109 protein-coding genes (1 of these 109 only partly in view) are annotated in these 112,565 nt (G+C 61.2%); 63 read left to right on the top strand and 46 right to left on the bottom strand.

The window, feature by feature from the left end; all coding sequences use genetic code 11:
• Both amn and L6D82_RS09495 read left to right on the top strand, forming a co-directional pair.
• Nucleotides 1-716, top strand: partial view of an AMP nucleosidase gene (amn, locus tag L6D82_RS09500; RefSeq protein ID WP_162130486.1) — the 3' end only. Its footprint begins 784 nt before the window's first position; only the last 716 of its 1,500 coding nucleotides appear in the window; its start codon lies off the left edge, out of view; it ends in the stop codon at nt 714-716.
• Between the two features lie 72 nt (nt 717-788).
• Nucleotides 789-1,424: a pseudouridine synthase gene (locus tag L6D82_RS09495; protein WP_236188852.1), complete on the top strand. Its 636-nt coding sequence runs from the start codon at nt 789-791 to the stop codon at nt 1,422-1,424.
• Here L6D82_RS09495 and L6D82_RS09490 read toward each other — a convergent pair.
• Both L6D82_RS09490 and L6D82_RS09485 read right to left on the bottom strand, forming a co-directional pair.
• Nucleotides 1,419-1,628: a DUF2788 domain-containing protein gene (locus L6D82_RS09490; protein ID WP_003228500.1), complete on the bottom strand. Its 210-nt coding sequence runs from the start codon at nt 1,626-1,628 to the stop codon at nt 1,419-1,421. The two genes, L6D82_RS09495 and L6D82_RS09490, sit on opposite strands and share 6 nt — an antisense overlap.
• Nucleotides 1,629-1,922: 294 nt before the next feature.
• Nucleotides 1,923-2,402 (bottom strand): Lrp/AsnC family transcriptional regulator, encoded by a 480-nt coding sequence (locus L6D82_RS09485; protein WP_007909658.1) that lies wholly within the window; start codon nt 2,400-2,402, stop codon nt 1,923-1,925.
• Nucleotides 2,403-2,856: 454 nt separating this feature from the next.
• On the opposite strand from L6D82_RS09485, the gene L6D82_RS09480 reads away from it, so the two are divergent.
• On the top strand, nt 2,857-3,906 hold the full coding sequence (locus tag L6D82_RS09480) for a DUF6515 family protein (protein WP_236188850.1): 1,050 nt from the start codon (nt 2,857-2,859) through the stop codon (nt 3,904-3,906).
• On the opposite strand, the gene L6D82_RS09475 is transcribed toward L6D82_RS09480, so the two are convergent.
• Nucleotides 3,900-4,796 (bottom strand): cation diffusion facilitator family transporter, encoded by an 897-nt coding sequence (locus L6D82_RS09475; RefSeq protein WP_102686358.1) that lies wholly within the window; start codon nt 4,794-4,796, stop codon nt 3,900-3,902. The genes L6D82_RS09480 and L6D82_RS09475 overlap by 7 nt on opposite strands.
• A gap of 15 nt (nt 4,797-4,811) precedes the next feature.
• Nucleotides 4,812-5,231 (bottom strand): hypothetical protein, encoded by a 420-nt coding sequence (locus tag L6D82_RS09470; protein WP_039771823.1) that lies wholly within the window; start codon nt 5,229-5,231, stop codon nt 4,812-4,814.
• Nucleotides 5,232-5,339: 108 nt separating this feature from the next.
• On the opposite strand from L6D82_RS09470, the gene hrpB reads away from it, so the two are divergent.
• Entirely contained in the window at nt 5,340-7,859 is a 2,520-nt protein-coding gene (gene hrpB, locus L6D82_RS09465; protein ID WP_236188848.1) for an ATP-dependent helicase HrpB, read from the top strand.
• Between the two features lie 3 nt (nt 7,860-7,862).
• Here the strand turns inward: hrpB and L6D82_RS09460 are convergent, their stop codons facing one another.
• Nucleotides 7,863-8,777 (bottom strand): LysR family transcriptional regulator, encoded by a 915-nt coding sequence (locus tag L6D82_RS09460; protein WP_007958716.1) that lies wholly within the window; start codon nt 8,775-8,777, stop codon nt 7,863-7,865.
• A 238-nt stretch (nt 8,778-9,015) separates the two neighbouring features.
• Here L6D82_RS09460 and L6D82_RS09455 point away from each other — a divergent pair, with 238 nt between their 5' ends.
• The 5 genes from L6D82_RS09455 to L6D82_RS09435 all read left to right on the top strand — a co-directional run bounded on the left by L6D82_RS09455 (nt 9,016) and on the right by L6D82_RS09435 (nt 14,929).
• Nucleotides 9,016-10,509, top strand: a complete 1,494-nt coding sequence (locus L6D82_RS09455; RefSeq protein WP_236188846.1) for an aldehyde dehydrogenase — start codon at nt 9,016-9,018, stop codon at nt 10,507-10,509.
• Nucleotides 10,510-10,541: 32 nt separating this feature from the next.
• Nucleotides 10,542-11,912 carry an aspartate aminotransferase family protein gene (locus tag L6D82_RS09450; protein WP_064382156.1) on the top strand — a complete coding sequence of 457 codons (1,371 nt, stop codon included), beginning with the start codon at nt 10,542-10,544 and terminating at the stop codon, nt 11,910-11,912.
• Nucleotides 11,913-12,313: 401 nt separating this feature from the next.
• Nucleotides 12,314-13,291 carry an ABC transporter substrate-binding protein gene (locus L6D82_RS09445; protein ID WP_236188844.1) on the top strand — a complete coding sequence of 326 codons (978 nt, stop codon included), beginning with the start codon at nt 12,314-12,316 and terminating at the stop codon, nt 13,289-13,291.
• A 10-nt stretch (nt 13,292-13,301) separates the two neighbouring features.
• Nucleotides 13,302-14,105 (top strand): ABC transporter permease, encoded by an 804-nt coding sequence (locus L6D82_RS09440; RefSeq protein WP_007958721.1) that lies wholly within the window; start codon nt 13,302-13,304, stop codon nt 14,103-14,105.
• The gene (locus L6D82_RS09435) at nt 14,093-14,929 is read left to right on the top strand and encodes an ABC transporter ATP-binding protein (RefSeq protein ID WP_236188842.1); all 837 of its coding nucleotides are present in this window, start codon (nt 14,093-14,095) and stop codon (nt 14,927-14,929) included. The genes L6D82_RS09440 and L6D82_RS09435 overlap by 13 nt, the downstream gene beginning before the upstream one ends.
• A 2-nt stretch (nt 14,930-14,931) precedes the next feature.
• On the opposite strand, the gene L6D82_RS09430 is transcribed toward L6D82_RS09435, so the two are convergent.
• Together L6D82_RS09430 and L6D82_RS09425 are read right to left on the bottom strand one after the other, a co-directional pair.
• Nucleotides 14,932-16,008: an endonuclease/exonuclease/phosphatase family protein gene (locus L6D82_RS09430; RefSeq protein ID WP_236188840.1), complete on the bottom strand. Its 1,077-nt coding sequence runs from the start codon at nt 16,006-16,008 to the stop codon at nt 14,932-14,934.
• A gap of 74 nt (nt 16,009-16,082) precedes the next feature.
• Nucleotides 16,083-16,757 carry a YciC family protein gene (locus L6D82_RS09425; RefSeq protein WP_218189661.1) on the bottom strand — a complete coding sequence of 225 codons (675 nt, stop codon included), beginning with the start codon at nt 16,755-16,757 and terminating at the stop codon, nt 16,083-16,085.
• A gap of 178 nt (nt 16,758-16,935) precedes the next feature.
• Between L6D82_RS09425 and L6D82_RS09420 the strand changes: the two genes are divergently transcribed.
• The 3 genes from L6D82_RS09420 to L6D82_RS09410 all read left to right on the top strand — a co-directional run bounded on the left by L6D82_RS09420 (nt 16,936) and on the right by L6D82_RS09410 (nt 18,958).
• A complete protein-coding gene (locus L6D82_RS09420; RefSeq protein WP_236188830.1) occupies nt 16,936-17,694 on the top strand; it encodes a DUF2076 domain-containing protein in 759 nt (252 codons plus the stop codon).
• Between the two features lie 137 nt (nt 17,695-17,831).
• A complete protein-coding gene (locus L6D82_RS09415) occupies nt 17,832-18,311 on the top strand; it encodes a LabA-like NYN domain-containing protein (RefSeq protein ID WP_003228475.1) in 480 nt (159 codons plus the stop codon).
• 41 nt (nt 18,312-18,352) lie between these two features.
• Nucleotides 18,353-18,958, top strand: coding sequence for a 3'-5' exonuclease (locus tag L6D82_RS09410; protein ID WP_236188828.1), 606 nt, complete (start codon nt 18,353-18,355; stop codon nt 18,956-18,958).
• Nucleotides 18,959-19,098: 140 nt separating this feature from the next.
• On the opposite strand, the gene L6D82_RS09405 is transcribed toward L6D82_RS09410, so the two are convergent.
• The gene (locus L6D82_RS09405; protein WP_102686347.1) at nt 19,099-19,551 is read right to left on the bottom strand and encodes an Lrp/AsnC family transcriptional regulator; all 453 of its coding nucleotides are present in this window, start codon (nt 19,549-19,551) and stop codon (nt 19,099-19,101) included.
• Between the two features lie 163 nt (nt 19,552-19,714).
• Between L6D82_RS09405 and yedA the strand changes: the two genes are divergently transcribed.
• Together yedA and L6D82_RS09395 are read left to right on the top strand one after the other, a co-directional pair.
• A complete protein-coding gene (yedA, locus tag L6D82_RS09400; protein WP_102686346.1) occupies nt 19,715-20,665 on the top strand; it encodes a drug/metabolite exporter YedA in 951 nt (316 codons plus the stop codon).
• A gap of 66 nt (nt 20,666-20,731) precedes the next feature.
• Complete coding sequence (locus L6D82_RS09395) at nt 20,732-22,072, top strand: RNA helicase RhlE1 (RefSeq protein ID WP_236188827.1); 1,341 nt, start codon at nt 20,732-20,734, stop codon at nt 22,070-22,072.
• Between the two features lie 38 nt (nt 22,073-22,110).
• On the opposite strand, the gene L6D82_RS09390 is transcribed toward L6D82_RS09395, so the two are convergent.
• Nucleotides 22,111-23,352, bottom strand: a complete 1,242-nt coding sequence (locus L6D82_RS09390; RefSeq protein WP_102716638.1) for a TIGR03862 family flavoprotein — start codon at nt 23,350-23,352, stop codon at nt 22,111-22,113.
• A gap of 175 nt (nt 23,353-23,527) precedes the next feature.
• Nucleotides 23,528-24,448 (bottom strand): histone deacetylase family protein, encoded by a 921-nt coding sequence (locus tag L6D82_RS09385; protein WP_102716637.1) that lies wholly within the window; start codon nt 24,446-24,448, stop codon nt 23,528-23,530.
• An 82-nt stretch (nt 24,449-24,530) separates the two neighbouring features.
• Between L6D82_RS09385 and L6D82_RS09380 the strand changes: the two genes are divergently transcribed.
• The 3 genes from L6D82_RS09380 to L6D82_RS09370 all read left to right on the top strand — a co-directional run bounded on the left by L6D82_RS09380 (nt 24,531) and on the right by L6D82_RS09370 (nt 26,666).
• A complete protein-coding gene (locus L6D82_RS09380) occupies nt 24,531-25,100 on the top strand; it encodes a GNAT family N-acetyltransferase (RefSeq protein ID WP_064382143.1) in 570 nt (189 codons plus the stop codon).
• A gap of 106 nt (nt 25,101-25,206) precedes the next feature.
• Entirely contained in the window at nt 25,207-26,076 is an 870-nt protein-coding gene (tesB, locus tag L6D82_RS09375) for an acyl-CoA thioesterase II (RefSeq protein ID WP_007958750.1), read from the top strand.
• The gene (locus L6D82_RS09370; RefSeq protein WP_085747678.1) at nt 26,073-26,666 is read left to right on the top strand and encodes an HAD family hydrolase; all 594 of its coding nucleotides are present in this window, start codon (nt 26,073-26,075) and stop codon (nt 26,664-26,666) included. The genes tesB and L6D82_RS09370 overlap by 4 nt, the downstream gene beginning before the upstream one ends.
• A gap of 29 nt (nt 26,667-26,695) precedes the next feature.
• On the opposite strand, the gene L6D82_RS09365 is transcribed toward L6D82_RS09370, so the two are convergent.
• The 4 genes from L6D82_RS09365 to L6D82_RS09350 form a co-directional block, all read right to left on the bottom strand.
• Nucleotides 26,696-27,649: a hypothetical protein gene (locus L6D82_RS09365; RefSeq protein WP_085612583.1), complete on the bottom strand. Its 954-nt coding sequence runs from the start codon at nt 27,647-27,649 to the stop codon at nt 26,696-26,698.
• Nucleotides 27,650-28,537, bottom strand: a complete 888-nt coding sequence (gene ypfJ, locus L6D82_RS09360; protein WP_039771788.1) for a KPN_02809 family neutral zinc metallopeptidase — start codon at nt 28,535-28,537, stop codon at nt 27,650-27,652.
• A gap of 190 nt (nt 28,538-28,727) precedes the next feature.
• A complete protein-coding gene (locus tag L6D82_RS09355) occupies nt 28,728-29,561 on the bottom strand; it encodes an aldo/keto reductase (protein ID WP_134020997.1) in 834 nt (277 codons plus the stop codon).
• Nucleotides 29,545-31,281, bottom strand: coding sequence for an FAD-dependent oxidoreductase (locus tag L6D82_RS09350; RefSeq protein ID WP_178082620.1), 1,737 nt, complete (start codon nt 31,279-31,281; stop codon nt 29,545-29,547). The genes L6D82_RS09355 and L6D82_RS09350 overlap by 17 nt, the downstream gene beginning before the upstream one ends.
• Before the next feature lie 178 nt (nt 31,282-31,459).
• Between L6D82_RS09350 and L6D82_RS09345 the strand changes: the two genes are divergently transcribed.
• The 4 genes from L6D82_RS09345 to L6D82_RS09330 all read left to right on the top strand — a co-directional run bounded on the left by L6D82_RS09345 (nt 31,460) and on the right by L6D82_RS09330 (nt 35,177).
• Nucleotides 31,460-32,236, top strand: a complete 777-nt coding sequence (locus L6D82_RS09345; RefSeq protein WP_011336050.1) for an IclR family transcriptional regulator — start codon at nt 31,460-31,462, stop codon at nt 32,234-32,236.
• Between the two features lie 116 nt (nt 32,237-32,352).
• Nucleotides 32,353-33,414, top strand: coding sequence for a Gfo/Idh/MocA family protein (locus L6D82_RS09340; protein WP_236188825.1), 1,062 nt, complete (start codon nt 32,353-32,355; stop codon nt 33,412-33,414).
• Between the two features lie 2 nt (nt 33,415-33,416).
• Nucleotides 33,417-34,232: a sugar phosphate isomerase/epimerase family protein gene (locus L6D82_RS09335; protein ID WP_236188819.1), complete on the top strand. Its 816-nt coding sequence runs from the start codon at nt 33,417-33,419 to the stop codon at nt 34,230-34,232.
• A gap of 66 nt (nt 34,233-34,298) precedes the next feature.
• A complete protein-coding gene (locus L6D82_RS09330) occupies nt 34,299-35,177 on the top strand; it encodes a DMT family transporter (protein WP_007958785.1) in 879 nt (292 codons plus the stop codon).
• A gap of 78 nt (nt 35,178-35,255) precedes the next feature.
• Here L6D82_RS09330 and L6D82_RS09325 read toward each other — a convergent pair whose 3' ends face one another.
• On the bottom strand, nt 35,256-36,593 hold the full coding sequence (locus L6D82_RS09325; RefSeq protein WP_007958787.1) for an MFS transporter: 1,338 nt from the start codon (nt 36,591-36,593) through the stop codon (nt 35,256-35,258).
• A gap of 273 nt (nt 36,594-36,866) precedes the next feature.
• Between L6D82_RS09325 and quiC the strand changes: the two genes are divergently transcribed.
• Entirely contained in the window at nt 36,867-38,768 is a 1,902-nt protein-coding gene (quiC, locus tag L6D82_RS09320) for a 3-dehydroshikimate dehydratase QuiC (RefSeq protein ID WP_236188817.1), read from the top strand.
• Nucleotides 38,769-38,870: 102 nt separating this feature from the next.
• Entirely contained in the window at nt 38,871-39,548 is a 678-nt protein-coding gene (locus tag L6D82_RS09315) for a TetR/AcrR family transcriptional regulator (protein ID WP_102716631.1), read from the top strand.
• 33 nt (nt 39,549-39,581) lie between these two features.
• Here L6D82_RS09315 and L6D82_RS09310 read toward each other — a convergent pair whose 3' ends face one another.
• From L6D82_RS09310 to L6D82_RS09300, 3 genes are all read right to left on the bottom strand, one after another.
• On the bottom strand, nt 39,582-40,436 hold the full coding sequence (locus L6D82_RS09310; protein ID WP_236188814.1) for a shikimate dehydrogenase: 855 nt from the start codon (nt 40,434-40,436) through the stop codon (nt 39,582-39,584).
• Between the two features lie 5 nt (nt 40,437-40,441).
• Nucleotides 40,442-40,882 (bottom strand): type II 3-dehydroquinate dehydratase, encoded by a 441-nt coding sequence (aroQ, locus tag L6D82_RS09305; protein WP_011336043.1) that lies wholly within the window; start codon nt 40,880-40,882, stop codon nt 40,442-40,444.
• Nucleotides 40,883-41,023: 141 nt separating this feature from the next.
• A complete protein-coding gene (locus L6D82_RS09300; protein ID WP_102686336.1) occupies nt 41,024-41,935 on the bottom strand; it encodes a LysR family transcriptional regulator in 912 nt (303 codons plus the stop codon).
• Between the two features lie 203 nt (nt 41,936-42,138).
• Between L6D82_RS09300 and L6D82_RS09295 the strand changes: the two genes are divergently transcribed.
• Complete coding sequence (locus L6D82_RS09295; protein ID WP_085747688.1) at nt 42,139-42,567, top strand: DUF4160 domain-containing protein; 429 nt, start codon at nt 42,139-42,141, stop codon at nt 42,565-42,567.
• A complete protein-coding gene (locus L6D82_RS09290; protein WP_085747689.1) occupies nt 42,564-43,010 on the top strand; it encodes a hypothetical protein in 447 nt (148 codons plus the stop codon). The genes L6D82_RS09295 and L6D82_RS09290 overlap by 4 nt, the downstream gene beginning before the upstream one ends.
• A gap of 55 nt (nt 43,011-43,065) precedes the next feature.
• Here L6D82_RS09290 and trmA read toward each other — a convergent pair whose 3' ends face one another.
• Both trmA and L6D82_RS09280 read right to left on the bottom strand, forming a co-directional pair.
• Complete coding sequence (trmA, locus tag L6D82_RS09285) at nt 43,066-44,145, bottom strand: tRNA (uridine(54)-C5)-methyltransferase TrmA (RefSeq protein ID WP_127800028.1); 1,080 nt, start codon at nt 44,143-44,145, stop codon at nt 43,066-43,068.
• Nucleotides 44,142-45,437, bottom strand: coding sequence for an NCS2 family permease (locus tag L6D82_RS09280; protein WP_085608719.1), 1,296 nt, complete (start codon nt 45,435-45,437; stop codon nt 44,142-44,144). Before L6D82_RS09280 ends, trmA begins: the two co-directional genes overlap by 4 nt.
• A 220-nt stretch (nt 45,438-45,657) precedes the next feature.
• On the opposite strand from L6D82_RS09280, the gene L6D82_RS09275 reads away from it, so the two are divergent.
• On the top strand, nt 45,658-46,107 hold the full coding sequence (locus tag L6D82_RS09275; RefSeq protein WP_236188812.1) for a DUF4879 domain-containing protein: 450 nt from the start codon (nt 45,658-45,660) through the stop codon (nt 46,105-46,107).
• Between the two features lie 67 nt (nt 46,108-46,174).
• Nucleotides 46,175-46,726 (top strand): DJ-1 family glyoxalase III, encoded by a 552-nt coding sequence (locus tag L6D82_RS09270; protein WP_085747765.1) that lies wholly within the window; start codon nt 46,175-46,177, stop codon nt 46,724-46,726.
• Between the two features lie 5 nt (nt 46,727-46,731).
• Here L6D82_RS09270 and L6D82_RS09265 read toward each other — a convergent pair whose 3' ends face one another.
• From L6D82_RS09265 to L6D82_RS09255, 3 genes are all read right to left on the bottom strand, one after another.
• On the bottom strand, nt 46,732-47,019 hold the full coding sequence (locus L6D82_RS09265; RefSeq protein ID WP_085747692.1) for a HigA family addiction module antitoxin: 288 nt from the start codon (nt 47,017-47,019) through the stop codon (nt 46,732-46,734).
• Between the two features lie 14 nt (nt 47,020-47,033).
• A complete protein-coding gene (locus L6D82_RS09260; RefSeq protein ID WP_236188809.1) occupies nt 47,034-47,312 on the bottom strand; it encodes a type II toxin-antitoxin system RelE/ParE family toxin in 279 nt (92 codons plus the stop codon).
• Between the two features lie 106 nt (nt 47,313-47,418).
• Nucleotides 47,419-48,657 (bottom strand): MFS transporter, encoded by a 1,239-nt coding sequence (locus L6D82_RS09255; protein WP_102686334.1) that lies wholly within the window; start codon nt 48,655-48,657, stop codon nt 47,419-47,421.
• A 400-nt stretch (nt 48,658-49,057) separates the two neighbouring features.
• Here L6D82_RS09255 and L6D82_RS09250 point away from each other — a divergent pair, with 400 nt between their 5' ends.
• The 3 genes from L6D82_RS09250 (at nt 49,058) to L6D82_RS09240 (ending at nt 51,750) form a co-directional block, all read left to right on the top strand.
• Nucleotides 49,058-50,494, top strand: coding sequence for a cytochrome ubiquinol oxidase subunit I (locus tag L6D82_RS09250; RefSeq protein WP_102686333.1), 1,437 nt, complete (start codon nt 49,058-49,060; stop codon nt 50,492-50,494).
• Between the two features lie 3 nt (nt 50,495-50,497).
• Nucleotides 50,498-51,505 (top strand): cytochrome d ubiquinol oxidase subunit II, encoded by a 1,008-nt coding sequence (cydB, locus tag L6D82_RS09245; protein ID WP_085747696.1) that lies wholly within the window; start codon nt 50,498-50,500, stop codon nt 51,503-51,505.
• A 77-nt stretch (nt 51,506-51,582) separates the two neighbouring features.
• Complete coding sequence (locus L6D82_RS09240) at nt 51,583-51,750, top strand: DUF2474 domain-containing protein (protein WP_007950992.1); 168 nt, start codon at nt 51,583-51,585, stop codon at nt 51,748-51,750.
• Between the two features lie 70 nt (nt 51,751-51,820).
• On the opposite strand, the gene L6D82_RS09235 is transcribed toward L6D82_RS09240, so the two are convergent.
• Both L6D82_RS09235 and L6D82_RS09230 read right to left on the bottom strand, forming a co-directional pair.
• Entirely contained in the window at nt 51,821-52,945 is a 1,125-nt protein-coding gene (locus tag L6D82_RS09235; RefSeq protein ID WP_236188806.1) for a methyltransferase, read from the bottom strand.
• A 175-nt stretch (nt 52,946-53,120) separates the two neighbouring features.
• A complete protein-coding gene (locus L6D82_RS09230) occupies nt 53,121-53,828 on the bottom strand; it encodes a LuxR C-terminal-related transcriptional regulator (protein WP_236188804.1) in 708 nt (235 codons plus the stop codon).
• A gap of 305 nt (nt 53,829-54,133) precedes the next feature.
• Here L6D82_RS09230 and L6D82_RS09225 point away from each other — a divergent pair, with 305 nt between their 5' ends.
• Complete coding sequence (locus tag L6D82_RS09225) at nt 54,134-54,910, top strand: ferredoxin--NADP reductase (protein WP_085747699.1); 777 nt, start codon at nt 54,134-54,136, stop codon at nt 54,908-54,910.
• Between the two features lie 32 nt (nt 54,911-54,942).
• On the opposite strand, the gene mscL is transcribed toward L6D82_RS09225, so the two are convergent.
• Nucleotides 54,943-55,356: a large-conductance mechanosensitive channel protein MscL gene (gene mscL / locus L6D82_RS09220; RefSeq protein WP_085608712.1), complete on the bottom strand. Its 414-nt coding sequence runs from the start codon at nt 55,354-55,356 to the stop codon at nt 54,943-54,945.
• Between the two features lie 285 nt (nt 55,357-55,641).
• On the opposite strand from mscL, the gene katB reads away from it, so the two are divergent.
• Nucleotides 55,642-57,180 carry a catalase KatB gene (gene katB / locus L6D82_RS09215; RefSeq protein WP_236188803.1) on the top strand — a complete coding sequence of 513 codons (1,539 nt, stop codon included), beginning with the start codon at nt 55,642-55,644 and terminating at the stop codon, nt 57,178-57,180.
• 143 nt (nt 57,181-57,323) lie between these two features.
• On the top strand, nt 57,324-58,691 hold the full coding sequence (radA, locus tag L6D82_RS09210; RefSeq protein ID WP_007950985.1) for a DNA repair protein RadA: 1,368 nt from the start codon (nt 57,324-57,326) through the stop codon (nt 58,689-58,691).
• Here the strand turns inward: radA and L6D82_RS09205 are convergent, their stop codons facing one another.
• On the bottom strand, nt 58,692-59,060 hold the full coding sequence (locus tag L6D82_RS09205; RefSeq protein ID WP_236188801.1) for a PilZ domain-containing protein: 369 nt from the start codon (nt 59,058-59,060) through the stop codon (nt 58,692-58,694).
• Nucleotides 59,061-59,219: 159 nt separating this feature from the next.
• Here L6D82_RS09205 and L6D82_RS09200 point away from each other — a divergent pair, with 159 nt between their 5' ends.
• The 3 genes from L6D82_RS09200 to yjiA all read left to right on the top strand — a co-directional run bounded on the left by L6D82_RS09200 (nt 59,220) and on the right by yjiA (nt 62,559).
• Nucleotides 59,220-61,286 carry a carbon starvation CstA family protein gene (locus L6D82_RS09200; RefSeq protein ID WP_007950983.1) on the top strand — a complete coding sequence of 689 codons (2,067 nt, stop codon included), beginning with the start codon at nt 59,220-59,222 and terminating at the stop codon, nt 61,284-61,286.
• A gap of 15 nt (nt 61,287-61,301) precedes the next feature.
• Nucleotides 61,302-61,499 (top strand): YbdD/YjiX family protein, encoded by a 198-nt coding sequence (locus L6D82_RS09195; protein ID WP_003228401.1) that lies wholly within the window; start codon nt 61,302-61,304, stop codon nt 61,497-61,499.
• Between the two features lie 88 nt (nt 61,500-61,587).
• Entirely contained in the window at nt 61,588-62,559 is a 972-nt protein-coding gene (yjiA, locus tag L6D82_RS09190; protein ID WP_085747701.1) for a GTPase, read from the top strand.
• A gap of 13 nt (nt 62,560-62,572) precedes the next feature.
• Here yjiA and L6D82_RS09185 read toward each other — a convergent pair whose 3' ends face one another.
• From L6D82_RS09185 to L6D82_RS09165, 5 genes are all read right to left on the bottom strand, one after another.
• Nucleotides 62,573-63,268 carry a GntR family transcriptional regulator gene (locus L6D82_RS09185; protein WP_236188799.1) on the bottom strand — a complete coding sequence of 232 codons (696 nt, stop codon included), beginning with the start codon at nt 63,266-63,268 and terminating at the stop codon, nt 62,573-62,575.
• A gap of 24 nt (nt 63,269-63,292) precedes the next feature.
• Complete coding sequence (locus tag L6D82_RS09180) at nt 63,293-63,997, bottom strand: FadR/GntR family transcriptional regulator (RefSeq protein WP_102686328.1); 705 nt, start codon at nt 63,995-63,997, stop codon at nt 63,293-63,295.
• 49 nt (nt 63,998-64,046) lie between these two features.
• The gene (locus tag L6D82_RS09175) at nt 64,047-65,360 is read right to left on the bottom strand and encodes a C4-dicarboxylate transporter DctA (RefSeq protein ID WP_236188798.1); all 1,314 of its coding nucleotides are present in this window, start codon (nt 65,358-65,360) and stop codon (nt 64,047-64,049) included.
• A 278-nt stretch (nt 65,361-65,638) separates the two neighbouring features.
• The gene (gene glyA / locus L6D82_RS09170) at nt 65,639-66,892 is read right to left on the bottom strand and encodes a serine hydroxymethyltransferase (RefSeq protein WP_007950978.1); all 1,254 of its coding nucleotides are present in this window, start codon (nt 66,890-66,892) and stop codon (nt 65,639-65,641) included.
• 238 nt (nt 66,893-67,130) lie between these two features.
• Nucleotides 67,131-70,979 carry a sensor domain-containing protein gene (locus tag L6D82_RS09165; RefSeq protein WP_236188797.1) on the bottom strand — a complete coding sequence of 1,283 codons (3,849 nt, stop codon included), beginning with the start codon at nt 70,977-70,979 and terminating at the stop codon, nt 67,131-67,133.
• Nucleotides 70,980-71,264: 285 nt separating this feature from the next.
• Between L6D82_RS09165 and ettA the strand changes: the two genes are divergently transcribed.
• Together ettA and gdhA are read left to right on the top strand one after the other, a co-directional pair.
• Nucleotides 71,265-72,929 (top strand): energy-dependent translational throttle protein EttA, encoded by a 1,665-nt coding sequence (ettA, locus tag L6D82_RS09160; protein ID WP_007950976.1) that lies wholly within the window; start codon nt 71,265-71,267, stop codon nt 72,927-72,929.
• Nucleotides 72,930-73,122: 193 nt separating this feature from the next.
• Nucleotides 73,123-74,460 carry an NADP-specific glutamate dehydrogenase gene (gene gdhA / locus L6D82_RS09155; RefSeq protein WP_085747705.1) on the top strand — a complete coding sequence of 446 codons (1,338 nt, stop codon included), beginning with the start codon at nt 73,123-73,125 and terminating at the stop codon, nt 74,458-74,460.
• A gap of 10 nt (nt 74,461-74,470) precedes the next feature.
• Here gdhA and L6D82_RS09150 read toward each other — a convergent pair whose 3' ends face one another.
• From L6D82_RS09150 to L6D82_RS09135, 4 genes are all read right to left on the bottom strand, one after another.
• On the bottom strand, nt 74,471-74,965 hold the full coding sequence (locus L6D82_RS09150) for a GreA/GreB family elongation factor (RefSeq protein ID WP_102716620.1): 495 nt from the start codon (nt 74,963-74,965) through the stop codon (nt 74,471-74,473).
• A 70-nt stretch (nt 74,966-75,035) separates the two neighbouring features.
• Complete coding sequence (locus L6D82_RS09145; RefSeq protein WP_236188795.1) at nt 75,036-75,392, bottom strand: hypothetical protein; 357 nt, start codon at nt 75,390-75,392, stop codon at nt 75,036-75,038.
• Between the two features lie 84 nt (nt 75,393-75,476).
• Nucleotides 75,477-77,330 (bottom strand): Lnb N-terminal periplasmic domain-containing protein, encoded by a 1,854-nt coding sequence (locus L6D82_RS09140; protein WP_236188794.1) that lies wholly within the window; start codon nt 77,328-77,330, stop codon nt 75,477-75,479.
• Nucleotides 77,331-77,422: 92 nt separating this feature from the next.
• Complete coding sequence (locus tag L6D82_RS09135; RefSeq protein ID WP_007950971.1) at nt 77,423-77,911, bottom strand: DUF3015 domain-containing protein; 489 nt, start codon at nt 77,909-77,911, stop codon at nt 77,423-77,425.
• Nucleotides 77,912-78,212: 301 nt separating this feature from the next.
• Here L6D82_RS09135 and L6D82_RS09130 point away from each other — a divergent pair, with 301 nt between their 5' ends.
• Entirely contained in the window at nt 78,213-80,651 is a 2,439-nt protein-coding gene (locus L6D82_RS09130; RefSeq protein ID WP_236188793.1) for a Lon protease family protein, read from the top strand.
• 244 nt (nt 80,652-80,895) lie between these two features.
• Nucleotides 80,896-81,225, top strand: coding sequence for a PA4575 family protein (locus tag L6D82_RS09125; RefSeq protein WP_007950969.1), 330 nt, complete (start codon nt 80,896-80,898; stop codon nt 81,223-81,225).
• Between the two features lie 28 nt (nt 81,226-81,253).
• Here the strand turns inward: L6D82_RS09125 and L6D82_RS09120 are convergent, their stop codons facing one another.
• Complete coding sequence (locus tag L6D82_RS09120) at nt 81,254-83,083, bottom strand: hypothetical protein (protein ID WP_236188792.1); 1,830 nt, start codon at nt 83,081-83,083, stop codon at nt 81,254-81,256.
• 162 nt (nt 83,084-83,245) lie between these two features.
• On the opposite strand from L6D82_RS09120, the gene L6D82_RS09115 reads away from it, so the two are divergent.
• The 3 genes from L6D82_RS09115 to L6D82_RS09105 all read left to right on the top strand — a co-directional run bounded on the left by L6D82_RS09115 (nt 83,246) and on the right by L6D82_RS09105 (nt 84,920).
• Nucleotides 83,246-83,734, top strand: coding sequence for a TIGR00645 family protein (locus L6D82_RS09115; RefSeq protein ID WP_007950967.1), 489 nt, complete (start codon nt 83,246-83,248; stop codon nt 83,732-83,734).
• 135 nt (nt 83,735-83,869) lie between these two features.
• Nucleotides 83,870-84,175, top strand: a complete 306-nt coding sequence (locus L6D82_RS09110) for a DUF6482 family protein (RefSeq protein ID WP_074691490.1) — start codon at nt 83,870-83,872, stop codon at nt 84,173-84,175.
• A gap of 127 nt (nt 84,176-84,302) precedes the next feature.
• A complete protein-coding gene (locus tag L6D82_RS09105) occupies nt 84,303-84,920 on the top strand; it encodes a BamJ family beta-barrel-assembly machinery protein (protein WP_007950965.1) in 618 nt (205 codons plus the stop codon).
• A gap of 49 nt (nt 84,921-84,969) precedes the next feature.
• Here the strand turns inward: L6D82_RS09105 and L6D82_RS09100 are convergent, their stop codons facing one another.
• The 3 genes from L6D82_RS09100 to L6D82_RS09090 all read right to left on the bottom strand — a co-directional run bounded on the left by L6D82_RS09100 (nt 84,970) and on the right by L6D82_RS09090 (nt 86,869).
• Nucleotides 84,970-85,227, bottom strand: a complete 258-nt coding sequence (locus tag L6D82_RS09100; protein WP_007950964.1) for a PA4570 family protein — start codon at nt 85,225-85,227, stop codon at nt 84,970-84,972.
• 207 nt (nt 85,228-85,434) lie between these two features.
• A complete protein-coding gene (locus L6D82_RS09095; protein ID WP_007950963.1) occupies nt 85,435-85,776 on the bottom strand; it encodes a zinc ribbon domain-containing protein YjdM in 342 nt (113 codons plus the stop codon).
• Nucleotides 85,777-85,900: 124 nt separating this feature from the next.
• Nucleotides 85,901-86,869, bottom strand: coding sequence for a polyprenyl synthetase family protein (locus tag L6D82_RS09090; RefSeq protein ID WP_007950962.1), 969 nt, complete (start codon nt 86,867-86,869; stop codon nt 85,901-85,903).
• Nucleotides 86,870-87,110: 241 nt separating this feature from the next.
• Here L6D82_RS09090 and rplU point away from each other — a divergent pair, with 241 nt between their 5' ends.
• The 5 genes from rplU (at nt 87,111) to L6D82_RS09065 (ending at nt 90,860) form a co-directional block, all read left to right on the top strand.
• Complete coding sequence (gene rplU / locus L6D82_RS09085; RefSeq protein WP_003228361.1) at nt 87,111-87,422, top strand: 50S ribosomal protein L21; 312 nt, start codon at nt 87,111-87,113, stop codon at nt 87,420-87,422.
• Nucleotides 87,423-87,457: 35 nt separating this feature from the next.
• Complete coding sequence (gene rpmA, locus L6D82_RS09080; RefSeq protein ID WP_003228360.1) at nt 87,458-87,715, top strand: 50S ribosomal protein L27; 258 nt, start codon at nt 87,458-87,460, stop codon at nt 87,713-87,715.
• Between the two features lie 193 nt (nt 87,716-87,908).
• On the top strand, nt 87,909-89,132 hold the full coding sequence (cgtA, locus tag L6D82_RS09075; RefSeq protein ID WP_102686320.1) for an Obg family GTPase CgtA: 1,224 nt from the start codon (nt 87,909-87,911) through the stop codon (nt 89,130-89,132).
• A gap of 134 nt (nt 89,133-89,266) precedes the next feature.
• Nucleotides 89,267-90,385, top strand: a complete 1,119-nt coding sequence (proB, locus tag L6D82_RS09070) for a glutamate 5-kinase (protein ID WP_045121906.1) — start codon at nt 89,267-89,269, stop codon at nt 90,383-90,385.
• A gap of 10 nt (nt 90,386-90,395) precedes the next feature.
• On the top strand, nt 90,396-90,860 hold the full coding sequence (locus L6D82_RS09065; RefSeq protein ID WP_134021051.1) for a CreA family protein: 465 nt from the start codon (nt 90,396-90,398) through the stop codon (nt 90,858-90,860).
• A 122-nt stretch (nt 90,861-90,982) separates the two neighbouring features.
• Here the strand turns inward: L6D82_RS09065 and rpsT are convergent, their stop codons facing one another.
• Nucleotides 90,983-91,255, bottom strand: a complete 273-nt coding sequence (rpsT, locus tag L6D82_RS09060) for a 30S ribosomal protein S20 (RefSeq protein ID WP_003228351.1) — start codon at nt 91,253-91,255, stop codon at nt 90,983-90,985.
• Between the two features lie 252 nt (nt 91,256-91,507).
• On the opposite strand from rpsT, the gene murJ reads away from it, so the two are divergent.
• From murJ to ispH, 6 genes are all read left to right on the top strand, one after another.
• Nucleotides 91,508-93,046, top strand: coding sequence for a murein biosynthesis integral membrane protein MurJ (murJ, locus tag L6D82_RS09055; RefSeq protein WP_085747712.1), 1,539 nt, complete (start codon nt 91,508-91,510; stop codon nt 93,044-93,046).
• A 129-nt stretch (nt 93,047-93,175) separates the two neighbouring features.
• The gene (ribF, locus tag L6D82_RS09050) at nt 93,176-94,114 is read left to right on the top strand and encodes a bifunctional riboflavin kinase/FAD synthetase (RefSeq protein WP_007959537.1); all 939 of its coding nucleotides are present in this window, start codon (nt 93,176-93,178) and stop codon (nt 94,112-94,114) included.
• Between the two features lie 13 nt (nt 94,115-94,127).
• Nucleotides 94,128-96,959: an isoleucine--tRNA ligase gene (gene ileS, locus L6D82_RS09045; protein ID WP_236188790.1), complete on the top strand. Its 2,832-nt coding sequence runs from the start codon at nt 94,128-94,130 to the stop codon at nt 96,957-96,959.
• Complete coding sequence (lspA, locus tag L6D82_RS09040) at nt 96,952-97,464, top strand: signal peptidase II (protein ID WP_074691487.1); 513 nt, start codon at nt 96,952-96,954, stop codon at nt 97,462-97,464. The genes ileS and lspA overlap by 8 nt, the downstream gene beginning before the upstream one ends.
• 7 nt (nt 97,465-97,471) lie before the next feature.
• Nucleotides 97,472-97,909, top strand: a complete 438-nt coding sequence (gene fkpB, locus L6D82_RS09035; RefSeq protein WP_173892710.1) for an FKBP-type peptidyl-prolyl cis-trans isomerase — start codon at nt 97,472-97,474, stop codon at nt 97,907-97,909.
• Nucleotides 97,910-97,984: 75 nt separating this feature from the next.
• Nucleotides 97,985-98,929, top strand: a complete 945-nt coding sequence (ispH, locus tag L6D82_RS09030) for a 4-hydroxy-3-methylbut-2-enyl diphosphate reductase (RefSeq protein ID WP_038361699.1) — start codon at nt 97,985-97,987, stop codon at nt 98,927-98,929.
• Here the strand turns inward: ispH and L6D82_RS09025 are convergent.
• Nucleotides 98,901-99,455, bottom strand: coding sequence for a GspH/FimT family pseudopilin (locus L6D82_RS09025; RefSeq protein ID WP_085747716.1), 555 nt, complete (start codon nt 99,453-99,455; stop codon nt 98,901-98,903). The two genes, ispH and L6D82_RS09025, sit on opposite strands and share 29 nt — an antisense overlap.
• Nucleotides 99,456-99,582: 127 nt before the next feature.
• Here L6D82_RS09025 and L6D82_RS09020 point away from each other — a divergent pair, with 127 nt between their 5' ends.
• The 7 genes from L6D82_RS09020 to thiO are packed head-to-tail and all read left to right on the top strand — an operon-like array spanning nt 99,583 to nt 106,356.
• Nucleotides 99,583-100,056: a GspH/FimT family pseudopilin gene (locus L6D82_RS09020; RefSeq protein WP_085747717.1), complete on the top strand. Its 474-nt coding sequence runs from the start codon at nt 99,583-99,585 to the stop codon at nt 100,054-100,056.
• Entirely contained in the window at nt 100,053-100,502 is a 450-nt protein-coding gene (gene pilV / locus L6D82_RS09015; protein WP_085747718.1) for a type IV pilus modification protein PilV, read from the top strand. Before L6D82_RS09020 ends, pilV begins: the two co-directional genes overlap by 4 nt.
• The gene (locus L6D82_RS09010) at nt 100,499-101,212 is read left to right on the top strand and encodes a PilW family protein (protein WP_085747719.1); all 714 of its coding nucleotides are present in this window, start codon (nt 100,499-100,501) and stop codon (nt 101,210-101,212) included. The genes pilV and L6D82_RS09010 overlap by 4 nt, the downstream gene beginning before the upstream one ends.
• A 10-nt stretch (nt 101,213-101,222) precedes the next feature.
• Nucleotides 101,223-101,702 carry a pilus assembly PilX family protein gene (locus L6D82_RS09005; RefSeq protein ID WP_085747720.1) on the top strand — a complete coding sequence of 160 codons (480 nt, stop codon included), beginning with the start codon at nt 101,223-101,225 and terminating at the stop codon, nt 101,700-101,702.
• Nucleotides 101,689-104,781 carry a pilus assembly protein gene (locus tag L6D82_RS09000; protein ID WP_236188787.1) on the top strand — a complete coding sequence of 1,031 codons (3,093 nt, stop codon included), beginning with the start codon at nt 101,689-101,691 and terminating at the stop codon, nt 104,779-104,781. Before L6D82_RS09005 ends, L6D82_RS09000 begins: the two co-directional genes overlap by 14 nt.
• A 15-nt stretch (nt 104,782-104,796) precedes the next feature.
• Nucleotides 104,797-105,198 carry a type IV pilin protein gene (locus tag L6D82_RS08995; RefSeq protein ID WP_085747722.1) on the top strand — a complete coding sequence of 134 codons (402 nt, stop codon included), beginning with the start codon at nt 104,797-104,799 and terminating at the stop codon, nt 105,196-105,198.
• Nucleotides 105,199-105,255: 57 nt separating this feature from the next.
• The gene (gene thiO / locus L6D82_RS08990) at nt 105,256-106,356 is read left to right on the top strand and encodes a glycine oxidase ThiO (RefSeq protein ID WP_085747723.1); all 1,101 of its coding nucleotides are present in this window, start codon (nt 105,256-105,258) and stop codon (nt 106,354-106,356) included.
• A 59-nt stretch (nt 106,357-106,415) separates the two neighbouring features.
• Here thiO and L6D82_RS08985 read toward each other — a convergent pair whose 3' ends face one another.
• The 4 genes from L6D82_RS08985 to L6D82_RS08970 all read right to left on the bottom strand — a co-directional run bounded on the left by L6D82_RS08985 (nt 106,416) and on the right by L6D82_RS08970 (nt 110,713).
• The gene (locus L6D82_RS08985) at nt 106,416-107,762 is read right to left on the bottom strand and encodes a sigma-54-dependent transcriptional regulator (RefSeq protein WP_085747724.1); all 1,347 of its coding nucleotides are present in this window, start codon (nt 107,760-107,762) and stop codon (nt 106,416-106,418) included.
• Entirely contained in the window at nt 107,759-109,348 is a 1,590-nt protein-coding gene (locus L6D82_RS08980; RefSeq protein ID WP_085747725.1) for a sensor histidine kinase, read from the bottom strand. Before L6D82_RS08980 ends, L6D82_RS08985 begins: the two co-directional genes overlap by 4 nt.
• Nucleotides 109,338-109,571, bottom strand: coding sequence for a PP0621 family protein (locus L6D82_RS08975; RefSeq protein ID WP_085747726.1), 234 nt, complete (start codon nt 109,569-109,571; stop codon nt 109,338-109,340). Before L6D82_RS08975 ends, L6D82_RS08980 begins: the two co-directional genes overlap by 11 nt.
• A 125-nt stretch (nt 109,572-109,696) precedes the next feature.
• Nucleotides 109,697-110,713, bottom strand: a complete 1,017-nt coding sequence (locus L6D82_RS08970; protein WP_085747727.1) for an outer membrane protein assembly factor BamD — start codon at nt 110,711-110,713, stop codon at nt 109,697-109,699.
• 152 nt (nt 110,714-110,865) lie between these two features.
• Between L6D82_RS08970 and rluD the strand changes: the two genes are divergently transcribed.
• Together rluD and pgeF are read left to right on the top strand one after the other, a co-directional pair.
• Complete coding sequence (gene rluD / locus L6D82_RS08965) at nt 110,866-111,828, top strand: 23S rRNA pseudouridine(1911/1915/1917) synthase RluD (protein WP_085747728.1); 963 nt, start codon at nt 110,866-110,868, stop codon at nt 111,826-111,828.
• Nucleotides 111,825-112,547: a peptidoglycan editing factor PgeF gene (gene pgeF / locus L6D82_RS08960; RefSeq protein WP_085747729.1), complete on the top strand. Its 723-nt coding sequence runs from the start codon at nt 111,825-111,827 to the stop codon at nt 112,545-112,547. Before rluD ends, pgeF begins: the two co-directional genes overlap by 4 nt.
• Nucleotides 112,548-112,565 lie beyond the last annotated feature (18 nt).

Raw genomic sequence — 112,565 nt, 5'->3', positions numbered from 1 at the left:
CGGCGATTGCGGCCGGTGTGGTCTGGCACCGCTACCAGATGCCGGCCTATCACCTGATCGCCAGCGATGGCCACGGCGTGACCCTGGTGAACATCGGTGTCGGTCCGTCCAACGCCAAGAACATCACCGACCACCTGGCCGTGCTGCGTCCGCATTGCTGGCTGATGATCGGCCACTGCGGCGGCCTGCGTCAGTCGCAGACCATCGGCGACTACGTGCTGGCTCACGCCTACATGCGTCGCGACGGAATTCTCGACCGCGTGGTGCCGCCGAACATTCCGATTCCGGCCCTGGCCGAAGTGCAACTGGCGCTGCAACAAGCGGCGGCCAACATCACCGGCGAAAAAGGCGAAGAGCTGAAGAAGCGCCTGCGCACCGGCACTGTGCTGACCTACGATGACCGTAACTGGGAATTGCGCTGGGCTCAGGAACGACCGCTGATCAACCTGTCCCGCGCCGTGGCCGTGGACATGGAAAGCGGCACCATCGCCGCCCAGGGTTATCGCCTGCGGGTGCCGTACGGCACGTTGCTGTGTGTATCGGACAAGCCGCTGCACAGCGAAATCAAGCTGCCGGGTTCGGCCAACGCGTTCTACGAGCGTGCGGTCAGCCAGCACTTGAAGATCGGCATTGAAGCGGTGGATCTGCTGCGCACCGAACTCAATTCGCTGCACTCGCGCAAACTGCGCAGCTTCGACGAGCCGCCGTTCCGCTAACGGTTTGTCGTGGTCATTTGGCGGTCGGGGCACTAGCATTGTCAGCCCTGATCGCTAAATGTCTGCTCTCTTATGTCCCGTCCTCAACGTCCACCTTCCCGCCGCCACGGCGCGAAGCCAGCTTCTTCAGCCCCGCGCCGGGTCGCCAAGGCACCACCGGCCGAACCGAAGCTGATCCTGTTCAACAAACCGTTCGATGTGCTGACCCAATTCAGCGACGGCGAAGGGCGGGCGACGCTCAAGGATTACATCGACATTCCGGGCATTTATCCGGCCGGACGGCTGGATCGTGACAGCGAAGGTTTGCTGCTGCTGACCAACGACGGCCAGTTGCAGGCGCGGATCGCCGACCCCAAGCACAAGCTGGCGAAAACCTATTGGGTGCAGGTCGAAGGCGTGCCGACGGCCGAGCAGTTGCAGCGTCTGCGCGACGGCGTCGAATTGAATGACGGCATGACCTTGCCCGCGCAAGCGCGGCAACTGGATGAGCCCGAGCTGTGGCCGCGCAATCCGCCAGTGCGCTTTCGCGCAACCATTCCGACAACCTGGCTGGAACTGGTGATTCGCGAAGGGCGCAACCGCCAGGTGCGGCGGATGACGGCGGCGGTCGGGCTGCCGACGTTGCGGCTGGTGCGGGTCAGGATTGGTGACTGGACGATCGAAGGGCTCGACCAGGGCCAGTGGAAAGAAGTGCCGGCGCGCTTATAAAGCGCCGGATTCAATCAGGCCGATCACCACGCTCTTGATGATGAATGCGGCCACGCCCAGGCCCAGCACGAAGAACAGAATGAACGAGCCAAAGCGCCCGGCCTTGGACTTCTTCGCCAGATCCCAGACGATGAAACCCATGAAAATGATCAGGATACTGACCAGACCGGTCATCATCCACTCTTCAAATACTGCTGGATCCATCGGGTTCTCCGGCACGCACGGGGCTAAAAGGGCGCGGCGAGTATACGCCAAGGGGGGCGGGGTGGCATTGATCTGGGTCTGATCCGACGACTGGCCCTCACCCTAACCCTCTCCCGGGGGGAGAGGGGACTGACCGAGGTGTCTGGCGTCATACATCGACCTGAAATTTCCAGTCGATTATGGATTCACAGCAGGGCGTTCAGGTCGGCGTACTTCTCGAGCAACCCACCGTCGGCCCCCCTCTCCCTACGGGAGAGGGCTGGGCGGGCGGCGTTCCGATGAGGGCAGCTCTGATCAGCTACGCAGATGCGTGAGAGGCAATTCGGTGCTATTGAGCACCTGATTCAGCACAAAGCTCGAGCGCACACTGGTTACGCCTTCGATCCGGGTCAGATGCCCCAGCAGCAGCTTCTGATAGTGATCCATGTCCGGCACCACCACTTTCAGCTGATAGTCGGCATCCACCCCGGTCACCAGACTGCATTCCAGCACTTGCGGCAAGGTGCGGATCGCCGCTTCGAAGTTCTCGAAACGCTCCGGCGTGTGCCGGTCCATGCCGATCAGTACGTAGGCGGTCAGGCTCAGGCCGAGCATCTTGCGATCGAGCAGGGCGACCTGGCGGGAAATGTAGCCGTCGTCCTCCAGTTGCTTGACCCGGCGCGAGCACGGGGAGGGCGACAGACCGATGCGCTCGGCCAGTTCCTGGTTGGAGATGCGGGCGTCGCGCTGCAATTCCGCCAAAATACTGAGGTCGTAACGGTCGAGTTTGCTCATCAAACGGTCCTTTGTCTTAACTATTGCGGCGGATTATCTATCCAGGGTTAAAAATTGCGCAAGTGATGTTTATTTGAGCAATCTTCGCAATCATCTGTCGCGGCTCCGGGCCTATTCTTATCACCAGAATCACTGCTCGGTAACACAGTCCACGCGGCCCGCCCAATCCGGCCTGCCGCGGCCGCCACCCCCACCGGGGTTGTGCCGGCCCCCGAGCTGCACACTGTCCAGAAGACGGCGTGAGGTGAGCCGACGTCAAAAGCGTCGAGCCAGGACGAAGTTCTCTAGAAGGGAGGCCGACGGGTCTCCCTTTTTTCTTGCCCGCGATTTGGCCCATCGCGCTCAATAAATAAATGACGTGACTGATAACCTGTAGCAGAACCCGGTGTGCCCATCCCCGGTCTTAGCTACACGCCCTCTTAATTTCAGGCTCTAGTCCGCAGTGAGGAATTTCATGAAGTCGCGCATCTGGCGTCTGGCCAGTGTTGGTTTGCTGTGTGTGAGTGTCGGTGCGCAAGCGCTGGCGGATGAGCCGCAGAATCGCGGCCCCGACGGCGGCGGACGCGGGCCGGAGCATCAGGACAACAATCAGGGCCATCGCGGCGGCAATCAGCAGCACGGCCAAGATAATCCGCAGCGGCAGAACAACGACATCATTCGTGGCGACAATAGCCGTCAGTTCGAGCACAACGGCCAGCAGAATCACGGCCAACCGAACAACGGCCAGTGGCAGAACCAGAACCAGCCACGTCCGGCCTACAACCCCAACCCGGTGCGCCAGCCGCCACCGCCGCCGCAACTGCCGGCCAATGACCTGCCGATCCAGCCGCGCCCCGACACCGTGCGCCAGACCCAGGAACCCCGTCAGGGTTACTACCGCGACGAGCGCCCGCAGAACGGCTATCACCAGAACTGGCAGACCGGCAACCGCCCCAACGACAATCGCTGGCCGGGTCGCCCGGACGGGCATGGCAACGGCTGGGGCCCGGGTCCGCAATACCGGCCGGGCCATGTGATCGACCGTTTCCCGGATCGCGATTACCGTGTGCCGTATCGCGGCCAGGACTATTTCTACTCCGGCGGCTACTGGTATCGCCCGCAAGGCCCGCGCTATATCGTGGTTCAGCCGCCGCGCGGGATTCGCATCCAGTACCTGCCGGATTACGCTCGTGAAGTGTGGATCGGCGGTTCGCTGCTTTTCCTCGCCGCCGGCTCTTACTACGCCTATCAGGAGGCAACCCAGGATTACGTGGTGGTCGAGCCGCCGTCGCAGCAGCCACCGCAGCCGACCGGCAATGGTTATGACGTGGAAGCGTATCCGGCCAACGGCCAGTCACCGGAACAGGTTCAGCGCGACGGTTACGAGTGCTATCAGTACGCGGTGCAGCAAAGCGGCTTCAATCCGCGCACCGCGACTTATCAACCGGCGCCCGAAGTGGTGCAGGCCTACCGTCAGGCCCAGGGCAATTGCCTGAGCAGTCGCGGTTATCAGGTCAACTACTGAGCCCGAGCGGCTTTGACCACTTCCTGCGGGTCGGCGTGCACCAGCACTTCGGCCCGTGGGTAGGCTTTGTGAATCGCATCCGCCGCCTGATCGCTGATGCCATGGGCGACTGACAGCGTCAGCTCCCCCGGCAATTCCAGGTGCAACTGCACGAACCAGTGATTGCCGGAAATACGCGTGCGCAAATCATGCGCACCCAAAACGCCTGGCACGCCGCACGCCAGTTCGAGCATGTGCTGACTGACATCCGTCGGCAGCTCTTCATCCATCAACACCGAAAAACTTTCCCGGGCGATCTGAATCGCGCTCCACAGAATGTACGCCGCAATTCCCAGACCGAACCACGCATCCAGCTGATCGAACCCCAATCCGGCCAACACCAGCGCAATCAGAATGCTGCCGTTGAGTAACAGGTCGGAACGGTAATGCAGCGAGTCCGCCCGCACGGCGTTGGAGCCGGTCTGCTTGATCACCCGATGCTGCAGCATCAACAGCGCGACAGTCAGCAGCAGGGAAAACACGATCACCCCGATGCTCAGCCAAGGCGCGCCGAGCGGCTCCGGATTTTTCAAACGCTCATAAGCCTGAAACGCGATCAGCACCGCACTGCCACCAATGAATAACGCCTGTGCCATGCCCGCCAGAGACTCGGCCTTGCCGTGCCCATAACGGTGATCATCATCCGCCGGGCGCAGCGCGTAATGCACCGCCAGCAGATTGAGCAACGAAGTGACGCCATCGAGGGCCGAGTCGGTGAGGCCGGCGAGCATGCTCACCGAACCGCTCAGCCACCAGGCGATGGCTTTGGCGATGATCAGCGTACAGGCCACCGCCACCGAGGCGCGGGTCGCCAGCCGCAGCAGGCGGGCGTGTTCGGTGCTTGTGGTCATGGGTGCGTCTATTCCTTAAGCGGCAGGTTGCAGGCCGAACATCGCCAGTTGCTGGGTGCTGCCCTTGTGCTGGATCAGGCGCGGGTCGTCCAGCGGCAGATTGCGGCCCAGCTCCGTTTCGAGAATAGCCTGCAACTTCAAGTTATCGACCTGACCGTCCGGGCCGATGGCTTGCTTGAGCTTGGCCGGATCGACCTGCGCCGTGTGGCCCGGTTCGAAGTAGATCGCGCCGGTGGCGAAGTCCACGGCAAACGCGATCACGCCGGGAAGGATATAGAACAAAAGGCCCACGGCATCGAGCACGGCAATCGCCGGGTCGATCTTGCCGTCGATCTGGCCGCGCCGGTCTGGGTAGAAAATCGAACCGCACGCGGTGATCTGAGTGAGCAGGGTGGCAACCAGTACACCGCCGATCAGGCGAAAAGGTAAGCGCATGGGAATCTCCTGAGTCATCTGTTAACGAAGCGTCATCGTGTGAAGTTAAGACCCTGACGAACGCCTGGCAGTTCGCCGTTATACTCGGCCCTCTGTTTTGGAGCCAGTATGAATTCGTTGCCGATCGATGACGTTTTACCCGCCCTGCGTGAAGCCCTCGCGACACGCAACGAAGCCGTGCTCGAAGCACCGCCCGGCGCCGGTAAAACCACCCGCGTGCCCTTGGCCCTGCTCAATGAAGCGTGGCTGAACGGGCAGACCATCCTCATGCTCGAACCGCGTCGACTGGCGGCGCGTGCAGCGGCGGAGCGGCTGGCCAGCGAGCTGGGCGAGAAGGTCGGTGAAACCGTCGGTTACCGCATCCGCCTCGACAGCAAGGTCGGCCCCAACACACGCATCGAAGTCGTCACCGAAGGCATCCTCACCCGGCGTCTGCAGGACGACCCGGCGCTGGAAGGCGTGGGCCTGCTGATCTTCGACGAATTTCACGAACGCAGTCTCGACGCCGATCTGGCGCTGGCCCTCAGTCTGAACGGTCGCGAGCTGTTTCGAGCTGAACAACCGCTGAAGATTCTGCTGATGTCCGCCACCCTTGAAGGCGAACGTCTGGCCGGGTTGCTCGACGACGCGCCGATCCTGCGCAGCGAAGGCCGGATGTTCCCGGTGACGATGCGCTGGGGCCGGCCGTTCCAGCCCGGCGAATACATCGATCAACGCGTCACGCAAACGGTGCTCGAAGCGCTGCACGATGAAACCGGCAGCCTGTTGGTGTTTCTGCCGGGGCAGGCGGAAATCCGGCGTGTTCATCAACAACTGGCGGACGCCATCGGTGAGCGCAGCGACGTGTTGCTCTGCCCGCTGCACGGCGAACTCGACCTGAATGCCCAGCGTGCCGCCATCGACCCGGCTCCGGCCGGCCAGCGCAAAGTGGTGCTGGCCACCAACATCGCCGAGACCAGCCTGACCATCAACGGTGTGCGTGTGGTAATCGACGCCGGGCTGGCGCGTGTGCCGCGTTTCGACCCGGGCAGCGGCATGACTCGGCTCGACACTCAGCGTATATCCAAAGCCAGTGCCACCCAGCGAGCGGGCCGGGCAGGGCGTCTGGAACCTGGCGTGTGTTATCGACTGTGGTCGCAGGATCAGCATGAACAGCTGGCGGCTTATGGCAGTGCGGAAATCCTCTCGGCGGATCTGGCTGGCCTGGCTTTGCAACTCGGTCGCTGGGGCGTGGCGCCGAGTGATCTGATCTGGCTGGACGTGCCGCCGGCGGCCGCTTATGCACAGGCTCAGGATCTGTTGCAGCGCCTCGGTGCACTGGACGGTGAAAGCCTCAACCGTCACGGGCAGGCCATGGCTGAATTGCCGGCCCATCCGCGCATCGCGCATTTGCTGTTGCGTGGTCAGGCACTGGGCTTGGCGACCATGGCGTGCGACGTCGCCGCGTTGCTCGGCGAGCGCGACATTTTGCGCGGTGCCGGGGCGGATCTGCACAGCCGTCTGGTGCTGCTGTCCGGCGAAGAACGCGCGGCCCGTGGTGCCCAGGGCGGCGTGCAGCGCGCCCGGCAACTGGCGCGGCAATATCGTGGATACCTGCGCGGCAAGGCGAGCGAACCAGTTGCCGACCCGGATCACCCGCGCTGGCTCGGCGCCTTGCTGGCGCTGGCCTACCCGGACCGCGTCGCTCAGCAGCGGCGTGCCGGTGGTGCCGAATATCGTCTGGCCAACGGCCGCGCGGCGCTGTTCGCCGAAGCCGACAGCCTGATGAAGGAACCGTGGATCGTGATCGCCGACCTCGGCAGCCGTCAGGGTCAGCGCGAAGAGCGGATTTATCTGGCGGCGGATTTCGATCCGGCGCTGTTCGATTCGGTGCTGGCGGAACAGGTGCACAACGTCGATCAACTGGACTGGGACGAACGCGAAGGCGTGCTGCGCGCCGAGCGCCAACGCAAGGTCGGCGAACTGATCCTCAGCCGCGAACCGCTGACCGGTCTCGACGAAAACGCCCGCAGCCAGGCGCTGGTCAATCTGGTGCGGCGCAAGGGGCTGGAGCTGCTGCCGTGGACCCCGGAACTGCGCCAGTGGCAGGCGCGAGTCGCCTTGCTGCGCCAGCTCGACCTTGACGCCAAGGGCGACAGCCAATGGCCGGATGTCAGCGACGCCACCCTGCTGAAAACCCTCGAAGACTGGCTGATGCCTTATCTGGGCAAGGTCTCGCGCCTCAGCCATTTCGCCAACCTCGACTTGTCGAGCATCGTGCGCAATCTGCTGCCATGGCCGCTGCCACAACAGCTCGACGAACAGGCGCCGCATCACCTGAGCGTGCCGTCAGGCTCGTCGATTCGCCTCGACTACAGCGAACAACCACCGATACTCGCCGTGCGCTTGCAGGAGCTATTCGGCCTGGCCGACACACCGCGCATCGCCGGCGGCCGGCAGGTGGTCAAGCTGCACCTGCTGTCGCCCGCGCGGCGTCCGGTGCAGGTGACGCAGGATCTGGCCAACTTCTGGCGCAGCACCTATGCCGAGGTGAAGAAGGATCTGAAGGGGCGGTATCCGAAGCACTATTGGCCGGATGATCCGCTGGTGGCTGAAGCCACCGCCCGGGCCAAGCCGCGCGGTACGTGAGGGTCAGCGGCTGGCCTTGGCGGTCAGCTGCTCCCGGCAATAATCGGCAAACAACTGCGCCGGTTTGGTCAGTTGTCCGCGTTTGAGCCACGCGGCCACGAGGCCTGAGCCGGTGACGTCTTCGACGATGTCGACGCACACGACTTTCTTGCCGTCGTAGGTGCATTCCGAATGCGGGCGGGTGACCAGGATCGAGAAGCCGAAACCCTGGCCGACCATGCCGCGCACCATTTCGATCGACGGCGAGCTGAATTCGATGCGCGGCGACAGCCCGAGTTCTTCGAACAGGCTGACGAAGTAGGTGCGGCTCGGTTGCACGTCGAGCAGGATCATCGGTTCCAGGCACAAGTCCCGCAGCGAAACCTGCTTGAGCTGGGCGAAGCGGTGATCTGCCGGGAGCAGGGCGTAAGGTCGTTGGGCCGGCATCAGGGGTTCGGTTTCGATGGTGGCGTCGAGGTCGTGCTTGTACAGGATTGCCAGATCGAAGGTGCCCGAGGTCAGGCCTTGCACCAGTTCCTGTTGTTCGCCGTCGCGGATGCGGATCTTCACCCCCGGATACAGCGCCGAGAACCCGGCAATCAGCTGCGGCAGGTACAGCGGTGCCACCGTTTCAAAACAGCCGATATCGATCTGCCCGGCCACCACGTCGTTGTCGGCGAGGGCGTTCTGTTCGAACTCCTTGGCCATGCGCAGCAGTTCCTGGGCCTTGCGGAAGAACCGCGCGCCGCTAGGCGTTAGCGACACGCCTTGGGCGTGATGGCGGATCAGCAGTTGCACGCCGAAGCTGTCTTCCAGCCCCTTGATCGCCGTGGAAATCGCCGGTTGCGCGATGTACAGCTTGCGCGACGCTTCGGCGACGCTGCCGCATTCGACGGTGGTGATGAAGTATTTCAACTGACGCAGGTTGTAAGCGGCCACGGTGAACCTCAAAGCGAACGGATTCCACATCCAAGCAATTTGTAAGCCGCCGGCCTCCGTTCTGTCGGCGGTTTTTTTGTTCCTGAACAATAGCCCCATACACGCGCGAAGGGGCCATCGGCTGGTTACCTTTTTTATTGTCTGCGAAGACATTTTTACTGGTTTTAGCCCGCACGGGCCTGAGCGACTATCACTGCGCACTGTTCGCAAAAGAATAAAAGTCCAAGGAGCAACCACCGTGTTCGAGCTTGCAGACTGGCAGCGCAAGGCCGCTGAATTGAGCTATCCGTACCAGGCCGTGATCGACGGCAAACTGCGTGCGGCGCAGTCGGGGCAGACCTTTGCCGCGATCAACCCGGCCACCGGCCAGCTGCTGGCAAACGTCGCCGCGTGCGGTGAAGAAGACGTCGATGCGGCGGTGCAGAATGCGCGACAGGTGTTCGAGGCCGGCACCTGGGCCGGGCGTTCACCGACCGAACGCAAGCAAGTGCTGCTGCGGCTGGCGGATCTGATTCTGGCCCATCGCGAAGAGCTGGCGCTGCTCGATTCGCTGAACATGGGCAAGCCGGTGATGGACGCTTACAACATCGACGTCCCGGGCGCCGCCGGGGTGTTTCGCTGGTACGCCGAAAGTCTCGACAAACTCTACGATCAGGTCGCGCCGAGCGCCTCGAATGTACTGGCGACCATCACCCGCGAAGCGCTGGGCGTGGTCGCTGCGGTGGTGCCTTGGAATTTCCCGCTGGACATGGCCGCGTGGAAACTCGCACCGGCGCTGGCCGCGGGCAACTCGGTGATTCTCAAACCCGCCGAGCAATCACCGTTCTCCGCATTGCGTTTGGCCGAGCTGGCGCTGGAAGCCGGGCTGCCGGCCGGTGTTTTGAACGTGCTGCCGGGGTTCGGCGAAAAGGCTGGCAAAGCCCTCGGCCTGCACCCGGATGTCGATTGCCTGGTGTTCACCGGCTCGACCCAGGTCGGCAAATATTTCATGCAGTACTCCGCGCAGTCGAACCTCAAGCAGGTGTGGCTGGAGTGCGGCGGCAAGAGCGCCAATCTGGTGTTCGCCGACTGCAAGGATCTGGATCTGGCGGCGCAGAAAGCCGCGTTCGGGATCTTCTTCAATCAGGGCGAGGTCTGCTCGGCCAACTCGCGGTTACTGGTGGAACGCTCGATTCATGACGAGTTCGTTGAACGGCTGAAGGCTCAGGCCGAACGCTGGCAGCCGGGCGATCCGCTGGACCCTGCGAGTGCGGCCGGGGCAATCGTCGATACTCGTCAGACCGAAAGCATTCTGCGCTTCATCCACCAGGCCGAACGCGAAGGCGCGACCCGCGTCTGCGGCGGGCGGCAGCTGAGTTTCAACGGCTCTGACAACTTCATTCAGCCAACGATTTTCACCGACGTGCAGCCGCACATGACCCTGTTCCGCGAAGAAGTCTTCGGCCCGGTGCTGGCGGTGATTCCGTTCGATGACGAGGCCCACGCCTTGCAACTGGCCAACGACAGCGTCTACGGTCTGGCGGCGTCGCTGTGGACCGATGATCTGCACCGCGCGCACCGGGTGGCGCGGCAATTGCGAGCCGGTACGGTGTCGGTCAACAGCGTCGATGCGCTGGACGTGACCGTGCCGTTCGGCGGCGGCAAGCAATCCGGTTTCGGCCGCGATCTGTCGCTGCACTCGTTCGACAAATACACCCAGTTGAAAACCACCTGGTTTCAACTGCGCTCATGACAGCCGCTCACAACAAAAAAGGAGATCCGGCGATGACCACCTCACGTGAAACCCGCGACTACCAGGCCGCCGATGCAGCGCACCACATTCATGCGTTCGTCGACCAGAAGGCCCTCAACGACGAAGGCCCACGGGTGATGGTGCGCGGTGACCGCCTGCACCTGTGGGACAACGACGGTCGGCGCTACCTCGACGGCATGTCCGGGCTGTGGTGCACCAACCTCGGTTACGGGCGCAAGGACTTGAACGCGGCAGCGAGCCGGCAACTGGAGCAGTTGCCGTACTACAACATGTTTTTCCACACCACCCACCCGCAGGTGATCGAGCTTTCCGAGCTGCTGTTCAGCCTGCTGCCGGGGCACTACAGCCACGCGATCTACACCAACTCCGGCTCCGAGGCCAACGAGGTGCTGATCCGTACCGTGCGCCGTTACTGGCAGGTGCTGGGCAAGCCCGAGAAGAAAATCATGATCGGCCGCTGGAACGGTTATCACGGTTCGACCTTGGCCGCGACGGCCCTCGGCGGCATGAAGTTCATGCACGAAATGGGCGGGATGATTCCCGACATCGCGCACATCGACGAGCCGTACTTCTTTGCCCACGAAGGCAATCTGACCCCGGCGGAATTCGGTCTGCGGGCGGCGCAGCAACTGGAAGCGAAGATCCTCGAACTGGGCGCCGACAAGGTCGCCGGGTTCATCGCCGAACCGTTCCAGGGCGCGGGCGGGATGATCTTTCCGCCGGAAAGCTACTGGCCGGAAATCCAGCGTATCTGCCGCAAGTACGACGTGCTGTTGTGTGCCGATGAAGTGATCGGCGGCTTCGGTCGCACCGGCGAATGGTTCGCCCACGAATACTTCGGTTTCGAGCCGGACACCCTGTCCATCGCCAAGGGCCTGACCTCCGGTTACATCCCGATGGGCGGCCTGATCCTGTCGAAGAAAATGGCCGACGTGCTGGTGGAGCAGGGCGGTGTGTTCGCCCACGGCCTGACCTATTCCGGGCACCCGGTGGCGGCGGCGGTGGCGATTGCCAACCTCAAGGCATTACGCGATGAAGGCGTGGTGACGCGGGTCAAGGATGACATCGGCCCGTACCTGCAACAGTGCCTGCGCGAGGTGTTCGGCAATCACCCGCTGGTGGGCGATATTCAGGGCACGGGCATGGTCGCGGCGCTGCAACTGGCCGAAGACAAGGCCACGCGCAAGCGCTTCGCCAATGAGAACGACATCGCCTGGCGCTGCCGCACGATCGGTTTTGAAGAGGGGGTGATCATTCGCTCGACCCTGGGGCGGATGATCATGGCGCCGGCGCTGATTGCCAGTCGTGAAGAGATTGACGAGCTGGTGGGTAAGACCCTGAAAGCGGTTGATCGTACGGCGCAGGAATACGGCCGGCTCTAACTCCCCCGATCGCTCGTTCCGTGTCCTGATCGTTCCCACGCTCTGCGTGGGAATGCCTCAAGGGACGCTCCGCGTTCCAGCTCTCGAATGGGACGCAGAGCGTCCCGGGCTGCATTCCCACGCAGAGCGTGGGAACGATCTCCGCCAGACTTTTTCCCAATCTGCACCCACCTCGGGCACCCCCGTCCGACGCGCCCTTTCGCGGTGCGCACTACCCAGTTTTTTCATCGTTCGCGTCTAACTATTTCCTCGTTTTCCTGACGCCAAGCCTGGGTCAACATCGATTTCGCCAGCCAAGGCATTGCCCGCCAGAGTCCAGCAGAGACCGCAGCGTGCAATCGCGACACCACGGCTGGCCGTACTGCCCATGACAACTAAATCAACAGCGTTGGGAGTGCTCCATGAACAAGTCCTTGTTTACCCGTCTTGCATGTCCTCTGGCGATTTCCGCCCTTTGCGTCACCGCCGCCCAGGCCGGCACCTTGTCGATTGGCCACACCACGTGGGTCGGTTACGGCACCCTGTATCTGGCTCAGGATCTGGGCTACTTCAAGGAAAACGGCCTGACCGTCGAATTGCCGGTGGTCGAAGAAGCGTCGATGTACATGGCCGCCCAGGCGTCCGGGCAATTGTCCGGCTCGGCCTCGACCATCGATGAAGTGCTGAAGTACCGCCCGCAGTTCTGCTTCAAGGCCGTGGCCGCGCTGGATGACAGCCATGGCGGCGACGGTGTGCTGGTCGGCAAGAACGTGAAGAGCCTGCAAGAACTCAAGGGCCAGGCCGTGGCCGTCAACGAAGGCTCGACCTCGCAGTTCTGGCTCTCGTACCTGCTGAAAAAGAACGGCATGAGCATGAGCGACATCACCGTGCAGAACATGACCGCCGACGATGCCGCCACCGCGTTCATCGCCGGTCGCGTGCCGGCCGCCGTGACCTGGGAGCCGCATCTGTCGATGGTGCGCGACAAGCAGCAGGGCAAAGTGCTGATCGACAGCAGCAGTACGCCGGGGGTGATCGTCGATGTGGTGGCGCTCAACTGCACGGTGATCGAGAAGCAGCCGGAGGACGTCAAGGCGCTGGTCGCCGGGCTCTACAAAGCGGTGCAGTACACCAAGGACCATCCACAGAAAGCCTACGAAATCATGGCCAAGGGTGTCGGCGGTTACCTGTCCGATCCGAAGGAACTGGCCGCCGCCGCGCAGGGCGTGCGTTTCTACGATCAGGCCATGAGCGAAAAACTCCTTGGCTCGCCGGGCAAGCCAGGTGACAGCGCACCGCTGATCAAACTGGCCAACGAAACCGCCAGCGAATTGCAGGGCAAGCCCTACAACGTCAGCAACGACGATCTGGTGGATAACCGTTTCGTCAGCCCGCTCTAGGAGACTGGTCATGTTCAAGCGCAATTCATGGCTGAGCCGCTGCATCACGCCGAAAACCGGATTGCCGGTGCCGGTGGTGTGGAGCGCCAGCGGTCTGGCCTGGGTGTTGCTGGTCGGCCTGTGGGCCGGGTTGTCCTACGGCGGCATCGTGCCGGGGATGTTCCTGCCCACGCCCGGCGCGGTGGTCGAAGCCGCCGTGCGCTTGAGCCGCGACGGCACCCTTGGCCAGCATGTCTGGGCCAGTGTTGAAGTGGTGATGGTCGGGTTCATTGTGTCGTCGCTGGTGGCGGTGCCGCTGGGCTTGCTGATGGGCAGCTTTCGCATCGTCCAGGCATTCCTCGAACCGCTGGTCAACTTCATCCGCTACCTGCCGGTGACCTCGTTCGTGCCGCTGTTCATCCTCTGGATCGGCATCGGTCTGGAACAGCGAGTGTCGGTGATCATTTTCGGCGTGTTTTTCCAGCAACTGGTGATGATCGCCGACGTGTCCAAAGGCATCTCCAAGGATTTGATCAACGCCTCCTACACCCTCGGCTCCAACCGGCGTGACGCGGTGCTGCACGTGATCGCCCCGGCGTCGTTGCCCGGCGTGCTCGACACCTTGCGGGTGACCATGGGCTGGGCCTGGACGTATCTGGTGGTCGCCGAACTGGTCGCCGCTTCCAGTGGCCTCGGTTACTTGAGCCTCAAGGCCATGCGCGGCTTTCAGGTCGATGTGATTTTTCTCGCCATCGCGATCATCGGCCTGCTCGGCCTGGTCACCGATCAACTGTTTCGCTTCTTGCGTTTGAGGATTGCCGCATGGGCTCAGTAACCGCTGCCAACCGTCGTTTCATCGAGCCGGTCGCCGCACCGGCCCACGCCGCGCCAAGGTTGCAGGTGGACAAGGTCAGCCTGCGCTACAGCAAACCCGGTGGCGGTACGTTTACCGCGCTGGAAGAAGTGTCGTTCGAGGTGCCGGACCAGCAGTTCGCGGTACTGGTCGGGCCGTCGGGCTGCGGCAAGTCGAGCCTGTTGTACCTCACCGCCGGCCTGGCCGAGCCGAGTTCCGGCGAAATCTATGTCGGCGGCCAGCAAGTGCAGGGCCCCGGCGCGGATCGCGGGATGGTGTTCCAGAGCTACACACTGTTTCCGTGGCTGACGGTGCGGCAGAACGTCGAGTTCGGCCTCAAGCGACGGGGCATGCCGGCGGCGCGGCGCAAGGAAATCGTCGATCACTATGTGCATGAAGTCGGCTTGTCCGGGTTTGCCGACAACTACGCCAAGCAGTTGTCCGGCGGCATGATGCAACGGGTGGCGATTGCCCGGGCATTGGCCAACGATCCGCAGATCCTGCTGATGGACGAACCCTTCGGTGCCCTGGACAGCCAGACCCGCCTGCAAATGCAGCAGCTGTTATTGCGGGTGTGGGGCAACAGCAAGAAAACCGTGCTGTTCGTCACCCACGACATCGACGAAGCGATCCTGCTCGGCGATCGGGTGTATGTGATGGGCGCCAGGCCGGGGCGGATCAAGCAGATTCTCGATGTGCCGATCGAACGCCCGCGCACGCTGGACATGGTCATGGAGCGCTCGTTCATCGACATGAAGCGGCAGATCTTCGGGCTGTTGCACGATGATCTCGAAGAGTCCCATTGAGGTCAGTTGGGTGGCAGGAGGAACTTCGCAATCACCGGTAAATGATCGGAGATGCGCAAGGTGTCGTCCTGCCGCACCGTGGCTTCGACCCGTTTGATCTTCGGGCTGTAGAACAGGTAATCGACCGTGCGGTCCGGGCCGTTGAGGCCGGGGTCGTTGGGGTAATGGGTCAGCCACTTGGCGCGGTCGATGCCGCTGGCTTCGTTGTTGGTCGGGATCATCGGGTACTTGTCCCACAGCACATGCAGCGCACTGTCGGCGGAGTAGGGCGTGCGCTGCTCGGTGGGCAGGCGCCGGTACTGGCCGAGCGGCAACAGGTTGAAGTCGCCGCCGATCAGCCACGGCGTGCCGTGGCTTTCGTGTTTGTCGAGGACCTTGGCCACCGCTGTCACCTGCGCCTGCAAGGTGTCGTCCGGCTGGGTGGCGCGATCCAGATGGGTGTTGAACACCACCAGTTGCCCGCCATCGCTGAGCGGCAGGGTGGTGGCGAGCAGGGCATCTTTCGGCTGGAACTGACGGCTGATGAGGTTCGCCGGCTGCACCGGCAATTGCAGGCGCTCGGCGTGTTCGATGCGGTAGCGGCTGAGGGTGGCGAGTTGCCGGCCGACGCTGCCGAAGATGTGCGGATCCGGGACGAAATCGGCCTTCCAGTCGAAGGCGTGGGCGCTGCACGGGTAGAGGTCGGTCAGACGCTCCTGCAACAGCTTGAGCTGGTTCTGGTAGTCGCTGGCCTTGGCGCCGTCATCCAGTTCCTGCAACAGCACCACGTCGGGCTGTTCGTCGCGGATCACCCGCGCCACCTCATCGAGGCTGAACGCCATGTCTTCCGGGGTCGGGGTTTCGTCGTCGCCTTGCGCCAGGTCATTCCAGAACACGTAGCGCTTGCCGGCCAGGTATTGCACGTTCCAGGTCATGACCTTCAGAGCCTGACCGGGGACCAGCATCGGCGGTTGCCCGGTGCAACTGACCGGCAGGGTTTCCCGGGCGTCGGGGCGCCAGGTCAGGCTGTAGATCAGCGTGCCGATCAGGGCGAGGACGAACAGTGCGGGCAACAGGATGTAGCGCAGTAGACGGGTCATGGCTCGGCTTATAGCGATACGGAAGTGGTCCCGAGCATACCCGAGACCCATCCATCAGCCCAAGCTCGGTGCAGTCAGACTATTCCGTCACGTTTGTCGGGCAATTCGCTAATCAGCATGAACAGGCGGAACAGCACCACGCTAGTGAACAGTTGCAGGAAGCTGTGGCCACTGTCGATCAGCACCGCAATCAAAGGATTCTGCGGATCGGGATAGACCTGCAAAGTCAGGCCCTTGAGCAGCCACAGCGGCCCCATCACACACAGAATGCACACCAGAATCCGCAGAAAATGCCCACGACTCAGGCGCAGGCTTTCCTTCATCGCCTGCAGCGGACCGTAACCGCGCAGCACCAGCAGATACTCACCGAAGGCCAGAGTGACCATCAGCCACAGGCCTGGCAGGAAATACAGGGACAGACCGAGCAGGATCAGCAGCGTGTTCAGCGCAGTCAGCAGGGCAAAGCGCGGCCACAGGCGAGCGGCCATCGCCAGCAGATCGCGGGTTTGCGGGGATTCGCCGCGGGTGCGGGCGTCGAGAAACAAAATCAGCGCGGCGGTGTACAGCGGATACACCAGCAGGCCGACGATCACGCTGATGGCCGAGTAACCGTCCGGGTCGCTGGCATGGTCGACCACCTGTTGCAGCACGGCTTCGACAATCACCAGCGGCAGGCACAACTGGACGATCCGGCCCAGATTGCGTTTGAAAAAATACAGGGAGTCGCGCAGCACATCGAAGGCATTCATCAGTCGGTATCGCAGGTCAAAAACAGTGGCCCACTTTAACCGATGATCCGTTTCGCTGCGCAAACGTAAACGTTCGGTAAAGGTCATTGAAACATTCTGTTGCTGCCTCCATTACAGAGGTGCATCTTCTCCGACGTGGAGGAGGGCAACGTTATCCCCGGCAATCTACGAGGTCGCCATGAACAGCGAAGAACAAACCCTGATCGATGGACTGTTTTCCCGGCTGCAACAGGCCGAAACGGAGGCAGCCCCGCGCGACGCCCAGGCCGAGGCGCGGATCAAGGAACACCTGACGCGCCAGCCGGCCGCAGGTTATTTCATGACCCAGGCGATTCTGGTGCAGGAGGCTGCCCTCAAGAGCCTCGACGAACAGAACAAACAACTGACTCAACAGGTCAAGCAGTTGCAGGCCGAGCTGCAATCGGCCAAGGCCCAGAGCGCGCCACCGGCCTACAGCGGCGGTGGCTTCCTGTCGAGCATCTTCGGTGGCAGCAGCTCGCGCCCGGCGCCGACCCAGAGCGCCCCGGCCTCCACCGGCGGCTGGCGTGAGCCGGCACCGCAGCAGAACTTCGGTGCCCCGGCGCCGCAACAGAACTTCGGCGCGCCACCACCGGGTTATGGCCAGCAACAAGCGGCCCCGGCGGCCGGCAGCAGCTTCCTCGGCGGTGCCCTGAAAACCGCCGCCGGTGTGGCGGGTGGCGTGATGCTGGCACAAGGCATCAGCAGCCTGTTCCATCACAACCAGCAGCCGGAAGAAATCGTCGAAGTCATCAAGGAAGAACCGGCCCAGGTCAACGATCAGAGCAACAGCGGCTGGGGCGATGACCAGCGCATGGCCAACAACGACTCCTACGGTAATGATCAGGGCGGCTTTGCCGACACCGACTACAGCGATGACAACTCATCGTTCTTCGATGACGACGATTCCTTCGTCTGATTCACCATTCGTCCGGGGCGCCTGATCGCCCCGGGCCGATTATTCGCGGAACCTTCCTTCGGGCTGGCATACTGAGTGCCTTTTTCGGGCCTGGTGCCTGATCCGGCTCATGCGCGTCAGCGCTCACAGGAACTCCGGTGAAAAAAATCGCAGTGTTCGCCGATGTGCAGAACCTCTACTACACCGTGCGTCAGGCCTATGGTTGCCACTTCAACTACGCGGCATTGTGGGCGGACATCAGCAAGGACGGGCAGATCGTCGAGGCCTACGCCTATGCGATCGACCGGGGCGACAGCAAACAGCAGCAGTTCCAGCAGATCCTGCGCAACCTCGGTTTCACCGTGAAACTCAAACCCTACATCCAGCGCAGCGACGGCTCGGCCAAGGGCGACTGGGACGTGGGCATCACCCTCGACATCATGGACGCCGCCGACCACGTCGACGAGATCGTCCTGGCCTCCGGTGATGGCGACTTCGACATGCTGCTCGAACGCATCATCAACAAACACGGCGTGCAAGCGGTGGCCTACGGCGTTCCCGGCCTGACCGCCAACTCGCTGATCCGCGCCGCCAGTCGTTACGTGCCGATCGAAGGCGCACTGCTGTTGAAAAATTGAGCGCAAGCTCAAGACTTGATTTGGACGGAGTACAACCCGGTTTGGAACGCATTGCAGTCATCGACTTTGAAACCACCGGCATCTCGCCGAGCAGCAGCTGCCGGGCCACGGAAATCGCCGTGGTCATGCTGGAAAACGGCCGCATCGTCGAGCGTTACCAGAGCCTGATGAACGCCGGCGTCCGCGTCCCGGCCTTCATCGAACAACTCACCGGCATCAGCAACGCCATGTTGCGCACAGCGCCGTCGGCCGAGCGGGTGATGAGCGAAGTCAACGAATTCGTCGGCTGCACACCCCTGCTGGCGCACAACGCCGCGTTCGACCAGAAGTTCTGGGACTTCGAACTGGGCCGGATCAAACGCACCCGTTTGCAGAACTTTGCCTGCTCGCTGTTGCTGGCGCGCCGCCTGATGCCGGCGGCGCCGAACCACAAGCTCGGTACGCTCACCACCTTCGCCCAATTGCCGCACACCGGCCAGGCGCACAGGGCGATGGCGGATGCGGAGATGGCGGCGAATTTGCTGGCGCATCTGGCGGATGAACTGCGGCACAAGCATGGGGTGCGGGAGCTATCGCACGACTTGCTGTGCAAATTGCAGAAAGTCCCGGCTGCTAAAGTGGTTGAGCACTTGCAACGCTATCGCTGAATTCCGGCCCCGGTTGATCGTTCCCACGCTCCGCGTGGGAATGCCTCAAGGGACGCTCCGCGTTCCAGCTCTCGAATGGGACGCAGAGCGTCCCGGGCTTCATTCCCACGCAGAGCGTGGGAACGAGCGGGACGGGAAGGTTACTTGGTGTTGCCCTCGATATGGCCGAGCGGCACCCGCTTCTCTATCGCACTCGACAACACGATCGACGTCTTGCTGAACCCGAATTTCGCCACCCGGTTTATCAGCTCTTCCAGCTCGGTCATCGAACCCACCGCGGCCTTCATGATCACGCACGGATCGCCCGTCACTCGAAAGCACTCGGTCAGTTGCGGAATTTTCACCAGTTCGTCGTAGACCTTTTGACTGCCGTTCTGGTGGAGGCGCAATTCGATCACGCACTGGATCGGCAAGCCGATTTTCGACAGGTCGATGTTCGCCTGATACCCGGTGATTACTCCGGCCGCCTCAAGTTTGGCCACGCGCTCGGCGACGGCGGGGGCGGAGAGGTTCACTTTGCGGGCGAGGTCGGCGTAGGACGCGCGACCGTTTTCGAGCAGGGCGCCGAGCAGCATGCGGTCGTATTTGTCCAAGGTCGGACTCCTGAAAATGCCAGACTTTCGAAATCGCGGTTAAGACCGTCGATCTCCGTGTTTTCAAAAGTGTACCGGCGCTATAAACAGGTTTTGTAACTTATTTTTAGCGGTTGGCCTTTCTAGAATAACCAATCCACTGAGTCTGACTTTCGAGCTGCCCATGTCTGCCTTGCGCCGTTTTTCCTTGCCCTTGATCGCTGCGTTTTTTGCGTTGTACGTGATTTGGGGATCGACCTATCTGGTGATCCGCATCGGCGTCGAGTACTGGCCGCCGCTGATGCTCGGTGGTGTGCGCTTCGTGATTGCCGGCACTCTGATGTACGCGTTTCTGCGCTGGCGCGGTGCACCGGCGCCGACCTGGGCGCAGTGGAAGGCGGCGGGGATCATCGGGATTCTGTTGCTCAGTTTCGGTAACGGCGCGGTGACGCTGGCCGAGCACAGTGGCGTGGCCTCGGGTGTCGCGGCGTTGGCGGTGGCGACGGTGCCGCTGTTCACTTTGCTCTGCGGTTATCTCTGGGGGGCGCGCAACACCCGCCTGGAGTGGGCCGGGGTGGTGATGGGGATTATCGGCATCGCGATGCTCAACATGGGCTCCAACCTGCAATCGAGTCCGCTGGGCGCGGCGTTGCTGATTTTCGCGGCAGCGAGCTGGGCGTTCGGTTCGGTGTGGAGCAAACACCTGCCGCTGCCTCAGGGCGCAATGGCCAGTGCCGTGGAAATGCTGGTTGGTGGGGCGGTGTTGCTGATCGGCAGCGCGGCCAGCGGTGAACACCTGCAGGCTATGCCGCCGCTGGAAGGCTGGCTGGCGCTGGCGTACCTGATCTTCTTCGGCTCGATCATCGCCTTCAACGCTTACATGTATCTGTTGAAAAACGTTCGTCCGGCGGCAGCCACCAGTTATGCCTACGTCAACCCGGCGGTGGCGGTGTTGCTGGGGATCGTGTTTGTCGGCGAGACCATCGGCATCGAAGAAGCGCTGGCGATGCTGGTGATCATCGGCGCGGTGGTGCTGATCAGTCTGCCACAGTGGCGGCGTCCGGCGCGGCCGCCGGTGGTCAGCGAGCCGGCTGCCGCAGCGAAGGTCATAGCGACGGAGCAGCGTGCGAATTAGGGTAAACTGCGCGCCATCGCATACTCGTTTTGCACAATCTGCTCTGATTTTTCCTACGGTACTCCCATGACTTTCGCCACCCTTGGCCTGATCGAACCCTTGCTGCGCTCCCTCGAGAAGCTCGGCTACCAGACCCCGACGCCGGTGCAGGCGCAAGCCATTCCGGCCGTGCTGGCCGGTCGCGACCTGATGGCCGCGGCCCAGACCGGCACCGGCAAGACCGCCGGTTTCGCTTTGCCGCTGCTGCAACTGCTGGCGATGGAAGGGCCGAAAGTCACCGCCAACTCGGTGCGCGCGCTGATTCTGGTGCCGACCCGCGAGCTGGCCGAGCAAGTCCACGAAGCCGTGCGCGAGTACGCTGAGAACCTGCCATTGCGCACTTATGCGGTGTACGGCGGCGTCAGCATCAACCCGCAAATGATGAAGCTGCGTGGTGGCGTCGATCTGCTGGTGGCGACTCCGGGCCGTCTGCTCGATCTGTTCCGTCAGAACGCGCTGAAGTTCAACCAGCTGCAAACCCTGGTGCTGGACGAAGCCGACCGCATGCTCGACCTGGGTTTTTCCGAAGAGCTGGCGAACATTTACCGCGCGCTGCCGAAGAAACGTCAGACGCTGCTGTTCTCCGCGACCTTCTCCGATGACATCCGCCTGCTGGCCGGGCAGATGCTCAACGATCCGCAGAGCATCGAAGTCAGCCCGCGCAACGTGGCCGCCAACACCGTCAAGCAGTGGGTGGTGACGGTGGACAAGAAGCGCAAGCCGGAACTGTTCGTGCACCTGATGCGCAAGAACAAGTGGAAGCAGGTGCTGGTGTTCGCCAAGACCCGTAATGGTGTGGACGCGCTGGTCGAGAAACTCCAGGGCCTGGGCGTGAACGCCGACGGCATCCACGGCGACAAGCCGCAAGCGACCCGGCAGCGGGCGCTGGACCGTTTCAAACTGAGCGAAGTGCAGATTCTGGTGGCCACTGATGTTGCTGCCCGTGGTCTGGATATCGAAGATTTGCCGCTGGTGGTCAACTTTGATCTGCCGATCGTGGCCGAGGATTACATTCACCGTATCGGCCGGACTGGCCGCGCGGGTTCGACCGGTGAGGCGATCTCGCTGGTGTGCGCTGATGAAGTGAACATGTTGTCGGCGATTGAAATGCTGACTCGCAGCACGTTGAAGCGTGAGGTTGAGCCGGACTTCGTGCCGGAGCACCGCGTGCCGGACACCGATGCCAGTGGCCAGGTGATCAAGAAGCCGAAGAAACCGAAGAAGCCGAAAGCTTCCGGTGGTGGCGGTGGCAAGCGCAATCTGGGCAAGTGGGTGGACAGCGGCGAGACTCAGGCGCCGGAGCCTTCGATCAAGCCTGTGCGCAAGGTGCCGGTGTTCAATACCGGACCGCGTAAGCGTAAGCCTTAAGCGTCAGACAGGGTCGTTCCCGCGCAATGCGGGAACGATCAGTTACGCTGTTTCAACCAGTCCAGCATTCCAGCTCCGGCCGCCCGGCCACTGGCAAAACACGCCGTCAGCAAATACCCTCCAGTCGGCGCTTCCCAATCCAGCATCTCCCCCGCACAAAACACCCCCGGCAACGCCTTGAGCATCATCCGCTCATCCATCGCTTCAAACGTCACGCCACCGGCACTGCTGATCGCCTCATCCAGCGGTCGGGTTTTCACCAGCGTCAGCGGCAAAGCCTTGATCGCCCTGGCCAGCAACGCTGGATCGGCAAACGTCGCTGCATCAGTGAGTTCTCGCAACAGCGCCGCCTTCACGCCATCAATCCCGACCTGACTGTGCAGATGCTTGGCCATCGAGCGCGAACCCCGTGGTTTGCTCAATGCCGCCTGCAATTTATCCACAGGCCGGCCGGGCAGCAGGTCGATGTGAATGGTCGCGGCACCGTGCACATTGATCGCCTCACGAATCGGCGCTGACAGCGCGTAGATCAGGCTGCCCTCGATGCCGGTCGCGGTGATCACGCATTCACCCAAACGCGGAACATCGTCGTTCAAACCGATGGCGATGTTTTTCAACGGTGCTCCAGCGAATTTGCTGACCATCAACTCGCTCCAGGCCTGCACCTCGAAGCCGCAGTTACTCGGCTGCAACGGCGACAGTCCTACGCCGCGTTGCTCCAGCGGCAGCATCCACGCGCCGTCGGAACCCAGTCGCGACCAGCTGCCGCCGCCGAGGGCGAGCAGGGTGGCGTCGGGGGAAAAGGTTTTCTCGCCTTCCGGGCTGTCGATGCGCAGCGCGCCGTTTTCGTCCCAGCCGAGCCAGCGGTGGCGGGTGTGGATAACCACGCCGCTGTCGCGCAGGCGCTTGAGCCAGGCGCGCAGCAATGGCGCGGCTTTCATGTCGGTGGGGAACACCCGGCCGGAGCTGCCGATGAAGGTTTCGATGCCCAGTTCGTTGATCCAGCGGCACAGTGCGTCGGCGTCGAACGCGCGCAGCAGCGGGGCGATGTTCGGGGCGCGTTCGGCGTAGCGCGAGAGGAATGCCGGGTAGGCTTCGGAGTGGGTGATGTTCATGCCGCCGACCCCGGCCAGCAGGAACTTGCGGCCCACCGAGGGCATGCCGTCGTACAGATCGACGCGGACTCCGGCCTGGCTCAGCACTTCGGCGGCCATCAGGCCGGCGGGGCCACCGCCGATGATGGCGACGTGAGCGGGAAGGGCGGCAGAAGTCTGGGTCATGGCAGCGGCAATAGCGTGGCGGAATAAGCCGCGCATTCTAGCAGCAGCGACCATCGTCAGGCCTGATCAAAAAACAACCAGCGCGCTGCAAGCCATGTTCAGCGTGGGCTGTAGTCCCTTTCGCTCAGGTTATCCACAGGCCGTTCCACAGCCACTGTGGGTAACGCAGCACAACTCAATGACAACCCGATGACTGCCAGACGCGCTGCGCACTGTGATGCAAGATGCCGTGGCGGCGGGCGAGGGCCTGGCGATCCTTGCTGTATCCGCCGCCGATCACGCCGACCACCGGGATGTCGCGGCCCAGGCAGTGGCGCATCACGCTTTCGTCGCGGGCGGCGACGCCTTCGTCAGTCAGTTGCAGATAACCGAGGGCGTCGTCCTTGTGCACGTCGACGCCGGCGTCGTACAGCACCAGATCAGGCTGATACAGCGGCAGCAGATAGTTGAGCGCGTCGTCGACCACTTTCAGGTAATCGGCATCGCCCATGCCGTTGGGCAGCGGAATGTCCCAGTCGCTTTCGGCCTTGCGTGCAGGAAAGTTCTTTTCGCAGTGCAGGGAAACGGTGATTGCTTCCGGGGTGTTGTGCAGAATCCGTGCAGTGCCGTCGCCCTGATGCACGTCGCAGTCGAAGATCAGCACCCGGTTCACCCGGCCGCTTTGCAGCAAATAGTGACTGATGATCGCCAGGTCATTGAAGATGCAGAAGCCGGCGGGGTAATCGTAGTGGGCGTGATGGGTGCCACCGGCGAGGTGACAGGCCAGGCCATGTTCCAGGGCTTTCTCTGCCGCGAGAATCGAACCGCCGACCGCCCGCACCGTGCGTCGGGCCAGGGCTTCGTTCCACGGCAGACCGAGGCGCCGCTGGTCTTCGCGGGACAACTCGCCACTCATGTAGCGTTCGATATAACCGCGGTCATGGGCCAGGGCGAGAATGTCGGCGGGGCACAGTTCAGGGCGCAGCAGGTCTTCGTCGCGGGTCAGGCCGCTGTCCACCAGGTGATCGCGCAGCAGGCGGAACTTGTCCATGGGGAAGCGGTGTTCCGCCGGGAATTCCGGGCTGTAGTCTTCGTGGTAGATCAGCGGCAACGGCATGGTGGACTATTCATAAAGGCTGCAGGAAAGAGTGCAAAGCCTAACAGCGATGTAGACTGACGGCATCAAGCGGAGGGGCGGGATGGAACCGATACTGGAGCTGGAAAGCGCAAGGCTGCTGATGCGCCAATGGCAGGACGAGGATTTGCCGGCGTTCGCGGCAATGTGCGCCGACCCGCAGGTGATGCGCTACTTCCCCGCGCCCTTGAGCCGGCTGGAAAGCGCCGCGTTGATCGGCCGGGTGCGCGGGCATTTTGCCGAGCACGGTTATGGCCTGTGGGCGCTGGAGCGCAAGGACAGCGGCGAGTTCATCGGTTTTACCGGGCTCGGCGTGGTCGGCTTCGATGCGCCGTTCACCCCGGCGGTGGAAATCGGCTGGCGGCTGGCCAAGGAACACTGGGGCCTCGGTTATGCCAGCGAGGCGGCGTGGACCGCGCTGCGCTGCGGTTTTGACCGGTTGGCCCTGAAGGAAATCGTGTCCTTCACTGCGCAGAGCAATCTGCCGTCGGAAAAAGTCATGCAGGCGATCGGCATGCATCACGATCCAGCCGACGATTTTGATCACCCGAAACTGGCGGTCGACCATCCGTTGCGTCGACACGTGTTGTACCGCATCACCCGGGAGCAATGGCTGCAGACCCTGCATGGCTAAGCCGACACGGACGTTTACAATGGCGCGATCAGTGGCTCGCGCCAGAATCTGAATTGGCCGTCGCAGTCAGGACTGCGCGGCATAGCGTTGTGTGAGGAGAGTCTGAATGAGCCAAGTGTTGGAAGATCTGGTGGATCTGCTGACCCTCGAACCGATCGAGGAAAACCTGTTCCGTGGTCGCAGTCAGGATCTGGGCTTTCGCCAGTTGTTCGGCGGCCAGGTATTGGGCCAGTCGCTGTCGGCGGCCAGTCAGACCGTTGAAGAAGCGCGTCATGTGCATTCGATGCACGGTTATTTTCTGCGTCCGGGCGATGCCAAGTTGCCGGTGGTCTACTCGGTGGACCGCGTGCGGGACGGCGGCAGTTTCAGCACCCGCCGCGTGACCGCGATCCAGAAGGGCCACCCGATTTTCACCTGCAGCGCGTCGTTTCAGTACGACGAAGAAGGCTTCGAACACCAGAGCCAGATGCCGCAAGTGGTCGGCCCGGAAAACCTGCCGTCGGAGCTGGAACTGACCCAGCAACGCGCGCACCTGATCCCGGAACACATGCGCGAAAAGCTGCTGTGCCCGAAGCCGATCGAAGTGCGCCCGGTCACCGAAAAAGACCCGTACAACCCGCAACCGGCGGATCCGGTCAAGTACGTGTGGTTCCGCGCCGACGGCGCCTTGGCCGACATCCCGGCGCTGCACAAATACCTGCTGGCCTACGCCTCGGACTTCGGTCTGCTGACCACCTCGATGCTGCCCCACGGCAAATCGGTCTGGCAGAAAGACATGCAGGTCGCCAGCCTTGACCACGCCTTGTGGTTCCACAACGATCTGCGCGCCGATGACTGGTTGCTCTACGCCATGGACAGCCCGTGGGCCGGCAACTCGCGCGGGTTCTCCCGTGGCAGCGTGTTCAACCGCGCCGGACAACTGGTGGCGTCGGTGACTCAGGAAGGCCTGATCCGTCATCGCAAGGACTGGGCATGAGTCTGGCGGATGTGCGGCACTGGGTGTTCGACATGGACGGCACCCTGACCGTCGCCGTGCATGACTTCGCGGCGATTCGCGTGGCGCTGGCGATCCCGCCGGAGGACGACATCCTTACCCACCTCGCGGCATTACCTGCCGATGAAGCGGCGGCGAAACATGCGTGGCTGCTGGAACATGAGCGGGATCTGGCGCTCGGCTCGACCCCGGCGGTCGGCGCGGTGGAGCTGGTGCGCGACCTGCACGCCAAGGGTTATCGCCTGGGCATCCTGACCCGCAATGCGCGGGAGCTGGCCCATGTGACGCTGGAAGCCATCGGCCTGGCCGACTGCTTTGCGGTGGAGGATGTGCTGGGTCGCGAGGAAGCGCCGCCGAAACCGCATCCGGGCGGTTTGCTGAAACTGGCCGAAGCCTGGCAAGTGCCGGCGAGCGAGATGGTGATGGTCGGAGATTACCGCTTCGACCTCGACTGCGGTCGGGCAGCGGGTACGCACACGGTGCTGGTGAACCTGCCGGACAATCCGTGGCCGGAGCTGACCGATTGGCATGCGAAGGATTGTGTGGAGTTGCGGCGAATGTTGTTCGCTTGAAAAAAAACGGGGGCTTCTGCCCCCGTTTTTTATTGCTCGAACAGTGCTTTCTGGCCTTCCGGCGAGGTCAGCATGCCGTCGCCGTTATGACCGACCCCGGGCACTTCGATCAGGCGCTGATTGACCCCTTCAGGGTGACGACGCAGCAAGTAACCGAAAAACAGCTTGCCGCGCTCCAGTCGATAAGCCCCCTGGGCTTTGGCGGCGCAGCTCTTGTCCAGCGCCGGGTGCTGCGGGTCGGTGTCCTGCTGGCCCAGCAGATAAATCACCTCGCGTTTGACGTAACGGCCTTCAAGCTGCGCGGGCGTTTGCCCACCCGCGTAGATCGGCGGGTCCACCAGACCGTACTTCCAGCGGTTGAAACCCGGGCACTTCGCATGATCGAAGGCCACCGGGCGTTGCTCATTGAAGTAGGCGTAGGACGACGGGTTGGCCACCACATAACGCAAGCGAATGCCTTCGGTCTTGAGCGCCGGCTGTTCCTGGGCCAGCAGCGCATAACGCTGCACCACCTGGGCACCGCCGGAGTGACCGAAGATCACGATCTGCTTCACGTCCGGAAACTGCTTGCGATCGCTCAGCCTTCCGACGATTTCGTCCAGTGCGGCGTAGGAACTCAGCGGATTCGGCCCTGTGGATAACCCGCCGCCCATCCACTCGTTGCCTTGCCAGCGCAGCACGCTGGCGGGTAGCGAGTAGAGCGACACATCGCTTTCGTTGAGAAACTGCGGGGCGATCACCAGGGTGTTGGCGGTTTGCCCGGCCAGTTCCGCCGCGACTTCGCCGCTTTTGCGATAGGTCTCGGCGTTGCGCAGGCGGCCATGAATGACGATCAGCACGCGCTCGATTTTCGCCGGCGCCGGGCCGATGCCCACCGCCATTTCGCCGGCCTGCAATTGCAGGCGCCCGGGACTGATTGCGTCGACGCCGGCCGCTTGGGCGGTGCCGCCGATGAACAGTAAAGCCAACAGCCATTTATGCATTTACAGGTTTTTCGCCGCAAAGGTATCGCACTGGCCGACCTGGCCCTGGGCGAATCCGGTTTTGAACCAGCGCACCCTTTGCGCCGACGTACCGTGAGTAAACGAGTCCGGCACCACACGGCCCTGACCCTGTTGTTGCAGGCGATCATCACCGATGGCGTTCGCTGCGTTCAAGGCTTCTTCGATGTCGCCCGGTTCCAGCCAGTTCAGACGCTTCTGCGCGTTGTAGGCCCAGACCCCGGCCAGGCAATCGGCTTGCAGTTCCTGACGCACCAGCAGACCGCCGTCACCTTCCATCTGCCGGCCTTGCTGGCGGGCTGTCTGAATTTTCGCCGAGACGCCGAGCAGCGTCTGCACATGATGTCCGACTTCGTGAGCGATTACGTAGGCCTGGGCGAAGTCGCCGGCAGCCTTGAAGCGCTGGGCCATTTCCTGGAAGAACGCCATGTCCAGATAGACTTTCTGGTCTGCCGGGCAGTAGAACGGGCCGGTGGCCGAGGTCGCCAGACCGCAGGCGGAATTGACCCGGTTGCTGAACAGCACCAGGGTCGGATCCTTATATTGCCGGCCGGCCTGCTGGAAGATCGCGCCCCAGGTGTCCTCGGTGTCGCCGAGGATCGAACGCACGAATTCGGCCTGTTCATCGTTGGCCGGCGGTGCCTGACGGGTTTGCGAAGTGGGGGCCGATTGTTCGGTCATCTGCCCGGTGAGCTGGCCGAGGATCTGCAGCGGGTCCTGGCCGGTGATCCAGCCGATGCCGACGATCAGCAGGATCGCCCCGAGGCTCAGGCCCTTGCCGCCGCCGAAGCGCATACCGCCACCACCGCCCATGTCATCGCCACGGGCATCGACGACGTTGTCACTGCGTCGGCCTTTTTTCCATAGCATGTGGGAATCCTCTGTCTGATCGTGGTGATGAGTGTTGCTGGTGTGTGAGTGTGGCGCCAGTCCGGTCGTCCGTCTATTCACACACACGCACAAAGGCCCGGCCTCGGGGTGACGAGGTCGGGCCTGTTATTGACGAGCGCGAGCGCCGGGAATTCAATCCGCCGGCGGATTTCTTTCGCCGGGTCAGGTATCAGCGGTCGAAGGCATCCCACACCGGCGCGAAGTCCGGGCTGACCTGACGTTCGCGCTTGGACAACGCAGCGATCAGCGCCCGGTCGTCGTCATCCAGTTTGACATTCAGCGAGGCCAGGTTGGCCAGTTGATTGGTCTTGCTGCTGGCCTTGGGAATCGCCGCCACGTTGTCCTGATCCAGCAGCCACTTCAGCGCCACTTGAGTCGGCAGCACGCCGTGTTTTTCGGCGATCTGCTGAATCTGTGGAATCTCCGAGACCTTGTTACGCGCCAGTGGCGTGTAGGCCGTGAGCGCCAGATCATGTTGACGGGCGTAGTCGAGCAGGGCGTTTTGTCCGAGCAGGACGTGGTACTCGACCTGAATGGCTGACAGAGGGATGCCGTATTCCTCGACGACTTTGCGCAGCAGCGGCAGCGGAAAATTCGCTACACCGATGTTGCGAGCCAAACCTTGCTCCTTGAACGACGCGAGGGTCTCAAGGGTGCGCGGCAGGTCCCAGTCGGTGGTCGGCCAATGAATCATGAACAGGTCGACGTACTCGCTGCGCAAGGCCTTGAGGCTGCGATCCAGCGAATGACGCATGGCATCCGGTTGCAACTGGTCCCACCAGACCTTGGTGGTGACGTGAATCTGCTCGCGGGGTGTCGGCGTATTCGCCAGGGCCTGTCCGACTGCATCTTCGTTGTTGTAGGCCGCTGCCGTGTCGATGTGCCGGTAACCGAGTTCCAGCGCTTGCTCCACGGCGCGGGTGCATTCGTCGCCGAGCATCGGCCAGGTGCCGAGGCCGAGTTTTGGCAGGTTCAGTCCTTGTCTGTTAACGATGTGCTGCATGGTCGATCTCCTGTTCGAAAGCCGTGACGCCCGCCATGTGCCGGGCTGCGATGTAACCGAAAGTCAGGGCCGGGCCGAGGTTGATCCCGCCCGCCGGATAATGCCCGCCCATGATGCTGGCCATGTCGCCACCGGCGGCGTAGAGACCGGCGATGGGCCAGTCTTCGGCGTCGAGCACTTGCGCATGCGGGTTGACCTTGAGCCCGGCGAAGGTGCCGAAGCAGCCCGGCTGCACCTTCACCGCGTAGAACGGGCCGTGTTCGATAGGAGCGACGCACGGATTGGGCTGTTGCGCCGGATCACCCTGTTTGCGGTTGTACGGGGTCGAGCCGCGACCGAACAGCGGGTCTTCGCCGTGCCGGGCATGGTGGTTGTAATCATCGACGGTGGCGCGTAAACCCTTCGCGTCGATGCCGCATGCGCTGGCCAATTCCTCCAGGGTATCGCCGGTTTTCAGATAACCGCTGCGGATAAAACCTGACACCGGCACCGGAAACGGCCGAGACATGCCGAGCCCGTAACGGCGCTGGAACGCGCGGGTGCAGATCAGCCAGGACGCGACCTCTTCGCCCTCGGGGGCGGCGGCGACCATGGCGCTGACGTAGTCGTAATAGCCGTTGGCTTCGTTGACGAAGCGCTGGCCGTTGCGCAGCACGCCGATGACGCCCGGTTTGCCGCGTTCGATGATGTGTGGGAAATGGCCGATGCTGCCGTCGGAATGTGGCACCTGCGAGACCGGCGCCCACGCCACGGGCGAGGCCACATCGGTGTTGACCCGGGCTCCGACGGTTTCACCCAGTCGCAGGCCATCGCCATTGACTGCCAGCGGAGGCAGCGCCCAATGTTCATGACCGGTGGGCGTGCGAGGGAACAAGGCTTTGCGCCGCTCGATGTCGTTGGCAAATCCGCCAGCGGCGAGCACCACGGCTTTGCGGGCATGGACATTGACCGGGCCTTTTGTGGTGTTCACGCGAGCGCCGGTGATGCGTGAATCGTCGCGCAACAGTTCCGTCACTGGCGCCGATTCCCACAGCAGTACGCCGAGGTCTTCGGCGGACTTCGCCAGCCGCGCCACCAGCGCCACGCCGTTGACCAGTTGCATCGCCCGGCCGTGCAGCGCCAGGTTCAACAGGTGGCGAGTGAAACGCCGGGTCACGTGCCAGGCCGCCGACAACGAGCGGGTCAGATTGAGAAACGCCGACAGGTCCGCACCGGCCATGATCGGCATGCCCATGAACGATGTTTCGCGCATGGTTGTGCGAAGACGCTTGAGCAGGCGCCCGACCTTTCGTCCGTCATAGGGGGCGGCAATCACCGAGCGTCCGCCGGTGCCGGCGCCCGGTGTTTCACCGTGGATGTCGGCGATGGCGTTGCCGTCGGCAAATTGCAGGGCGGTGTGTTGTTCGAAGAACGCCACCATGCGCGGGCCGGCTTCAAGGAAGGCGTCGATCATCGCCGGGTCGTAGTGCTCGCCGAGTTCGTGGCGCAGATAGGTGCGCGGCAGTTCCACGTCTTCCACGATCCCGGCGCGCCGGGCCAGCGGATTGCACGGCACCCACGCCCAGCCGCCGGACCACGCGGTGGCGCCGCCGAACACCTGATCCTTTTCCACCACGATGACCTTCAAGCCATGCCAGGCGGCGGTGACGGCGGCCGACAAACCAGCGGCGCCGGAGCCGACCACCAGAACGTCGCAGTCGATATCGGGAAGGGCAGACATCAGCAAGGGCTCCAGCAATCAGTTGTTTTTAGAATCATGTTCCAGAAAATAACCAGTGCGGGCGAAGCAGATCAACCGACTGACGCCGCAAAGTGGGCGGTTATCGGACGCCGGGTTCCAGATTTCGCATTCCTCGGGATGTCTTCTAGAATCGGCGAAATTTCACCGAGAGCGCATCATGGCCGGCAGTCAAATCGAACGGGTTTTCAGCGTGCTGGAAAGCCTCACCAGTGATCCGCGCGGGCTGCCGATGCAGACCCTGGCCGAGCAACTGGACATTCCGAAGAGCGCGACGCACCGCCTGCTCGCCGAGCTGATCCGCCTGGGTTACGTGCGGCAGAATCCGGAGACGTTGCGTTATCACCTGTCGACCAAACTGGTTGCGATGGGCTTTCAGTACCTGTCGAGCAGCGGGGCCGACATCGTGCAGCCGGTGCTGGATCGCCTGGCCCAGGAAACCGGTGAGCTGGTGCGCCTTGGGGTGATCGACGGCGAGCGCCAGACCTGGATCGCCAAGGCCCAGGGCGCCCGCACCGGTCTGCGTTACGACCCGGACATGGGCCGCGATGCGCCGCTGTTCTACACCGCATCGGGCCATGCGTGGCTGGCGTGCATGAGCGACGCCGAGGCGTTGTCGCTGGTCGAACGCCAAGGCGCGGAGGTGCCGGCGGATATCGGGCCCAACGCGCCGCGCTCCAATATTGAACTGCTCGAACGCCTGCGCGTGGCCCGTGAACAGGGTTATGCCTGTGTGGAAGAAAGCTCGGCGGTGGGCACTTCGGCGATTGCTGCCGTGGTGAAACATCCCGCCGATGGCCGGGTGATCGGCGTGCTCAGCATCGCCGGGCCGAGCGCACGAATGCCGGGGGCGCGATTGCATGAACTGGCGCCGCTGTTGCTGACGTTTACTGAGGAATTGTCGGCAGCCAGTCTGGCCTCGGAGTTATTCGTTTAAGCGAAGCTGTGCGCTGTTCGCCCACTTTTCAGTCGGACGGGTGTGAGAATATGGAACCGGGTTCTAAATTGTTGATGGAGTGAGTTTTCCCACAACAATCACAAGAGGATCGCACCTTGAACCCGCCCCTTCGCATCGCCCTGATCGGCGCCGGTAACATGGGCCAGCAACATTACCGGCACCTGAAGAATCTCCCTGAGGCCGCGTTATGCGCCGTGGCCGACCCCGGCCCTCAGGCACCGGCCCTGGCGGCGGAGTGGGGTGTGGCGCATTTCGCCGATCACCGTCAGATGCTGGAGCAAAATCGGCCAGACGCAGTGATCGTCGCCAATCCGAATAATCAGCACGTCAGCACTGCGCTGGATTGCCTCGCCGCTGGTGTTCCGGTGTTGCTGGAAAAACCGGTGGGCGTAAACCTGGATGAGGCGCGGGAACTGGTGGCGGCGGTGAAACGCAGTGGCGTGCCGGTGCTGGTTGGCCATCATCGGCGGCACAATCCGTTGATCGTGCGAGCCCATGAACTGGTCAAGGGCGGAGCATTGGGGCGGCTGACGCTGGTGACTGCGTTGTTCCAGTTGCGCAAGCCTGACCAGTATTTCGAAACCGCGTGGCGGCGCGAAGAGGGCGCGGGCATGCTGTTGACCAATCTGATTCACGACCTCGATCTGCTGCGTCATCTGTGCGGCGAAGTGCGTTCGGTGCAGGCGATCACCGACCGTGCGTTGCGTGGTTTTGCCAATGAAGACAGCGCGGCGATCCTGCTGCAGTTCGACGGCGGAGCGCTGGGTACGCTGACCGGTTCCGATGCGGTGGCGGCGCCGTGGAGCTGGGAGTTGAACTCCGGGGAAAACCCCGCCTATCCGCGCCAGGCCGATCAACCTTGCTACTTGCTGGCGGGAACGGCCGGGGCCTTGAGCATTCCGCAGCTCAAGCGCTGGCATTACAGCGCCGATCAGGTGGACGCCGGTTGGCACGAGCCGTTGCTGTCGGTCGATGAACCGTTCACGCCTGATGAAGCCCTGCGGTTGCAGTTGCAGCATTTCGTCCGCGTGGCGCGACGGGAGGTTGAACCGCTGGTGAGTGCCGCCGATGCCGCCCGCACTCTGGCGCTGGTCGAGGCCATCCGTGAAGCAGCGGCCAGCGGTCGCGCCACCGAACCTGCGCAGATCGAGGCCTGAACATGAACGAACGAATTCTATCCCTCGCCAGCCTGACCGTGCTGGAGTTGTCGCCACCCGAGATGGTCGAGGTCGCGGCCCGTGCCGGTTACAGCCATGTCGGCCTGCGTCTGGAGCCGGCGACGCCCGAGGAATATCACTTTCCATTGGTAGCCGATGGCGATTTGCGGCGTCAGACACTGGCGCGTTTGCGTGACACCGGAATCGGCGTGCTCGACGTGGAAATCCTGCGTTTGAAAGCGCAGACGGTGGTTGCGGATTTCGACCAACTGCTTAGCGTCGGCGCGGAGTTCGGTGCCAGCGAGTTGCTGGTCGCCGGTAACGATCCTGACGAGCAGCGGCTCACCGATAATTTTGCGGCACTCTGCGATCTGGCGGCGCCCTACGGTTTGCATCCGCATCTGGAGTTCATGCCATGGACCGATGCGCGCAATCTCGAACAGGCGTTGCGCATCGTCGACAAGGCCGGGCGCGAAAACGGGGCGGTACTGGTCGATGCGTTTCACTTCGACCGTTCCGGATCGCGGCTGGAAGATCTGGACGGTGTGCCGGCCTCGCGGCTGCGCTATGCACAGTTGTGCGATGTAGCCGGGCCGAGGCCGACGGACATGGCCGAGATCTTGCGTCAGGCTCGCAATGAACGACGGTTTCCCGGCGAGGGCGATTGTGACTTGATCGGTTTGTTGCGCAGTCTTCCGGCTAACCTTCCCCTGAGTCTGGAAATTCCCACGGTCAAATTGCTGGAGCAAGGCGTGAGTGGTTTGCAGCGGGCGCAAATGGCGATCGACCGGACACGGGAATTGTTGGCCCGGCTTTAAGTCTGCTTCAAGGGGCGAGGGCGCCTGCGTCCTCGTCACCGTTTATTTTTCATTCAGAGAGAGCCAATGACCGTCAGCACTCCGCTTTCCGGCGTCAACCAACCCTTCAAAGGGATCTTGCTGATTGTCGTGGCAACCTTCCTGTTCTCCAGTCACGACGCGCTGTCGAAATACCTTTCGGGTTTTTATCCGATCGTCATGGTGGTATGGGCGCGGTATCTGGTGCACACGCTGCTGATGGCGGGGATTTTCCTGCCGCAGTCCGGGTTGCGCGTGCTGCGCACCAAACGTCCGTTGTGGCAGTTGGCGCGGGCGTTGTGCCTGCTGGGCACCAGCCTGTTTTTCACCACGGCGTTGCTGTATATCCCGCTAGCCGAGGCCACGGCGGTCAACTTTCTTGCGCCGGTGCTGGTGACGGCGCTGTCGGTGCCGCTGCTCAAGGAACGGGTGACGCGCGGTCAGTGGATCGCGGTGGTGTGCGGGTTCATCGGTGTGCTGATCATCGTCCATCCGGGCGGTGACTTGTTCACCCCGGCGATTCTGTTGCCGTTCTGTTCGGCGCTGTTTTTCTGCTTCTATCAGTTGCTCACCCGCAAGCTCGCGGAAATCGACAGCCCGACCACCAGCAACTTTTTCGCCGGGCTGTGCAACACGCTGGTGATGAGTGCGCTGGTGCCGTTCTTCTGGCAGGTGCCGAGCCTGGGGCATGCGTTGTTGATGCTGGCGCTGGGCAGTTGCGGAATGACCGCGCACCTGTTTCTGACCCAGGCGTTCCGCCATGCCGCGCCGGCGTTGCTGGCGCCGTTCGGTTATTGCCAGATCGTGTTTGCGGGATTGTTGGGCTGGTTGCTGTTTGCGCACACACCGACCCTGATGACGGTGATCGGGATTGCGGTGATCTGTTGCAGCGGACTGGCGGCAGCGTGGCAGCAGAGCCGGCGCTGAAGACGTGACCGGCCTGAAATCAGGCCGGTCAGTGCAGGAAGGCTACTTAGTATTGAAGGGCTACTTAGTATTGAAGGGCTACTCGGTAACGGTAGGAATCTTGCGCGGTGCCATGAAGTACATCCAGGTCAGCGCGATGAAGTACATCGCCGGAATCAGGGTGAACAGCACGGTGTAGTTATTATTGGTGACGGTCAGGATGTGGCCGACGATCTGGGTCATGAACATCCCGCCGATCGCCGCGCACATGCCGCCGAAACCGAACACCGTGCTCATCATGTGCTTGGGCGTGTAGTCCATCACCAGGCTCCAGATGTTGGCGGTCCAGGCCTGATGCGCGCCGATGGCCAGAGAGATGGCGGCAACCGCGATCCACAGGTTGGCGGAGCCGGCGGCCATCACCACGCCGATGATGCAGCAGGCGAACAGGAACATCGACAGCAGCCGCGCCTTGATCGAGTTCATGCCGCGACCGATCAGGAACGAAGACAGAATCCCGCCGCCCACGCTGCCGAAGTCGGCGGTGACGTAGATGATGATCAGCGGAATGCCCATCTGGGTAACGTTGATGCCCAGGTTGTATTGCTGATTGAGAAACGGCGGCAGCCAGTACAGGTAGAACCAGAACACCGGCGCGGTCAGCGAGTAAGCGAGGGCGAAGGCCCAGGTGCCGCGCATGCGCAGGATTTTCGAGAACGGCACGCGGGCCTGTTCCGGTTCGACTTCTTTCTGGATGTATTCCAGCTCCGACTGTTTCACGCTCGGGTGATCTTCCGGGTTGAAATACTTCAGGCCCCAGAACAGTAGCCAGATCCCGCCCAGTGCCGACATGCACAGGAACGCAGCCTGCCAGCCCCACACGTGAAGGATCAGCGGCAGCAGCATCGGGGTGAACATCGCACCGACGTTGGTGCCGGCGTTGAAGATGCCGGTGGCCACGGCGCGCTCGCCGGCCGGGAACCACAGGCGTGTGGTCTTCACACAAGCCGGGTAGTTCGCCGCTTCAGTCAGGCCGAGGATGAACCGGCAGACCATGAAGCCCACCGCCGAGGTCGCCAGGCCGTGGGCGCCGGTGGCCAGGCTCCAGAGCAGCACCGCGCAGAAGAACACGCGCTTGACGCCGACCCGATCGATCAGCCGTCCTTGCAGCACGAAGCCGATCGCGTAGCCGACCTGAAACCAGAAGTTGATGTTGGCGTAGTCCATCGCCGTCCAGCTCATTTCCTTGGCGAGGATCGGCTGCATGACGCCGAGGGCGGCGCGGTCGATGTAGTTCAGGGTGGTGGCGAAAAACACCAGCGCCAGCATGCCCCAACGGGTCTTGCCGACGGCCATGGCGCCGCGGATCTTGTCGCCGATGCCACCCGTGGCAGTGCTCATGGCCGGAGCCATGCGGGAAGTCTGTGAAGGAATCATGTGTTCCACCCGTTTTTGGATTTGTTATTTGGTGTGCTTTTTTTGTGCACGCTGCGACCGGTGGTTCAGTTCCGGACTCAAGGTGAAAGGGATGTTGGGCAGTGGACGAAAAATCGTCAATTCGCCAAACCGGCATTCTGTTCGATAATCGCACGCAAAACTAACCGGGTAGTACAGTTTAAATTGCTCAATGAAAAACCGGGACCAATAATTCGCTCACCCTATAAAAGCGGCGCAATTTCCGTAGCCGACGTCTCCACCGGGAGTTGAAACATGCAGCGATCCATTGCCACCGTCTCCTTGAGCGGAACCCTGCCGGAAAAACTCGAAGCCATTGCCGCCGCCGGGTTCGACGGGGTGGAGATTTTCGAGAACGATCTTCTGTATTACGACGGCAGCCCCCGGGAAATCCGGCAGATGTGCGCCGACCTCGGGATCGCCATCACGCTGTTCCAGCCGTTCCGCGATTTCGAAGGCTGCCGCCGTGATCGTCTGGACCGTAACCTGGAGCGGGCCGAGCGCAAGTTCGACCTGATGCAGGAACTGGGCACCGACCTGGTGCTGGTCTGCAGCAATGCCTCCCCCGACAGTATTGGCGATCAACAGATCCTCATCGACGACCTGCGCCTGCTGGCCGAGCGCGCCGGCGCCCGTGGCCTGCGTATCGGTTATGAAGCGCTGGCCTGGGGCCGTCACGTCAATACTTATCAACAGGTCTGGGACATCGTGCGTCAGGCCGATCACCCGGCCCTCGGCGTGTTGCTCGACAGCTTCCACACCTTGTCGCTCAAGGGCGATCCACGGGCGATTGCCGAGATTCCCGGCGACAAGATTTTCTTCGTGCAAATGGCCGACGCGCCGATCCTGGCGATGGACGTGCTGGAGTGGAGCCGGCATTTCCGCTGCTTCCCGGGGCAGGGCGAATTCGATCTGCCGGGTTTCCTCGCACCGATCATCCAGAGTGGTTACACCGGACCGCTGTCGCTGGAAATTTTCAACGACGGCTTCCGCGCCGCACCGCCTCGGGCCAATGCGGCCGACGGTCTGCGTTCGCTGCTGTACCTGGAGGAGAAAACCCGCCAGCGTCTGGAGCAGGACATCCGTCCTGTGGATAACCGCAAAATCCTCTTCGAAACGCCGAAGGCCAGCGAGTACAACGGCATCGAGTTTCTTGAGTTCGCCGTGGATGAAAGCCTCGGGGCCAAGCTGTCGAACTGGCTGGAGCGGCTGGGTTTCGTCAAGGCCGGTCAGCATCGTTCCAAGAGCGTCAGCCTGTTGCGTCAGGGCGATATCAACCTGATCCTCAACTCGGAACCCTATTCGTTCGGCCACAGCTTTTTCGAGGCCCACGGCCCGTCGCTGTGCGCCACCGCCGTGCGGGTCAAGGACAGCGCCAGCGCGCTGGCCCGCGCCGTCGCTTATAAAGGTCAGCCGTATCGCGGACTGGTCGGCCCCAACGAACTGGAGCTGGCGGCGGTGCGTGCGTCGGACGGCAGCCTGATTTACCTGGTGGATCAGGAAGCGGATGTCTACGGCACCGACTTCAATCTGCTGCCGGACGCGGTGGCTCGCGGCGGGCTCAAGCGCATCGATCACATGGCCATGGCGCTGCCGGCGGACAGCCTCGACAGCTGGGTGCTGTTCTACAAGAGCCTGCTGGATTTCGAGGCCGATGACGAAGTGGTGCTGCCCGATCCGTATGGCTTGGTGAAGAGTCGCGCGCTGCGTAGCCGCGACAGTTCGATCCGTCTGCCGCTGAACATTTCCGAGAACCGCAACACCGCGATCTCACACGCGCTGTCGAGTTATCGCGGCTCCGGGGTGCATCACATCGCCTTCGATTGCGACGATATCTTCGCCGAAGTCAGCCGGGCGAAAGAGGCGGGCGTACCGCTGCTGGATATCCCGCTCAACTATTACGACGACCTGGCGGCGCGCTTCGATTTCGATGACGAATTCCTCAGCGAACTGGCGTACTACAACGTGCTGTACGACCGCGATGCGCAGGGTGGCGAGTTGTTCCACGTCTACACCGAGCCGTTCGAAGGGCGTTTCTTCTTCGAGATCATCCAGCGCAAGAACGGTTACGCCGGTTATGGCGCGGCCAACGTCGCGGTGCGGCTGGCGGCGATGGCCAAATCACGCAGTGGTGCGGTTCGCCAGGCCAAGTTGTAGGAAATTCGTAAACGCGGGATTAAACACGGGTCGCGCGGCTTCCTTCACTGGGGCGCGCGGCCCATAATCGCCAGCCTGTGCAGTGATGGCCGTGAGCCCGCAATGACGATGACTTCAGAACTTTCCGCAGCCCCCGATCTACCAGCGGTAGAGCCGCGCAAAAGTCGCAAGAACAACCCGGAAAAGACCCGCGAGAATATCCTGCAGGAGGCGATCGTCGAGTTCGTCCAGCAGGGTCTGTCCGGCGCTCGCGTCGACGCGATCGCCGAGCGCATCCACACCTCCAAGCGCATGATCTATTACTACTTCGGCAGCAAGGAGCAGTTGTACGTCGAGGTGCTGGAGAAGCTCTACGGCGATATCCGCAACACCGAGAACCGTCTGCACCTGGCCGAACTGCCGCCGGTGGAAGCGATCCGGCGTCTGGTGGAGTTCACCTTCGATCACCACGATCGCAACGTCGATTTCGTGCGGATCGTCAGCATCGAAAACATCCACAACGCCGAGTACGTGAAGCGTTCCGACGCGATCAAGGCGATGAACAACACCATCCTCGATTCCCTGGGCGAGATTCTGCGTCGCGGTGCTGAAGAAGGGGTGTTCCGCGCCGGGCTCGACGCGCTGGACGTGCATCTGCTGATCAGTTCGTTCTGCTTCTATCGCGTATCGAACCGCCACACGTTCGGTGAGATCTTTCAGATCGACCTGCCGGACGAAAGCATCAAGCAGCGTCATCGCGAGATGATTTGCGAGTCGGTGCTGCGCTACCTGCAGGCGTGACCAAAGTCGAGGGGGCGTCGCCCCCTCACGGTTTTATCCATTCATGCTTTGAAAATGCGCGAGCATTCGCTGCGCATCCGGCACTCTGCCGCTGAACAGTTCAAACGCTTTCACCGCCTGAAACACCGCCATGTTGCCGCCGTCCAGGGTTCGGCAGCCCAAGGCGCGAGCGTTGCGCAGCAGTTCGGTTTCCAGTGGGAAATACACGATCTCCGCCACCCACAACTCGGGTCGCAGCAACGCCGCCGGCACGGGCATGCCCGGTAATTTGGCCATGCCCATCGGCGTGGTGTTTACCAGGCCATTCGCCTGACTCAGTGTGCTCGCCAGATCATGCCCGGCAACCGCCCGGCCAGCGCCGAAATGCTGGTTGAGGTTGTTGGCCAGGCTTTCGGCGCGCTCCACGTCCACATCAAAAATGCTCAGTTGCTGTACGCCTTCGCTCAACAAGGCGTGGGCCACTGCCGCGCCTGCGCCACCGGCGCCCATCTGGACCACACGTTCGCGGGTGACGTCTGGCAGACCGCGACGAAAACCCTCTGCGAAACCCAGGCAATCGGTGTTGTGGCCGACGCGTTTGCCGTCCTTCAGCACCACCGTGTTCACGGCACCGATGCCTCGGGCTTCCGGGGATAGTTCATCGAGCAGCGGAATGATTGCCTGCTTGCACGGGAAGGTGATGTTCAGCCCGGTGTAATTCATGCGTTCGGCGGCCAGCAGCAGATCGGGCAGGGCGTTGCTGTCCAGTTGCAGTTGATCGAGATCGATCAGCCGGTACAGATAACGCAGGCCCTGTTCGTCACCTTCGTGTTCATGCAGCGCCGGGGTGCGGGAGGCCTGGATGCCGGCGCCGATCAGCCCGGCGAGTATCACGTTGTTGCGGTTCATGCGGATCACCCCTTCAGCCGCTGGCTGAAATGTTCCAGGGCCAGGCGATAGCCGTGGCTGCCGAAGCCGCACATCACGGCTGTGGCGATGGCCGAGACGAACGAATGGTGACGGAACGGCTCGCGGGCGTGGACGTTGGACAGGTGCACTTCGATCACCGGCAATTCGCTGGCGACCAGAGCGTCGCGGATCGCGACCGAGGTGTGAGTCCAGGCGGCTGGGTTGATCACGATGCCGGCGCAGCGCTGACGGGCGCCGTGAATCCAGTCGAGCAGTTCGCCTTCGTGGTTGGTCTGGCGAAACTCCACGGCCAGGCCGAACTCTTCGGCGGCGCGCCCGCACAGGGCAGAAATGTCGGCCAGGGTTTCGTGACCGTAGGTCGCCGGTTCACGGGTGCCGAGCAGGTTCAGGTTCGGGCCGTTGAGCACCAGAACGATAGGGGGCATGGGGGCAAACTCCACTTATTGTTTTTGGCTTGGGCCGAGGGTTTCGACCTGTGGAGTTAAATTGTACTAGATGGTTACTTTAATCAATTGCTCTGCATCGACAGCCCGGTTTTGTGTGCGGTGATCGCACACTGGTGCAATTCAGTGCGGCAACTTCTCGACCAGAAAATCGATGAAAGCCCTGACCCGCAGCGGCATGTGGCGATTCTGCGGGTACAGCAGCGTGAACGGTCGCGAGCGCCCGTTGTAGGGTTTGAGCACTTCTATCAGCGAGCCGTCGGCCAGTTCTTTTTCGACGATGAAGCGATAAGTCTGGAATAACCCGGCACCGTGCCTGGCCAGGGTCACGCCACCGAGCACATCGTCCGAGCAGCAGAAATTGCCCTCGGCGAGGATTTCCCGTGGCGCGTCTTCGTCGTAAAACAGCCAGGTGATCCGCCGCCCACTGCTGGGTAATTCGTACTGAATGCACTCGTGCTGTTCGAGGTCTTCGAGGGTCTGCGGCGTACCGGCGCGTTTCAGGTAATCGGGGCTGGCAACCATCACCAGCGCCGCATCTTCCAGATGCCGGGCGATCAAACCCGAATCGGGAATCGCCCGCACGCGGATCGCCATGTCGTAGCCCTCGCCGACGAAGTCGATGTTGCGGTTGCTGATGTGCATGTCGACCTTCACCTGCGGGAATCGCGCGCGAAAGGCCGGCAGCAGCGGCAGGATCCGGTGATGGGCGTAAGTCGTAGGAATACTGATACGCAGGATGCCGGACGGTTCCTGCTGCTGGCCCATGACTTCCCGTTGCGCCTCGACCAGTTGAGCCAGCGCTTGGCTGCATTCTTCGTAATAGCGACGGCCGCTATCGGTCAGTTTCACGCTGCGGGTGGTGCGTGCAAACAGCCGCACGCCCAGGCGTTCTTCCATGCGTGATACCGAGCGGCTCACCGCTGCCGGCGTCACCGAAGCCGCCTGCGCCGCGCCGGTGAAACTGCCGCACTCGGCGGCCAGGCAAAACAACTCGATGCTGCCCAGCTGAAGATCGTCGAAGTGTCGCTGCATGATTGATTACACCGGGGAATGAGTCTTCGTATGTAGCAAATGCGCAGCCGGTGCGAAAGAACTGCTTACCATTTTGCCCGCGGCTTTTTCGGCTCCCGCACTAGGCTCGAAAGGTAACGGCCACAGCAGACGTTGGCGCCGATGGTCGGATTTGCCAGGGAATGGCAAGTGTTGAAACGTTTAAACCTAACGGATGGGTTAGCATGAAGGTATGCAGTTACAAAGGACTGTCAGTGGTGATCATGTTGCGTGACGAACATTGTCCGCCCCACGCACATGTGGATGCAGGCGCCTGGAGCGCCCGCTTCAAATTCAGTTTCTGGCACAACGGCGTCGAACTGTGGGATGTGGTGCCGTTGTCGCATCGACCGCCGGTCAGTCTGCTTGAAGGGCTGCGCCAGTCGCTGCGCGAAACCGATCATCTGCGGCGGGCCCGCTGGATCTGGTGGACTCGATTGCGCACCGCTTGTCTCGACAATCAGTGGTGGGACGGACAGTCGAATCAGGTGGCGGTGCTGCGGGAGGTCACCAGCACGAGTTTCAGGATCGGATCTGCGTATTACGAGCCTGAGGTCAACAAAACCCTGTTGGCCCTGGTCGGCGCTCACGAAGGAGTGGAAATAGAACTATGAAAACAGTCAAAGCCGCCTTGCACGCGGATCGGCCCGTCACGGAAAAACGTCTGGACGAAGCCGTCGACCGTGGCGGCGTGCGCCGACGCAGCAGCCTGCAAGCCGTGTCGGTGGCCTTTCAGAAACCATGCCTGGTGATTCACTTCGAGGACAACAGCGGCGTGTTGCTGCCAGTGAATCTCTACCGGGAATTCGATGATTTCGAACCGGAAGACTTCAGCGGATTGAACGTCGGCTTTGCCGGCACCGCGCTGTGCCATGATGGCAAGGATCTGCAGGTTTCCATCGCCGGCATGATCTCGGCCAGTCAACCATTGATGGCCATGGCCGCCTCGGTGATCGCTTCGCGCAATGGCCGCCAGAGCAGCACCGCGAAAGCCGAAGCTGCCCGGGCCAACGGCAGGAAGGGCGGGCGCCCGCGCAAGATCGATCCCGTGCCATGAACAGGCACAAAAAAGCCGTCGGTGAGGACGGCTTTCTTGTTTCTGGCACTTGCGATCAACGTCGGGTCAGCAGCACGCCGGATTCCATGTGGTGAGTCCACGGGAACTGGTCGAACAGCGCACAGCGCGTGATGCGGTGCGTGTCGTGCAGCTGGGCGATGTTGGCCGCCAGGGTCTCCGGGTTGCAGGAGATGTACAGGATGTTGTCGAAGCGACGGGTCAGTTCGCAGGTGTCCGGGTCCATGCCGGCCCGTGGCGGGTCGACGAACACGCTGCCGAACTCGTAGCTTTTCAGGTCGATGCCGTGCAGGCGACGGAACGGGCGAACTTCGTTCAGGGCTTCGGTCAGCTCTTCGGCGGACAGGCGCACCAGCGTGACGTTATCCACAGCGTTTTCGGCGAGGTTGCTCAACGCGGCGTTGACCGAGGTCTTGCTGATTTCGGTGGCCAGCACTTTGCGCACGCGGGTTGCCAGCGGCAGGGTGAAGTTACCGTTGCCGCAGTACAGCTCCAGCAGATCGTCGCTGCGATCGCCCAGCGCTTCGTATGCCCAGTTGAGCATCTTCTGGTTCACGGTGCCGTTGGGTTGGGTGAACGCGCCTTCCGGTTGGCGATAGCTGAATGTGCGACCGCCAACTTCGAGTTTCTCGACCACGTAATCGAGGCCGAGCACTTCGCGCTTGCCCTTGGAGCGACCGATGATGCTGACGCCCAGATCCGCCGCCAGTTTGGTGGCTGCCGCGTGCCAGTGCTCGTCCAGCGGACGGTGATAGCACAGAGTGATCATCGCGTCGCCGGCCAGGGTGGTCAGAAACTCCACCTGGAACAGCTTGTGGCTCAGCGCCGCGCTGGCCTGCCAGGCAGCCTTCAATTGCGGCATCAACTGGTTGATGCGCAGGCTGGCGATCGGGAATTCCTCGATCAGGATCGGCGTGCGTTTGTCGTCCTGGGAAAACATCGCGTAATGCCGCTCACCGCCCTCGCGCCACAGGCGGAATTCGGCGCGCAGGCGGAAGTTCTGCAGCGGCGAGTCGAACACCGTTGGCTCCGGTGCATCGAACGGGGCCAGCAGGTCACGCAAACGCGTGACCTTGTCTTCGAGTTGTGCGGCGTAGGCCTGGGAATCAAAAGTCATGCGTTGAACCAACCCAGCTTGATCACGAACAGAATCGACAGGATCACCAGCGCCGGGTTCAGCTCACGGGCGCGGCCGGACAGCAGTTTGATTGCAGTCCAGGCGATGAAGCCGAAGGCGATGCCGTTGGCGATGGAATAGGTGAAAGGCATCGCCAGGGCGGTGACCACGACCGGCGCGGCGACGGTGATGTCTTCCCAGTCTATTTCCGCCAGGCCCGAAGTCATCAGCACGGCGACGAACAGCAGCGCTGGTGCGGTGGCGAAGGCCGGTACGCTGGAGGCCAGTGGCGAGAAGAACAACGCCAGGAGGAACAGGATCGCGACGACGATGGCGGTCAGGCCGGTGCGGCCCCCGGCACTCACGCCCGCAGCGGATTCGATGTAGCTGGTGGTGGTCGAGGTGCCCAGCAGCGAACCGGCCATCGCCGCCGTACTGTCGGCGATCAGTGCACGGCCCATTTTCGGCATGTGGCCGTCCTTGCCCATCAGGCCGGCGCGCTTGGCGACGCCGATCAGGGTGCCGGAGTTGTCGAACAGGTCAACGAACAGGAAGGCGAAGATCACGCTGACCAGGCCGATGTCCAGCGCGCCCTTGATGTCCAGTTGCAGGAAGGTCGGGGCCAGCGAAGGTGGCATCGAGGTCACGCCGCCGAACGGGGTGAAGCCCATCACGATGGAAACGATGGTCACCGCGAGAATGCCGATCAGCACTGCGCCGCGCACTTTCAGGGCTTCAAGGGCAACGATTAGGGCGAAACCGAGAGTGGCGAGGATCGGGGCCGGTTGTTTCAGGTCACCGAGGCCGACCATGGTCGCTTGGTTACTGACCACGATACCTGCGTTGTGCAGGGCGATCAGTGCCAGGAACAGGCCGATACCGGCGGCAATCGCCGAACGCAGCGGCAGCGGGATGCTGTTGATGATCCATTCACGGATGCGGAAGATCGACAGCAGGAAGAAGCACACGGCGGAAATGAACACCGCGCCCAGCGCCACTTGCCAGGTGTGGCCCATGTGCAGCACGACGGTGTAGGTAAAGAAGGCGTTCAGACCCATGCCCGGTGCGAGAGCGATCGGGTAGTTGGCGATCAGGCCCATGACCGTGGAGCCGATGGCGGCTGCCAGGCACGTGGCGACGAACACCGCGCCTTTGTCCATGCCGGTCTCGCCGAGGATGCTCGGGTTGACGAACAGAATGTAGGCCATGGCCAGGAAGGTCGTGACGCCCGCGAGAATCTCGGTCCGCACGTTGGTGTTGTGTGCCTTGAGTTGAAACAGCCTTTCCAGCATGTCTGCTCCCCGTGGCGCGCGTGGCGCCGTGAATGTATCGACCTCAACAGCAAAGCACAGACCGTCGCAAGCGCCTGGAAAATTGTGGTGGGCCGGAAAAAGCCGCGCATCATACCAGCAGCGTGAGGAAGATGGCGGATGTTGGTGTCGATCGTCGGCGAAGTTTTGCACCACGGCCAACTACGCCATACTGCGCGCTGTTTTTTCGGGGATGGATCGCATGAACAAGGGTTGGATGAAGACCGCTGGACTGATTGCCTTGTGGCTGGCCGGTACACCGATGGTACTCGCGGCGTCGGCACCGCCATTGAGCGAGGTGAAAGTCATCAAGGTTCAGTCGTCGTCCTGCGGGCTCGAAGACATTACCGATGGCCAGGTGCAGACCCGTTGCGATCACAGCGCGCCGGGCATCAAGGTCTATGTGCTGGAAATCGGCTACGGCCAGAGCCAGCCTCAGGCTGCACTGGACGGCTTTGAAGTGAACGGCACCCGGAGTCCGGTCTGTGCCTTCGATAACGGCAACCTGACCGAATGCACGCCGGGCGCGAAAACCGTCGGTTCGCTGTACACCTTCGATCTGGCGACTCGTCAGGAAGGCACCTTTACCTTCAGCAACACCTCGATCAACGCCCCGCGCAACACGATGTCGACCCAGCTTTACATCAAGTAACGGCTGTCGCCGAACAGGGCAGGGCAAAGCTGACTACGCTTTAAAGATCACCCAGCGGATGGCGCCCATGACCTTTAGAGCCCTGATTACCCTCGCCGAGGGCATCGATGATCTGCAATGCGTGACCCTGATCGACGTGCTGCGCCGCGCCGGCATCGAAGTGGTGGCGGCCAGCATCGAGGGCCGGCGCATGCTGACCTGCGCCCGAGGCACGCGACTGACCGCCGACGGCATGCTCATTGATGTGCTGGCCCAGACCTTCGACCTGATTGTCTTGCCCGGCGGTGCGGTCGGCGCACAACACCTTGCCGCGCACCAGCCTCTTCAACAACTGCTAAAGGATCAGGCCAGTGCCGGACGACTGTTCGCCGCCATCGCCGAAGCCCCGGCCGTCGCTCTGCAAAGCTTCGGTGTATTACGTCAACGCCGGATGACCTGCCTGCCCGTCAGCAGTCATAACCTTTCCGGTTGCACATTTGTTGATCAACCGGTGGTGGTCGACGGTAATTGCATCACCGCCCAGGGCTCCGGCGCCGCGCTTGCGTTTGCGCTGACACTGGTCGAGCAACTGGCGGGCAAGGCCGCCAGAGCAAAGGTGGCGGGGGAGTTGCTGGCCTGAGAAGGTCAGGCGTGAGCAGCGATTGGTCGAATGGCTGGCTGCTCACGGTGCTCGGCTTGCCAAAGGTCGTAATCGGTTTGAACGCCTAGCCACATGCGAGCCTTGCCAATCCCCGCGCGTTCCAGTCGCACGGCCAGATCCGGGCTGATCGGCGCATGTCCGTGCAAAACGCGAGATAGATGAGGACGAGCGAATCCCAGATGCCGAGCCAATTCGGTAACGCTGATGCCAAGTTCCGGCAATACGTCCATCAGCAGTGTTTCACCGGGGTGTGGCGGGTTGTGCATGGGCATGAGCCTGCCTCCTGTCAGTGGTAATCCAGATAGTCGATCAGTTCGATATCCGAACCTGCAAATCGAAAGATAACCCGCCAGTTCCCGGACACACTGAGTGACCAGTACTCGCAAAGCTCCCCTTTCAGTAGATGCAGACGCCAACCGGGAAGGTCCAGATCCCCGGGAGCCGCTGCGCGATCCATGAACTGCAGCATGCGCGACAGCCGTTTAGCGTGATCGGCACGAATCCCGCGAGTCGAACCGGTTTCATAGAAGCCGCGAAGGCCTTTGTGCTGAAAGGATTTGATCATGCGGCGAGTGTAAGGCGATACATTACACTCAATGCGGTATCTATGTACCGCATCTTTTCGAGCTATTTGTGCTTGGGGGATGGCCCCGCTGGTGGAGCCCGTGTAGCTAGGCTTTCACCTCTTCCACTGGCACATGCATCCGGTCGCGGTTGGCCAGGGTCGGGAACAGTTTGATCCAGGTCCCGGTCACCACCAGTGTGCCGATACCGCCCATCACCACCGCCGGCACGGTGCCGAACCAGTGCGCGGTCAGGCCGGATTCGAATTCGCCCAACTGGTTCGAGGCGCCGATGAACAGGCCGTTCACCGCGCTGACCCGCCCGCGCATTTCGTCCGGGGTTTCCAGTTGCACGAACGAGGCGCGGATCACCATGCTGATCATGTCCGCCGCGCCCAGCACGACAAGTACCGCCAGGGAGAACCAGAACGAGGTCGACAGACCGAAGGCGATGGTTGCCACGCCGAATACACCGACGGCGGTGAACATCACTCGACCGACGTTTCGCTCGACGGCAAACCGCGCCAGGAACAGCGACATCATCAGCGCGCCAACCGCCGGCGCCGAGCGCAGCAATCCCAGCCCCCACGGCCCGGTCAGCAGAATGTCCTTGGCGAACACCGGCAACAGCGCCGTGGCGCCGCCGAGCAGCACGGCGAACAGATCCAGCGAAATCGCCCCGAGAATGTCCGGGCGGCTACGAATGAAGCGAATCCCCGCCAGCAACGAATCCAGTGTCGCCTTGCCCTTGTTCAGCGGGGTTTGCCGTGCGGGCAGGTTGAGCATCAAGGTGCAGGCGATGACATACAGAATCACCGTCGGCCCGTAGACCCACACGCTGCCGAAGGCATAAAGCAGACCGCCGAGCGCCGGGGCGACGATGGTGGCCGATTGCTGTGCAGATTGTGCGGCGGCGACGGCACGCGGGAACAGCGCACTGGGCACGATGCTCGGCAGCAGTGCCTGGGTGGTCGGCATTTCGAAGGAGCGCGCGGCGCCGAGCAGGAACGCCAGGATAAAGATCATTTCCCGGGTGACATGGTCGGTGGCGCTGCCGATGGCCAGTGCCAGGGCAATCAGGGCCTGCAACGACTGGCAGATCGCCGCGACCTTGCGCCGATCGTAGCGATCGGCAACGTGGCCGGTGTGCAGCATGAACAATACGCGTGGCGCGAATTCCACCAGTCCGACCAGACCCAGGTCGAGCACGTTGCCGGTCAGTTGATAGAGATTCCAGCCGATCGCCACGGTGAGCATCTGAAAACCGCTGGCGGTGAAGATCCGGGCCAACCAGAACGCAAGAAAGGGGCGGTGATGACGTAACAGCAAGGGCTCTTGGCTGGGCATTTGCGGGCCGGTCTTGATCGAGGGGAACCGCGAGATTATCACCAGTCTGTAACAGGAAGTTGCTATGACAGAAAATTTAGTTAGCCAGACATCGATTTTTCCCTGCCCGGACACCGATCCCGGCCAGGGATGTATTTCAGGGCGTTGCCATGACTGTGAGGCAACTTGTCACGCGGCAAAAGACCACGCGGTTCCCCGTCGGAAATGGGACTACTCTTTTAACGTTGATTGATCCAGATCAAGACCCATTGCGGAACTGATCCGTGACCCGTTGGCAGACTCCCTGCGTCGCGATGCCTGTAAAAAGAAGAACGAATCCGAGTTCGCCGCACTCCATACCCGTGGGGGCAGTGGTCCAAGGCCGCCAGTCTTGGAACCGTTATCTGATAGAGGAAAGCTTATGTTCGGTTTAGAGGCCCTGGATCTCGCCCGAATTCAGTTCGCGTTCACCATCTCGTTCCACATCCTGTTCCCGGCGATCACCATCGGTCTTGCGAGCTATCTCGCGGTGCTGGAAGGCCTGTGGCTGAAAACCGGCAACGACACCTACCGTGACCTCTACCATTTCTGGTCGAAGATCTTTGCCGTCAACTTCGGCATGGGCGTGGTCTCGGGACTGGTCATGGCCTACCAGTTCGGCACCAACTGGAGTCGCTTCTCGGACTTCGCCGGTTCCGTCACCGGCCCGTTGCTGACGTATGAAGTGCTTACGGCGTTCTTCCTCGAAGCCGGTTTCCTTGGCGTGATGCTGTTCGGCTGGAACAAGGTCGGGCGCAAGCTGCACTTTTTCTCCACGGTAATGGTGGCCATTGGCACGCTGATTTCGACCTTCTGGATTCTCGCCTCCAACAGCTGGATGCAGACGCCGCAGGGCTTTGAAATCGTCAACGGTCAGGTCATTCCAACCGACTGGCTGGCAATCATCTTCAACCCGTCGTTCCCGTATCGCCTGATGCACATGGCGACGGCGGCGTTCGTCGCGACGGCTTTCTTCGTCGGCTCGTCGGCGGCCTGGCACTTGCTGCGCGGCAAGGACAATCCGGCGATTCGCACCATGCTGTCGATGGCGATGTGGATGGCGCTGATCGTTGCGCCGATTCAGGCAGTCATCGGTGACTTCCACGGCCTCAACACCCTCAAGCATCAGCCGGCGAAAATCGCCGCGATCGAAGGCCACTGGGAAAACCATGGCAACGAAGCGACGCCGCTGATCCTGTTCGGCTGGCCGGACATGAAGGAAGAGAAAACCAAGTATGCGGTCGAGATCCCGTACCTCGGCAGCCTGATCCTGACGCACTCGCTGGACAAGCAAGTCCCGGCGCTCAAGGAATTCCCACCGGAAGACCGGCCGAATTCGACCATCGTGTTCTGGTCGTTCCGGATCATGGTCGGCCTCGGCTTCCTGATGATCTTCACCGGCCTCTGGAGCCTGTGGCTGCGCAAGCGCGACACGCTCTACACCTCGCGGCCGTTCCTGTACCTGGCGCTGTGGATGGGGCCGTCCGGTCTGATCGCGATCCTGGCGGGCTGGTTCACCACTGAAATCGGTCGTCAGCCATGGGTGGTCTACGGGCTGATGCGCACGGCGGATGCATCGTCCAACCACAGTTTCATGCAGATGAGCATCACGCTGATCATGTTCGTGGTGGTGTATTTCGCGCTGTTCGGTGCGGGTCTGGGCTACATGATGCGTCTGGTGCGCAAAGGGCCGAAGACCGACGAAGGCAAGGAAACCAACGACGGTGGTCCTGGCCAGAAACGCACGCCGGCCCGTCCGTTGTCCGCTGCCGACGACGATGGCGCCGAACACGACCGCAGCCTGACCAAGGAGATTTGAGTCATGGGTATTGATCTTCCGCTGATCTGGGCCGTGATCATCATCTTCGGGATCATGATGTACGTGGTCATGGACGGTTTCGACCTGGGGATCGGGATTCTCTTCCCGTTCATCCCAGGCAAAGTCGACCGTGACGTGATGATGAACACCGTCGCCCCGGTATGGGACGGCAATGAAACCTGGCTGGTACTGGGCGGCGCTGCGTTGTTCGGTGCGTTCCCGCTGGCCTATTCGGTGGTGTTGTCGGCGCTGTACCTGCCGTTGATCTTCATGCTGATCGGGCTGATTTTCCGCGGCGTGGCGTTCGAGTTCCGCTTCAAGGCCAAGGACGACAAGCGTCACCTGTGGGACAAGGCGTTCATTGGTGGTTCGGTGGCCGCTACGTTCTTCCAGGGTGTGGCACTTGGTGCGTTCATCGACGGCTTGCCCGTGGTCAACCGGCAATACGCCGGCGGCTCACTGGACTGGCTGACGCCGTTCACGCTGTTCTGCGGCGCCGCGCTGGTTGTGGCGTATGCCTTGCTCGGCTGTACCTGGCTGATCATGAAGACCGAAGGCAAGCTTCAGGAACAGATGCATGACCTGGCGCGTCCTCTGGCCTTCGTGCTGTTGGCGGTGATCGGTGTCGTCAGTCTGTGGACGCCACTGGCCCACCCGGAAATTGCGACGCGCTGGTTCAGCATGCCGAATCTGTTCTGGTTCATGCCGGTGCCGATTCTGGTGCTGGTGACGATGTACGGTCTGATTCGCGCGGTGGCACGTAATGCCAATTACATGCCGTTCCTGCTGACCCTGGTGCTGATCTTCCTCGGCTACAGCGGTCTGGGCATCAGCCTGTGGCCGAACATCGTACCGCCGTCGATCTCGATCTGGGACGCCGCCGCACCGCCGCAAAGCCAGGGCTTCATGCTGGTGGGCACGCTGTTCATCATCCCGTTCATCCTGGGTTACACCTTCTGGAGCTACTACGTGTTCCGCGGCAAGGTGACCCACGAAGACGGTTATCACTAAGCAAAAACCTGTGGGAGCGAGCTTGCTCGCGATGGCGTCGGTAGCGGCGCCATCCATCTTGAAGAGGTTTAAAGAAAATGACTGGCAAACATTCCCTGCACGACATTGAAGAAGCCGAAAAAAAGCCGCTGTGGCAGCGGCTCGGCTGGTTGGCCATGATCTGGGTCGGCAGCGTCGGTGCTTTGTTCATCGTCGCCAGCCTGATGCGTATGTTCATGAACGCCGCAGGTCTGACCACGCACTGAGACTTCCCATCCCGCTGCCTTGCGGCACGGATTTTTGACCCTCCGACCGGAGGGTTTTTTTTTGCCCGGATTATTTGCGCGCCTTGAGGATCACGAACTTCGGCGTAGCCGCGACTTGCTCGACACCGCGGAACAGTCGCGCCAGTTTGCTGTGATAGCCCAGGTGACGGTTGCCGACGATGTACAGCGCGCCACCTACCACCAGCGCTTCGCGGGCCTGCTGGAACATGCGCCAGGCAAGGAAATCGCCGACCACCTGTTGCTGGTGGAATGGCGGGTTGCACAAGACTACGTCCAGCGATTGCGCTTCCTGGCCGGCCAGACCGTCGCCGGCGCGTACGATCACTTCACGTTCGCCCAGCGCCGCGCGCCAGTTTTCGGCCGCCGATTGCACGGCCATGAACGATTCGTCCACCAGCGTGTAATGCGCTTCAGGATTTTGCAGGGCGCTGGCGATGGCCAGAACGCCGTTACCGCAGCCGAGGTCTGCGACTCGTGCCGAACCGAGGTTTTTCGGCAGGTGCGGAAGGAAGGCGCGGGTGCCGATGTCCAGCCCTTCACGGCAGAACACGTTCGCGTGGTTGAGCAGTTCGATGGCCGGCTCGTCAAGACGATAGCGGGTCGGGTAGGGCGAAACGGCGGGTGCCTTGGCCTCGGGCGTGGCGATCAGCAATCGGGCCTTTTTCACAGCCAGCGAAGCCTGAACCGGGCCGATGTAGCGTTCCAGCAGGTCACCTGCGGCACGAGGCAAATGCTTGACCATCGCCGCTGCTACCACCTGAGCGCCAGGTGCCAATTGACCCTGCAAGCGAATCAGTTGCTCTTCCAGGAGTGCCAGGGTTTTCGGGACGCGGATCAGCACCCGGTCGAACGGCCCGACCAAGGGCTCGCTGGCGGGAATACCGCGCAGCGCATCGAATGCCTGACCGTTACGCAGCAGGTTCTTTTCCAGCCCCTGAAACGCCAGGAACGAATCACCGCTGGTGCTGACCTGCACCTTGCCCGAGAGGCTGATGGCCAATGCGCCGAAACTGTCGTTGAGCACCAATACTCGGGTATTCGCCGGCAGATTCTGTTCGGCCAGATGATTGAGCAGGTATTCGTCGGCCGCATCGAAGGCTTGCAGCGGTTCGTTCTGCTGTTCGGGCTGGCGGATCAGATCAAGCTGGGCGAAGGGCGTATCGAGCAAAGGCATGGGGCGGGGACTCTGGGTAATCGACGGATGTCCCGCGGCCCAGGGTGTCGTGCGGCGGAACCGACCGAGTGGACAGCGGCGTGAATGCTCACGACATCACTCAGGAAGGCTGCAAATGGTACGTTTTTTTTGTTGGTAATACTCGTCTGATTTCAGTGCAGTGGAAGAGGGCGGCCTAGAGATATCCGGCCTTGGCGGCGGCGATGACGGCTGACATCTTGTTGCAGGCGTTGAATTTGGTGATCAGGTTCTTGGTGTGATAGTTCACGGTGCTTTCAGCGATATTCAGGATCCGGCCGATTTCCCAGGATGTTTTGCCAAGGGCGCACAGCCTTACGATTTCAAGCTCTCGAGTGGACAATCGCACAGGCGGAGGCTTGGCCAGCGTTGCCGGGCAGGCAATGAGGAACAACTCACACAAATGCTGCAAGACGTATTGCAATACGCCGTACTCGTTGTACAGCTCCAGGGCAAAAATTTCGCAGTGGGTTCGGGCCAGGCTGATTGTGCAGCACAAGTCATTTTTCTCATCGTGATATGACTGCGACCAACCATGTTCCATCCCGTGATTTTGAAGCGCACTCCACATCAGCGGAGCCTTCGAGAAGGCTTTCCTGCTCCAGAGAAACGGCAGCATGGAGCCATCGCAATAGGCTGTTATCGGGTCGTCCTTTGCGTAAGTTTTTTCGTATTCGTCGTTCCACGCCGTTGTGAAGTTATTGATATGGAACGCGTTGAATGACGGGAAGCCAGGCCGGGAAACTTTAATGCCACAAAACTGAAAGCCGAGGTTCCTGGCAAACGTGCTCAGAATCGGAAATGCATTCTCGATTTCCTTCGCGCGCGTGATCTGTTCTATCTGGTACTCCTTCCACCTTTCCATTTGAGTGTTCTCCAAAATAATAATCCGCGGGGGGCGCCGTATTGGATCCAATGTGGTGGCACGGAGTCGAGTGTAGGACGCTTCCTACAAAAGTGTTTGGATTTTTTTGTTCTTGGTAAGTGCTCCTATTTGGAATATCTCTGAACAAGTCTTTATATGTGGGAGATCATTTAAATAATTCTGACTTCAGGTTGACTATTTTAGAGTTTTAAAACTAGTGGCACTTTGAGATTCCATCACAAACTATCGGTGTTTCATTGTGCAATTATGCGTAACAATCGAATTATTGTTGATGGAGTGAACCGATGACCGCCAGCAGCGAAAAATTCAGCCGCCAGACATTACTCGATGTGCAACCGCTGACCCCGAACCTGTTCACCCTGCGTACCACGCGGGATGCCGGTTTCCGCTTCCGCGCCGGGCAATTCGCGCGGATTGGCGTGACGCGCCCGGACGGCAGTACGGTGTGGCGCGCCTACTCGATGGTGTCTTCGCCGTTCGATGAGTTTCTCGAATTTTTTTCCATCGTAGTGCCGGGCGGTGAGTTCACCAGCGAACTGAGCCGGCTGAAAGCAGGGGATACCTTGCTGATCGAGCGTCAGGCCTTTGGTTATCTGACGCTGGACCGTTTTGTCGATGGTCGGGATCTCTGGCTGCTATCCACAGGTACGGGGGTGGCACCGTTTCTTTCGATCCTGCAGGACTTCGAGGTCTGGGAAAAGTTTGAGCGAATCATCCTGGTCTACAGCGTGCGGGAGGCTCGGGAACTGGCTTATCAACCGCTGATTGCCGAGCTGACTCAGCGTGACTACCTGGCTGAATATGCGCATAAATTCCAGTTCATTCCGGTGGTCACCCGCGAGCCTTATGCCGGCGCCCTCAACGGACGCATCACGACGCTGATCGAGAATGGCGAGCTGGAGAGGATGGCAGGCGTCGAGCTGACCCCGGAGCATTCGCGGGTCATGCTCTGCGGTAATCCGCAGATGATCGACGACACCCGGGCCTTGCTCAAGCAACGCGGCATGGCCTTGAGTCTGACCCGGCGCCCGGGACAGGTGGCGGTGGAAAACTACTGGTAAGAAAACGGCGCCCTCAGGCGCCGTTTCAATCTTCAAGGCCGGTTGTTCTGGGCCTTGAGCAGATCGCGGATCTCGCCCAGCAGTTCTTCTTCCTTGGTCGGTACCGGCGGCAAGGTAGGCGCCACGGCTTCTTCGCGCTTGAGGCGGTTGATGGCTTTGACGCCCATGAAAATCGCGAAGGCGACGATCACGAAGTCAAGAACGCTCTGGATGAATTTGCCGTAGGCCAGCACCACCGCAGGGGCAGTGCCCTCGGCAGCTTTCAGCGTGATGGCAAGGTCACTGAAGTCCACGCCGCCGATCAGAAGGCCGATGGGCGGCATGATCACGTCGCCGACAAACGACGAAACGATTTTGCCGAAGGCCGCGCCGATGATGATACCGACGGCCATGTCGACCACATTGCCTTTGACCGCGAAGGCCTTGAACTCGCTGAGCACGCCCATAGTTATTTCCTTGTTACAGATGAGTTTGGTGTACGCAGTGTAAATCAGCATAACGCGTCCTGCGCGTAACACCTTCTTACAAAGCCTGTTTTTATCGACACACCATTTCGCAATTAGTTTGCAAAGTGCCACTAATCGCGCGCGGAATACGCCTCAAGCCGCTGATTCCGAAGAAAAAATATTCAATCACGGCGTTGTGATCTTTCTATTTAGGTTTGGCGAATCGAGCTTCTAGCCTCTGTCTGGCGCACCTGGATGCGCCTCAAAAAAACAGAGGAACCTGAAATGAATTCCACACTTGGCTCAGGGATTACTCCCCGTCGCACCGTTGGTGTATTGGCCGCCAGCCTGTTGACCCTTTCCGTGAATGCCGCGCCGCTGACCCGTGACAACGGTGCGGCGGTCGGCGACAACCAGAACTCGCAAACCGCCGGCGCCAACGGCCCGGTACTGTTGCAGGACGTGCAACTGATCCAGAAGCTGCAACGCTTCGACCGCGAGCGCATTCCCGAACGCGTTGTGCATGCCCGAGGCACTGGTGCCCATGGTACGTTCACTGCGACCAACGATCTGAGCGATCTGAGCAAGGCCAAGGTGTTTACCGCCGGCCAGGTCACGCCGGTGTTCGTGCGTTTCTCGGCGGTGGTTCACGGCAATCACTCTCCGGAAACCCTGCGTGACCCTCGAGGTTTCGCGACCAAGTTCTACACCGCCGACGGCAATTGGGATCTGGTGGGCAATAACTTCCCGACGTTTTTCATCCGTGATGCGATCAAGTTCCCGGACATGGTGCATGCCTTCAAGCCCGATCCTCGCACCAACCTTGACGATGACTCGCGCCGATTCGACTTCTTCTCTCATGTACCGGAAGCCACCCGTACTTTGACTGAGCTGTATTCCAACTCGGGAACCCCGGCCAGTTATCGGGAGATGGATGGCAATAGTGTGCACGCCTACAAGTTGGTCAATGCCAAAGGCGAAGTCCATTACGTGAAGTTTCACTGGAAAAGTTTGCAAGGCATCAAGAATCTCGATCCGCAACAAGTTGTGCAAGTTCAGGGCCGGGATTACAGTCACATGACTCACGATTTAGTAACAAATATTAACAAAGGCAATTTTCCCAAGTGGGACTTGTACATCCAAGTCTTGAATCCGCAAGACTTGTCGAAGTTTGATTTCGATCCACTTGATGCAACCAAGATCTGGCCAGGTGTTCCGGAGCGAAAAGTTGGACAAATGGTCTTGAACCGCAATCCTGCGAATGTTTTCCAGGAAACCGAACAAGTGGCCATGGCTCCCTCAAATGTTGTTCCGGGCATCGAGCCCTCGGAAGACCGTCTGCTGCAGGGCCGGATATTTGCCTATGCCGACACCCAGATGTATCGCCTTGGCGCCAACGCCCTGCAATTGCCGATCAATGCCGCCAAAACCGCCGTCAACAATGGCAATCAGGATGGCGCGATGAATGCCGGTGCGAGCACCTCGGGCATCAACTATGAGCCAAGCCGTCTGCAGCCGCGTGAAGAGACCCCGGCTGCGCGATACAGCCAGACCGCGCTGCAGGGCAGCACGCAACAGGCGAAGATCCAGCGCGAACAGAACTTCAAACAGGCCGGTGATCTGTATCGCTCGTTCAGCAAGAAGGAACGCCAGGATCTGATCGAAAGCTTTGGCGGTTCGCTGGCGGGCGCCGATGACGAGAGCAAGCACATCATGCTGTCCTTCCTTTATAAGGCGGATCCGGAATACGGCGCCGGTGTGACCAAAGTGGCCAAGGGTGACCTGGATCAGGTCAAGGCCCTGGCCGCCAAACTGGTCGACTGACAGCGACCCTTTCAAGCCCCGGCAATTGCCGGGGACTGACCGGCAGCAGCGCCGTGCGTCTGGCCAGCGGAGAAATCCGTCCCGACGCGCCGCGCTGATCGACGATGGCTGCGTTATCATCGCGGTTTTTGCCGGGGGTTCAGATGGCCAAGGCCAAGCGCATGTACGGCTGCACCGAGTGCGGCGCAACCTTTCCCAAGTGGGCCGGGCAGTGCGGCGAATGCGGCGCCTGGAACACCCTGACCGAAACCATGGTCGAGAGCGGCGGTGCCGCCGCCCCGAGCGGGCGCACCGGCTGGGCCGGACAGCAGGCCCAGATCAAGACCCTGGCCGAAGTCAGCATCGAAGAGATTCCGCGTTTTTCCACAGCCTCCGGCGAGCTCGACCGAGTGCTCGGCGGTGGTCTGGTGGACGGCTCGGTGGTGCTGATCGGCGGCGATCCCGGCATCGGCAAATCGACGATCCTCTTGCAGACCCTGTGCAACCTCGCCAAGAGCATGCCGGCGCTGTACGTCACCGGCGAAGAGTCCCAGCAACAGGTCGCCATGCGCGCACGCCGCCTGGGCCTGCCGCAGGATCAACTGCGGGTCATGACCGAAACCTGCATCGAAACCATCATCGCCACCGCCCGTCAGGAAAAACCCAAGGTGATGGTGATCGACTCGATCCAGACGATCTTCACCGAGCAACTGCAGTCGGCACCGGGTGGCGTGTCCCAGGTGCGCGAGAGTGCGGCGTTGCTGGTGCGTTACGCCAAGCAAAGCGGTACGGCGATTTTTCTGGTCGGCCACGTGACCAAGGAAGGTGCGCTGGCAGGGCCTCGCGTGCTGGAGCACATGGTCGATACCGTGCTGTATTTCGAGGGCGAGTCCGACGGGCGATTGCGCCTGCTGCGGGCGGTGAAGAACCGTTTCGGCGCGGTCAACGAACTCGGCGTGTTCGGCATGACCGACAAGGGCCTGAAAGAAGTCTCCAACCCTTCGGCGATTTTTCTCACCCGCGCTCAGGAAGAAGTCCCGGGCAGTGTGGTGATGGCAACGTGGGAAGGCACCCGGCCGATGCTGGTTGAAGTCCAGGCGCTGGTGGATGACAGTCATCTGGCCAACCCGCGTCGGGTCACGCTGGGTCTGGATCAGAATCGTCTGGCGATGTTGCTGGCGGTGCTGCACCGTCACGGCGGCATTCCGACCCACGATCAGGACGTGTTCCTCAACGTGGTCGGCGGGGTGAAGGTGCTGGAAACTGCGTCCGACCTGGCGTTGATGGCGGCCGTCATGTCGAGCCTGCGTAACCGGCCGTTGCCCCATGACTTGTTGGTGTTCGGCGAAGTCGGCCTGTCCGGCGAAGTGCGCCCGGTGCCGAGCGGTCAGGAGCGATTGAAGGAAGCCGCCAAGCACGGCTTCAAGCGCGCGATCGTGCCCAAGGGCAATGCGCCGAAAGAAGCTCCGCCAGGGTTGCAGATCATTGCGGTGACACGACTGGAGCAGGCGCTGGACTCGTTGTTCGAGTGATCAGACGTCAATCAGCGCCGCGAACTCGCGTTCCAGCTCGGTTTCGTCGGCCAGATTGAGTTCGATCAGGCGACGCAGGCGCTGAATCGACTCCAGGCTGATATGCCGGCACACGAAACCGAGCTGGCCGTGATCTTCATGAGCCAGTTGCACATCCATCTCGATGTGTACGTCCTCGCTTAAATGAATATCGACGAAAAAATCCTGCTCGGAATTGCCCAGCCAGGGCTCGGGCCGCTCGATCAAAAGCCCCTTGAGCGACAGATCGATCAGCTTCACCGGCCAGATGTACTCGCCCTGGCTCAATTCGGTTCGGGCATCGAACGCGATACGTTTGAAGCGGCGACGCTCGGACGGGTGCTCGCTCATGGCGCAATCCTCAGGAAGGTCAGCTGACTATAGACCCGACCGGCGGGGTGATGCCAACGAATGGACTGTCTAGACCAATGTCGGGGTATGGCCTTTGCCGCCAACAGCGCTAAACTCGGGGTGGCTGTCTTTCTTGTCCACCCTGGCTGGAATAATAAAATGAAAAATAATAATAGCCTGCTACGCCACTTACCCTGGCTGCTGCTGGCAATCGTAGGAGCGTGCGCCCTGGGCGTAGTGGCATTGCGCCGAGGCGAGGCGATCAACGCCTTGTGGATTGTGGTCGCCGCCGTGGCCATCTATCTGGTTGCGTACCGTTACTACAGTCTGTTCATCGCTAACAATGTGATGCAACTCGATCCGCGTCGGGCCACCCCCGCCGTACTCAACAACGACGGTCTGGACTACGTTCCAACCAACAAACACATTCTCTTCGGTCACCACTTCGCGGCCATCGCTGGCGCGGGGCCGCTGGTCGGCCCGGTACTGGCGGCGCAGATGGGCTACCTGCCCGGTACGCTGTGGCTGATCGCCGGCGTGGTGCTGGCGGGCGCGGTGCAGGACTTCATGGTTCTGTTCATGTCGACCCGTCGCAACGGCCGTTCGCTGGGCGACATGGTGCGTGAAGAAATGGGCCGTATCCCCGGCACCATCGCGCTGTTCGGCTGCTTCCTGATCATGATCATCATCCTCGCGGTGCTGGCGCTGATCGTGGTGAAAGCCCTGGCTGAAAGCCCTTGGGGCATCTTCACCGTGATGGCGACCATCCCGATCGCGATGTTCATGGGCATCTACATGCGCTACATCCGTCCGGGCCGCATCGGCGAGATCTCGGTAGTCGGCGTGTTGCTGCTGCTCGGTTCGATCTGGCTGGGTGGGCAGATTGCCGCCGATCCGGTCTGGGCCAAGGCCTTCACCTTCACTGGCGTGCAGATTACCTGGATGCTGGTCGGCTACGGTTTCGTCGCCGCTTCGCTGCCGGTTTGGCTGATTCTGGCGCCGCGTGACTATCTCTCCACGTTCCTCAAGATCGGTACCATCGTCGCCCTGGCGATCGGCATCCTGGTGACCATGCCCGAGCTGAAAATGCCGGCCCTGACCCAGTTCGTCGACGGCACTGGTCCGGTGTGGAAGGGCGGTCTGTTCCCGTTCCTGTTCATCACCATTGCTTGCGGTGCGGTATCGGGTTTCCACGCGCTGATCTCTTCCGGGACCACGCCGAAACTGCTGGATAACGAAACCAACGCCCGTTACATCGGTTACGGCGGGATGCTGATGGAATCGTTCGTGGCCATTATGGCCATGGTCGCTGCCTCGGTGATCGAGCCAGGCGTGTACTTCGCCATGAACAGCCCGGCCGCCGTGGTCGGCGGTGATGTGGTGTCCGTGGCAACTGCGGTCAGCAACTGGGGCTTTGCAATTACCCCGGAAGCCCTGCAAGCCGTGGCGCATGACATCGGTGAAACCACCATCCTGGCCCGTGCCGGTGGTGCGCCGACCCTGGCGGTCGGTATCGCGCAGATCCTGCACAGTGTGCTGCCGGGTGAAAACACCATGGCGTTCTGGTACCACTTCGCGATCCTGTTCGAAGCGCTGTTCATCCTGACCGCAGTCGATGCCGGCACCCGTGCCGGTCGCTTCATGCTGCAGGACCTGCTCGGCTCCTTCGTACCGGCGCTGAAACGCACCGAATCCTGGTCCGCCAACCTGATCGCCACCGCCGGTTGTGTCGCGATGTGGGGCTGGTTGCTATATCAGGGCGTGGTCGATCCACTGGGCGGTATCAACACCTTGTGGCCGCTGTTCGGCATCTCCAACCAGATGCTTGCCGGTATCGCGCTGATGCTCGGCACCGTGGTCCTGATCAAGATGAAGCGCCAGCGCTACATCTGGGTCACCCTGCTGCCGGCCACCTGGCTGCTGATCTGCACCACGACCGCTGGCTTCATCAAGCTGTTCGACGCCAACCCGGCGATCGGCTTCCTGTCGCTGGCCAAGAAGTACAGCGATGCACTGGCCAATGGTCAGGTGCTGGCGCCGGCGAAAAGCGTCGAGCAGATGCAGCACGTGATCTTCAACGCCTACACCAACGCTACATTGACCGCGCTGTTCCTGTTCGTGGTATTCAGCATCCTGTTCTATGCGCTCAAGGTCGGCATCGCTGCCTGGGGCAAAAAAGAGCGTACGGATAAAGAATCGCCATTCCAGGCCCTGCCGGACGCGTAACCAGAGGATTGCAGCATGTTCAATGACCTGAGTCGCCTCGGTAAATACCTCGGTCAGGCCGCGCGCCTGATGGTCGGCATGCCCGACTACGACACCTACGTCGAGCATATGCAGACCAAACACCCGGACAAACCGGTGATGAGCTACGAGATGTTCTTTCGCGAACGTCAGGAAGCCCGTTACGGTGGCAAGGGTGGGCCGAAGTGCTGCTGAGCCGCTGATCGTGGTTCAGCAGAGATAGGTGGGAGCAGGTCTTTCGGCCTGCTCCCATTTTTATTTGTGCAATTGAAGGAGATCGAGTTTGTCTTCTCCCATCCCGGTCACGGTGCTCAGCGGTTTCCTCGGCGCCGGCAAGACCACCTTGCTGCGCCATCTGTTGAAAGCCGAGCACGGCCTGAAAATCGCCGTGATCGAAAACGAATTCAGCGACGCCGGCATCGACACCCAATTGCTGGGCGACGAGCCGGTGCAAGTCATGACCCTGGCCAACGGCTGCGTCTGCTGCACCATCCACACCGATTTGACCAAGGCCTTGTACCTGCTGCTTGAACGACTGGACAGCGGCGAAATCGCCTTCGATCGGCTGGTCATCGAATGCACCGGCCTGGCCGACCCGGCTCCGGTGGCGCAGACTTTTTTCATCGACGAAGAACTGCGCGAACGTTATCTGCTCGACGGCATCATCACCCTCGTCGACGCCGCTCACGCCGAACTGCACCTGACCCAGACCATCGCCCAGGCGCAGATCGGTTTTGCCGACCGCTTGCTGGTGAGCAAGACCGATCTGGTGGACGAGGCTGCGTTCACCGCGCTTAGCGAACGCCTGACTCGCATCAACCGCCGTGCACCGATCCGCGTGGTCGAGCACGGCAACATCGATCTGGCCGAATTGCTCGATGTGCGCGGTTTCAACCTGAATGCCGATCTCGGCGGCGGGGTGAGTCTGCGGCCGGTGAGCAAGGCGCCATCCATCGACCGGATTTCCAGTCTGGTGCTGCGTACCGATCAGCCGCTGGATATCGATCAGCTCAGCGAATTCATGAATGAACTGTTGGAAGAGCACGGCAAGCAATTGTTGCGCTACAAAGGTGTGTTGAACATTGCGGGTGAAGATCGGCGGCTGGTGTTCCAGGGCGTGCTGAAACTCTACGGCTTCGACTGGGATACCGAGTGGGCCGAGGGCGAGGCGCGGGAAAGCGTGATCGTGTTTATCGCCGACGATTTGCCGGAAGAGAAAATCCGGGCGGGTTTTGCCAGGGTGGCGGCGAACTGAGTCCGCCGCGCTTTCAGTGAGTGGAGCCGCTGAGAATCGTCTGCTCCATGTGATCCAGATGACGGTTCATCAGCGACACCGCCTCGGCAGCGTCATCACGCTCGATCGCCTCGACGATCCGGGCGTGATCCTGCCAGCCGCAACAGCTGTGCGTGGTTTCTGTGCATCGCGCAATCGCCAGTGAGGTCAGCGGCACCAACGTGCCGAGAAAATGCGCCAACGGTGCATTCCGCGCCATTTTCGCTACCTGCAAATGAAACTCCCCGGACAAGCGAATCGCCGCCCCGCGCCGATCTTTATCCACAGCCTGACGCTCCCGTTCGATCAACGCTCGCAGGCGCTTCAGATCTTCAGCCTGCGCATGCTGACAAGCCAATCGCACCAGCGTGTTCTCGGCCAGACGCCGGGCGTGCAGGGCCTGACGTGTCTGCTCGGCATCCGGCGCAGCCACTCGTGGTCGATGGTTGGCCCGCAGTACGATGATCTGTTCGTGGGACAGTTGAGTCAGCACCCGACGCACATCGGCGCGGCTGACGCCGAACATCTGCTTGAGACTTTCTTCGGTGAAACGGCTGGCGGCATCGATACGCTGTTCGAGAATCGCGTCGAACAGGCGCGGATACAGGTCGTCCACCGGCGCGTGCAGGCGGGAGAAGGGCAGGGCCGCCGAGGTCGAGCGAGGGTGCGATGGCGTGGCAAGGCTGTTCATGGCCGGTCTCCAGTGTGAGGCGTTTCAGTGACTCAGGTTGTCATCCGGAATATTCAGCTCGATACCCATCCGCTGGCCTTCACGCAAAATGTGCCGGCGCATTTCGGCGCTGGCCTGGGCGCTGTTCTTGCTGCGGATCGCGCGCACCACGGCTTCGTTTTCCTCAAGGCGTTCGGCCAGGTGCTCCGGCGAATTGCGCAGCACTTCGGCGCTTTGCTTGAGGGCGTTGCTGGTCTGTTGCACCACGCTCTGGAAAATCGGGTTCGAGGTCAGGGTGAACAGCTCCTCGTGGAACGCGATGTAGGCGCTGACCCCGGCCTCGCTGTCACCCGCTTCGAGGGCTTCGCGCATGTCCATCAGGGTCAGGCGCAACTGCCCGACTTCCTTGCTGCTGATCGACTGCGCTACCAGACCGACAATGAACGGTTCGAGGGTGTAGCGCAGTTGCAGCACGTCTTCGAGGCTTGCGCCGGCCACTGCGCTGTCGTGGCTTTGAGTGTCACTGGCCTGCGCGTCGAGCACCACCACGCCTTTGCCCGGCATCGAGCGCACCAGACCGAGGGTTTCCAGCACGATCACCGCTTCACGCAGGCTCGGGCGGCTGATGCCCAGTTGCTCGGCCAGCTCGCGCTGCCCCGGTAGCATCTCGCCGGAGCGCCACTGGCCACGGGCCAGCGCGGCCCGGAGTTTTTCCACCACTGAGTTGACGACGGTTGATGTAGTAATCACGTGTTCGCTCCATGAGCCGAGCCTGCATTGGCGCAGGCACGGCGCTCATTCAGAATTCTTTGGCCGCCGCTTGAGCGACCGTTTTTCTCGGCTGAAAGTTATAGCCCTGCTCGCCGTTGAGCACCTTGTTCGCCCGCTGCACGTCGATGTCCTTTTCCCAGCGGGCGATGGCCACGGTGGCGACGCAGTTGCCGATCAGGTTGGTCAGCGCGCGACCGATGCCCATGAACCAGTCCACCGCCAGCACCAGCACCAGACCGACCACCGGAATCGCCGGGATGGCCGTCAGCGTGGCCGCGAGAATCACGAGCGCCGACCCCGGAATGCCGTGGGCACCTTTGGAGGTAATCAGCGACACCAGCAAAATAGTCAGCAGATCGGTCATGGCCAGCGGCGTACCGGTAGCGTTGGCAATGAATACGATGGCCAGGGTCAGGTAGATCGAAAAACCGTCGAGGTTGAACGAGTAACCGGTGGGAATCACCAGCCCGACGGTCGAGCTGCCGATGCCCAGATGTTCAAGCTTGCGCATGATCTGCGGCAGCACGGCGTCGGAGGAGGCGGTGCCCATGACGATCAGCAGTTCTTCGCGCAGGTACTTGAGCAGCGGCCACATGCGCAGACCGGAGGCACGCATCACCAGACCCAGAATCACGCTGACGAAAGCGATGCAGGTCAGGTAGAACAAACCGACCAGACTGCCCAGGTGTTGCAGCGAATCCAGGCCATATTTGCTGGTGGTGAAGGCGATGGCGCCGAACACGCCGATCGGTGCCAGACGCACGATCATGCCCATGATCCGGAAGATCACGTGGCTGAGCTCGTTGATCAGCCGCGAGATCCCGGAAGCCGCTTCGCCCACCAGATTCAACGCGCTGCCGAACAGCACCGAGAACAGCAGCACTTGTAGAATGTTGTTGTCGGCAAAGGCGCCGAGTACCGAGGTCGGGATCAGGTCCATCAGGAACTGGGTGGTGGTGTGCATGTGCTGGCCGCGTTCGGCGATGTCGCCCATGTCGGCGGCGGACAACTGCTCCAGATGGATGTTGGCGCCGCTGCCGATCCCGGTGCTGAACGCGAACACCAGACCGATCACCAGGGCGATGGTGGTCAGCACTTCGAAGTAGATCACCGACTTGAGGCCGATGCGCCCGACCTTCTTCAGGTCGCCGGCGCCGCTGATGCCGCTGACCACCACGCAGAACACGATCAGGCCGATGAGCATCTTGATCAGTTTGATGAAACCGTCGCCGAGCGGTTTGAGCTGGGCCGAGTATTCAGGAAGGGTCAGCCCGCAGACGATGCCGAGCACCAGTCCGAGAACCACTTGGAGGAAGATTGAACGCGAGCACCATCTGAGCATGGGAGGAATCCTGGTCGGTGTCCTGGCTGCCGTGCGCGGTGCGCATCAGATTCAGGACTTAATTATTGTGGTCTTACCGGTATGTCCAGTGCGGGTGCAGTCTAGGCGCTGTTTTTTACGGATCGCAAGTGAAAAGTGACGAATTGGCATGACCGGTCTGACCAGTTGGGCGCGAGGCCCCGACCTTGAGCCATTTAGCGTTCGAAACTTTTTTGCGGGCGAAAAAAAACCGGCCAATCACTTGGCCGGTTTTTCATGCTACGGGTTTAACGTCGCAATTAAGCGCCGTATACCGGCAGTTTCTTGCAGATGGCTTTGACTTTCTCACGAACGGCGTCGATCACCGCTTCGTTGTTCAGGTCAGCCAGGATGTCGCAGATCCAGCCAGCCAGCTCTTTGCACTCTGCTTCCTTGAAGCCGCGAGTGGTCACAGCCGGAGTACCGAAGCGCAGACCGGAGGTGACGAACGGGGAGCGTGGGTCGTTTGGCACGGAGTTCTTGTTTACGGTGATGAACGCTTTGCCCAGAGCGGCGTCGGCGTCTTTACCGGAGATTTCCTGCTTGATCAGCGACAGCAGGAACAGGTGGTTTTCAGTACCGCCCGAAACCACGTCGAAACCGCGCTCGATGAACACGCCGGCCATGGCCTGGGCGTTTTTCACCACTTGTTGCTGGTAAGCCTTGAACTCTGGCTGCAGTGCTTCCTTGAAGCAGATCGCTTTGGCGGCGATCACGTGCTCCAGCGGGCCGCCCTGGGCGCCCGGGAATACGGCGGAGTTCAGCTTCTTCTCGATGTCGGCGTTGGCTTTGGCCAGGATCAGGCCACCACGTGGACCGCGCAGGGTCTTGTGGGTGGTGGTGGTCACGACGTCAGCGAACGGAACCGGGTTCGGGTAGACGCCAGCGGCGACCAGACCGGCTACGTGAGCCATGTCGACGAACAGGTAGGCGCCAACCTTGTCGGCGATGGCGCGGAAGCGCGGGAAGTCGAGGATCTGCGAGTAGGCAGAGAAACCGGCCACGATCATTTTCGGCTTGTGTTCAACCGCCAGACGCTCGACTTCGTCGTAGTCGATCAGGCCGTTGGCGTCGATGCCGTACTGGATGGCGTTGTACAGCTTGCCGGAGGAGGAAACGCTGGCGCCGTGGGTCAGGTGACCGCCGTGAGCCAGGCTCATGCCCAGGATGGTGTCACCGGCCGACAGCAGGGCCAGGTAGACAGCGGCGTTGGCTTGGGAACCTGCGTGCGGCTGAACGTTGGCGTAGTCGGCGCCGAACAGTTCCTTGGCGCGGTCGATGGCCAGTTGCTCAACGACGTCGACGTACTCGCAACCACCGTAGTAGCGCTTGCCCGGGTAGCCTTCGGCGTACTTGTTGGTCAGTACCGAGCCTTGAGCTTCCATCACCGCTGGGCTGGTGTAGTTCTCCGAAGCGATCAGCTCGATGTGTTCTTCCTGGCGCTGGGCTTCTTGCTCCATGGCGGCAAAAAGATCGGCGTCGTACTTGGCAATAGTCAAATCACGGCTGAACATGGCGGTCCTCAAGGATCGGGGGCAGAAAAGGGGGGCATTCTAACCCATCGGGTTTTGGATGGCATATGAAACGACATCATGTCGCAGACAAGTGGCGTTCATGACCAGATATGTGGCGTCCGTGCCGGCCTTCGTTGACCAGCCGTTTCGCACAATAACCGAGGCCGCCCCGCGATTTTGTGATCGACATCAATCCCTGTGGAAGCGAGCTTGCTCGCGAAGATCACGCCGCTGGTCTTCAGTCGAACATGAACAGCGCATCATTGCTGAACTGCGCCTCGAACCGTCCCGCCGGCATCGGCCGCCCGAACAGATAACCCTGAACCTCGTCGCAACCATGCTCGCGCAGGAAGTCCAGTTGTTCATGGGTTTCCACGCCCTCGGCGATCACCGCCAGATTCAGGCTGTGGGCCATGGCGATGATTGCCCGGGCAATCTGTGCGTCCTGTTCGCCGGACGGCAGGCCGTCGACGAAAGTGCGGTCGATCTTCAGCACGTCGATCGGGAATTGCTTGAGGTAGTTCAGCGATGAGTAACCGGTGCCGAAGTCGTCGACCGCGATGCTCAGGCCGAGGTTCTTCAGGCCGGCAAGGATCTGCATCGCCTCGCTGACTTCGCGCATCAGAATACTTTCGGTCAGCTCCAGCTCCAGGCACGCCGGCGGCAGGCCGGTTTCCTTGAGGATGGTGGCGATCCGCGTGCCGAGCTGGCCATCGGAGAACTGCCGGGCGGAAATGTTCACCGAGACCTTCGGCACGCGCACGCGACTCTGGTGCCAGGTCTTCAGCTGACGGCAGGCCTCGCTGATCACCCAGTCGCCGACGTCCACCACCAGCCCGAGTTCTTCGAGCACCGGGATGAAATCCCCCGGCGGCACCAGCCCGCGACGCGGATGACGCCAGCGCAGCAGGGCTTCGGCGCCGGTCAGGCGTTTGCCGTCGCCGCTGAACTGCGGCTGGTAATACAGCACGAATTCGTTCTGCTCCAGCGCGTGGCGCAGATCGCTTTCCAGCTCCAGACGCTCCAGCGCACTGGCGTTCATGTCGGCCTGATAGAACTGGAAGTTGTTCTTGCCGCGCTCCTTGGCGTGGTACATCGCGGTGTCGGCGTTCTTCATCAGCTGGCTGAGTTCGTTGCCGTCCTGTGGGCTCAGGGCGATGCCGATACTGGCGGTGACGAAGAACTCGCGACCTTCCAGCACGAACGGTCGCACCAGACTGGCAAGAATCTGCTCGGCCACGTGGATCGCGCGGTTCAGCGCCATCTCGCGGCTGGAGCGGTGTTGCAGCAACAGGGTGAATTCGTCGCCGCCCATCCGCGCCACGGTGTCGTCATCGTCGACGCAGGCCAGCAAGCGCGTGGCCATGTCCTTGAGCATGCGGTCGCCGGCAGCGTGGCCGAGGGAGTCGTTGATCGGTTTGAATCGGTCGAGGTCGAGGAACATCAGCACCACCCACGACTTCTGCCGTTCGGCCGATTGCAGCGCGGTGTGCAGGCGATCCTGGAACAGCGTGCGGTTCGGCAGGTGAGTCAGGGCGTCGTAGTAGGCGAGGCGGTGAATCCGCTGTTCGCTGGCCTTGCGCTCGCTGATGTCGCTGAAGAAACACACGTAACTGGCCAGATCGCCCTCGTCATCGAGCACGGCGGTGATGCCGACCCACGCCGGGTAATGCTCGCCGTTGCGGCGCTTGAGCCAGACCTCACCTTCCCAGGTGCTGTGCTGATGCAGCTGCTTGAGCACGTAGCGCAGGTGCGCGTCCTGCTGTTCGTCGACGGTCAGCATGTTCGGCAACTGGTCGAGCACTTCGCTCACCGCGTAGCCGCTGACCCGGCTGAACGCCTCGTTGGCCTGGACAATGTAACCGGCCGGGTCGGTGATCAGGATTGCCGAGGTCGAGTGCTCGAATACCGTGGCCGCCATGCGCAGGTCTTTCTCGGCGCGGCGCTGCTGGCTGATGTCGCGACCGACGCCGAGCACGCCTTCGAAGGCGCCATGTTCGTCCCACACCAGCACCAGACGCAGTTCGATCGGGATCTTGCGACCGTCGGCGCGCAGGCAGTCGAACAGGAACATCTGGGTCTGCACCTGGCTGCGCAAAATCACCAGTTGCTCGGGTTTGCCCAAGGCTTTGCTGACGCGATCCATCAGGTGATAGATGCCGCTCAATTGCTGCGGGTTGGCGATGGTCGACTGCCAGCCGTTCTGGAAAATCCATTCGGCGTCATAACCCAGCACCGCCTGCACCGACGGGCTGACGTAGTTCAGCGACAGCTGGCTGTCGGTGGAGAAAATCACGTCGCTGATGCTTTCGGCGAGCATCCGGTAGCGTTGTTCGCTGTCGCGCAACGATTCGCTGGCTTCGATCTGCTCGGTGATGTCCTTGGCCACGCCGATGATCCGCGTGACCTGATCGTGCTTGTCCCGGGCCAGCGCCTGTTCGCGAATGTCGAAGCGCCGCCACTTGCCGTCGCGATGACGGAAGCGCAGCTGGCATTGCAACAACTGGCTGTAACCGGCGTGACGCTGCATCTGCCGCGAGCGGTGGTAATAGTCGGCGTCTTCCGGGTGCAGAAGGATTTCCCAGAAGTACTCGCCCATCTGATGCAGTTCGGTGCGGTTGTAACCGAGGGTCTGGCCGAGGTGGTGGTTGCTGAAGATCATCCGCTGGCTGATCACGTCCTGCACGTACAGGTGATCCGGCACGGTGCGCACCACGTCCGACCAGAAACCTTCGCGCTCCAGCAGCGACAGTTCGATCAGTTTGCGGCTGGTGATGTCGTTGATGCTCAGGATCACGGCCTTGTAGTCGTGCTGTTCCTGCGGCAGGCGCAGCACCAGCCACAGATGCTGGTCGCGGCCATTGATGTCCGGGAGCTTGATTTCCAGTTCCAGCTGTTTCTGCTGCTGGAGTACGGCGTCGAGCACCTGATTGCCGATGGCGCACTGACTGTGCGGCTGACCGTCGATCAACAATTGCCAGGCGTGGTCGCAGGAATTGACGTTGAGCAGTTGCAACGCAACCTGGTTGACCTCGGTAACCCGCAGTTCCTGGAGCAATTGCTGGCGCTGCGCGGGCTGGTCGAGCCATGCCTTGAGCTGGTCGCTGGTCTGGATCTGGGCCTTTTCGAACAGCTGCTTGAGCCCCGAAAGATCCAGCACGCACAACGCCACGCCGGTGCCTTCGAAAATATCCTGATAACGCCGACGCCCTTCATGCACCTGACGCTGACGGCGGCGCATGTTGAGCAGTGCGATAAACGGCAGCAGCGAGAGCGCCAGGCCCAACAGGCATTTGCCGATGAACGCCGGCAGCAGTTGTTCGAGCACGTGCTGGCGGTCGAACAGGCCACGCAGTTGCCAGTCGCTGCTGCTCAGCGGCACGGTCAGCACGCTGTTGGCCAGATCGTCCGGGGTCAGGACGCTGGTGCTGCCGATGGGCATCGCTTCGTCGCGGCTGATGATCTGATGGTTGATGCGATTCTCCACCAGCCATAGAGGACGGATCCCGGTTTCGCCCTGTTTGGTCAGTGCTTTAAAAAAGGTGGGTGTCAGCCGCAGTGCCCAGTATCCGCGCGTACTGCCGCTGGCCTGATGCAACAGCAGATGCACCACCGAGCCGTCGTCGTCATTGCTGAAATAATGCGCCTGAGCGCGGCTGCGGCGTACCAGATCGCTGAGGTAATCGGCGTCTTGGCTGTCAGTCGCGCTGTCGCTGAGGATTTTTCCGGAGGGGCTGAGCAGGGCCAGGCTGCGCAGGTCGGGCAGCGACTTTTGAAGTTTGCGCAGCAGCGCCTGCTGTTCGTCGGCCGACTGCGGTTGTTCGACGATCGGTAGCAGGTTGAGGGCGATCTGCGCGTTCAACGCCATGTTCAGGCTGACCTGCGCGGCGAGGTCGGCGGTGTAGTCGATGGTGTACTGACGCTGGTTTTTCTGGGTTTCACGCAGTTGATCGAGCAGCTGCCAGAACAGCAGCGCCAGCAGCAAAAGCACCAGCGTCGCCAGCGCGCCTTTCAATGTTCCGCGCAGGGACGAGCCGGGCGCCGGTTGGGTGCTGCTCACAGAGGCTGGCGGAGTGACGTTGGACAAGCTGTAATCCTGCGGTCTGGCTGGACTGGCGCGACGTGCACTATAAGCCGGACGCCCAAGGGCGGCTAGCATGCCTTGAGTTGTGGCGAAGTGCCAGCCCCACTCGGCTGGACTGCCATCGGTCATTCAGGTAGCTTTGCCGGTTACGCGGGAGCGTTCCAGCTCCTAGACTCAGACTTTTTCAGCGCGCACGCATTGATGACCATCAAGTGAACGACGCGCATCGGTCTGGCCGGGCATCGCCTGCGCTCCAATCATTCATCTGTCACTGACCCAAGGTTCTCCATGGCTCAATACGTCTTCACCATGCATCGGCTGGGCAAAGTTGTTCCGCCGAAGCGGGAAATCCTGAAAAACATTTCGCTGTCTTTCTTCCCCGGCGCCAAGATCGGCGTACTCGGCCTCAACGGTTCGGGTAAATCCACGCTGCTGAAAATCATGGCCGGCGTCGACACCGAGTTCGAAGGCGAAGCGCGCCCGATGCCGGAACTGAACATCGGTTACCTGCCGCAAGAGCCGCAACTGGATCCGACCAAGACCGTGCGTGAAGTGGTCGAGGAAGCGGTCAGCGTGATCAAGGATGCGCAAGCGCGTCTGGACGAGGTCTACGCCGCTTACGCCGACCCGGATGCCGACTTCGACAAGCTGGCCGCCGAACAGGCCAAGCTCGAAGCGATCCTGCAGGCCAGCGACGGTCACAACCTGGAGCGCCAGCTGGAAGTCGCCGCCGATGCGCTGCGTCTGCCGGCCTGGGACGCCAAGGTCGAGCACCTGTCCGGTGGTGAAAAACGTCGTGTGGCCCTGTGCCGTCTGCTGCTGTCCGCCCCGGACATGCTGCTGCTCGACGAACCGACCAACCACCTGGACGCCGACTCCGTTGCGTGGCTCGAACACTTCCTGCACGACTTCCCGGGCACTGTGGTAGCGATCACGCACGACCGTTACTTCCTGGACAACGTCGCCGGCTGGATTCTGGAACTCGACCGCGGCGCGGGCATTCCTTACGAGGGCAACTACTCGGGTTGGCTGGAAGCCAAGTCCGATCGTCTGGCCCAGGAATCCAAGCAGCAATCGGCTCACGAAAAAGCCATGAAGGAAGAACTGGAGTGGGTGCGCAAAGGCGCCAAGGCCCGCCAGTCGAAATCCAAGGCACGTCTGCAACGCTTCGAAGAAATGCAGTCGCAGGAATTCCAGAAGCGTTCGGAAACCAACGAGATCTACATCCCGGCCGGTCCGCGCCTGGGCGACAAGGTCATCGAATTCAAGAACGTCACCAAGGGCTACGGCGATCGCGTGCTGATCGACAACCTGTCCTTCTCGATGCCGAAAGGCGCCATCGTCGGCGTGATCGGCGGTAACGGTGCCGGTAAGTCGACCCTGTTCCGCATGCTGATGGGCAAGGAAACCCCGGACTCCGGCAGCATCGAGATCGGCGAAACCGTGCAACTGGCCTGCGTTGACCAGAGCCGCGAGGACCTGGACGGCAGCAAGACCGTGTTCCAGCAGATCTCCGACGGTTCCGACCAGATCCGCATCGGCAACTACGAGATCCCGTCGCGTACCTACGTCGGTCGCTTCAACTTCAAGGGCGGCGATCAGCAGAAGTTCGTCAAGGACCTGTCCGGTGGTGAGCGCGGTCGTCTGCACCTGGCGCTGACCCTGAAGGAGGGCGGCAACGTCCTGCTGCTCGACGAACCGTCCAACGACCTCGACGTTGAAACCCTGCGTTCCCTGGAAGAAGCCCTGCTGGACTTCCCGGGCGCTGCCATTGTGATCTCTCACGATCGGTGGTTCCTTGACCGCGTCGCGACTCACATCCTGGCGTACGAAGACGACTCGCAGGCGGTGTTCTTCGAAGGCAACTACACCGAGTACGAAGCCGATCGCAAAAAGCGCCTCGGCGAAGCAGCGGCCCAGCCACACCGGGTACGCCACAAGAAGCTGGCCTGATTACGGGTTGGTTGCATGAAAAAGCGGAGCCTTCGGGCTCCGCTTTTTTTTGCCTGCAATGCAGGCTGTTTTATACCTTGTGTACTATTTGTTTTCATAAATGCGACATTTTTGTCTGTTGCTGTGTACATGTCGTTTGTTACAGTCCGGCTCAATCGCTTCCAACGACAACAAATCTGCCGAGACTTTTCCCATGATCGAATCCGTCGAATCCTTCCTCGCCCGTTTGAAAAAACGCGATCCGGATCAACCCGAATTCCACCAGGCCGTCGAAGAAGTCCTGCGCAGCTTGTGGCCGTTTCTCGAAGCCAATCCGCACTATCTGACCTCGGGGATTCTGGAGCGCATCTGCGAGCCGGAGCGGGCGGTGGTGTTCCGCGTGTCCTGGGTCGACGATCAGGGCAAGGTTCAGGTCAATCGCGGTTTCCGCATCCAGATGAACAGCGCCATCGGCCCGTACAAGGGCGGATTGCGTTTCCACCCTTCGGTGAACATGGGCGTACTGAAATTCCTCGCCTTCGAACAGACCTTCAAGAACTCCCTGACCTCGTTGCCCATGGGCGGCGGCAAGGGCGGTTCGGACTTCGATCCGAAGGGCAAGAGCGACGCCGAAGTCATGCGTTTCTGCCAGGCGTTCATGAGCGAACTGTACCGCCACATCGGTGCCGATGTGGACGTGCCGGCCGGTGATATCGGTGTCGGCGCACGAGAGATCGGTTTCCTGTTCGGCCAGTACAAACGCCTGAGCAACCAGTTCACCAGCGTGCTGACCGGAAAAGGCATGACCTATGGCGGCAGTCTGATCCGCCCGGAAGCCACCGGTTTCGGTTGCGTGTACTTCGCCGAGGAAATGCTCAAGCGCCGCGAGCAGACCGTCGAAGGCAAACGCGTGGCGATCTCCGGTTCCGGCAACGTCGCGCAATACGCGGCTCGCAAAGTGATGGACCTGGGCGGCAAGGTGATTTCCCTGTCCGACTCCGAAGGCACGCTCTATTGCGAGGCGGGCCTGAGCGAAGAACAGTGGCTGGCGCTGCTGGAACTGAAGAACGTCAAGCGCGGACGGATCAGCGAATTGGCGGCGGCATTCGGCCTGGAGTTCCGCGCCGGTCAATTGCCATGGTCGTTGCCGTGCGACATCGCGCTGCCATGCGCGACCCAGAACGAACTCGACGCGGAATCCGCCCGCACCTTGCTGCGCAACGGCTGCATCTGCGTGGCCGAAGGCGCGAACATGCCGACCACCCTCGAGGCTGTGGATCTCTTTATCGAAGCCGGCATTCTGTTCGCGCCGGGCAAGGCATCGAATGCCGGCGGCGTGGCGGTGAGCGGTCTGGAAATGTCGCAGAACGCCATGCGCCTGCTGTGGACCGGCGGCGAGGTGGACAGCAAGCTGCACGGAATCATGCAGTCGATCCACCACGCCTGCGTGCATTACGGTGAGGAAAACGGCCGGATCAACTACGTCAAAGGCGCGAACATCGCGGGCTTCGTCAAAGTCGCCGACGCGATGCTGGCGCAAGGCGTGGTTTAAGCAACGGTGCTCAAGAGCGCTCGATGCGGATCACTTCAATCAGTTGATCACCGGCCGGGCGCTGCCAAAGCACTTCATCGTTGAGCCGCGCGCCAAGCAGCGCACGGCCCAGCGGTGAAGCCCAGTTGATCAGGCCGTTGGCCGCATCGGCCTGATCCTCGCCGACCAGTTGCACCCGACGCTCGGTGTCGTGTTCGTCGGCGTAGGTCACCCAACTGCCGATCTGCACCTTGTCGTTCGACGTCGGGGCCGGCGCGACCTGAGCGCTGGCAACCCGTTGATTGAAATAACGCAAATCCCGTTCGAGATCGGCCAGCCGCTGCTTGTCGGCCTGTTCGCCCTTGGCGGACTGTTCGGCGTGCAGGGTTTGCAGTTCGGCGAGTTTCGCCTGCAACTGGGCAAGTCCTTGCGGCGTGACGTAATTGGGCTGCGTGCTGACCTGCCGTTCGACCGGCTGATCGGCTTGCGCAGCGGCATTGTCTTCGTTGACGAAGGCGCGACTCATGATGGGCTCCTGTTATAGCCGTTGGGCCATGGTCGCAGGCAAAAGGTTTCGCTGGATGTCTGGAAGCGACCTACTGTGAACGATAGGCCCGCGCTGCGCCCTGATCCTTTTCCTGCTGCCAGGCGCGCTCGCGTTCGTCCCAGTGCTCGTTGCGATACTGTTCGCGATCCTTGTTTTCCAGCATCGCCTGACACTGACGGAAGCCGTCGCTCCAGCCCTCGGCGTATTGCTTGTCCTTGAGATAGCGCGCCACGTTCTTGCGAAACTCGCCGCTGATCGAGCCGGCCGCCTGGCGACCGCTGATGCACCCGTCATCGAAACCGTCGGCGAACGCCGGTGGATAACCCTTGGCAATCAGATCTTCGTGGGTGCTCTGACAGCCGCCCAGCAACAGCAACACGCCCGCAAAAACCGCACACCGCCACATCACACTCTCCCCGGCCGTCAAACGGCTGATAGGGAAAGTCTAGAAGCGGATTCGTCGATGGGGCGTGAAAGAAAGATCAAAACCTCAGTAGTGATACCACTTCACTTCCAGCATCACCTCGGTTTCCGGCGTGGCCAGATGGCTGAACTCGCGCTGGGCGCTCAGGCGCAGGCCGAGGTTGCGCGACAGTTCCCACTGTTGGTTCAGACTCAGGCTACGGCGCACTTCACCATTGAAGAAGTAATCGCCTTTGGCCTCCAGGCTGAGATTGCCCAACGGGTTTTTCCACAGTACGCCGGTATTGAAACCGCCTGCGGGGGAAACGAACTCGGCGAAATCATTGTTGTGTTCAACGCGCACCGTACCGAGGGCGAACCCCAGCACATCGTCACCCAGCGCCCAGGTGCCGCCGCCGCCACCGTTGACGTGGCTGACCAACGTCTCGTCATCGTGCTTGCCCGGAACCCGTTCAAGACCACCGGTGACTTGCCACGACAACGGCTGCAACAGCGCGTTGCGCGGCGTCAGCGAGCGGATGGTGGCCAGATCCAGTTGCTGGAATTGCCAGTGATTGCCTTCGTACTGGCGCAGCTTCATCTGCAGGATTTCGATCTGCGCACCGAGGGGGAAACTCTCGGCGTTGTCGTTGAGGTCGTGATAGGCCATGCGCAAGCCGTACTCGCCGAATGCGCGGTCACCCCGAGTGCCGAGACCGGCCTGCCAGGTGCGCGATTCATGGCCGTCCTCGGGCAGACCCGGTTGTGGAATTTGCAGCTCCGGCGCCGGATTCTTGTTGATCGCCCGCAGCAATTCGAAACTGCGTTGCGCTCGCTGTGGATCACGCTCCTGGCCGTTGGCGCGGTAGCGCTCCAGCCGATACGCCGCGTCAACAATCAGCGCCTGGCGATCCCGGGGCAGGGCCTGGAAGGCTGGATCCTGCAATTGCTGCTGGTCGGCGCTGACTTTCAGCACCCAGTCCTGTTCTTCGCCGCTCAGGGGCTCGGCACGGCTGAGCAGTTCGCGCTCGCGGGACGGACGATATTCGATGTGCTCGACCAGCCCGGCTTCCTTCACCGCTTTGACGGTGTCGGTGGGGATCGCCGTCAGCGGGAATTGCTCGGTCAGGCGCAGGCTCGGGCGCGCCACCTGCAACAGTTCCAGCAGGCGATAGGAGCAGTTTTCATCGAAGAAGAAGTAATCGAACTGGATCTGCTTCAACTCCCACACGTGCTCGACCATTCGCGCGGTTTCGGCTTGCGTCAGATTGAGCCGGTATTCCCACAGATCGCGGTTTTCCAGGCTGCGGTATTCCGAGAGTTTTTCTTGATAGGGCACCAGCGCGAACAGCCCCGGATAACCGCCCATCAGGCCTTTCCAGGCGTACAGGATGCTGTTGTCCGAGCCTTCGATGTAGGCGCCGAAGTTGATCGCGTAGCTGAGCAGAGAAGTCTTGTCGCTTTGTACGTCAGCCTGGTCGATGCGCAGCAGGGTGTGGCCGAACATCGACGACGGGCTGTTGAGGTAGGCCGCCGGGAAAATCATCACCGCGCTGTGGGGCGAGACGTCCTTGAACCATTTCTTGAATTCGGCGCAGTCCGGCGTCGGCAGGTCGGTCAGGTTGAGTTGATCTTTCAACCAGCGGGTGCGTGCCGGGTAAACGCACTGTGCGTGTCGCTCACCGAGACTGGCCGGGGCGTACAACGCCTGCACGGTGGCGGCCAGTTCATGGTCGGGGTGTTCGTTGCCGTCAGGGGCGAGGAAGAATTTTTTGTCGCTGACGTAGCTGCGCCAGCCACCGAGTTTGGCGGTTTCGTAATGACCGAGGGAAATCCAGAAGCGGTCGTTGGCCAGTTGCTGCAAACGTTGAGGGTCGATGTGAGGCGCGGCGGACAGCGGGGCGCAGACACACAGCGCCAACCAGGCAAGGCGTTTGAGCATAAATGGCAACTTAAGTCGAAAGAAACAAAGACCCAAGGAGGGCGGGCCGAAAAAATAAAACCCGCTTCCCGAAGGAAGCGGGTGGGTCGAGCTTAAGCCTGAGTCGCGTACTTGGCCAGACGTGGGTCTGCCTTCAGAACGGCCAGGGTGTTGGTATGCACGTCTTCGGCGGTCACGTCAGCCTTGCTGAAGATCTGCTGGAAGTGCTCGTGAGTGACGGCGGCGAAGTGCGCACGGTCTTCCGGCGCCACGCCCAGTACCACGGCATAGGTCGTCAGCGCTTCGCCGTTGCCTTTTGCCATGTCTTCGGACAGCTCGTTCATCATGCCATTCATGGCAAACCAGGATTTGCCGCCATAGGTCAGCGAAGCGTTGGTGGAGCAACCGTTGGTGCCGGACGTCATGCCGAACGTGGCGTTGCCGGAGGTGCCGTTGGTGGTGGATGCCAGGAAGTGAGCCGGAGTGCCACGCTGACCTTCGAACAGCATGTTGCCCCAACCGCAATCCGGGCCGCCTGGAGCTTGCGCCATTGCGTTGATGGATACAGCGGTGAAGAGAGTACCGAGAAGAATCCGTTTCATAGCTTTGTTCTCTTTATGTGCATACCAATGGACAGGGTTCTGGCCCCCCAAGCTCTGTACGAAACAGATCAAAACGAAGCCAGTGGGCCGGTATTAGTTCCAGCCGCGCAGTTTGGAGTTTAGGCACGTTCCCGGGGTTCCGTGATTTTTTACAAAAGATTTGGTGATAACCCCGGTTTCACTGGGGCTGGGTCATGGTTGGCCGGTTGTCTATGCTTTGTCGTGTGGCGCGCCTTGCCAGTGGGGCTCGGGCAGCGCCAGAATGCCGCTATCTGCCCCGCCTGATTGTTAAGGAAGCCCGATGCCTGATCCTGTTGCTGCCAGCTTGCGTCTAGCGCCCGAAGCGCTGACCCGTCCGTTTTCCGCTGAACAGTTCAGCTTCACTACCACCAATGATCTGGAGCCCTTTCGCGGTGTGCTCGGCCAGGAACGTGCGGTCGAAGCCTTGCAGTTCGGTGTGGCCATGCCACGCCCCGGTTACAACGTATTCGTCATGGGCGAGCCCGGCACCGGCCGTTTCTCGTTCGTCAAACGCTACCTGAAGGCCGAAGGCAAACGCCTGCAGACCCCGGCGGACTGGGTCTACGTCAACAATTTCGATGAGCCGCGCGAGCCCCGCGCCCTGGAATTGCCGTCGGGCAGCGCGGGTGCCTTCATCGGCGATATCAACGGCCTGATCGATAACCTGCTGGCGACCTTTCCTGCGGTGTTCGAACACCCGTCCTACCAGCAGAAGAAGAGCGCCATCGACCGCGCCTTCAACCAGCGCTACGACAAGGCGCTGGACGTCATCGAACGTCTGGCCCTGGAAAAAGACGTCGCCCTGTACCGCGACAGCAGCAACATCGCCTTCACCCCGATGCTTGAAGGCAAGGCGCTGGACGAAGCCGAATTCGCCCAATTGCCGGAAGCCGAGCGCGAACGCTTTCACGACGATATTTCCGGCCTCGAAGAACGCCTGAACGAAGAACTCGCCAGCCTGCCGCAGTGGAAGCGCGAGTCGAGCAACCAGCTGCGTCAGCTCAACGAAGAAACCATCACCCTGGCCTTGCAGCCCTTGCTCGCACCGCTGTCGGAGAAGTACGCGGAAAACGCTGCCGTCTGCGGTTACCTGCAAGCGATGCAGGTCTATCTGCTGAAAACCGTGGTCGAGCAACTGGTCGATGACAGCAAGACCGACGCTGTCGCCCGCAAGCTGCTGGAAGAGCAATACGCCCCGAGCCTGGTGGTCGGCCATCCGGCCAGCGGCGGTGCGCCGGTGGTGTTCGAGCCGCATCCGACCTACGAAAACCTGTTCGGCCGTATCGAGTACACCACCGATCAGGGCGCGCTCTACACCACCTATCGCCAGTTGCGTCCGGGTGCACTGCACCGCGCCAACGGCGGTTTCCTGATTCTTGAAGCGGAAAAAATGCTCGGCGAGCCATTCGTATGGGATGCGCTGAAGCGCGCCCTGCAATCGCGCAAGTTGAAGATGGAATCGCCGCTGGGCGAGATGGGCCGTTTCGCCACCGTGACGCTCAACCCGCAGCACATTCCGCTGCAGGTCAAAGTGATCATCATCGGTGCCCGTCAGCTGTATTACACGTTGCAGGACCTCGATCCGGACTTCCAGGAGATGTTCCGCGTTCTGGTGGACTTCGACGAAGACATCCCGATGGTCGACGAAAGCCTGGAGCAGTTCGCCCAGTTGCTGAAAACCCGTACTTCGGAAGAAGGCATGGCGCCGCTGACCGCCGACGCGGTGGCGCGTCTGGCGACTTACAGTGCGCGTCTGGCCGAACACCAGGGGCGTTTGTCGGCGCGGATCGGCGATTTGTTCCAGCTGGTCAGCGAGGCGGATTTCATCCGGCATCTGGCCAACGATGAAATGACCGACGCCGGCCACATCGAGCGTGCCCTGAAGGCCAAGGCTACTCGTACCGGTCGGGTGTCGGCGCGGATTCTCGATGACATGCTGGCGGGGATCATTCTGATCGACACCGACGGCGCCGCAGTCGGCAAGTGCAACGGGCTGACCGTGCTCGAAGTCGGCGACTCGGCGTTTGGTGTGCCGGCGCGGATTTCCGCCACGGTGTACCCGGGCGGCAGCGGCATCGTCGACATCGAGCGCGAGGTCAACCTTGGCCAGCCGATTCACTCCAAGGGCGTGATGATCCTCACCGGGTATCTGGGCAGCCGTTACGCCCAGGAATTCCCGCTGGCGATTTCCGCGAGCATCGCGCTGGAGCAATCCTACGGCTACGTCGATGGCGACAGCGCGTCGCTGGGCGAGGCGTGCACGCTGATTTCGGCGTTGTCGAAAACCCCGCTCAAGCAGTGCTTCGCGATCACCGGCTCGATCAACCAGTTCGGTGAAGTGCAGGCGGTGGGCGGGGTCAACGAGAAGATCGAAGGCTTCTTCCGTCTCTGCGAAGCACGCGGGCTGACGGGTGAGCAGGGCGCGATCATTCCGCAGGCCAACGTCGCAACGTTGATGCTCGATGAGAAAGTACTGGCGGCGGTGCGTGCCGGGCAGTTCCACGTTTACGCGGTGCGTCAGGCCGACGAAGCGTTGAGCCTGCTGGTGGGCGAGCCGGCCGGTGCGCCGAACGAAGAGGGCGAATTCCCGGAAGGCAGCGTCAACGCGCGGGTAGTGGAGCGCCTGCGGGTGATTGCCGAGATGATCAGCGAAGAGGATCTGAAAGAAGCCGAGAAGGAACTGGCGCAGGAGGCGCTGGCCGAGGCCAAACCGGCGTAAGCCAGGCAGCCTTCAAAAAAACGGGAGCCTTGTGCTCCCGTTTTTGTTTTGTCGCGAACGTCGGCAAAAGTGCCATCACTCTGGCGTCAATATTCACACAATGACCATTCGGCGCCTTCTGGTTCTGTGCGGCTTGCGCGGCGGACTTTTCTTCTATTCTCTGCTCAAGGACATCGACAGTATCACTGGATCGAAACAGCTCTTCAGCAAGGGCTGAACACCGGCTTTACCGAGGGTCGCCGCCATGTCGCGCAACCTCTGCCTTACCCGTCAATGCCTGGGTCTCGTGACCCGTATCGAATGCGCCATCAAGCCGTTGGCCGGCGATAACGGCATGTGGACGTTGCTCTTCGCCGCCGGCATGGCCGGTGAACAACCTTCCGCCATCAAAGCCCAGGGCCCGTTTCACGGGCCGATCGCCGCCGAGTCGATTCTCGACACCATCGTTGAAAGCCTGACGATGCACGGCTATGAGCTGGCCAATGATCCACAGATCTGGTCGTTGCATCTGCAGGCGCAGTTGCGGCAGATCAACGGTGGGCGCGGACGCAGCATCGGCACCTTCGATCACTAGATCATCAGCGCCGACCCAATAGCGTCGATCAGGGCGCAGCGCCCTGGGTCTGCGCCTTGTCGAGTTTGACCTCAAAGCCGTATTGCACGGTGGCGAGGTCGGTTCGCTGATAGGTTTCCACGCGCGTCGGACGGCCGTAGAAATAATGCACGCCGAATAACGCTGGTCCTTCAGCGCTTGCGTCGTGGCTGACCGACAGAATCTGTTTCAGATAATGACCGCTGTCGTCCTTGACGAAGAATCGCCATTCGTTGGCCGGGTATCGCTTCAAATCCACCACCAGCGCGTTGTTCCTGATTTCCAGACCTTTGGGCAGGGCCTTGGCTTCGTAAGCCTGTTTGTCCACCGTGGCCAGGAACAACGGCATTGAGCCGACGGCGATCGCCGGGGTTTCCGGGAACAGGTTCAGGTCGTAGGTGATGGTCGCCTGTAGTGGATCGACCTGATACGCCTCGGGCGGCAGTTCGATCGGCTCGTCGAGTTTGCCGTTGTGCTTTTCCGTGAAGAACGTCACCGGGCTTTCGCCGGGGCTGAAGTCGTCGCCGAGCATTTCATCGTTGAAGGTTTTGCGGTGGTCGAATTCGATGCGCGCGGCGCTCGGCTCTTCAACCGACTGGCGGATATGAACGCCGCTTTTCAGCTGTTCTTCAGTCAGGGACGCGCCTTTGAGCCATTCGGGCGCCTGATCGTCGTAGACAGTGATCGGCAGGTCGAGCGGCTGCACGGTTTTTTCCGTGGTGTGCGGATCGAATTCGCGCACGGGCAGATCCAGAGCTTTGCGGGTGACGGTCGCTTCGGAAAAATCCAGCAGGCTGACTTCGAGGCTGTCGATCGGGCCGTTGAAGTACACCTTGTTGTAGTGGCGCGGATGCTGCTGTTCAAAGGCCTGTTGTTCATCGTCCAGCTTCTTTTCCAGCGCCTCGCTCCAGGCTTTTTGCTGTTGCAGGTACGCCAGCTGTTTTTGATAGAACGCCACCTGCTCGGGGTTTTCGTTGATGGCGCCGGCACGCACCAGATACTGGCCCGTCGAGTCGCGGGCCTGGACGATCAACGGATTGAGTCGGATGTTGGCGACTTCCGGGGCGAGCGGCAGCTGGTTGCTGAACTCGAGTTCGGCGTAGTGCGTGTCCAGTTTCAGCAGGGTTACGCTGAGATTGCCGTCGGAGCGGGTCTGGCCGACGTCCTTTTTATCCAGATTGAAACTGTGCAGGCGTTTCGGGGCGATGACTTCCACCTGGCCTTGCAGGCTGACCGGACGCGGCAGGTTCTTCTTGTCGACATTCAGCCCTTCGATGAACGGGTAGGTGACGGTCAGGTCATCGGGGTTGGTGACGTTGGAGCTGGACGGACTCAACTGAATGCCCGGATCGGTTTCCGACCATTCCGGCTGATAGGCGATCACCCGTTTGTTGCTCAGGGTGACCGAGTGCCACTCCACGCCATGGGGGAACAGAAAGCCGCCGGGGATGTTGAGCACGAAGGGGAACACCGGTTGCAGATCGGTGAGGTAATCGGAGCTGGAATCCTTGTGCAGCACGAACAGGCCATTGATGAACGTGTCGACCAGCGCCTGGGGTGTCGGGTAATGCCGGAGTACGCCGAGGGCGTCTTCGCCGTATTCGGTCCGGGTCGGTTTGTTGTCGAGCTTCTGTTTGGCGCGTTCGAGCAACAGCAGCGAGCCGCCGAGTTCGGTTACGGCGTCCTTGAGTTTGGGGTCGGTGATGGCGTCCAGCGACTGCTCGAACTGCGCAGTCTTTTCTTCGAGACTGACGGCGGGTTTTTCATCGCCGGGCGAACACCCGCCAAGCAACAGGGCGAAACAAATTCCGGCAGTCGATATCGGCAATCGCACATCCATTTCCAGTCTTCCTGTGCACTGTCGCTGGGCTGTCAATGGTTTGGACACTAGCAGAAAAACTTTGACACACACACGCAGGTGGCGGATTTCCGGGCGGTTTCTGGCTGTCATGGGCGGCTGGTATACTCGCCGCCGATTTCAACCCTTCTTGTGTGAGAGTCAATGGAACGCTTTATCGAAAATGCAATGTACGCCACGCGCTGGCTGCTGGCGCCGATCTACATCGGGCTGTCCCTCGGGCTGCTGGCGCTGGCATTGAAATTCTTCCAGGAAGTGTTTCATGTCATTCCCAACGTCTTCTCCATGGCCGAGTCCGAGCTGATTCTGGTGTTGCTGTCGCTGATCGACATGGCGCTGGTTGGCGGCTTGCTGGTGATGGTGATGATTTCCGGCTACGAAAACTTCGTGTCCGAGCTGAACATCGATGAAGGCAAAGAGAAGCTCAGCTGGCTGGGCACCATGGACTCCTCGTCGCTGAAGATGAAAGTGGCGGCGTCGATCGTGGCGATCTCCTCGATCCACCTGCTGCGGATCTTCATGGATGCCAAGAACGTCGATCCCGAGCACCTGATGTGGTACGTGATCATCCACATGACCTTCGTGATCTCGGCGTTTGCCATGGGTTATCTGGACAAGCTCACCAAGCACTGATGAGCTGACGATTGCTGTAACAAAACCGCCCGTCTGTTGCGAAACAGACGGGCGGTGTCGTTTGTGGCTTGTGCTTTGATCGGCCAAGGCCTATCCCTGTAGGTCTCAAGGCTCGCCACCGCGTGAGGTGCGTTTATGAACCTGCAAGAGTTGAATGCGTTTGCCGTCGCCAGAAAGGTCGACGAACTGAACCTGATCTCCATGGAAGGCGGGATCTATCTGCTGGAGGCCCGGATGCATGGTGCGGCGTATCCGCTGAGCGATCCGCAGGGGAAAATGCTGACGCTGCGTTCGGTTGAACATGCCCGGGATGTGCTGCATAACTTGCCGGTACTGCCGTTCAACCTGGTGCACACCTCGGTGCACGATGAAATGTGCGGTCTTGGTGCCAGTGGCGAAGAAAGCCTGAAGGTGCCGCTGGCCTGGCGATCCGCGCTGTAGGCCCCCGGGGCCTGATCAATGCCGGAACATCTGTGCTAGTCTGCTCGCCCTTTTGGTTCCGGGCGCGCCGGGACGCGCTGTGTACGCACGGCATGTCCTGAGGCCGTCCGCACAGCGGAGCAGTGTCATGTCCGAAGTAAATCTGTCCACCGACGAAACCCGCGTCAGCTACGGTATCGGCCGTCAGCTGGGTGACCAGCTGCGCGACAACCCGCCACCGGGTGTCAGCCTGGACGCCATCCTGGCCGGCCTGACCGACGCCTTCGCCGGTAAGGAAAGCCGTGTAAGCCAGGAAGCCATGTCCGCCAGCTTCAAGGTGATCCGCGAGATCATGCAAGCCGAAGCCGCTGCCAAGGCTGAAGCCGCCGCTGGCGAAGGCCTGGCATTTTTGGCTGAAAACGCCAAGAAAGAAGGCATCACCACGCTGGCTTCCGGCCTGCAGTTCGAAGTGCTGACTCAAGGTGAAGGCGCCAAGCCATCCCGTGAAGACACCGTGCGTACTCACTACCACGGCACGCTGATCGACGGCACTGTGTTCGACAGCTCCTATGAGCGTGGCCAGCCGGCTGAATTCCCGGTCGGTGGCGTTATCGCTGGCTGGACCGAAGCCCTGCAACTGATGAATGCCGGCAGCAAATGGCGTCTGTACGTGCCGAGCGAACTGGCTTACGGCGCTCAAGGCGTTGGCAGCATCCCGCCGCACAGCGTTCTGGTGTTCGACGTCGAGCTGCTCGACGTTCTGTAATCCCGTTACCCTGCACAAGCGTGGCTTGTGCAGGGTTTCTCCGCCGATCTCATACTTCGATCTTGTTGTGCAGTTCACTGGTCGGGCGCAAGGCCCGGGCATAGCAGAACAGGAACAGATTGCGCACCAGCTCCTTGAGCACCAAGGGCTCGCTGGAACTCAGGCCGCTGACGTCCAGATCCCCTTGATCCTGCAACTCGTGCAGGGCTTCTTCTTCCAGTACGGCGCAGACTTCACCGGTTTCCCGATGCAGGATCCTGAGGTACGGGTGCGGGCGATCCAGCCAGGCGTCGATCAAATAAGTCATGGGTCTCATCTCCATTGAAAGGGTTTCAATGAGAATAATTCTTATTCGTCAAATAGCAAGCGCCTATTGGCGGTTTGTGATTTTTTGCGGGTAAAGATTGCGTAAGGTCAAAACGGCTGGCGTTTGGCTATCGCGAGGATTTGATGGGGATTGCGGGGGAGGGCGAAGCTCCATCCCACGGCGGGCGCGGGATGGAAGACAGCAGAATCAGACTTTTCTGACGAATTCGGATTTGAGTTTCATCGGGCCGATGCCGTCGATCTTGCAGTCGATGTCGTGGTCGCCATCGCACAGGCGGATGTTCTTGACCTTGGTGCCGACCTTGACCACCAGCGAGGTGCCCTTGACCTTCAGGTCCTTGATCACGGTGATGGTGTCGCCGTCCTGCAGGACGTTACCGACCGAATCTTTTTTCACGGCATCGTCGGATGCCACTTCGGCTTCACCGCCGGCAGACCACTCGTGGGCGCACTCCGGGCACACCAGTTGGGTGCCGTCTTCATAGGTGTATTCGGAATTGCATTTCGGGCAGGGTGGCAACGTGCTCACTAAGGCTCCTTGGAGAGGGGATCGCTAAAAGTCGCACATTGTATAGGGTTTTAGCCGCTGATGGCAGGCAACAAAAAACCGCAGGCTCCAACGGAGGCTGCGGTTTTTTATGATGCGGCGTTGATCAGTGCGTGCGGGCGACCGCGAATTCGCTCAGCTCAACCAGTGCATCGCGGTATTCGCTGGCTGGCAGTGCGTCGAGGCATTTGATCGCACGGGCCACGTAGTCACGGGCCAGTTGCGCGGTGTATTCCAGCGAACCGGACGCTTCCACGGCAATGCGGATGCTTTCCAGGTCTTCGATCCCGCCTTTCTGGATCGCCTGGCGTACCAGTGCGGCTTGTTCTGGCGTGCCTTCGCGCATGGTATAGATCAGCGGCAGGGTCGGCTTGCCTTCGGCCAGATCGTCACCGACGTTCTTGCCCAGGGTTTCGGCGTCGCCTTTGTAGTCGAGCAGGTCGTCGACCAGTTGGAACGCCACGCCCAGGTGGTCACCGAAGGTGCGCAGGGCTTCGCTCTGCTCGGCGGTGGCACCGGCCAGCGCAGCGGCGCTGTGGGTCGAAGCCTCGAACAGCATCGCGGTCTTGCCGCGGATCACTTCCATGTAGGTTTCTTCGGTGGTGCTGGCGTCGCGAACCTTGGACAGCTGCAGCACTTCGCCTTCGGCGATGATGCGCGTGGCCTGGGACAGGATCTTCATTACCGGCATCGAGCCCAGTTCGACCATCATCTCGAACGAGCGCGAGTACAGGAAGTCGCCGACCAGTACGCTCGGGGCGTTGCCCCACATGGCGTTGGCGGTCGAACGGCCACGGCGCATGCCGGACATGTCGACCACGTCGTCATGCAGCAGGGTGGCGGTGTGCAGGAATTCGATGGTGGCGGCCAGCAGGCGCATGTCGTCGCCTTCGCGACCCAGGGCCTTGCCACACAGCAGCACCAATAAAGGACGCAGGCGTTTGCCGCCGGCCGACGTGATGTAATCGCCGATTTTCGATACCAGCGGCACTCGGGAAGTCAGCTGCTTCTTGATGATGCCGTCGACGGCGCTAAAATCGTCCGCCACCGCGCGGTAGAAAGCTTGGGGTTGCATCAGCGACAGGTGCTCCAGAAGGGTTGCGCGGCATGCTAGGACCCACGTCCGGGCCTGTCAAGGCGCGATGGACGGCCCCTTGCACGACTTCGAAGGCTTGCGTACAATCGCGCACCCTGAACTTCCTGGGCAGCACCTGCCTTACGCAATTGCACTTGGGCCGTTCCAGCCCCATGCAGCCATGCCAGCCAATACCTCTTCTTATAAAGAGCTGGGTGAGCAGGATTATCGGAGAAATACCATGTACGCAGTAATCGTTACCGGCGGTAAGCAATACAAGGTCGCTGAAGGTGAATACCTGAAGATCGAAAAACTGGAAGTCGCCACTGGCGAATCCGTGACTTTTGACCGCGTTCTGTTGGTCGCCAATGGCGACGACGTGAACATCGGCGCACCTGTTGTTGCTGGCGCAACCGTCAAGGCTGAAGTGATCTCCCAAGGTCGTCACGATAAAGTCCGCATCATCAAGTTCCGTCGCCGTAAGCACCACATGAAGCGTATGGGCCACCGCCAGTGGTTCACCGAGATCAAAATCACCGGTATTCAGGCTTAATTACAGCCTAATTCCTCACTAGGAGAATTGAACTCATGGCACACAAAAAAGCTGGTGGTAGTACCCGTAACGGTCGCGACTCAGAAGCCAAACGCCTTGGCGTGAAGATGTATGGCGGCCAGGTCATCAAGGCCGGCAACATCATCGTGCGTCAGCGCGGCACCCAATTCCACGCTGGCTACGGCGTTGGCATGGGTAAGGATCACACCCTCTTCGCGAAAATCGAAGGCGTGATCAAGTTTGAAGTAAAAGGCGCCTTCGGTCGTCGTTACGTGAGCGTTGTCGCAGCCTAACTGCGAGAGTGCTGGAGAAGCCCTGTCTTGCGACGGGGCTTTTTCGTTTGTGGGGTGAGTCTCTTGCAAAGCTGTTTGTATGGGCTGCCGGCGTGCGATGCAGGTCGTGGATTGGGGTCGCTGCGCTCATTTTTGCAAGAGTCTTATGTCTTGATTGTTTTTCGGCTCGTCCGTACGGCGAGAGGCGTTGGTTATGAAGTTTGTTGATGAAGTATCGATCCGCGTAAAGGCTGGCGACGGCGGCAATGGCTGCATGAGTTTCCGTCGGGAAAAATTCATTGAAAACGGCGGTCCGAACGGTGGTGATGGCGGTGACGGCGGTTCCATCTACATGATGGCCGACGAAAACCTCAACACCCTGGTGGACTACCGTTACACCCGGCACTTCGATGCCGAGCGTGGCTCCAACGGCGGCAGCACCGACTGCACCGGCAAGAAGGGTGAAGACCTGATCCTGCGCGTGCCGGTCGGCACCACCGTGATCGACTCTGCTACCCAGGAAGTCATTGGCGACCTGACCAAGGCTGGTCAGAAGCTGATGGTGGTTCAGGGTGGCTGGCACGGTCTGGGTAATACCCGTTTCAAATCCAGTACCAACCGTGCGCCGCGCCAGACCACGCCGGGCAAGCCGGGCGAGCAGCGCGACCTGAAACTGGAAATGAAGGTTCTGGCCGACGTTGGCCTGCTGGGCCTGCCGAACGCCGGTAAAAGTACCTTTATCCGTTCGGTATCGGCTGCCAAGCCGAAAGTCGCCGATTACCCGTTCACCACACTGGTGCCGAACCTGGGTGTGGTCAGCGTCGACCGCTGGAAAAGCTTCGTCATTGCCGACATCCCGGGGCTGATCGAAGGCGCTTCCGACGGTGCCGGTCTGGGCATTCGTTTCCTCAAGCACCTGGCGCGTACCCGTCTGTTGCTGCACCTCGTGGATATGGCGCCGCTGGACGACAGCAGTGCGCCGGACGCCGCTGAAGTGATCGTCAACGAGTTGATCAAGTTCAGCCCGTCGCTGGCCGAGCGTGATCGCTGGCTGGTGCTGAACAAGTGCGACCAGATCCTCGAAGAAGAGCACGAGGAGCGGGTCAAGGAAGTGGTCGAGCGTCTGCAGTGGGAAGGTCCGGTCTATGTGATCTCTGCCATCGCCAAAGAAGGTACCGAGCGCCTGACGCGCGATATCATGCGCTACCTGGAGGATCGTGCCGATCGTTTGGCCAATGACCCGGCCTACAAGGAAGAACTGGCCGATCTCGATCAGCGCATCGAAGACGAAGCCCGTGCTCAGTTGCAGGCGCTGGACGACAAGCGTGCCCTGCGTCGCAGCGGCGTGAAGTCGGTCCACGACATTGGCGACGATGACTGGGACGAAGAAGATGTGGATGACGAAGACGGTCCGGAAATCATTTACGTGCGTGACTGATTCGTTGCAGTAAACTTAAGCGCCGCTCAATCGAGCGGCGTTTTAGTATCTGGAAATCGGTTGGTCACGAATAACCACGAATAACGTCACGGGCAGCGCTGGGTCGCGTTGCCCTCAAGCTAAGGTTGAAGATGATGCGGAGCAAGGTGACAGGTGCGCAGCGTTGGGTCGTGAAGATCGGCAGCGCTTTGCTGACGGCGGATGGCAAAGGGCTGGATCGCGCGGCAATGGGTGTCTGGGTCGAGCAGATGGTGGCTTTGCACGAGGCCGGCGTCGAGCTGGTGCTGGTGTCCTCCGGGGCAGTGGCGGCGGGCATGAGTCGCTTGGGCTGGACCGCTCGACCCAGCGCGATGCACGAGCTCCAGGCCGCTGCCGCAATCGGCCAGATGGGCTTGGTGCAGGCCTGGGAATCGAGCTTTGCCGAGCACGGTCGGCACACTGCGCAGATTCTGCTGACCCATGACGACCTGTCCGACCGCAAGCGCTACCTGAATGCCCGCAGCACCTTGCGCGCGCTGGTCGAGCTGAAAGTCATCCCGGTGATCAATGAAAATGACACCGTGGTCACCGACGAAATCCGTTTCGGCGACAACGATACGCTCGCGGCGCTGGTGGCCAACCTGGTCGAGGCCGATCTGCTGGTGATCCTGACGGATCGCGACGGCATGTTCGACGCCGATCCGCGCAATAACCCTGACGCCCAACTGATTTACGAAGCGCGCGCCGATGATCCGACGCTGGATGCGGTGGCGGGCGGTACTGGTGGTGCATTGGGTCGTGGCGGCATGCAGACCAAGCTGCGCGCGGCGCGGCTGGCGGCACGTTCCGGCGCGCATACCATCATTGTTGGTGGGCGTCTGGAGCGCGTGCTTGATCGTCTGAAGGCGGGTGAGCGCATTGGTACGTTGCTGTCGCCTGAGCGCGGTATGCTCGCGGCGCGCAAGCAGTGGCTGGCCGGACATCTGCAAACCCGTGGCACGCTGGTGTTGGATGATGGTGCGGTTTCCGCGTTGTCCCAGGGTAACAAAAGCTTGCTGCCGGTTGGTGTCAAACTGGTTCAGGGCAGTTTTCGTCGCGGCGAAATGGTGGTTTGCGTGGCACCGGACGGTCGTGAGATCGCCCGTGGCCTGGCCAACTACAGCGCGCTGGAAGCGCAAAAAATCATCGGTCAGTCGTCTGATGCGATTGTCGGTTTACTGGGTTACATGGCTGAGCCGGAACTGGTTCACCGTGACAACCTGATTCTGGTGTAAGGAAAACGCGATGCGCATGGCAAAAGGATTGTTGGGCTTGTTGGTGGCGCTGCCATTGCTGGCCTCGGCCGAGGAAATCGGTCAGGTATCGACGGTGTTCAAATTTGTCGGGCCCAACGACCGGATCGTGGTCGAGGCATTCGATGATCCGAAGGTTGAAGGTGTGACTTGCTACCTGTCGCGCGCCAAGACGGGTGGTGTGAAGGGTGGGTTGGGTCTGGCCGAGGATCGTGCCGAGGCGTCCATTGCTTGTCGTCAGGTCGGACCGATCAACTTCAAGGGTGAGTTGAAGGATGGCGAAGAGGTGTTCAAGGAGCGCACTTCGCTGGTGTTCAAGACCATGCAAGTGGTGCGATTCCTCGACAAGAAGCGCAATACGCTGGTGTATCTGGTCTACAGCGATCGTCTGATCGAGGGTAGCCCGCAGAATGCGGTGACGGCGATCCCGATTTTGCCGTGGGCGTCGACTCATTAATCGCACGTAAAAAAAAGGAGCCGGTTGGCTCCTCTTTTTTTGCCTGTGATTTGCTGAAATCAGAGCAAATCGCAGGCAATAAAAAACCGACCCTGAGGTCGGTTTTTTAATGACTACGTCGATTAGGCAGCTTCTTTCAGTGCCTTGACGTGGCCATTCAGGCGGCTCTTATGGCGAGCAGCCTTGTTCTTGTGGATGATGCCTTTATCGGCCATACGGTCGATAACTGGCACAGCCAGAACGTATGCAGCTTGAGCTTTTTCAGCGTCTTTTGCGTCGATGGCTTTAACTACATTCTTGATGTAGGTACGAACCATGGAACGCAGGCTGGCGTTGTGGCTGCGACGCTTCTCAGCCTGTTTTGCACGTTTTTTGGCGGAAGGTGAGTTGGCCACCGTCGAGCTCCTCGAAAGACTTTTTAGGAAATAGCAAACAAAATAGGCCGCGAATCATGCCGATGAAGAGATGTCTTGTCAAGGGCGCTTGAGACGTTCCGCTAAGTGGTAGGTATAAAGAGGCGGGATATTTATTTCCGGCGCTTGACCTGTAAACTCGCGAGCTTTGGCTCTGTGCTGTTGCGGCGCGGAGTATCGCACAAGTGGGCGCGTTATTCGCCTGCTGTTTATCGACAGGCACACATTCCTTCAATGAATCTGCTCAAATCGTTGGCCGCCGTCAGCTCTATCACGATGCTTTCCCGGATTCTCGGGTTTGTTCGCGACACGCTCATCGCCCGTACCTTCGGCGCCGGAATGGCGACCGACGCCTTCTTCATCGCCTTCAAACTGCCCAATCTGCTGCGCAGGATCTTCGCCGAGGGGGCGTTTTCCCAGGCTTTTGTGCCGATCCTGGCCGAATATAAAAACCAGAAGGGCGAAGAGGCAACTCGCACCTTTATTGCGTACGTTTCCGGCCTGCTGACGCTGGTACTGGCGCTGGTCACCGCGCTCGGCATGATCGCCGCGCCCTGGGTGATCTGGGCCACGGCGCCGGGTTTCACCGATACGCCGGAAAAATTCCAGCTGACCACCGACCTGCTGCGAGTGACCTTCCCCTATATATTGCTGATCTCCCTGTCTTCACTGGCGGGTGCGATCCTCAATACCTGGAACCGTTTCTCGGTGCCGGCATTCGTGCCGACCCTGCTCAACGTCAGCATGATCGTGTTTTCGCTGTTCCTGACGCCGTACTTCGATCCACCGGTCATGGCCCTCGGCTGGGCAGTGCTGGTTGGTGGTCTGGCGCAGTTGCTCTATCAACTGCCGCACCTGAAAAAGATCGGCATGCTGGTGCTGCCGCGCCTGAATCTGCGTGATACCGGCGTCTGGCGGGTGATGAAACAGATGCTGCCGGCGATCATCGGCGTCTCGGTCAGCCAGATTTCCCTGATCATCAACACCATTTTCGCCTCGTTCCTGGTGGCGGGTTCGGTGTCGTGGATGTATTACGCCGACCGTTTGATGGAACTGCCGTCCGGTGTGCTGGGTGTGGCGTTGGGCACGATTCTGCTGCCGACCTTGGCCAAGACCTACGCCAGCAAGGATCGCCACGAATATTCGCGGATTCTCGACTGGGGCCTGCGCCTGTGCTTCGTGCTGGTGCTGCCGTGTGCGCTGGCGCTGGGGATTCTGGCCGAGCCGTTGACGGTTTCGCTGTTCCAGTACGGCCAGTTCAGCGGTTTTGACGCGGAAATGACGCAGCGGGCGCTGATTGCCTATTCTGTCGGTCTGCTCGGGATTATCGTGATCAAAGTGCTGGCGCCGGGCTTTTATGCGCAACAAAACATCCGTACGCCGGTAAAAATCGCAATCTTCACCCTGGTGGTTACTCAACTGTTCAACCTGGTGCTGATCGGTCCGCTGGCCCATGCCGGTCTGGCGTTGGCGATCAGCGCCGGTGCCTGCCTGAATGCCGGGCTGCTGTTCTATCAATTGCGCAAACAGCAGATGTATCAACCGCAGCCGGGCTGGTTGAAGTTCGGTTTCAAGCTTGTGGTTGCGGTGGCGGTGATGTCGGCGGTGCTGTTGATCGGCATGCATTTCATGCCCGCTTGGGATCAGGGCCACATGTTGGAGCGCTTCCTGCGCCTGGGCGCGTTGGTGGTTGCCGGCGTGGTCGCTTATTTCGGTATGTTGCTGCTGCTTGGTTTCCGCCTGCGCGACTTCAATCGCAAGGCGTTGAACTGAGGTTTCACCCTTGAAAGACGGGCGCGAGCCGGCAGTTTTGTCGGCTCGATCACTTTGGGTTACGGTGTTGCCTGTCGTCGGCCGTCGGGTGTGGTTATAATCGGCCACTTTATGAGCAAGAAGCGCGTTATGCAGCTGGTTCGAGGCCTCCACAATCTGCGCCCCCAGCATCGGGGCTGCGTCGCCACTATTGGCAACTTTGACGGTGTTCACCGTGGTCACCAGGCCATTCTGGCCCGACTGCGTGAGCGTGCGCTCGAGTTGGGCGTACCCAGCTGCGTGGTGATTTTCGAGCCGCAGCCACGGGAATTCTTTGCCCCGGAGACCGCGCCGGCGCGTCTGGCCCGGTTGCGCGACAAGCTGCAACTGCTGGCCGCCGAAGGCGTCGACCGGGTCTTGTGCCTGGCCTTCAACCAGCGCCTGAGCAAACTCAGCGCCAGCGAGTTCGTCGATACCATCCTGGTCGATGGCCTCGGCGTGCAGCATCTGGAGGTCGGTGACGATTTCCGCTTCGGTTGCGACCGTCTCGGTGATTTTGATTTCCTGTTGCAGGCCGGGCAGGTTCACGGTTTTACCGTGGAAGCCGCGCAAACCGTCGAGCTGGACGGCATTCGTGTCAGCAGCACCCAGGTGCGCAACGCGTTGGCCGCCGCCGATTTCGCGTTGGCCGAACGCCTGCTGGGTCGCCCGTACCGGATTGCCGGTCGCGTGCTGCATGGCCAGAAACTGGCCCGTCAACTGGGTACGCCCACGGCGAATATTCAACTGAAACGCCGTCGCGTGCCGTTCACCGGGGTTTACCTGGTCGACGTCGACATCGACGGCAAGACCTGGCCCGGCGTCGCCAATATCGGCGTGCGGCCCACGGTCCAAGGTGATGGCAAGGCCCACCTTGAAGTCCATCTTTTAGATTTTGCCGGCGATCTGTATGACCGGCGTTTGACGGTGGTTTTCCACCAGAAGCTGCGTGAAGAGCAGCGTTTCGCCTCCCTGGAGGCATTGAAAACGGCGATCAGCGCGGATGTCGCCGCCGCCCGTGCACTAGCCGCACCTAGCGCCCATCGCTAATGAAGAGCCTTAAATGACCGACTATAAAGCCACGCTAAACCTTCCGGACACCGCCTTCCCAATGAAGGCCGGCCTGCCACAGCGCGAACCGCAGATCCTGCAGCGCTGGGACAGTATTGGCCTGTACGGAAAGTTGCGCGAGATTGGCAAGGATCGTCCGAAGTTCGTCCTGCACGACGGCCCTCCGTACGCCAACGGTACGATCCACATCGGTCACGCACTGAACAAGATTCTCAAGGACATGATCATCCGCTCGAAGACCCTGTCGGGCTTCGACGCGCCGTATGTCCCGGGCTGGGATTGCCACGGCCTGCCGATCGAGCACAAGGTTGAAGTGACCCACGGCAAGAACCTGGGCGCGGACAAGACCCGCGAACTTTGCCGTGCCTACGCCACCGAGCAGATCGAAGGGCAGAAGACCGAGTTCATCCGCCTCGGCGTGCTGGGCGACTTCGCCAATCCGTACAAGACCATGAACTTCAAGAACGAGGCCGGTGAAATCCGCGCCCTCGCCGAAATCGTCAAGGGCGGTTTCGTGTTCAAGGGCTTGAAACCTGTGAACTGGTGCTTCGATTGCGGTTCGGCCCTGGCCGAAGCGGAAGTCGAGTACGAGAACAAGAAGTCCTCGACCATCGACGTAGCGTTCCCGATCGCTGACGAGGCCAAACTGGCCGCCGCATTCGGTCTGCCGTCCCTGGGCAAACCGGCCTCGATCGTGATCTGGACCACCACCCCGTGGACCATCCCGGCGAACCAGGCGCTCAACGTTCACCCGGAATTCACCTACGCCCTGGTCGACATCGGCGACAAGCTGCTGGTGCTGGCTGAAGAGCTGGTCGAATCCTGCCTGACCCGTTACGGCGTCGAAGGCACCGTATTGGCCACCGCACCGGGTTCGGCGCTGGAACTGATCAATTTCCGTCACCCGTTCTATGACCGTCTGTCGCCGGTGTACCTGGCCGACTACGTGGAACTGGGCGCCGGCACCGGCGTGGTTCACTCCGCACCGGCCTACGGCGTTGACGACTTCGTGACCTGCAAGAAATACGGCATGGTCAACGACGACATCCTCAACCCGGTACAGAGCAATGGCGTTTACGTGCCGTCGCTGGAGTTCTTCGGCGGCCAGTTCATCTGGAAGGCCAACCCGGCCATCGTTGAAAAACTCACCGAAGTTGGTGCGCTGCTGCACACCACCGTCATCGAACACAGCTACATGCACTGCTGGCGCCACAAGACCCCGCTGATCTACCGCGCCACCGCGCAGTGGTTCATCGGCATGGACAAGGAGCCGGTATCCGGCGACACCCTGCGCGTGCGCTCGCTCAAAGCCATCGAAGACACCAAGTTCGTCCCGGCCTGGGGCCAGGCGCGCCTGCACTCGATGATCGCCAACCGTCCGGACTGGTGCATCTCCCGTCAGCGCAACTGGGGCGTGCCGATCCCGTTCTTCCTGAACAAGGAAAGCGGTGAGCTGCACCCACGTACTGTCGAGCTGATGGAAGAAGTCGCCAAGCGCGTTGAAGTCGAAGGCATCGAAGCCTGGTTCAAACTCGACGCGGCCGAACTGCTGGGCGATGAAGCGCCGCAATACGACAAGATCAGCGACACCCTCGACGTCTGGTTCGACTCGGGCACCACGCACTGGCACGTCCTGCGCGGTTCGCACCCGATGGGCCACGAAACCGGCCCGCGTGCCGACCTGTACCTGGAAGGTTCGGACCAGCACCGTGGCTGGTTCCACTCGTCCTTGCTGACCGGTTGCGCCATCGACAACCACGCGCCGTACCGCGAGCTGCTGACCCACGGTTTCACCGTGGACGAGTCCGGCCGCAAGATGTCCAAGTCCCTGGGCAACGTGATCGCGCCGCAGAAAGTCAACGACACCCTGGGCGCCGACATCATGCGTCTGTGGGTCGCGTCGACCGACTACTCGGGCGAGATGGCCGTGTCCGAGCAGATCCTGCAGCGCAGTGCGGACGCCTACCGTCGTATCCGTAACACCGCGCGCTTCCTGCTTTCCAACCTGACCGGTTTCAACCCGGCCACCGACCTGCTGCCGGTCGAAGAGATGCTGGCGCTGGATCGCTGGGCGGTGGATCGCACCCTGCTGCTGCAACGCGAGTTGCAAGAGCACTACGGCGAATACCGTTTCTGGAACGTCTACTCGAAGATCCACAACTTCTGCGTGCAGGAGCTGGGTGGTTTCTACCTGGACATCATCAAGGATCGCCAGTACACCACTGGCGCCGACAGCAAGGCCCGTCGTTCGTGCCAGACCGCGCTGTTCCATATCTCCGAAGCGCTGGTGCGCTGGATCGCGCCGATCCTGGCGTTCACTGCCGACGAGCTGTGGCAATACCTGCCGGGCGAGCGCAACGAATCGGTGATGCTCAACACCTGGTACGAAGGCCTGACCGAGTTGCCGGAAGGCTTCGAGCTGGGTCGCGAGTACTGGGATCGCATCATGGAAGTGAAGGTGGCGGTCAACAAAGAGATGGAAATCCAGCGCGCGGCCAAGGCCGTCGGTGGCAACCTGCAAGCCGAAGTGACGCTGTTCGCCGAAGACGCGCTGACCGCCGACCTGGCCAAGCTGAGCAACGAGCTGCGCTTTGTCCTGATCACTTCGACTGCCACTGTTGCACCGTTCGTGCAGGCTCCGGCCGACGCCGTGGCCACCGAAGTCAGCGGACTGAAGCTGAAGATCGTCAAGTCCGCCTTCCCGAAATGCGCCCGTTGCTGGCACTGCCGCGAAGACGTCGGTGTGAACCCGGAGCATCCGGAAATCTGCGGCCGTTGCGTGGACAACATCGATGGCGCCGGCGAGGTTCGTCACTATGCCTAATGCCGTTGGCCGTTTCGGACGGCTGAGCTGGCTCTGGTTGAGCTTGCTGGTTCTGGTCATTGACCAGGCCAGCAAGTTCTACTTCGAAGGCAAGCTCGAGATGTTTCAGCAGATTGTGATCATCCCTGATTACTTCAGCTGGACACTGGCCTACAACACCGGCGCTGCCTTCAGCTTCCTCGCGGACAGCTCTGGCTGGCAGCGCTGGCTGTTCGCCCTGATCGCGATTGCGGTCAGTGCGGTGCTGGTGGTCTGGCTCAAGCGCCTGGGCCGCAACGAAACCTGGCTGGCCATTGCGCTGGCGCTGGTTCTGGGCGGCGCACTGGGCAACCTTTATGACCGCATTGCCCTGGGCCATGTGATCGACTTCATTCTGGTGCACTGGCAGAACCGCTGGTACTTCCCGGCGTTCAACTTCGCCGACAGCGCCATCACCGTTGGCGCGGTGATGCTGGCACTGGACATGTTCAAAACCAAGAAATCCGGAGAAACCGTTCATGACTGAACAGGTATTGGCTGAGCAACGCATCGGCCAGAACACGGAAGTCACCTTGCACTTTGCATTGCGCCTGGAGAACGGCGACACAGTCGACAGCACCTTCGACAAAGCCCCGGCGACCTTCAAGGTCGGCGACGGCAACCTGCTGCCGGGCTTCGAGGCGGCGTTGTTCGGCTTCAAGGCCGGCGACAAGCGTACCCTGACCATTGAACCGGAAAACGCATTCGGCCAGCCAAACCCGCAAAACGTACAGATCATTCCGCGTTCGCAGTTTGCGGACATGGAACTGTCGCCGGGTCTGCTGGTGATCTTCAACGATGCGGCCAATACTGAGCTGCCGGGTGTGGTGAAAGAGTTCGACGACGCGCAAGTGACCGTCGACTTCAACCACCCGCTGGCCGGCAAGACGCTGACCTTTGACGTGGAAATCTTCTCCGTCAAAGCGCTGTAATTGCTGTTCTTCAGGAGCCGGCTGACCGGCTCCTGTAATGATCCAATCTTTCGCGCGCAAGACACGAGGCACCGCATGCAAATCAAACTCGCCAACCCCCGTGGCTTCTGCGCCGGCGTGGACCGGGCGATCGAAATCGTCAACCGCGCCCTGGAGGTTTTCGGGCCGCCGATCTATGTGCGTCATGAAGTGGTGCACAACAAGTTCGTGGTCGAAGACCTGCGCAGTCGTGGCGCGATCTTCGTCGAAGAGCTCGATCAGGTACCGGACGACGTGATCGTGATCTTCAGTGCCCACGGCGTTTCGCAAGCCGTGCGCACCGAAGCCGCCGGCCGTGGCCTGAAAGTGTTCGACGCCACCTGCCCGCTGGTGACCAAGGTGCATATCGAAGTCGCGAAATACAGCCGCGACGGTCGCGAGTGCATCCTGATCGGCCACGCCGGTCACCCGGAAGTCGAAGGCACCATGGGCCAGTACGACGCCAGCAATGGCGGCGCGATCTACCTCGTCGAAGACGAGAAGGATGTCGCCGAGTTGCAGGTGCACAACCCTGAAAAACTCGCCTTCGTCACCCAGACCACGTTGTCCATGGATGACACCAGCCGTGTCATCGATGCGCTGCGTACGCGTTTCCCGGCTATTGGCGGGCCGCGCAAGGACGATATCTGCTACGCCACACAAAACCGTCAGGACGCGGTCAAGCAATTGGCCGACGAATGCGACGTGGTGTTGGTGGTCGGCAGCCCGAACAGCTCCAACTCCAACCGCCTGCGTGAACTGGCCGAGCGCATGGCCACGCCGGCCTACCTGATTGATGGCGCCGAAGACCTGCAAAAAAGCTGGTTCGACGGTGTCGAGCGTATCGGCATCACCGCCGGCGCCTCCGCTCCGGAAGTACTGGTGCGTGGCGTGATTCAGCAGTTGCAGGCCTGGGGCGCCACCGGCGCCGACGAACTGGCCGGGCGTGAGGAGAACATCACGTTCTCGATGCCTAAAGAGCTGCGCGTTCGCTCGATCTGATCGCTTTATCCTTTCGGCATAACGCCTGTTCAGTCTTTTGGCTGGTCAGGCGTACGCGACCGGTTGCTGCCAGCACCACCTGGAGCCGGCTGACCGGCTCGCGAGCCGAGCATAGATGTAACGTCCCCGCCTGAAACTTCCGGTCCGGCACCAGTGGCTGGCCCAGGCTGCTGAAGCGTATGTAGCGGCTCACCAGCCAGTTGCCGACAATCGGTATCCGTCCGTCACTCGCCTGCTCGATCAGCAATGGATTACCGGCATCTACCGGACCCTTTCCGCTGATATCCAGAATGATCCGCCAGCCCTGACCCCAATCACCGTTGATGCCATGAATCACCACGCTCTGATTGCGCGTGATGGCCATGGTCCGGGCATTACGAATCCCGTCGAGCAAAGACTGCGCGGCCTGCTGCCGCCGGTTTGATTCGGTGAAGTCCGCCAGCGCCGGACTGACCAGCGACAGAACAATTGCGCCGATCGCCAGTCCCATAAGCAGTTCGACCAGACTGAAACCCTGTTGCGGCATGTGCGCCTCCTCCCTGGATTGTGCACGGCGGCGCAATCCGTGCGCCGCACGCGGTAAATCAACCGGCGCATGCCGGTCGAATGTTCTAGGTTTGTACAGGTATAGCCGACGGCAACGGAGGGCATCGATGGATCATCGTACAAAAGGTTTCACGCTGATCGAGCTGTTGGTGGCGCTCGCGGTGTTTGTGATCCTGATCACGATGGCGGTGCCGGCATTCACCCGTTCGGTGCAGGGCAGCAAGGCCGACACCGAGGTCGGCGACCTGCAACGGGCCCTCAATTACGCAAGGCTCGAGGCGATCAACCGGGGCGTCACCACCCGCTTGCGGCCGAGTGCCGGCGGCACGGTCTGGACCGGTGAACTGTCGGTCTACGACAGTACTGGCACTCCGGCCAATGTATTGCGGGTTGTTCCAGCGATGAGCAGCGGCGCGACTCTGACGCTACCCTCTGGAGTGACCGCGCTGGATTTCAACAACCTGGGCGGGCTGGCGGCACCGTCCACGGCGGTGGCCATCAGTTATGTGCTGGGAACGCAAAGCAGGACGCTGAACGTGTGTCTGAACGGACGAATTCAATTGGGTGGAAATTGCGGATGAGGGCAGGGAGCAAGCACGCACAGGAGGGCATGACGCTGATTGAAGTGCTGGTCGCGTTACTGATTCTGACGGTCGGGTTGCTGGGCGCAGCAGCGGTTCAGCTCAATGCGCTGAAGTACACCGACAGCTCACGGATGACCAGCCAGGCGAGTTTCATCGCCTACGACATGATGGACCGGATCCGTGCCAATTCGGGCGCCGACTACACTGTCACGCCGCCGACTACGGGCAACCTGAGTGTCGCCCGGGATCAGGATCTCTACGACTTCACCACCAACATCGTCAATTTTGGCGGACCGACCGCCACCGGCAGCATCACCCTCAATCAGCGCGTGTACACCATCACCATCACCTGGAGTGACGCGCGTGCTGCCAATACGACCAGTGCAACCCGCAGCTTTGTGCTGACCAGCCGCGCTGCGGTCGATCCGGTGGCCACGCCATGAAGCGCAAAAACCTGGGCTTTGGCCTGATCGAAATGCTGGTTGCTCTGGCGCTGGGGTTGATCGTGGTACTCGGCGTGGTGCAGATTTTCCTGGCGGCGAAGAATACTTACGTCAGCCAGAACAGTGCGGCCGCCATGCAGGAAGACGCGCGGTTCGTGTTGAGCAAGATGATTCAGGAACTGCGCATGGTGGGTATGTTCGGCTGCCTGGGCACGATTACCGATTCCAGCTCGGCGGGGGATTTCAATACGGCGCAGATCACGCCGATCAGCTGGGACAACGCCAACCTCAAGCTGACCCTGGTTACCGCCGATGTCGGCAGTGCGGGCGGGACACCGACCTGGACCGTGGTCTCCGATTGCCGCAACAGCGCCACCGCTTATACCGGCGCGCGGGCGGCGGCGACGGGCCAGATCGCATTTCCGATCCGTCGGCTGGTCTACAGCTTCAGCAACAACCAGATTCTGATGGGCACCGGCAGCGGTAACCCGGCCCAGCAGGTGCTGGTGAACAACGTCAGCGCGTTCACGGTGATGTTTGGTCTTGCGAGTTCCGCGACCGACGTGGCGGCGTCCACCTACAGCGCCAACCCGGGTGATCCGGCGCGGATCCGCAGCGTGCGCCTGAGCCTGACCCTCACTGACCCGAATAACCGGGTCCGCAATCAAACCTTCAACGTGGTTGCCGCCTTGCGCAACCGCTTGCAGTGAGGGGCGAGCGATGAACGTTTCTCTCCATCGGCGACGGTCCCAGGGCGGCATGGTGTTGCTGGTCAGTCTGGTGTTTCTGCTGCTCCTGACGGTGATCGGCCTGTCATCGATGCAGAGCGCCAACCTGCAGGAAAAAATGGCTGGCAGCGTGAGCCTGCGCAATCAATCGTTCCAGACTGCCGAGGCGGCACTGCGTATCGGTGAAAGTGCGGTGCAACTGGACGGCTACGCGCTGGCGGTGTGCGCCAGCACCACTCAATGTGCGCCGCCGGCGGAATCCTCGGTGGTCAGCGCAGCGGGGCTCAACTCCACGTCGGGCGTGACCTGGATCGCCGCTGGCAGCGGGTTTTACGGAGTGCAGAACATCGGCACGACCCTGACGGCGGTGAATGTGCCGAGCAACACCTCGGCGACTTTGTACAGGGTCACGGCCGTCGGCATCGCCGGTACTTCGCGCAGTGTGGTGGAGAGTGTTTATGCTAAGTACTGAGCGACGCTTCAAGTGGCTGTCGCTGCTGCTCGGCATGCTGACCGGGCTTTATCTGGCTGCACCGGCGTTTGCTTTCACGCCGTCCGATTCGCCGCTGTTGAGCGCGGCGGCCGTGCCACCGAACGTGATGTTGATGATCGACGACTCGGGCAGCATGAACAGCATCATTTATGCGACGGGTTTTGATCCGACCGTGGATCGCACGGCGGCCCGCCAGTGCAACGCGGTCATCGGCCTGTGCCTGAGCTCAACTGCCATTACCGGCGATACGATCTTTCTGTCGAGCCTGCCAACCTCCGGCTGCTCCGGCGGTGCCTATGCGTTCTACAACAACAGCCTGACGCCGCTCTGCCTGAAGCTGCCGGATCCGGTGGGCAGCGGCAACACTCGCTATTCGGCGGATTACATTTCCTATGTGGTCGGGCTGGCGATCAACAACGGCACACGCGACTTCACCACCGGGGCGATTCCCAACGATTACCGGATCAACGTGGCGCGCAACGTTTCCACCGCACTGGTCACCAGCAACCGCAACTTGCGCATGGGTCTGGCCACCTTCAACCCGGCCACCAGCAATAACCCTGGCAACGGTGGTTTCATTGCCCGCTCCATCAGCGACCTGTCACCGGTCAGCGGCAGCGTGACCCAGGCCCAGGCCGACACCAACTACAACGCACTGATTTCGTCGATCAACGGCCTGAGCGCGGTGGCCAACACGCCGCTGGCCGAGACCTACTACGAAATCACCCGCTACATGCGCGGGATGGCGCCGTACTACAACAGCACGCCGAGCACTTACACCAGCCCGATCCAGTACCGCTGCCAGAAAAACTACGGGGTGGTCATCACCGACGGTTTGCCGACCTACGACCGAACCTTTCCGAACAATGACCCGCTGGGTGGCAGCCGCTTGCCGAACTGGGACGGCATCAACAATGACGGGAACAACCTGAACGGGGACGGGGAGGGCGATACGCTGTATCTGGACGATATCGCCAAGTTCGCCTTCGATATCGACATGCGTTCGACCGGTACCGACGCGGCAGGCAAGAGCTGGAATGCGGTGGATTTTCCCAGGCAGAACATGAACACCTACACCGTGGGTTTTACCGCTTCCAACGACATGCTCTCGGACGCCGCCGATTACGGACAGGGCCGCTACTACCAGGCGACCGACAGCGCCGGCCTGAATGCCGCGCTGTCTTCGGCGTTGAGCGACATCACCTCCAAGGCCGGCTCCGGCGGCAGCGGTGTCGCCAGCGGCACGACGCTGGCGAGCGGCACCAGTTATTTCCAGACCAGTTATGACCCCAGGGACTGGCGCGGCACGATCAAGTCCTTTGGCTTCAACTCGGCCGGGGCGGTCAATACTTCGGCGGTATTGTGGACCACCGACACCGCCATCGTGCCCGGCGCTACCGCGCCGACCTACCAGTCGTGGAACACCCTGAACAACGCGGCGGTGACGCTGGCCTACGGCAACTTCTCCCCGGCCCAGCAGACCGTTCTCAGCCAGGGTTTACCCGTCGGCATCAGCGGCATCGACCTGGTCGAATGGAGCAAGGGCACCAACAAGGCCGGGCTCAAAGTGCGCAGCGTATTGCTCGGGGACATCATCAACTCGCCGCTCGTATTGGCTTCGCCCACGGAAAAAACCGCTTCCGATCTGGCCGGTGACACCACCTACAGCACCTACCTGACCACCAAGGCTTCGAACATGAATGCCAGCCTGGTGGTGAACGCCAACGACGGTTTTGTCAGCGTCATCAACTCGGCCAACGGTACCCGGCGCTATGCCTACATGCCGTCCAGCGTATTGCCCTCGCTGCGCCTGATTGCCGATCCGAACTACGTCAACGGCGTCAGCCACAAGTTTCTGGTGGATGGTCAGATCGGTGTATTCGACGCGCAATTCGGCACGGCGTGGAAAACCCTGGCCATCGGCGGGACGGGTGCCGGCGGCAAGACTTTCTATGGGCTTCAACTGTTCGACGCCTCGGCGGGCAACGTCATTCGAGCCTTGTGGGAAGTCAGCGCGCCAGCCACCGCCAGTACTTCCAATGCATTTAATGATCTGGGTTACGCCTATGCCCGTCCGGAAGTGGCACGCTTGGCCGATGGTCGCTGGGCGGCGTTCATTGCCAACGGTTACGGCAGCAACTCCGGGGTGGCGGCGCTGTATGTGCTGGATGTGCGTGACGGCTCGCTGATCAGGAAAATCGTCATCGACAGTACGGAAACCACCAACGGTTTGTCCTCGGTGAAGCTGCGGGTCAATTCGCAGAACGTGGTACAGGCCGCATATGGCGGTGACTTGAAGGGGCGGTTGTGGAAATTCGACCTGAGCGCCACGTCGTCCGACAGCTGGGGCGTAGCGTTTTCCGGCAGGCCGTTGTTCACCACGGCTGGTGGGGCGACTCAGCCGATCACCGCGCAACCGTTGCTGGCGGACAATGCTCTGGGCGGCAAACAGATTTTCGTCGGCACCGGCAAATTCAACGAAACTGCCGACAAGACCAACAAGGATTTGCAGGCGTTCTATTCGGTGTGGGACGCCGATGGCGGGTCGGGCCAGATCACAGTCAGCAGTTTGCAGGCGCAGGCGATTACCGGGGTGTTCTCCGGCAGTACCGGGCAGTTCGTCACCACCAGCCAGAACGACACGACCTATCCAGCGGAGAAGGGCTGGTACCTGCCGCTGGTGTACAACAACGCGTTGACCGGCGAACGGGTGATCAACCAGGCCAGTCTGGTGCTGGGACGCATCGTGTTCACCACGGCCAGTGTCGATACCACCGACCCGTGTTCCAGTTTCGGTACCGGCAAACTGATCGAACTCGATGCGTTCAGCGGTAAGATGCTCAACTACGCGGTGCTCGACACCAACGCTGATGGCGTGGTCGACAGCAACGATACGATTTCCAGCGGCGTGGTGTTCACCGGCGGTATCCCGACCCTGAACGCCATCGTCAACGGTGCATCACGCAAGGTCGTGAACGATTCCAGTGGCGGTATCACCACCCTGGTGGAAAAATCCGGCGGCGGCAGCCGTCGTATCATGTGGCGCCAAATTCAGTAAGCGAGAGTTCGAGGCATGCGCAGATCCAACCGAGGTTTCACCCTGATCGAAATCATGATCGTGATTGCGATCATAGGTATCGTCATCACCATCGGCTATCCGAGCCTCACCGAATACGTGAAGAAGGGCCGCCGTGCCGACGTGGTCAGCAATTTGTCGGAACAGGCACAGATCCTCGAACGCTTCTATTCGAAGAACAACGTCTACACCGGTGTCACCGGGTTGAGCACTGGCAACGATTTCTACACCATCACGCCGACGATCACCGATCAGGCCTTCCTGCTGACTGCGACCCGCAAGACCGGCACGGCCATGGCCACTGACAAGTGCGGGGATTTCACCCTCACCAACACCGGTGTCAGAAGCATGAACAACGCGACCACCGGGCTGACCACCAAGGATTGCTGGGGCCGCTGAGCCGCTTTATTTCGGGCGCCATTTGCGCCCACTGTCTTTTTTACGGTTGGATCAAACATGACCAGGCAACAGCAAGTGGTGATTGTCGGTGGCGGAGTGATTGGCCTGCTCACCGCGTACAACCTCGCCTCCGAGGTCGGCAGCGTGGTGCTGCTGGATCGTTCGAACGTCGGCCAGGAATCGTCCTGGGCCGGCGGCGGTATCGTCTCTCCGCTGTACCCGTGGCGCTACAGCCCTGCCGTCACCGCGCTGGCGCACTGGTCGCAGGATTTTTATCCACAACTGGGCGAACGCCTTTTTGCCGATACCGGGGTCGATCCCGAAGTGCACACCACCGGCCTGTACTGGCTGGACCTGGATGACGAATCTGAAGCGCTGGCGTGGGCCAAAAGGGAAAACCGCCCACTGCGGGCTGTGGATATCTCGGCGGCGCATGATGCGGTGCCGGTGCTCGGTGGCGGTTTTTCCCGGGCGATCTACATGGCCGATGTCGCCAACGTGCGCAATCCACGGCTGGTGAAGTCTTTGAAAGCGGCGTTGCAGGCGCTGCCGAACGTGACGATTCACGAGCAGTGTGAAGTCAGCGGGTTTGTCCGTGATGGCGAGCGGGTGGTAGGCGTGCAGACTTCCACGGGTGTGATCGCTGGCGATCAGGTCGTTTTGACCGCAGGCGCGTGGAGCGGCGAATTACTCAAGACTCTGAATCTTTCCCTACCGGTGGAGCCGGTGAAGGGCCAGATGATTCTCTACAAGTGCGCGGCGGATTTCCTGCCGAGCATGGTGCTGGCCAAGGGGCGCTACGCGATTCCGCGCCGCGACGGGCATATTCTCATCGGCAGTACGCTGGAGCACGAAGGCTTCGACAAAACCCCGACGGACAATGCGCTGGAAAGCCTCAAGGCATCGGCGGTCGAACTGTTGCCGGCGCTGGCCGATGCCGAAGTGGTGGGGCACTGGGCCGGGCTGCGGCCGGGCTCGCCCGAAGGCATTCCTTACATTGGCCGGGTTCCGGGTTTTGACGGTCTCTGGCTGAACTGCGGGCATTACCGCAACGGGCTGGTGCTGGCGCCTGCATCCTGTCAGTTGTTTGCCGATGTGATGCTGGGGCGTGCGCCGATCATTGATCCGGCGCCGTATGCACCGGCCGGACGGATCTAGTCAGTTTTTCTTTCGGCGACTGACAAATCGCTTTCGCGGGCAAGCCCGCGAAAGAGGCGTTAATCCAGACCCAGCTTCTTCAGCCTGTAGCGCATCGACCGAAACGAAAGACTCAACCGCTGCGCTGCCGCCGTGCGATTCCAGCGAGTCTCCTCCAGCGCCTGCAGAATCAGTTTGCGTTCGACGCTCTCCAGATAGTCTTCCAGGTTGTCGATTTGCGTGAGATCGGCAATACCACCTTCAGCGGCGGCGTTTCCTTCACTCAGGCGTAAATCCTCGGCCTCGATCGTGCGGTTTTCACACAGGGTGTGCGCCCGCTCAAGCACGTTCTCCAGCTCCCGCACGTTGCCCGGAAAACGGTAGTTTTTCAGCGCCTCTAGGGCATGAGGATGAAGACGTGCAGCCGGTTGCCCGGTGCCATTGGCCAGGCGCTTGAGCATATGGACGGCCAGTGCTTCGATGTCCTCGCGACGTTCGCGCAGGGACGGCACACGCAGTTCGATCACGTTGAGCCGGTAATACAGATCCTGACGAAAACGCTCGGCAGACACTTCCGCGTCGAGGTCCTTGTGCGTTGCGCAGAGGATGCGCACATCGACCACGGTTTCCTGTTGGCCGCCGACGCTGCGCACGGCTTTTTCCTGGATCGCCCGCAGCAGCTTGACCTGCATCGGCAGCGGCAGGTCCGCCACTTCATCGAGAAACAGCGTGCCGCCATGGGCCGCCTGAAACAGCCCCGGTTTATCCTCCACCGCGCCGCTGAAACTGCCTTTGCGGTGGCCGAAGAACTCGCTTTCCATCAACTCAGACGGAATCGCCCCGCAGTTCACCGGCACAAATGGCTGGCTGGCGCGCGGGCCCTGCTCATGAATCAATCGGGCCACCAGCTCCTTGCCACTGCCGGACTCGCCGCTGATGTAGACCGGCGCCTGACTGCGGGCCAGTTTGTCGATCTGTTTGCGCAGATTGCGCATCGGTGGTGAGTCGCCGAGCAACCGCCGGTCGATCGAAGTGCAGACATTGCCCGGCGCCGGCATGCGCAATGCCGAGCCGACCAGCTCGCGCAGGCGTGTCAGGTCCACCGGTTTGGTCAGGAAGTCGAAAGCCCCGGCTTTCAGGGCGTTGATCGCCGTTTCCAGGCTGCCGTAGGCGGTGATCATTGCCACCGGCAGTTGTGGATAACGTTGCTGAATGTGCTGCACCAGTTCCAGGCCGGTGCCGTCGGGCAGGCGCATGTCGGTCAGGCACAGATCGAAGGTCTCGCGGTGCAGCAGCGCCTGGGCTTCATTGAAATTGCGTGCGCTGAAGGTGTCGAGTTTCATCCGTCCCAGGGTGATTTCCAGGAGTTCGCGGATATCCGGCTCGTCGTCGACGATGAGGATTTTTTGCCGTGGGCTCGTGTTCAACTTTGTTTCCGTCCGTGAGCAAAGGTGATGCGAAAGCAGCCGCCGCCTTGGCGTGATTTGAAGTCTAGGCGCGCTTGATTGCTTTCGCACAGCTCACGGGACAGATAAAGCCCAAGGCCGGTGCCCTGGCTGCTGGTGGTAAAGAACGGTTCGAACAGGTGAGCCTGCTGATCCAGCGGCACGCCGGGGCCGTTGTCCTGCACTTCGAGCACGGCCAGCGTGCTCTCGGGGTCGATGGACAGCGTCAGCCAGACCTCGGCCGGATCGTGCAAAAGGGCGCTGTGGCGCCAGCCGTTGCGTAACAGATTGTCGAGAATCTGCGTGAGCTGGCCGGGATCCATCAACGTGCGGAAATCCCCCGGGCCGATGTGCAGATGAATGTGCTGGCGCTCGCCGGCCTGTTCGCGGCTCTCGCTGACGAACTGCTCCAGCCACGGTTTGAGATCCAGCCGTTGCGGCGCGCTCTGCTGGCGGCGGGACAGTTGCAGGACGTTTTCGATGACTCGGTTCATGCGCAGGGAGTGGTCTTGAATGATCTGTGTCAGACGCCGATCCGCGCCGTCGAGTTCCTCGGATTCCTGCAACAGCTGCGCGGCATGACTGATGGCCCCCAGCGGATTGCGGATTTCATGGGCGATACCGGCGGTCAGCCGGCCCAGCGCGGCCAGTTTCAATTGCTGGGCCTGCTGGGCGATCTGGGCGAGGTCTTCGAGAAACACCAGGGTCTGGCGATTCGGGCTCTGTTCCAGGGCGATGAAGCTCGGCTGCAGCTCCAGGCCGTTGCCGGCGATTTTCAGGCTTTGCGGGCGCAGGGTCGGGTTGTTCAGCCACAGTTGCAGGCGTTCGACCAATGCGCTCGAGTGGTCGTCGATCAAGTCGCCTTCAAGGTGCGTTTGTCCCAGCAGGGCCTTGGCGCTGTGGTTGGCCAGTTGCACCCGGCGCTGTTCGTCGAGCACCAGAATGCCGGTGCGCATGCGTTGCAGGATCAGCGCGTTGAGGGCTTCGAGCCCCACGACCTCGCTGGCGCGCAACTCGGCCAGGTTCTCACTGACTTCGAGACGACGGATCAACCCTTGCACCAGCAGCGAGGCGGCAAAGCACAAGGCGCCGAGGGTGCCGGCCTGCAGATAGTCGTTGGCGCTCAGGGGATGGCTGAAACTCAGCAGAAAGCTGAGCCCGACGATGCCGAGGGTGGCGACGGCGGCGATCAGCAGGCCGATGCGTCGTCGCAGCAAGGTGTTGCTGATGGCCACCGAAACGATCAGCAAGTTGCCGATCGCACTGGCCACACCGCCCGCTGCGTAGAACACGCCGCACAGCAGCAGAATGTCGACCAGTGCCAGAGCGAACAACTGGGCTGGGCGGCGGATGTTCTCGAGAAACACCACCAGCAGGATGTTCAGCACCAGGTACAACCAGCTGCCATTGCGCAGCAACTCGTCGTTGGCCGAGGTCAGCAGGCGGTTGTCCATGTTGCTGGAGATCAGCAACACCAAGGTGATGCCGACACTCAAACGGTACAGATGATAGAGGCGCAGCAGTCGCTGGGCCTGTTTGCTGTCGGCGTTTTCGGCCTCAGCGATCACTGGAACCGGGGCCTTGCTCAAGGTGAGCCTGGCTGCAATACCACTGTTGTTGAAGGTTCAGCGCGCGGTCGCGGGGCAGGTGCACGCCGCAGTGGGCGCAGCGCACCATCGGTGCGGCATCCTGTTCGCGAGGCGGTCGGGCGGACGAGGCGGGGGCCTTGAATTTGCGCCACAACCAGACAGCAGCGGCGATCAAGGCAATCCAGAACAGTAAACGAAGCATGATGGGCGGCTTTTCGGCTAATGATTCGGCAGTTTAGCCAAGGACCCGACAAGCGCACAGCCCAATCACACGCCGCAATAAAAAGGGAGATCCGAAGATCTCCCTTTTTGGCATCACCGAAGTGATCAGTCGAACAGACCGAAGGTCATGTAGCTGAAGATGGAACGGTCGCTGTCGCTCGACTCCGGTTCCGGCTCTTCGATCACGTCGCCGTTTTCGTCTTTTGGCTTGAGCTCGTTCGGGATCGCGTCTTTCGCGTCCTGGAACTGCTTCTGCACGTCCTGGTTGGCGCGGGTCTCTCCCGGCGGCAGCGGCGGACGGGATTCGATCAGGCCCAGAGTGGCCTTGCTCAGGAACGAACGGTTGTCGGCTTCGGCAACGCGAGGCACGAACTGACCGTCCTGCAGGCTCGGGTGGTTCGGGTAGTTGAGCTTCAGGGTTTCCAGGCTGGTGGCCGCCAGTTCGTCCAGATGCAGACGCTGGTAGGCTTCGGTCATTACCGCCAGGCCGTCGCCGACCGATGGGGTCTCCTGGAAGTTTTCCACTACGTAACGGCCACGGTTGGCAGCGGCGACATAGGCCTGACGGGTCAGGTAGTAGTCGGCCACGTGGATTTCGTAGGAAGCCAGCAGGTTGCGCAGGTAGATCATGCGCTGCTTGGCGTCCGGCGAGTAGCGGCTGTTCGGGTAGCGGCTGGTCAGCTGGGCGAACTCGTTGTAGGAGTCGCGGGCGGCGCCCGGGTCACGCTTGGTCATGTCCAGCGGCAGGAAGCGCGCCAGCAGGCCGACGTCCTGGTCGAACGAGGTCAGGCCCTTCAAGTAGTAGGCGTAGTCCACGTTCGGGTGCTGCGGATGCAGACGAATGAAGCGCTCGGCGGCGGACTTTGCAGCTTCCGGCTCCGAGTTCTTGTAGTTGGCGTAGATCAGTTCCAGCTGTGCCTGATCGGCGTAGCGACCGAACGGATAACGCGACTCCAGAGCCTTCAGCTTGGCTGTGGCGCTGGTGTAGCTGTTGTTGTCCAGGTCCTGTTGAGCCTGCTGGTACAGCTCGGCTTCACTCAGGTTTTCGTCTACGACTTCCTTCGATGAGCAAGCAGCGGTCAATGCGAGGATGGCGATCAGCAGCAGGTGTTTCACTTGCATGGCGGCTTGCGTCCCTATGACGGCCGCTGTCTTGGGCGGGGCCGTCCTGTTATGATGAGCGCCCCGTTGAAAAGCCCCGGGGCAAAAGACGCCGTATTTAACCACAAGCGCGCAGCCGAAACCAAAGGCTGTAGCCGACGCCCAGTCCGAGCATGTCCGATAAAATTGAACTTCGCGCAGAGGTGCCGTCCGAATTGGGCGGCCAACGCCTCGATCAAGTCGCCGCCCAACTCTTCGCCGAGCACTCGCGCTCGCGCCTTTCCGCCTGGATCAAAGAAGGTCGCCTGACTGTGGACGGGGCGGTCATCCGCCCGCGCGACATCGTTCATGGCGGTGCCATCCTTGAGCTGACTGCCGAGCAGGAGGCCCAGGGTGAATGGGTCGCTCAGGACATCGAACTCGACATCGTCTATGAAGACGACGACATTCTGGTGATCAACAAGCCTGCGGGCCTGGTGGTGCACCCGGCTGCCGGTCACGCTGATGGCACCTTGCTCAACGCCTTGCTGCACCACGTTCCGGACATCATCAATGTCCCGCGCGCCGGTATCGTGCATCGTCTGGACAAGGACACCACCGGTCTGATGGTGGTGGCCAAGACCATTCAGGCGCAGACCAAACTGGTCGCGCAGCTGCAAAGCCGCAGCGTCAGCCGGATCTACGAGTGCATCGTGATCGGCGTGGTGACCGCCGGCGGCAAGATCAACGCCCCGATCGGTCGTCACGGCCAGCAGCGCCAGCGCATGGCGGTGATGGAAGGCGGCAAGCCGGCCGTCAGCCACTACCGCGTGCTGGAGCGCTTCCGTTCCCACACCCACGTACGGGTGAAGCTGGAAACCGGTCGTACTCACCAGATTCGCGTGCACATGGCGCACATCAACTTCCCGTTGGTCGGCGACCCGGCGTACGGCGGTCGTTTCCGCATTCCGCCGGCCGCGAGCCAGACCATGGTCGAATCCCTCAAGCACTTCCCGCGTCAGGCCCTGCATGCGCGGTTCCTTGAGCTGGATCACCCGACCACCGGTGAGCGCATGAGCTGGGAATCGCCGCTGCCGGAAGATCTGGTGTGGCTGCTGACCCTGCTCAAACAGGACCGCGAGGCATTCATCGGATGAACTGGCTGACGCCGGACTGGCCCGCGCCGGCCAGCGTCAAGGCCTGTGTCACCACTCGCGAGGGCGGCGTCAGCGAGGCGCCGTTCGACAGCCTCAACCTGGGCGATCATGTCGATGACCGTCCCGAGGCCGTCGTCGAAAACCGTCGGCGCCTGACCGAACACTTCTCTATAAAGCCTGCCTGGTTGCAGCAAGTGCACGGGATTGCCGTGGCGCATGCTGATCCGTCCGTGGTGGCCACGGCGGATGCCAGCTGGACGGCAACACCCGGTATCGCGTGTGCGGCGATGACCGCCGACTGCCTGCCGGCGCTGTTCTGCGACCGTGCCGGTACTCGCGTCGCGGCGGCTCATGCCGGTTGGCGTGGATTGGCGGCCGGCGTGCTGGAGGCCACCCTCGACAGTCTGGACGTGCCCGCCGAAGACGTTCTGGTCTGGCTCGGCCCGGCTATCGGCCCGCAAGCCTTTGAAGTCGGCCCGGAAGTCCGGGAAGTCTTCATCAATCAATTGCCCGAAGCCGAGACAGCCTTTGTCCCGAGCCACAACGCCGGCAAGTTCATGGCTGACATCTATAAGCTGGCGCGGCTGCGTCTGGCGGTCCGCGGTGTCACCGCTGTTTATGGTGGCGGTTTCTGTACAGTGACCGATCCGCGCTTCTTTTCCTATCGCCGTGCGCCTCGCACTGGTCGCTTCGCCTCTTTAGTCTGGCTTACCCGCTAAACTCTCTGATCTGCATCA

Source organism: Pseudomonas paraglycinae (assembly GCF_021601625.1).
GTDB lineage: Bacteria > Pseudomonadota > Gammaproteobacteria > Pseudomonadales > Pseudomonadaceae > Aquipseudomonas > Aquipseudomonas paraglycinae.
The sequence above is the reverse complement of the archived record's forward strand: the minus strand, read 5'-3'. Positions and strand labels throughout refer to the sequence as shown.

Bases quoted from the DNA above. Each gene is read 5' to 3' on its own strand.
- L6D82_RS09100 (WP_007950964.1), bottom strand. From the start codon at position 85,227: ATGACTTATTTGATCGACGCCTGGCTGGATCGCCCGCACCCGTACCTC.
- L6D82_RS09430 (WP_236188840.1), bottom strand. From the start codon at position 16,008: ATGACCCGTCTACTGCGCTACATCCTGTTGCCCGCACTGTTCGTCCTC.
- aroQ (WP_011336043.1), bottom strand. From the start codon at position 40,882: ATGCCCCCTATCGTTCTGGTGCTCAACGGCCCGAACCTGAACCTGCTC.
- ribF (WP_007959537.1), top strand. From the start codon at position 93,176: ATGCAGCTGGTTCGAGGCCTCCACAATCTGCGCCCCCAGCATCGGGGC.
- L6D82_RS09185 (WP_236188799.1), bottom strand. From the start codon at position 63,268: ATGAACAGCCTTGCCACGCCATCGCACCCTCGCTCGACCTCGGCGGCC.
- L6D82_RS09350 (WP_178082620.1), bottom strand. From the start codon at position 31,281: ATGTCTGCCCTTCCCGATATCGACTGCGACGTTCTGGTGGTCGGCTCC.
- L6D82_RS09395 (WP_236188827.1), top strand. From the start codon at position 20,732: ATGACTTTCGCCACCCTTGGCCTGATCGAACCCTTGCTGCGCTCCCTC.
- gdhA (WP_085747705.1), top strand. From the start codon at position 73,123: ATGATCGAATCCGTCGAATCCTTCCTCGCCCGTTTGAAAAAACGCGAT.
- rluD (WP_085747728.1), top strand. From the start codon at position 110,866: ATGTCCGATAAAATTGAACTTCGCGCAGAGGTGCCGTCCGAATTGGGC.
- L6D82_RS09025 (WP_085747716.1), bottom strand. From the start codon at position 99,455: ATGCCGCAACAGGGTTTCAGTCTGGTCGAACTGCTTATGGGACTGGCG.
- murJ (WP_085747712.1), top strand. From the start codon at position 91,508: ATGAATCTGCTCAAATCGTTGGCCGCCGTCAGCTCTATCACGATGCTT.
- L6D82_RS09240 (WP_007950992.1), top strand. From the start codon at position 51,583: ATGACTGGCAAACATTCCCTGCACGACATTGAAGAAGCCGAAAAAAAG.
- radA (WP_007950985.1), top strand. From the start codon at position 57,324: ATGGCCAAGGCCAAGCGCATGTACGGCTGCACCGAGTGCGGCGCAACC.
- L6D82_RS09385 (WP_102716637.1), bottom strand. From the start codon at position 24,448: ATGCCGTTGCCGCTGATCTACCACGAAGACTACAGCCCGGAATTCCCG.
- L6D82_RS09420 (WP_236188830.1), top strand. From the start codon at position 16,936: ATGAACAGCGAAGAACAAACCCTGATCGATGGACTGTTTTCCCGGCTG.
- katB (WP_236188803.1), top strand. From the start codon at position 55,642: ATGAATTCCACACTTGGCTCAGGGATTACTCCCCGTCGCACCGTTGGT.
- L6D82_RS09135 (WP_007950971.1), bottom strand. From the start codon at position 77,911: ATGAAACGGATTCTTCTCGGTACTCTCTTCACCGCTGTATCCATCAAC.
- pilV (WP_085747718.1), top strand. From the start codon at position 100,053: ATGAGGGCAGGGAGCAAGCACGCACAGGAGGGCATGACGCTGATTGAA.
- proB (WP_045121906.1), top strand. From the start codon at position 89,267: ATGCGGAGCAAGGTGACAGGTGCGCAGCGTTGGGTCGTGAAGATCGGC.
- L6D82_RS09330 (WP_007958785.1), top strand. From the start codon at position 34,299: ATGACCGTCAGCACTCCGCTTTCCGGCGTCAACCAACCCTTCAAAGGG.
- L6D82_RS09150 (WP_102716620.1), bottom strand. From the start codon at position 74,965: ATGAGTCGCGCCTTCGTCAACGAAGACAATGCCGCTGCGCAAGCCGAT.
- L6D82_RS09110 (WP_074691490.1), top strand. From the start codon at position 83,870: ATGAACCTGCAAGAGTTGAATGCGTTTGCCGTCGCCAGAAAGGTCGAC.
- lspA (WP_074691487.1), top strand. From the start codon at position 96,952: ATGCCTAATGCCGTTGGCCGTTTCGGACGGCTGAGCTGGCTCTGGTTG.
- L6D82_RS09225 (WP_085747699.1), top strand. From the start codon at position 54,134: ATGACCGCCAGCAGCGAAAAATTCAGCCGCCAGACATTACTCGATGTG.
- L6D82_RS09235 (WP_236188806.1), bottom strand. From the start codon at position 52,945: ATGCCTTTGCTCGATACGCCCTTCGCCCAGCTTGATCTGATCCGCCAG.
- L6D82_RS09195 (WP_003228401.1), top strand. From the start codon at position 61,302: ATGTTCAATGACCTGAGTCGCCTCGGTAAATACCTCGGTCAGGCCGCG.
- rpmA (WP_003228360.1), top strand. From the start codon at position 87,458: ATGGCACACAAAAAAGCTGGTGGTAGTACCCGTAACGGTCGCGACTCA.
- L6D82_RS09250 (WP_102686333.1), top strand. From the start codon at position 49,058: ATGTTCGGTTTAGAGGCCCTGGATCTCGCCCGAATTCAGTTCGCGTTC.
- quiC (WP_236188817.1), top strand. From the start codon at position 36,867: ATGCAGCGATCCATTGCCACCGTCTCCTTGAGCGGAACCCTGCCGGAA.
- L6D82_RS09470 (WP_039771823.1), bottom strand. From the start codon at position 5,231: ATGCGCTTACCTTTTCGCCTGATCGGCGGTGTACTGGTTGCCACCCTG.
- L6D82_RS08975 (WP_085747726.1), bottom strand. From the start codon at position 109,571: ATGCTTCGTTTACTGTTCTGGATTGCCTTGATCGCCGCTGCTGTCTGG.
- L6D82_RS09300 (WP_102686336.1), bottom strand. From the start codon at position 41,935: ATGCAGCGACACTTCGACGATCTTCAGCTGGGCAGCATCGAGTTGTTT.
- L6D82_RS09280 (WP_085608719.1), bottom strand. From the start codon at position 45,437: ATGCTGGAAAGGCTGTTTCAACTCAAGGCACACAACACCAACGTGCGG.
- L6D82_RS08995 (WP_085747722.1), top strand. From the start codon at position 104,797: ATGCGCAGATCCAACCGAGGTTTCACCCTGATCGAAATCATGATCGTG.
- tesB (WP_007958750.1), top strand. From the start codon at position 25,207: ATGAGCCAAGTGTTGGAAGATCTGGTGGATCTGCTGACCCTCGAACCG.
- L6D82_RS09295 (WP_085747688.1), top strand. From the start codon at position 42,139: ATGAAGGTATGCAGTTACAAAGGACTGTCAGTGGTGATCATGTTGCGT.
- L6D82_RS09065 (WP_134021051.1), top strand. From the start codon at position 90,396: ATGCGCATGGCAAAAGGATTGTTGGGCTTGTTGGTGGCGCTGCCATTG.
- L6D82_RS09270 (WP_085747765.1), top strand. From the start codon at position 46,175: ATGACCTTTAGAGCCCTGATTACCCTCGCCGAGGGCATCGATGATCTG.
- L6D82_RS09020 (WP_085747717.1), top strand. From the start codon at position 99,583: ATGGATCATCGTACAAAAGGTTTCACGCTGATCGAGCTGTTGGTGGCG.
- L6D82_RS09230 (WP_236188804.1), bottom strand. From the start codon at position 53,828: ATGGAAAGGTGGAAGGAGTACCAGATAGAACAGATCACGCGCGCGAAG.
- L6D82_RS09275 (WP_236188812.1), top strand. From the start codon at position 45,658: ATGAACAAGGGTTGGATGAAGACCGCTGGACTGATTGCCTTGTGGCTG.
- L6D82_RS09370 (WP_085747678.1), top strand. From the start codon at position 26,073: ATGAGTCTGGCGGATGTGCGGCACTGGGTGTTCGACATGGACGGCACC.
- pgeF (WP_085747729.1), top strand. From the start codon at position 111,825: ATGAACTGGCTGACGCCGGACTGGCCCGCGCCGGCCAGCGTCAAGGCC.
- cgtA (WP_102686320.1), top strand. From the start codon at position 87,909: ATGAAGTTTGTTGATGAAGTATCGATCCGCGTAAAGGCTGGCGACGGC.
- L6D82_RS09440 (WP_007958721.1), top strand. From the start codon at position 13,302: ATGTTCAAGCGCAATTCATGGCTGAGCCGCTGCATCACGCCGAAAACC.
- cydB (WP_085747696.1), top strand. From the start codon at position 50,498: ATGGGTATTGATCTTCCGCTGATCTGGGCCGTGATCATCATCTTCGGG.
- L6D82_RS09390 (WP_102716638.1), bottom strand. From the start codon at position 23,352: ATGACCCAGACTTCTGCCGCCCTTCCCGCTCACGTCGCCATCATCGGC.
- L6D82_RS09090 (WP_007950962.1), bottom strand. From the start codon at position 86,869: ATGCAACCCCAAGCTTTCTACCGCGCGGTGGCGGACGATTTTAGCGCC.
- ettA (WP_007950976.1), top strand. From the start codon at position 71,265: ATGGCTCAATACGTCTTCACCATGCATCGGCTGGGCAAAGTTGTTCCG.
- L6D82_RS09175 (WP_236188798.1), bottom strand. From the start codon at position 65,360: ATGCTCAGATGGTGCTCGCGTTCAATCTTCCTCCAAGTGGTTCTCGGA.
- thiO (WP_085747723.1), top strand. From the start codon at position 105,256: ATGACCAGGCAACAGCAAGTGGTGATTGTCGGTGGCGGAGTGATTGGC.
- L6D82_RS09130 (WP_236188793.1), top strand. From the start codon at position 78,213: ATGCCTGATCCTGTTGCTGCCAGCTTGCGTCTAGCGCCCGAAGCGCTG.
- L6D82_RS09125 (WP_007950969.1), top strand. From the start codon at position 80,896: ATGTCGCGCAACCTCTGCCTTACCCGTCAATGCCTGGGTCTCGTGACC.
- L6D82_RS09200 (WP_007950983.1), top strand. From the start codon at position 59,220: ATGAAAAATAATAATAGCCTGCTACGCCACTTACCCTGGCTGCTGCTG.
- L6D82_RS09335 (WP_236188819.1), top strand. From the start codon at position 33,417: ATGAACGAACGAATTCTATCCCTCGCCAGCCTGACCGTGCTGGAGTTG.
- ypfJ (WP_039771788.1), bottom strand. From the start codon at position 28,537: ATGCTATGGAAAAAAGGCCGACGCAGTGACAACGTCGTCGATGCCCGT.
- L6D82_RS09310 (WP_236188814.1), bottom strand. From the start codon at position 40,436: ATGAACCGCAACAACGTGATACTCGCCGGGCTGATCGGCGCCGGCATC.
- L6D82_RS09325 (WP_007958787.1), bottom strand. From the start codon at position 36,593: ATGATTCCTTCACAGACTTCCCGCATGGCTCCGGCCATGAGCACTGCC.
- L6D82_RS09495 (WP_236188852.1), top strand. From the start codon at position 789: ATGTCCCGTCCTCAACGTCCACCTTCCCGCCGCCACGGCGCGAAGCCA.
- L6D82_RS09315 (WP_102716631.1), top strand. From the start codon at position 38,871: ATGACGATGACTTCAGAACTTTCCGCAGCCCCCGATCTACCAGCGGTA.
- L6D82_RS09005 (WP_085747720.1), top strand. From the start codon at position 101,223: ATGAACGTTTCTCTCCATCGGCGACGGTCCCAGGGCGGCATGGTGTTG.
- trmA (WP_127800028.1), bottom strand. From the start codon at position 44,145: ATGACTTTTGATTCCCAGGCCTACGCCGCACAACTCGAAGACAAGGTC.
- L6D82_RS09010 (WP_085747719.1), top strand. From the start codon at position 100,499: ATGAAGCGCAAAAACCTGGGCTTTGGCCTGATCGAAATGCTGGTTGCT.
- L6D82_RS09435 (WP_236188842.1), top strand. From the start codon at position 14,093: ATGGGCTCAGTAACCGCTGCCAACCGTCGTTTCATCGAGCCGGTCGCC.
- L6D82_RS09485 (WP_007909658.1), bottom strand. From the start codon at position 2,402: ATGAGCAAACTCGACCGTTACGACCTCAGTATTTTGGCGGAATTGCAG.
- L6D82_RS09450 (WP_064382156.1), top strand. From the start codon at position 10,542: ATGACCACCTCACGTGAAACCCGCGACTACCAGGCCGCCGATGCAGCG.
- L6D82_RS09345 (WP_011336050.1), top strand. From the start codon at position 31,460: ATGGCCGGCAGTCAAATCGAACGGGTTTTCAGCGTGCTGGAAAGCCTC.
- rplU (WP_003228361.1), top strand. From the start codon at position 87,111: ATGTACGCAGTAATCGTTACCGGCGGTAAGCAATACAAGGTCGCTGAA.
- mscL (WP_085608712.1), bottom strand. From the start codon at position 55,356: ATGGGCGTGCTCAGCGAGTTCAAGGCCTTCGCGGTCAAAGGCAATGTG.
- L6D82_RS09380 (WP_064382143.1), top strand. From the start codon at position 24,531: ATGGAACCGATACTGGAGCTGGAAAGCGCAAGGCTGCTGATGCGCCAA.
- L6D82_RS09425 (WP_218189661.1), bottom strand. From the start codon at position 16,757: ATGAATGCCTTCGATGTGCTGCGCGACTCCCTGTATTTTTTCAAACGC.
- L6D82_RS09445 (WP_236188844.1), top strand. From the start codon at position 12,314: ATGAACAAGTCCTTGTTTACCCGTCTTGCATGTCCTCTGGCGATTTCC.
- L6D82_RS09115 (WP_007950967.1), top strand. From the start codon at position 83,246: ATGGAACGCTTTATCGAAAATGCAATGTACGCCACGCGCTGGCTGCTG.
- L6D82_RS09260 (WP_236188809.1), bottom strand. From the start codon at position 47,312: ATGATCAAATCCTTTCAGCACAAAGGCCTTCGCGGCTTCTATGAAACC.
- L6D82_RS09355 (WP_134020997.1), bottom strand. From the start codon at position 29,561: ATGCAGCACATCGTTAACAGACAAGGACTGAACCTGCCAAAACTCGGC.
- glyA (WP_007950978.1), bottom strand. From the start codon at position 66,892: ATGTTCAGCCGTGATTTGACTATTGCCAAGTACGACGCCGATCTTTTT.
- L6D82_RS09000 (WP_236188787.1), top strand. From the start codon at position 101,689: ATGCTAAGTACTGAGCGACGCTTCAAGTGGCTGTCGCTGCTGCTCGGC.
- hrpB (WP_236188848.1), top strand. From the start codon at position 5,340: ATGAATTCGTTGCCGATCGATGACGTTTTACCCGCCCTGCGTGAAGCC.
- L6D82_RS09145 (WP_236188795.1), bottom strand. From the start codon at position 75,392: ATGTGGCGGTGTGCGGTTTTTGCGGGCGTGTTGCTGTTGCTGGGCGGC.
- L6D82_RS09205 (WP_236188801.1), bottom strand. From the start codon at position 59,060: ATGAGCGAGCACCCGTCCGAGCGTCGCCGCTTCAAACGTATCGCGTTC.
- L6D82_RS09105 (WP_007950965.1), top strand. From the start codon at position 84,303: ATGTCCGAAGTAAATCTGTCCACCGACGAAACCCGCGTCAGCTACGGT.
- L6D82_RS09475 (WP_102686358.1), bottom strand. From the start codon at position 4,796: ATGACCACAAGCACCGAACACGCCCGCCTGCTGCGGCTGGCGACCCGC.
- yedA (WP_102686346.1), top strand. From the start codon at position 19,715: ATGTCTGCCTTGCGCCGTTTTTCCTTGCCCTTGATCGCTGCGTTTTTT.
- L6D82_RS09265 (WP_085747692.1), bottom strand. From the start codon at position 47,019: ATGCCCATGCACAACCCGCCACACCCCGGTGAAACACTGCTGATGGAC.
- ileS (WP_236188790.1), top strand. From the start codon at position 94,128: ATGACCGACTATAAAGCCACGCTAAACCTTCCGGACACCGCCTTCCCA.
- L6D82_RS09120 (WP_236188792.1), bottom strand. From the start codon at position 83,083: ATGGATGTGCGATTGCCGATATCGACTGCCGGAATTTGTTTCGCCCTG.
- L6D82_RS09490 (WP_003228500.1), bottom strand. From the start codon at position 1,628: ATGGATCCAGCAGTATTTGAAGAGTGGATGATGACCGGTCTGGTCAGT.
- L6D82_RS09255 (WP_102686334.1), bottom strand. From the start codon at position 48,657: ATGCCCAGCCAAGAGCCCTTGCTGTTACGTCATCACCGCCCCTTTCTT.
- L6D82_RS09480 (WP_236188850.1), top strand. From the start codon at position 2,857: ATGAAGTCGCGCATCTGGCGTCTGGCCAGTGTTGGTTTGCTGTGTGTG.
- L6D82_RS09365 (WP_085612583.1), bottom strand. From the start codon at position 27,649: ATGCATAAATGGCTGTTGGCTTTACTGTTCATCGGCGGCACCGCCCAA.
- L6D82_RS09140 (WP_236188794.1), bottom strand. From the start codon at position 77,330: ATGCTCAAACGCCTTGCCTGGTTGGCGCTGTGTGTCTGCGCCCCGCTG.
- L6D82_RS08970 (WP_085747727.1), bottom strand. From the start codon at position 110,713: ATGCAAGTGAAACACCTGCTGCTGATCGCCATCCTCGCATTGACCGCT.
- L6D82_RS09290 (WP_085747689.1), top strand. From the start codon at position 42,564: ATGAAAACAGTCAAAGCCGCCTTGCACGCGGATCGGCCCGTCACGGAA.
- ispH (WP_038361699.1), top strand. From the start codon at position 97,985: ATGCAAATCAAACTCGCCAACCCCCGTGGCTTCTGCGCCGGCGTGGAC.